At 34.4% G+C, this 115343-nt stretch carries 90 protein-coding genes, 1 tRNA gene and 3 pseudogenes (2 of these 94 only partly in view); 46 read left to right on the top strand and 48 right to left on the bottom strand.

Annotation, left to right across the window (positions count from 1 at the left end; genetic code table 11):
* The 4 genes from IPM51_09780 to IPM51_09765 all read right to left on the bottom strand — a co-directional run.
* A protein-coding gene (locus tag IPM51_09780; GenBank protein MBK9284593.1) for an OmpA family protein crosses the window boundary here: on the bottom strand, positions 1-437 show its 5' portion. Its footprint begins 430 nt before the window's first position; the window shows 437 of its 867 coding nt (coding positions 1-437); it begins with the start codon at positions 435-437; its stop codon lies beyond the left edge, outside the window.
* Between the two features lie 5 nt (positions 438-442).
* Entirely contained in the window at positions 443-1912 is a 1470-nt protein-coding gene (locus IPM51_09775) for an amino acid permease (GenBank protein ID MBK9284592.1), read from the bottom strand.
* An 81-nt stretch (positions 1913-1993) separates the two neighbouring features.
* Entirely contained in the window at positions 1994-2941 is a 948-nt protein-coding gene (locus IPM51_09770; GenBank protein MBK9284591.1) for a hypothetical protein, read from the bottom strand.
* Positions 2938-4071 carry a COX15/CtaA family protein gene (locus IPM51_09765; protein MBK9284590.1) on the bottom strand — a complete coding sequence of 378 codons (1134 nt, stop codon included), beginning with the start codon at positions 4069-4071 and terminating at the stop codon, positions 2938-2940. Before IPM51_09765 ends, IPM51_09770 begins: the two co-directional genes overlap by 4 nt.
* 83 nt (positions 4072-4154) lie before the next feature.
* Here IPM51_09765 and IPM51_09760 point away from each other — a divergent pair, with 83 nt between their 5' ends.
* From IPM51_09760 to IPM51_09745, 4 genes are all read left to right on the top strand, one after another.
* Positions 4155-5525: a SpoIIE family protein phosphatase gene (locus tag IPM51_09760; protein ID MBK9284589.1), complete on the top strand. Its 1371-nt coding sequence runs from the start codon at positions 4155-4157 to the stop codon at positions 5523-5525.
* A 2-nt stretch (positions 5526-5527) separates the two neighbouring features.
* Complete coding sequence (locus IPM51_09755) at positions 5528-6814, top strand: tetratricopeptide repeat protein (protein MBK9284588.1); 1287 nt, start codon at positions 5528-5530, stop codon at positions 6812-6814.
* A gap of 29 nt (positions 6815-6843) precedes the next feature.
* Positions 6844-8799 carry a tetratricopeptide repeat protein gene (locus tag IPM51_09750; protein ID MBK9284587.1) on the top strand — a complete coding sequence of 652 codons (1956 nt, stop codon included), beginning with the start codon at positions 6844-6846 and terminating at the stop codon, positions 8797-8799.
* A 358-nt stretch (positions 8800-9157) separates the two neighbouring features.
* On the top strand, positions 9158-12520 hold the full coding sequence (locus IPM51_09745) for a PKD domain-containing protein (GenBank protein ID MBK9284586.1): 3363 nt from the start codon (positions 9158-9160) through the stop codon (positions 12518-12520).
* Between the two features lie 278 nt (positions 12521-12798).
* Here the strand turns inward: IPM51_09745 and IPM51_09740 are convergent, their stop codons facing one another.
* Entirely contained in the window at positions 12799-13827 is a 1029-nt protein-coding gene (locus IPM51_09740) for an LD-carboxypeptidase (GenBank protein MBK9284585.1), read from the bottom strand.
* A 204-nt stretch (positions 13828-14031) separates the two neighbouring features.
* On the opposite strand from IPM51_09740, the gene IPM51_09735 reads away from it, so the two are divergent.
* The 4 genes from IPM51_09735 to IPM51_09720 all read left to right on the top strand — a co-directional run bounded on the left by IPM51_09735 (position 14032) and on the right by IPM51_09720 (position 18528).
* The gene (locus IPM51_09735) at positions 14032-15801 is read left to right on the top strand and encodes a T9SS type A sorting domain-containing protein (protein ID MBK9284584.1); all 1770 of its coding nucleotides are present in this window, start codon (positions 14032-14034) and stop codon (positions 15799-15801) included.
* Between the two features lie 39 nt (positions 15802-15840).
* The gene (locus IPM51_09730; GenBank protein ID MBK9284583.1) at positions 15841-16194 is read left to right on the top strand and encodes a hypothetical protein; all 354 of its coding nucleotides are present in this window, start codon (positions 15841-15843) and stop codon (positions 16192-16194) included.
* Between the two features lie 268 nt (positions 16195-16462).
* Positions 16463-18094 carry a M1 family metallopeptidase gene (locus IPM51_09725; GenBank protein ID MBK9284582.1) on the top strand — a complete coding sequence of 544 codons (1632 nt, stop codon included), beginning with the start codon at positions 16463-16465 and terminating at the stop codon, positions 18092-18094.
* Positions 18095-18111: 17 nt separating this feature from the next.
* Entirely contained in the window at positions 18112-18528 is a 417-nt protein-coding gene (locus IPM51_09720) for a hypothetical protein (protein MBK9284581.1), read from the top strand.
* Here IPM51_09720 and IPM51_09715 read toward each other — a convergent pair.
* Positions 18525-19277 (bottom strand): response regulator transcription factor, encoded by a 753-nt coding sequence (locus IPM51_09715; GenBank protein ID MBK9284580.1) that lies wholly within the window; start codon positions 19275-19277, stop codon positions 18525-18527. The genes IPM51_09720 and IPM51_09715 overlap by 4 nt on opposite strands.
* Positions 19278-19287: 10 nt before the next feature.
* The gene (locus IPM51_09710) at positions 19288-21774 is read right to left on the bottom strand and encodes a histidine kinase (protein ID MBK9284579.1); all 2487 of its coding nucleotides are present in this window, start codon (positions 21772-21774) and stop codon (positions 19288-19290) included.
* 565 nt (positions 21775-22339) lie between these two features.
* On the opposite strand from IPM51_09710, the gene idi reads away from it, so the two are divergent.
* Positions 22340-22873 carry an isopentenyl-diphosphate Delta-isomerase gene (gene idi, locus IPM51_09705; protein MBK9284578.1) on the top strand — a complete coding sequence of 178 codons (534 nt, stop codon included), beginning with the start codon at positions 22340-22342 and terminating at the stop codon, positions 22871-22873.
* Here idi and IPM51_09700 read toward each other — a convergent pair.
* Positions 22854-23144, bottom strand: a complete 291-nt coding sequence (locus IPM51_09700; GenBank protein MBK9284577.1) for an antibiotic biosynthesis monooxygenase — start codon at positions 23142-23144, stop codon at positions 22854-22856. The two genes, idi and IPM51_09700, sit on opposite strands and share 20 nt — an antisense overlap.
* On the bottom strand, positions 23137-23973 hold the full coding sequence (locus IPM51_09695) for an SAM-dependent chlorinase/fluorinase (GenBank protein MBK9284576.1): 837 nt from the start codon (positions 23971-23973) through the stop codon (positions 23137-23139). Before IPM51_09695 ends, IPM51_09700 begins: the two co-directional genes overlap by 8 nt.
* A gap of 113 nt (positions 23974-24086) precedes the next feature.
* Here IPM51_09695 and IPM51_09690 point away from each other — a divergent pair, with 113 nt between their 5' ends.
* Positions 24087-25037, top strand: coding sequence for a PhoH family protein (locus tag IPM51_09690; protein MBK9284575.1), 951 nt, complete (start codon positions 24087-24089; stop codon positions 25035-25037).
* On the opposite strand, the gene IPM51_09685 is transcribed toward IPM51_09690, so the two are convergent.
* Together IPM51_09685 and IPM51_09680 are read right to left on the bottom strand one after the other, a co-directional pair.
* A complete protein-coding gene (locus IPM51_09685) occupies positions 25034-25684 on the bottom strand; it encodes an outer membrane lipoprotein carrier protein LolA (GenBank protein MBK9284574.1) in 651 nt (216 codons plus the stop codon). The genes IPM51_09690 and IPM51_09685 overlap by 4 nt on opposite strands.
* Before the next feature lie 63 nt (positions 25685-25747).
* Positions 25748-28492, bottom strand: a complete 2745-nt coding sequence (locus IPM51_09680; protein ID MBK9284573.1) for a DNA translocase FtsK 4TM domain-containing protein — start codon at positions 28490-28492, stop codon at positions 25748-25750.
* A gap of 241 nt (positions 28493-28733) precedes the next feature.
* Here IPM51_09680 and IPM51_09675 point away from each other — a divergent pair, with 241 nt between their 5' ends.
* Both IPM51_09675 and IPM51_09670 read left to right on the top strand, forming a co-directional pair.
* Positions 28734-30605: a CocE/NonD family hydrolase gene (locus IPM51_09675; GenBank protein MBK9284572.1), complete on the top strand. Its 1872-nt coding sequence runs from the start codon at positions 28734-28736 to the stop codon at positions 30603-30605.
* Positions 30606-30770: 165 nt separating this feature from the next.
* The gene (locus tag IPM51_09670) at positions 30771-32300 is read left to right on the top strand and encodes an NAD(P)H-hydrate dehydratase (GenBank protein ID MBK9284571.1); all 1530 of its coding nucleotides are present in this window, start codon (positions 30771-30773) and stop codon (positions 32298-32300) included.
* A 28-nt stretch (positions 32301-32328) separates the two neighbouring features.
* On the opposite strand, the gene IPM51_09665 is transcribed toward IPM51_09670, so the two are convergent.
* From IPM51_09665 to IPM51_09655, 3 genes are all read right to left on the bottom strand, one after another.
* The gene (locus IPM51_09665) at positions 32329-33333 is read right to left on the bottom strand and encodes an SRPBCC family protein (protein ID MBK9284570.1); all 1005 of its coding nucleotides are present in this window, start codon (positions 33331-33333) and stop codon (positions 32329-32331) included.
* Between the two features lie 36 nt (positions 33334-33369).
* Entirely contained in the window at positions 33370-34137 is a 768-nt protein-coding gene (locus IPM51_09660) for a rhomboid family intramembrane serine protease (GenBank protein ID MBK9284569.1), read from the bottom strand.
* Positions 34138-34227: 90 nt separating this feature from the next.
* Positions 34228-35085 (bottom strand): DUF1571 domain-containing protein, encoded by an 858-nt coding sequence (locus IPM51_09655; protein MBK9284568.1) that lies wholly within the window; start codon positions 35083-35085, stop codon positions 34228-34230.
* Between the two features lie 135 nt (positions 35086-35220).
* Between IPM51_09655 and IPM51_09650 the strand changes: the two genes are divergently transcribed.
* Positions 35221-36273 (top strand): SPOR domain-containing protein, encoded by a 1053-nt coding sequence (locus tag IPM51_09650; GenBank protein ID MBK9284567.1) that lies wholly within the window; start codon positions 35221-35223, stop codon positions 36271-36273.
* Here the strand turns inward: IPM51_09650 and IPM51_09645 are convergent.
* The 3 genes from IPM51_09645 to yidC all read right to left on the bottom strand — a co-directional run bounded on the left by IPM51_09645 (position 36270) and on the right by yidC (position 39935).
* Positions 36270-36833 carry a CopD family protein gene (locus IPM51_09645; protein MBK9284566.1) on the bottom strand — a complete coding sequence of 188 codons (564 nt, stop codon included), beginning with the start codon at positions 36831-36833 and terminating at the stop codon, positions 36270-36272. The genes IPM51_09650 and IPM51_09645 overlap by 4 nt on opposite strands.
* Positions 36834-37955, bottom strand: coding sequence for a glutamine-hydrolyzing carbamoyl-phosphate synthase small subunit (carA, locus tag IPM51_09640; protein MBK9284565.1), 1122 nt, complete (start codon positions 37953-37955; stop codon positions 36834-36836). It abuts the gene before it with no gap.
* A gap of 93 nt (positions 37956-38048) precedes the next feature.
* Positions 38049-39935, bottom strand: a complete 1887-nt coding sequence (gene yidC, locus IPM51_09635) for a membrane protein insertase YidC (GenBank protein ID MBK9284564.1) — start codon at positions 39933-39935, stop codon at positions 38049-38051.
* A gap of 190 nt (positions 39936-40125) precedes the next feature.
* On the opposite strand from yidC, the gene dinB reads away from it, so the two are divergent.
* Together dinB and IPM51_09625 are read left to right on the top strand one after the other, a co-directional pair.
* The gene (gene dinB / locus IPM51_09630; GenBank protein MBK9284563.1) at positions 40126-41322 is read left to right on the top strand and encodes a DNA polymerase IV; all 1197 of its coding nucleotides are present in this window, start codon (positions 40126-40128) and stop codon (positions 41320-41322) included.
* Between the two features lie 285 nt (positions 41323-41607).
* The gene (locus IPM51_09625) at positions 41608-44595 is read left to right on the top strand and encodes a DNA polymerase III subunit alpha (GenBank protein MBK9284562.1); all 2988 of its coding nucleotides are present in this window, start codon (positions 41608-41610) and stop codon (positions 44593-44595) included.
* A 1-nt stretch (position 44596) separates the two neighbouring features.
* On the opposite strand, the gene IPM51_09620 is transcribed toward IPM51_09625, so the two are convergent.
* From IPM51_09620 to IPM51_09605, 4 genes are read right to left on the bottom strand one after another with little or no spacing between them, the layout of a single operon-like run.
* A complete protein-coding gene (locus IPM51_09620) occupies positions 44597-44998 on the bottom strand; it encodes a nucleoside triphosphate pyrophosphohydrolase family protein (GenBank protein ID MBK9284561.1) in 402 nt (133 codons plus the stop codon).
* A 13-nt stretch (positions 44999-45011) separates the two neighbouring features.
* Entirely contained in the window at positions 45012-45677 is a 666-nt protein-coding gene (locus IPM51_09615) for an OmpH family outer membrane protein (protein ID MBK9284560.1), read from the bottom strand.
* A gap of 42 nt (positions 45678-45719) precedes the next feature.
* On the bottom strand, positions 45720-46844 hold the full coding sequence (locus IPM51_09610; protein ID MBK9284559.1) for a hypothetical protein: 1125 nt from the start codon (positions 46842-46844) through the stop codon (positions 45720-45722).
* The gene (locus IPM51_09605; GenBank protein MBK9284558.1) at positions 46844-47371 is read right to left on the bottom strand and encodes a C40 family peptidase; all 528 of its coding nucleotides are present in this window, start codon (positions 47369-47371) and stop codon (positions 46844-46846) included. The genes IPM51_09610 and IPM51_09605 overlap by 1 nt, the downstream gene beginning before the upstream one ends.
* 144 nt (positions 47372-47515) lie before the next feature.
* Between IPM51_09605 and IPM51_09600 the strand changes: the two genes are divergently transcribed.
* Entirely contained in the window at positions 47516-49609 is a 2094-nt protein-coding gene (locus IPM51_09600) for a tungsten formylmethanofuran dehydrogenase (protein MBK9284557.1), read from the top strand.
* Positions 49610-49620: 11 nt separating this feature from the next.
* On the opposite strand, the gene IPM51_09595 is transcribed toward IPM51_09600, so the two are convergent.
* From IPM51_09595 to hxpB, 6 genes are read right to left on the bottom strand one after another with little or no spacing between them, the layout of a single operon-like run.
* Positions 49621-50022, bottom strand: a complete 402-nt coding sequence (locus IPM51_09595) for a peptidylprolyl isomerase (protein MBK9284556.1) — start codon at positions 50020-50022, stop codon at positions 49621-49623.
* On the bottom strand, positions 50019-50528 hold the full coding sequence (locus IPM51_09590) for a GNAT family N-acetyltransferase (GenBank protein MBK9284555.1): 510 nt from the start codon (positions 50526-50528) through the stop codon (positions 50019-50021). The genes IPM51_09595 and IPM51_09590 overlap by 4 nt, the downstream gene beginning before the upstream one ends.
* Complete coding sequence (locus IPM51_09585; protein ID MBK9284554.1) at positions 50525-51979, bottom strand: glycosyltransferase family 39 protein; 1455 nt, start codon at positions 51977-51979, stop codon at positions 50525-50527. The genes IPM51_09590 and IPM51_09585 overlap by 4 nt, the downstream gene beginning before the upstream one ends.
* A gap of 59 nt (positions 51980-52038) precedes the next feature.
* Entirely contained in the window at positions 52039-53157 is a 1119-nt protein-coding gene (locus IPM51_09580) for an LptF/LptG family permease (protein ID MBK9284553.1), read from the bottom strand.
* A complete protein-coding gene (tgt, locus tag IPM51_09575) occupies positions 53157-54287 on the bottom strand; it encodes a tRNA guanosine(34) transglycosylase Tgt (GenBank protein MBK9284552.1) in 1131 nt (376 codons plus the stop codon). Before tgt ends, IPM51_09580 begins: the two co-directional genes overlap by 1 nt.
* 17 nt (positions 54288-54304) lie before the next feature.
* A complete protein-coding gene (gene hxpB / locus IPM51_09570; GenBank protein ID MBK9284551.1) occupies positions 54305-54982 on the bottom strand; it encodes a hexitol phosphatase HxpB in 678 nt (225 codons plus the stop codon).
* Positions 54983-55054: 72 nt separating this feature from the next.
* Here hxpB and IPM51_09565 point away from each other — a divergent pair, with 72 nt between their 5' ends.
* From IPM51_09565 to IPM51_09540, 6 genes are all read left to right on the top strand, one after another.
* Positions 55055-56191: a glycosyltransferase gene (locus IPM51_09565; GenBank protein ID MBK9284550.1), complete on the top strand. Its 1137-nt coding sequence runs from the start codon at positions 55055-55057 to the stop codon at positions 56189-56191.
* Positions 56179-56802, top strand: coding sequence for a sigma-70 family RNA polymerase sigma factor (locus IPM51_09560; GenBank protein MBK9284549.1), 624 nt, complete (start codon positions 56179-56181; stop codon positions 56800-56802). Before IPM51_09565 ends, IPM51_09560 begins: the two co-directional genes overlap by 13 nt.
* The gene (gene rsmG / locus IPM51_09555) at positions 56802-57422 is read left to right on the top strand and encodes a 16S rRNA (guanine(527)-N(7))-methyltransferase RsmG (GenBank protein MBK9284548.1); all 621 of its coding nucleotides are present in this window, start codon (positions 56802-56804) and stop codon (positions 57420-57422) included. The genes IPM51_09560 and rsmG overlap by 1 nt, the downstream gene beginning before the upstream one ends.
* The gene (locus tag IPM51_09550) at positions 57419-58351 is read left to right on the top strand and encodes a hypothetical protein (GenBank protein ID MBK9284547.1); all 933 of its coding nucleotides are present in this window, start codon (positions 57419-57421) and stop codon (positions 58349-58351) included. The genes rsmG and IPM51_09550 overlap by 4 nt, the downstream gene beginning before the upstream one ends.
* Positions 58352-58677: 326 nt before the next feature.
* Positions 58678-60717, top strand: a complete 2040-nt coding sequence (locus IPM51_09545; protein ID MBK9284546.1) for a T9SS type A sorting domain-containing protein — start codon at positions 58678-58680, stop codon at positions 60715-60717.
* 68 nt (positions 60718-60785) lie between these two features.
* Positions 60786-61184, top strand: a complete 399-nt coding sequence (locus IPM51_09540; GenBank protein ID MBK9284545.1) for a hypothetical protein — start codon at positions 60786-60788, stop codon at positions 61182-61184.
* Positions 61185-61187: 3 nt separating this feature from the next.
* Here IPM51_09540 and IPM51_09535 read toward each other — a convergent pair whose 3' ends face one another.
* Together IPM51_09535 and IPM51_09530 are read right to left on the bottom strand one after the other, a co-directional pair.
* Complete coding sequence (locus IPM51_09535; protein MBK9284544.1) at positions 61188-61475, bottom strand: PD40 domain-containing protein; 288 nt, start codon at positions 61473-61475, stop codon at positions 61188-61190.
* Positions 61429-64143, bottom strand: a complete 2715-nt coding sequence (locus tag IPM51_09530) for a PD40 domain-containing protein (GenBank protein MBK9284543.1) — start codon at positions 64141-64143, stop codon at positions 61429-61431. The genes IPM51_09535 and IPM51_09530 overlap by 47 nt, the downstream gene beginning before the upstream one ends.
* Before the next feature lie 407 nt (positions 64144-64550).
* Here IPM51_09530 and IPM51_09525 point away from each other — a divergent pair, with 407 nt between their 5' ends.
* Positions 64551-66422 carry a von Willebrand factor type A domain-containing protein gene (locus tag IPM51_09525; protein ID MBK9284542.1) on the top strand — a complete coding sequence of 624 codons (1872 nt, stop codon included), beginning with the start codon at positions 64551-64553 and terminating at the stop codon, positions 66420-66422.
* 30 nt (positions 66423-66452) lie between these two features.
* On the opposite strand, the gene IPM51_09520 is transcribed toward IPM51_09525, so the two are convergent.
* From IPM51_09520 to IPM51_09505, 4 genes are read right to left on the bottom strand one after another with little or no spacing between them, the layout of a single operon-like run.
* A complete protein-coding gene (locus IPM51_09520; GenBank protein ID MBK9284541.1) occupies positions 66453-66692 on the bottom strand; it encodes a hypothetical protein in 240 nt (79 codons plus the stop codon).
* Complete coding sequence (gene lptC, locus IPM51_09515) at positions 66682-67239, bottom strand: LPS export ABC transporter periplasmic protein LptC (GenBank protein MBK9284540.1); 558 nt, start codon at positions 67237-67239, stop codon at positions 66682-66684. Before lptC ends, IPM51_09520 begins: the two co-directional genes overlap by 11 nt.
* 14 nt (positions 67240-67253) lie before the next feature.
* On the bottom strand, positions 67254-68690 hold the full coding sequence (locus IPM51_09510) for a hypothetical protein (protein ID MBK9284539.1): 1437 nt from the start codon (positions 68688-68690) through the stop codon (positions 67254-67256).
* Positions 68680-69396, bottom strand: a complete 717-nt coding sequence (locus IPM51_09505) for a type III pantothenate kinase (GenBank protein ID MBK9284538.1) — start codon at positions 69394-69396, stop codon at positions 68680-68682. Before IPM51_09505 ends, IPM51_09510 begins: the two co-directional genes overlap by 11 nt.
* A gap of 253 nt (positions 69397-69649) precedes the next feature.
* On the opposite strand from IPM51_09505, the gene IPM51_09500 reads away from it, so the two are divergent.
* Positions 69650-69722: transfer RNA gene (locus IPM51_09500), tRNA-Phe, on the top strand.
* A gap of 194 nt (positions 69723-69916) precedes the next feature.
* On the opposite strand, the gene IPM51_09495 is transcribed toward IPM51_09500, so the two are convergent.
* The 3 genes from IPM51_09495 to IPM51_09485 all read right to left on the bottom strand — a co-directional run bounded on the left by IPM51_09495 (position 69917) and on the right by IPM51_09485 (position 73400).
* The gene (locus tag IPM51_09495) at positions 69917-71359 is read right to left on the bottom strand and encodes a tetratricopeptide repeat protein (protein MBK9284537.1); all 1443 of its coding nucleotides are present in this window, start codon (positions 71357-71359) and stop codon (positions 69917-69919) included.
* Positions 71360-71444: 85 nt separating this feature from the next.
* Entirely contained in the window at positions 71445-72671 is a 1227-nt protein-coding gene (locus IPM51_09490; protein MBK9284536.1) for a sodium:proton antiporter, read from the bottom strand.
* Positions 72672-72710: 39 nt separating this feature from the next.
* Entirely contained in the window at positions 72711-73400 is a 690-nt protein-coding gene (locus IPM51_09485; GenBank protein ID MBK9284535.1) for a Crp/Fnr family transcriptional regulator, read from the bottom strand.
* Between the two features lie 185 nt (positions 73401-73585).
* Between IPM51_09485 and IPM51_09480 the strand changes: the two genes are divergently transcribed.
* From IPM51_09480 to IPM51_09470, 3 genes and pseudogenes are all read left to right on the top strand, one after another.
* Positions 73586-74920: a lysine 2,3-aminomutase gene (locus IPM51_09480; protein MBK9284534.1), complete on the top strand. Its 1335-nt coding sequence runs from the start codon at positions 73586-73588 to the stop codon at positions 74918-74920.
* Between the two features lie 58 nt (positions 74921-74978).
* A pseudogene (locus tag IPM51_09475) lies at positions 74979-76272 on the top strand (aminotransferase class I/II-fold pyridoxal phosphate-dependent enzyme).
* 91 nt (positions 76273-76363) lie between these two features.
* Entirely contained in the window at positions 76364-77716 is a 1353-nt protein-coding gene (locus IPM51_09470; GenBank protein MBK9284533.1) for a DUF389 domain-containing protein, read from the top strand.
* Positions 77717-77755: 39 nt separating this feature from the next.
* Here the strand turns inward: IPM51_09470 and IPM51_09465 are convergent, their stop codons facing one another.
* The gene (locus IPM51_09465; protein ID MBK9284532.1) at positions 77756-79027 is read right to left on the bottom strand and encodes an OmpA family protein; all 1272 of its coding nucleotides are present in this window, start codon (positions 79025-79027) and stop codon (positions 77756-77758) included.
* A 48-nt stretch (positions 79028-79075) separates the two neighbouring features.
* On the bottom strand, positions 79076-79735 hold the full coding sequence (locus tag IPM51_09460; protein ID MBK9284531.1) for a metal-dependent transcriptional regulator: 660 nt from the start codon (positions 79733-79735) through the stop codon (positions 79076-79078).
* A gap of 82 nt (positions 79736-79817) precedes the next feature.
* Between IPM51_09460 and IPM51_09455 the strand changes: the two genes are divergently transcribed.
* The 7 genes from IPM51_09455 to IPM51_09425 all read left to right on the top strand — a co-directional run bounded on the left by IPM51_09455 (position 79818) and on the right by IPM51_09425 (position 88354).
* Positions 79818-81041 carry a thiol oxidoreductase gene (locus IPM51_09455; protein ID MBK9284530.1) on the top strand — a complete coding sequence of 408 codons (1224 nt, stop codon included), beginning with the start codon at positions 79818-79820 and terminating at the stop codon, positions 81039-81041.
* 4 nt (positions 81042-81045) lie between these two features.
* Positions 81046-81480 (top strand): Rieske (2Fe-2S) protein, encoded by a 435-nt coding sequence (locus IPM51_09450; protein ID MBK9284529.1) that lies wholly within the window; start codon positions 81046-81048, stop codon positions 81478-81480.
* Between the two features lie 100 nt (positions 81481-81580).
* A complete protein-coding gene (locus IPM51_09445; protein MBK9284528.1) occupies positions 81581-82696 on the top strand; it encodes a hypothetical protein in 1116 nt (371 codons plus the stop codon).
* Positions 82697-82721: 25 nt separating this feature from the next.
* Positions 82722-83963 carry an ABC transporter permease gene (locus tag IPM51_09440; GenBank protein MBK9284527.1) on the top strand — a complete coding sequence of 414 codons (1242 nt, stop codon included), beginning with the start codon at positions 82722-82724 and terminating at the stop codon, positions 83961-83963.
* The gene (locus IPM51_09435; GenBank protein ID MBK9284526.1) at positions 83964-84302 is read left to right on the top strand and encodes a hypothetical protein; all 339 of its coding nucleotides are present in this window, start codon (positions 83964-83966) and stop codon (positions 84300-84302) included.
* Between the two features lie 145 nt (positions 84303-84447).
* A complete protein-coding gene (gene recQ, locus IPM51_09430; GenBank protein ID MBK9284525.1) occupies positions 84448-86658 on the top strand; it encodes a DNA helicase RecQ in 2211 nt (736 codons plus the stop codon).
* A 136-nt stretch (positions 86659-86794) separates the two neighbouring features.
* A complete protein-coding gene (locus tag IPM51_09425) occupies positions 86795-88354 on the top strand; it encodes an O-antigen ligase family protein (protein ID MBK9284524.1) in 1560 nt (519 codons plus the stop codon).
* Here the strand turns inward: IPM51_09425 and IPM51_09420 are convergent.
* Entirely contained in the window at positions 88351-89220 is an 870-nt protein-coding gene (locus IPM51_09420) for a M23 family metallopeptidase (GenBank protein ID MBK9284523.1), read from the bottom strand. The genes IPM51_09425 and IPM51_09420 overlap by 4 nt on opposite strands.
* A 3-nt stretch (positions 89221-89223) precedes the next feature.
* Here IPM51_09420 and IPM51_09415 point away from each other — a divergent pair, with 3 nt between their 5' ends.
* Genes IPM51_09415 through IPM51_09400 form a run of 4 tightly spaced genes read left to right on the top strand, consistent with a single transcriptional unit; the run spans position 89224 to position 95898 of the window.
* Positions 89224-89913 carry a TetR/AcrR family transcriptional regulator gene (locus IPM51_09415; protein MBK9284522.1) on the top strand — a complete coding sequence of 230 codons (690 nt, stop codon included), beginning with the start codon at positions 89224-89226 and terminating at the stop codon, positions 89911-89913.
* Between the two features lie 2 nt (positions 89914-89915).
* Positions 89916-91268, top strand: coding sequence for a TolC family protein (locus tag IPM51_09410; GenBank protein MBK9284521.1), 1353 nt, complete (start codon positions 89916-89918; stop codon positions 91266-91268).
* Positions 91269-91294: 26 nt separating this feature from the next.
* Positions 91295-92407, top strand: a complete 1113-nt coding sequence (locus IPM51_09405; GenBank protein ID MBK9284520.1) for an efflux RND transporter periplasmic adaptor subunit — start codon at positions 91295-91297, stop codon at positions 92405-92407.
* A gap of 29 nt (positions 92408-92436) precedes the next feature.
* On the top strand, positions 92437-95898 hold the full coding sequence (locus tag IPM51_09400) for an efflux RND transporter permease subunit (GenBank protein MBK9284519.1): 3462 nt from the start codon (positions 92437-92439) through the stop codon (positions 95896-95898).
* A 4-nt stretch (positions 95899-95902) separates the two neighbouring features.
* On the opposite strand, the gene IPM51_09395 is transcribed toward IPM51_09400, so the two are convergent.
* From IPM51_09395 to IPM51_09370, 6 genes and pseudogenes are all read right to left on the bottom strand, one after another.
* A complete protein-coding gene (locus IPM51_09395) occupies positions 95903-99451 on the bottom strand; it encodes a caspase family protein (protein MBK9284518.1) in 3549 nt (1182 codons plus the stop codon).
* Positions 99448-101115 (bottom strand): DUF4080 domain-containing protein, encoded by a 1668-nt coding sequence (locus tag IPM51_09390; protein MBK9284517.1) that lies wholly within the window; start codon positions 101113-101115, stop codon positions 99448-99450. Before IPM51_09390 ends, IPM51_09395 begins: the two co-directional genes overlap by 4 nt.
* A 25-nt stretch (positions 101116-101140) precedes the next feature.
* Positions 101141-101704: a hypothetical protein gene (locus IPM51_09385; GenBank protein MBK9284516.1), complete on the bottom strand. Its 564-nt coding sequence runs from the start codon at positions 101702-101704 to the stop codon at positions 101141-101143.
* A gap of 83 nt (positions 101705-101787) precedes the next feature.
* A complete protein-coding gene (locus tag IPM51_09380; protein ID MBK9284515.1) occupies positions 101788-103086 on the bottom strand; it encodes a DUF5103 domain-containing protein in 1299 nt (432 codons plus the stop codon).
* A gap of 76 nt (positions 103087-103162) precedes the next feature.
* Positions 103163-103786, bottom strand: coding sequence for a glycerol-3-phosphate 1-O-acyltransferase PlsY (gene plsY / locus IPM51_09375; GenBank protein ID MBK9284514.1), 624 nt, complete (start codon positions 103784-103786; stop codon positions 103163-103165).
* Positions 103787-103900: 114 nt separating this feature from the next.
* Positions 103901-105176 (bottom strand): annotated as a pseudogene (locus tag IPM51_09370) (Glu/Leu/Phe/Val dehydrogenase).
* A 141-nt stretch (positions 105177-105317) separates the two neighbouring features.
* Between IPM51_09370 and IPM51_09365 the strand changes: the two are divergent.
* From IPM51_09365 to IPM51_09340, 6 genes and pseudogenes are all read left to right on the top strand, one after another.
* Complete coding sequence (locus tag IPM51_09365; GenBank protein ID MBK9284513.1) at positions 105318-105788, top strand: hypothetical protein; 471 nt, start codon at positions 105318-105320, stop codon at positions 105786-105788.
* 9 nt (positions 105789-105797) lie between these two features.
* Entirely contained in the window at positions 105798-106487 is a 690-nt protein-coding gene (locus tag IPM51_09360; protein MBK9284512.1) for a noncanonical pyrimidine nucleotidase, YjjG family, read from the top strand.
* Positions 106488-106599: 112 nt separating this feature from the next.
* Entirely contained in the window at positions 106600-108765 is a 2166-nt protein-coding gene (locus tag IPM51_09355) for a S9 family peptidase (protein ID MBK9284511.1), read from the top strand.
* Positions 108766-109450: pseudogene (locus IPM51_09350) on the top strand (NAD-dependent deacylase).
* 433 nt (positions 109451-109883) lie between these two features.
* Positions 109884-110966 carry a bifunctional 3-deoxy-7-phosphoheptulonate synthase/chorismate mutase type II gene (locus IPM51_09345; protein MBK9284510.1) on the top strand — a complete coding sequence of 361 codons (1083 nt, stop codon included), beginning with the start codon at positions 109884-109886 and terminating at the stop codon, positions 110964-110966.
* Between the two features lie 63 nt (positions 110967-111029).
* On the top strand, positions 111030-111410 hold the full coding sequence (locus IPM51_09340) for a DUF1987 domain-containing protein (protein ID MBK9284509.1): 381 nt from the start codon (positions 111030-111032) through the stop codon (positions 111408-111410).
* A 5-nt stretch (positions 111411-111415) separates the two neighbouring features.
* On the opposite strand, the gene lipA is transcribed toward IPM51_09340, so the two are convergent.
* Complete coding sequence (lipA, locus tag IPM51_09335; GenBank protein ID MBK9284508.1) at positions 111416-112279, bottom strand: lipoyl synthase; 864 nt, start codon at positions 112277-112279, stop codon at positions 111416-111418.
* A 2-nt stretch (positions 112280-112281) separates the two neighbouring features.
* The gene (locus IPM51_09330) at positions 112282-113001 is read right to left on the bottom strand and encodes a hypothetical protein (protein ID MBK9284507.1); all 720 of its coding nucleotides are present in this window, start codon (positions 112999-113001) and stop codon (positions 112282-112284) included.
* Between the two features lie 103 nt (positions 113002-113104).
* Here IPM51_09330 and IPM51_09325 point away from each other — a divergent pair, with 103 nt between their 5' ends.
* The gene (locus IPM51_09325; GenBank protein MBK9284506.1) at positions 113105-113512 is read left to right on the top strand and encodes an OsmC family protein; all 408 of its coding nucleotides are present in this window, start codon (positions 113105-113107) and stop codon (positions 113510-113512) included.
* 32 nt (positions 113513-113544) lie between these two features.
* Positions 113545-114774, top strand: coding sequence for a polysaccharide biosynthesis C-terminal domain-containing protein (locus IPM51_09320; protein ID MBK9284505.1), 1230 nt, complete (start codon positions 113545-113547; stop codon positions 114772-114774).
* Between the two features lie 18 nt (positions 114775-114792).
* Here the strand turns inward: IPM51_09320 and IPM51_09315 are convergent, their stop codons facing one another.
* Positions 114793-115343, bottom strand: the 3' portion of a protein-coding gene (locus IPM51_09315) for a L,D-transpeptidase family protein (GenBank protein ID MBK9284504.1). It continues 1126 nt past the right edge of the window; the window shows 551 of its 1677 coding nt (coding positions 1127-1677); its start codon lies off the right edge, out of view; the stop codon is at positions 114793-114795.

Genomic DNA, 115343 nt, shown 5'->3' with positions numbered 1-115343 from the left:
GGTTCATTAATTTCTTCGTGTTTAATCACAAAGGGTTCCAAAATAACATCAACTCTTCTGTTAAATTGATCTCCGGTTTTTGTTCCGTTATCTTTTGACATACCTTCTCCGAATCCTTTAACTGCGATTGAATTTATTTGAACGGGGGGGATTTTTTGCGTCAAATAACTTTTAATTCCTTCAGCTCTTGCGACAGACAATTGATTATTGTAATCGGAGTTATGCAAAAAATCAGCATAGCCGTGAATACTGAAATTATAAACTCGCCCGAATGAATTTTGAATAAAAGAATCTATTCTGGCTGCATGTTTTGCAGATTCCTTTTCATTGATTTCAAAATAAAATCTGAGTGTATCAATTTTAACTTGTGCATAATTCTGAAAACACAGCGTCATCCCTATCAAAAAAAAGAAAGATCTGACTTGTTTTTTTTTCATTACACTTAATTAGAATTCGGTTTATTTAAATTACTGTGATTTTTACTGTAGATAAAGTAAACTATAATCCCCACTGTTCCCCAAACCAGGAAAAACACCCAGGTTGCTGGACGAACTTGCGTCATTAAGAAAATATTGAATAATACGCCAAGTGTACCTACTAAAAATACTGCAGGTGTTTTGTATGGTCTTTCGATGTCTGGTTTTTTAACGCGTAATATCATTACCGCAACACAAACCATAGCAAATGCCAATAAGGTACCCATACTGCACATTTCACTCACTTTATCAATTGGTGTAAATGCCGCAACAATTGAAATAATGGCTCCTACCAAAATGGTGCTTTTATGAGGCGTTTTAAAATTCACATGAAGATCTCTGAAAAACTTCGGCAACAACCCATCTTTAGCCATACCCAAGAAAATACGGGTTTGTCCGAGCATCATCACCAACATAACGGATGTTAATCCTGCGGTAGCAGCCAATGTAATAATAAACACGGCCCAATTGATACCTATACCTGAAAATGCGGAGGCAACCGGAGCAGCTTTATCTAACTGATCGTATTTTACCATACCGGTAAGCACTAAGGAAACTAAAATATATAATAGGGTACAAATAATTAAAGAAGCGATAATGGCAAACGGAACATCTTTTTTGGGATTAATGGCCTCTCCTGCTTGCGTTGAAACTGCATCAAATCCGATATAAGCAAAAAACACAATGGTAGCAGCAGTTAGTACACCGCCAAAACCAAACTTAAATGCACCGGTAGCTTCTCCATTTTCTCCAAGAACAGGCACTTTATCAGGAATGAAAGGAGTCCAATTTTCCGTATTCACATAAAATGCACCAACAATAATTACAAATAACACTACTGCAATTTTTACAACAACAATAATATTATTGGTATTGGCTGCTTCTTTAATTCCTTTAACCAAAATGGCGGTAACAACCCAGGTAATTAAAAAAGCGGGTAAGTTAAAAGCAAATGATGGCGCTGCTAATCCAAGTTCTGCACATTTTTCGGTGGCGGTAGCCAAATCATTACACAACCAAATCGGAAATTCTAATCCGAAGAGGTGTAATAATTTTACAAAGTAGCCACTCCAAGCAACGGCCACGGTTGTTGCTCCCATCATGTATTCCAAAATCAAATTCCAACCGATAAACCAGGCAAATAATTCTCCAACGGTTCCATACGCATAAGCATAAGCACTTCCTTCTACCGGAAGTACAGAAGCAAATTCAGCGTAACATAAAGAAGCGAATAAACATCCTATTCCGGCAATAACAAAGGCTAAGGCTAAAGCAGGACCCGCATAATCATGCGCTGCAATTCCGGTTAAGGTAAATATACCGCCGCCTATGATTGCTCCAATTCCAAGGGAAGTTAGTCCCCATTTAGTTAGAACTCGTTTTAAATCGCTCTTCTTCATATCTGCTTCAAAAGCAGATACGGGTTTAACTCTCATTACCGACATAAATAATTTGTGCTTGTTTACCCAAAATAACCAATTAAACTTTAAATAAACAAAAAAATAAATAGAAGAGTTTTAAATGTTTCTGATCAGAAACACCAAAGGCGCAATAAAAATGAGTATATAGAAAATTATAAGCGAAATTTTTTGAAATATGCTTAAATCATTTTTAAGATTAACCTGCAGTACAGCATTCACATGTTGCACAAGTACCGGCTCTGCCATATGGTATTGATAGTTTCCGGCCGGAATTCCGGGATATTTTTTCGGAAATGACAAAATCAAACAATCTCGAATTAACCAATAATCCTTGTCCGGTAAATTTGGATAATCAGTTCTATAATTTATTTTTTCATTTACGAGGTAATCCCGAATTTTCTGATGTTTAGTTTCATTATACAATTCCAATCCAACCATAATAGGAACAATAAGCATAATGGGACTATAAAAAAACAAAAAGGAAAGTGCCATAATGGAAATGATTCCGAAAACCAATCTTAGCAAATGATTTTGTTTAAAAAACAAAGTTTCCAAAAAACGACCTCCGTCTAAAGGATAAAAAGGCAGAAAGTTTAATAAATTGATATATAAAAATGTAGTAGAGAGCATTTTTACGGTTTCGTCTTTCCACTCTAAATTCAAATAAAATAATATTGAACCGATAATAACACCCGGAACAGGCCCAGCCAAAATAATAGTGGCCAATTGCATTTGTGACACATTTTGTTTTTTTCCACTCGTAAATGCCCCTAAAAGCGGGAAAATAAAAATTTTGACATTACTGTAATTATACAAACGCATAAATAAAAAATGTCCTAACTCATGTATGATAATAACAATTAAAATGGCAGCAATATAGGTCACATCATTAAATAAAAAATAGAACAAGAGGGCATAAATAAATAAACTTAATAAGGAACGCATAACAGCATTACCTCCCCGTTCTTTCATTATGGGTTTAGGCGGAAAACCTTGAGTAGTGTACTCAAATGTCTCTGTTTCTTGTTCTTTGAATTCACTCATAAAGCAGATTCGGGTTTTTTATACAAATGAAATGCAAAGTAAATACTAATTGCGAAAAGAAAAAAAGCACCGGTTTGATGTAAGGCGCCCAATACCACAGGCACATTGTACAATAAAGTGAATACACCCAACATAAATTGTATGGTAACTCCATAAATGAGCCAAGTGATGGCCTTTTGCTGATAAACATTTAGTTTTAATTTATTTGCCTTATACCAAATAATACAAATACTTAGTACCACCAATAAGGCTAACATACGATGTGTAAACTGAATGCCTGCCGCATTTTCAAACACATTCTCTAAAAAACCATTTTTTGCTGTTACCGTTTCTGCCATCCATTCCTCACCCATTTTTGGCCAGGTATTATAAATATGACCGGGCCGCACTTTAGCAGAATCTCCTTCAACAAATCCTGCGGTAAATGCGCCAAAAACAATTTGTGTGATAAGCGTTATGAAAAAGAACAAGAAAGGAAGTTTTAGTTTTCGGCTTTCGTTTTTTTCGGATATACCATTATTGAAAATTAATTTAAGGGCGAACCAAAATGTAAATGCGAATAAAGTGAATGCACTCATCAAGTGAATCGCTAATCGATAATGACTTACCGCCGGTTTACTTTGCAATCCGCTGTACACCATCCACCATCCAATGACCGCTTGCATGGCTCCCATAAAAAATAATAATCCTAAACCGGGCCACATTTTCTTTGATATTTTTTTCCGAATGATAAAGTACAGTAAACCGAAACTAAAAACATACATCATGGTTCTGCCAATCATACGATGAATGTATTCCCATAAAAAAATAGGTTTAAATTCAGCAAGAGTCATGTCGTAATTTATTTTACTGAATTCAGGACTTTGTTTATAAGCCTCAAATCTTTCCTGCCACATGCTTTCGTTTAAAGGCGGAACAGAACCCATAAAATTCCAATCGGTGATTGATAAACCCGAATGTGTTAAGCGAGTTAAACATCCTACTACTACCATAACATAAATCAAAAAGCACCCTAGTAAAAGCCAATAAATGACGGATTTATGTTCTGATTCTTTTAGCAATTCCATTTCTGCCGTAAAATTAAGGCAAATGTCTTTTAAAACTAAGGAATATCTATAATTTTTAATCATTTTATCAGAATTAAGAAATAAATGTAATGCTTCACAAAATAATTTTATTCCCTTGCCTTATTCTGAAAAAAAATTGATGAGAAATGCTTAAGTTTAAGGTGGTGAAAACTTTACTGCTCAAAATTGCTTCATGGGGAATACCTGAAAACGCAAGCGAACAAACGGCCGAACAAACCCGATTAGTGAATATTATAAGTTTACTGGGCGTACCTTTATGCACAAATTATGCCCTTCTATTTACTGCAACTGCTTTATACCCCCTTTCCATCCTTTTTGTATTAGGTATAGTGGTATTTATACTTCCTCTATTTTTAAACAAGTGGTTTGGTTTAGCAGTTGGTCGCTATTTCATCAGTATTATGGCACCTGTTTTTTTTATGGCGGCATCAATTGCTAGTGGTAAAGATTCGGGTTTTTATTTAGGCTTTTTGGTAATCAGTATACCACCTGTAATTATTTTTCCCAAAGTTAAAACCGGCTTATTATTTGTTTTTACTACCGTTGTTTTTTTAATACTATCCATCATTGGTAATGTAAATGTTCAACCGTTAGCCATTATACCCTTTCCTATGTCAATGGGAATTTATCTATTCAATCTGTTTACCGTTTTAGCTACCTCTTTACTGGTGGTTATTATCTTTAAAACTGAACTCGAAGAAAGTAAAAATCTGATCCAAGAAAGGAATAAAGAAATAATTGACAGTATTAATTATGCTAAAAAAATTCAATATACCTTATTAGCTAATGAAGAATTGCTCAACAATAATTTACCTGAACACTTTGTTTTATTTCAGCCTAAAGATATAGTGAGTGGCGATTTTTATTGGGCCATTCATATTCAACATGAAAGTCGTGATTTATTTTATCTGGCGGTATGCGATAGTACAGGACATGGCGTACCCGGTGCTTTTATGAGTTTACTCAATATCTCTTTTTTAAATGAGGCGATTACTGAAAGAAATATTTTTGAACCGCATCGTGTTTTGGAACATACCCGTAAGCGATTAATTGAAAGCATAAGCAATGAGGGACAACAAGATGGATTTGATGGAATTTTAATTTGTTTTGAAAAAACAATTAATTCAGCAACGCCGGTTAAATTAACCTATGCCGCTGCAAACAATGCACCAATTTTATTATCCCGAGATGTAATAAATGAATTAAGCTGCGATAAAATGCCGGTAGGAAAAGGACCTAAAACATCGCATTTCGGCTTATTTGAATTGAATTATCAAAAAGGCGATGTTTTGTATCTTTACACGGATGGATATGCCGATCAATTTGGCGGTCCGAAAGGAAAAAAATTGAAATATAAAACCTTAAATGAATTATTGAAAAGCAATTGCCGGGAGGATGCTAAATCACAGAAAATAAAATTGCAAAATTACTTCAATAATTGGAAAGGAAAACTGGAACAAGTAGACGATGTTTGTTTAATAGGTATTAAGTTATAAAATTGAAAAAATTTCTTGTAATAATAGCTTTGCTTATTGGATATAAAGGTCAAGCCAAATTAAATTTAGATTCCTTAAAAAATCTTATTCATCAGGCTAAGGATGATAGCAATAAAGTTAATTTATACTATTTATTACATTCACAATACCCTGTGTACGAATCGAACGAAAATGTAGTTAATCTCCTTAAAGGTTTAGTTCTTTCCAAAAAAATAAAATACCATAGAGGTACACTCAAACATTATTTGGTCTTATCAAAAATATTTTTCTATAAATCTTTGTACCATGAATCTTTAAAATACAGTTATGAGTATCTTGATTTTTGTGATAAAAACAATTTTATAAGTGAAAAAAAAGCAGTTTATAACAACATCGGTAATTTATTGACCAAAGAAGGAAATTATGATGAAGCCAAAAAATATTACTATTTAGTTTTACAAGAAAATGCTAATACAAATGATTACTACGAGTTATCAGGGGCCTATACCAATCTTGCCTTATTGTCTATTGAATTGAATCAATTGGACAGCGGAATTATTTATTTAAACAAATCGAGAAGCTTACAGAAAAAAGGCAATCTATTGGCAGCATACGCTAATTCATCTATTGGATTATCAGAAATATTTCTAAAAAAAAATTTACCGGATACAGCTTTAAGTCTGGCCAAAGAAGGGATGGAAATATACAAACTCATCCCTGAAGTACACGGAATCACAAACTCCTTTTTTGCGATTGCATCCGCCTATTTAGCCGCCGAAAAAATAAATTTAGCAGAAAATCATTTCTTAATTGCATATAAAAGAGCTGATTCACTTCAAAATAAAAGAGTGAAGAGAGATTGCGCTTTACGTCTATCTGAAATTTATGTAAATCAAAATAAGTATAAGCAAGCCTATGAATTCAATCAAATAGCACAAAAAATTGAAGGTGAATTAGCCTTCGAAAAAGAAAAAGGGAAAATGCTGCAAGCAGAAGTAAAAAATGAATTAATCAAAACAGAAAATTCATTAAAGGAAAAAGAAGCGGAAGTAATTGAGAAGAACAGAGAGAAAAAATATTTATACACTTTGCTCATAGGTTTGGCTATTCTGCTTTTTTTGGCGTATCGGGCTTATGCACAAAAGAAAAAATCAAATACCCTTATATCAGAACAGAAAAAATTGGTGGAAGATAAACAAAAAGAAATATTGGATTCTATACAATATGCTCAGCGAATTCAAAGTGCGCAAATTCCAAGTGAAAAAATGGTTGCTAAAATTCTATCCAAAATTAAAAAATCTAATTCTTGAGTATCCTAATAAATATTAATACTCTTCTATTGAAGCAAAGGTTTTTCTTTACTACATTATTATTTTTTATCCTACACCATTCATATACTTACGCTCAAACTAGTACATTGCAAACTTCTGCACAAATCACACACTTAAGTTTAGCAGACACAGTTGAAGTAAAAAGGTTAAATAAAAAGGCAGAAGAATTTGTAAGAACCAGCGTATTTGACAGCGCCATTTATTACGGAGAAAAAAGCCGAATAATAGCCAACAAATTAGATTTTGAATTCGGGGAAGCTGAAGCCTTAGGCTCTATTGGTATTGCGAGTTGGTACCAGGGTAATTTCAACAAGGCGATGGAAAGTTTTTTTACTGCGCTAAGTATTTTTGAAAATATTAATCATGAAAAAGGAGTATCTAATTGTTTAAATAATATAGGCATTATTTTTGCCAGCGAAAAAAAATACGATGATGCCGAAATTTATTATAAACGTACCTTAATATTAAAGCGCAAGCTGAATGATGTTAAAGGGATATCTTCTACTTTAATTAATTTAGGCAGTGTTTATGAATACCGTCAGTTATATGATTCGGCTTTGAAATATTATCACGATGCCCTGGTCATCAAAAAAGAAATTTCTCAACCCAAAGGTATTGCCATTGCCTTAAATAATATAGGCAATGCCATGTATTTGAAAGGAATAAATAACGCGAATGAAGCCATTGCTTATTTAAGTCGGAGCTTAAAAATAAGAGATAGTATTTCTGATTTAGCCGGCGTAGCTTCTACCTCTAATCTATTGGGAAATGTATTTTTAGATTTAAACAATTTTACGCAGGCAGAAATTTATTTACTAAAGGCGCAAAATATTCTCGAATCCATCACCAACCTTGAACAAACTTATAAAAATCAGGATTTACTCGCTAAGCTTTATAAAAAAACCGGACGATTTAAAGAAGCATTTACCGCCCTAGAAAAAGCTAAAATCAGTAAAGACAGTTTAATTGTTTTGGATAATCGAAATGATATTTTAAAAATAGAACTCAAACACGATTTTGAAAAAGAAAAACTGGAAATAGAAAAAGAAAATTCCATTCAGGCAGCTATACTAGCATCTAAAAAGCAAAGGCAAAATATTTTAACCTGGAGCGTAAGCATCGTTTTATTGTTGGTGTTAATCATGTCGGTTTTCATTTATAACCGTTATCGTTTAACACACAAACAAAAAATAATTATTGAAAAACATCAAAAAGATACCTTAGATTCCATACATTATGCCAAACGTATTCAAACTACACTTTTAGCTCATACCGATTTTATTGATCAGATTCTTCCTCAAAATTTCATTTTGTACAAACCAAAGGATATTGTAAGCGGTGATTTTTATTGGGCCACAAAAACCGATAAATACTTTTACCTGGCCGTTTGTGATTCAACCGGACATGGCGTACCCGGAGCATTTATGAGTTTACTCAATATCTCCTTTATGGCAGAAGCCATTAATGAGAAAAATATTACAGAACCCGGAGAAGTATTTCAGTTTGTACGACAAAGGTTAATAGATAATATTAGTAAAGAAGGACAAAAAGATGGATTTGACGGAGTTTTATTGCGTTTTGAAATCACAAATACAGCAAATACAAGAACCATAAATTACGCAGCTGCCAATAACAGTCCCGTTTTAATATCCAACGGAAACCTCAGCAAATTTGCAAATAATAAAATGCCGGTAGGAATGGGCATTTCTAACGAACCCTTTACTACTTTTGAAACCACCATTAAAAAAGGAGATGTACTTTATTTATTTACCGATGGCTACAGCGACCAATTTGGAGGTTCAAAAGGAAAAAAGTTCATGAATAAAAACCTAAAAGATACTTTCTTAAATATTCAACGCTCCGAAATGAAGGGGCAACAAGAAGAATTAAACCTCATTTTTGAAGCATGGAAAGGCTCCAATGAACAAATTGATGATGTTTGTGTGATTGGATTGAAATTTTGAATTCCGGCTTCGTTACCCATATTTCATAAAATAAAATTTCCCAAATTTTAACGCATTTGGATAAACGGTTCTAAATTTAAATGACAGGCAAAAATCCAAATTGCTTTTAACTACGCATTGTTCATATCCATCTACTCAAAAAAATCCCTCATCGAAGAAATAGGAGCGTCGTCATTTTATTTTATTGATTTAGATTTTCAAAATCAGTCATTCATCTAATTCTACCTTATAGTTAATAACCTTGATGTAACAATTGCGTACAATAAAGTAGAAACAAGCACATAAAAAATGAAATCAACAAAAAATATAAAACCAAAAAACAATACAATGAAAACACAAACCCTAAAAAATCTTCGCTATGAAAACACATGTATACATAACCGCATTGCTTGGGGTTTTCCTCCGGGCATCGATGGTGGCTCAGGCTCCTGTACTTGAGTCGGCCTCCAATCAAATACCTTTTAATCACGCGTATTGGAATACCTACGCGGATAAGTTGCACTTAAATGCAAATGATAAAAAAGAATTCATGGATGCTCATTCCAGAATTCATGCTCAAACCCTGAGCAACCCAAGTCCAAGCGGACAAAAAGAAATACCCAACAACCAATTGAATTTAATGGCCGGCCCCTGCGTAAACATCGATTTTGAATCGGGGAATATTAATGGCTGGACCGGAACAAGTGGTTATCATCCACTTTTTAATCCTATTGGCTGCTGCCCTACTCCTAACGGTCAGCAATTGGTGATGGCCGGTGGTGTTGACCCCGTTGGTGGTTTCCCTGCCATAGCTCCGGGAGGAAATTTTTCACTACGCTTAGGAAATAATGTAAATGGTGGTGAAGCCGATCGCATTGAACAAACTTTTATGGTAAGTGCGGGTAATGCCAACTTCACTTATAAATACGCAGTTGTTTTCCAAGATCCTGGACACACCGTAGCTCAACAACCTTCATTCCAAATTGAAATGAGAGATAGTTTAGGTAATCAAATACCTTGTACCTTTTATAATGTAGCAGCCGGACAAGGAATACCGGGCTTCTTAAATTCTCAAAATACACCTGGCGCTATATACAAACCTTGGACTAATGTAATGGTTGACCTTAGCAATTATATCGGACAAAATGTAACCATACGCTTTACCACTTACGATTGTGCTTTAGGCGGACATTATGGTTATGCTTATATAGATGGCACATGCCAGGCTTTTATCACCGGCTCATCCGATTCGGTTTGTGTTGGAGCCACTAAAAACTTTTGTGCACCCACCGGTTTAGGTTCTTACACTTGGAACGGTCCCGGCATTACTAACGTAACGGGTCAGTGCGTAAATGTTAACGCTGCCGGTATTTATACTTGCAATACAACCTTGGTTACCGGTTGCACAGGCCCACAATTTACTTATACATTATATAATTATCCAAATCCCGTTCCAAGTTTTACCAATAGTTCATTAAACGCCTGCGCATTACAACACACTTTTGCAAGTACCAGCACCATTAGTTCAGGCAGCATCACCAATTTAAACTGGAATTTCGGAAATGGAAATACCAGTCAATTAGGAAATCCAATTTTCACTTTCCCTTCGGCAGGTAATCATACCGTTCAACTTACGGCAACATCCAATCACAGTTGCTCGACCAGTGTTATTCAAACCATTCAAATCCTAACAAATCCGGTGGCTAACTTTTCGGTAAACAATGTTTGTCAAAACGCCCCGGTTAATTTCACTAACAATTCATACGTGCAAAACGGAAGCATCACTGCTTACAACTGGCAATTTGGTAATGGATTAACTTCTCAATTAAATAATCCCGTTCAAATTTACAATGCCAGCGGAAACTTTTCTATAAGTCTTACTGTTGTGAGTAGTAACGGTTGTTCTGCAACCGCTCTGGGCAACGTAACCATTCATCCTTTACCCAATGTTAACTTCAGCGCACCAAATTCCTGTTTTGGTAACAACACACAATACACCAATAATAGCAGCATAAGTTCAGGCAATATCAGCAGTTATGTTTGGGATTTTGAGAATGACGGGTTAAGTAACAGTTTTCAGGTAAATCCCACCTTCGGTTTTCCGAATCCGGGCTCTTACACTACAGTTTTAACTGCAGTAAGTAATTTTAATTGCGTAAATAGTTACAGTACACAAGTAAATGTATATGCGGTGCCTACTTCTTCCTTTAGCAGTTCTGAAGTTTGTTTCGGTAATAAAACCAAATTTACAAACTTAAGCACCATGCAACCCGGCGGCCAAATTATATCTTATGCCTGGAATTTAGGCAACGGCACATTTTTGGGTGAATCAAATCCGCAACATCAGTTTAATGCACCCGGTACATATACTGTCGTACTATATGTACTCGCTAATAATGGATGCAACAGCAGTTATACTTCAGCAGTAACTGTAAACGCAGTCCCTAAGGCTGTATTTTATGCCACACATGCTTGCGAAAATCAAGCCACTCAATTTTCTAACAGTTGTACCATATCAAACGGAACAATAGTAAAATACCGTTGGGATTTTGAAACAGATGGAATATGGGATGACACCACCACTGTAAATCCCTCTCACTTTTATCCGAATGCCGGAGCGCACAATGCCAAACTTCAAGCCATTAGTGATAAACAATGTCAGGGAGAATTGGTGAGTTTTGTAAAAGTAAATGCAAATCCGGTTGCTGATTTTTTAAATACACCGGCTTGTTTGGGTGATAACTCTACTTTCACAAACACATCTTATTCAACAGACGGAGCAATTTCCAGTTACGGTTGGGATTTTAATGGCGATAATCAAATTGATAATATATCTAAAGAACCAACTCTTACTTATTCAAACAATGGGGTTTATCTTTTAAAACTTGAAGTGCAAACGGTGTATGGTTGTATTGGCACCAAATCAAAATCCATGTATGTTAATGCCATGCCTCAGGCTGTATTTTCAGTGCCCAACCGCAGTGGTTGCCCGGATTTTTGTGTGACCTTTACCAATACTTCATACATCTCTAATGGAAAAATTGTGAATCTATTTTGGAATTATGGCGATGGTACCCCTACCGAAGCCGGAACCTGGAATCCAAGTCACTGTTACAAAACCGGAAATTATGACGTAAGCCTTATGTTGGTAAGTGATAGCGGTTGTATTGCCAAACTCAGCAAACCCTCATACATTGTGGTACATCCCCAACCCGTAGCCGGATTTGTGGTAGAGCCGGAAGAAATTGATGAAGACGCCCCTATGATGGACGTTAGAACACAGGCCACAGGAGCCGATGCTTATCAATACCTCATTAACGATAAAAACGCCGTGTATTATGCGCCAAACTTCCATCATGATTTCAAAACCGTAGGACCAAACCAACCCGTGATTGTACAAATTGTAAAAAATCAATTCGGTTGTGTGGATACTATGATTAAAGGACTAAAATTTAAACCCGCCTTTGCCATCTACGTACCTAATTCCTTTACACCAAACGGAGATGGAGTTAACGATGGATGGTTTGCCAAAGGAATCGGCGTAAGTAAATTCAATATACAAGTTTACGATCGTTGGGGACATGTGGTATTTGAAACCAACGATATGGATAATGCTTGGGACGGAAGAACAAAAAACAGCGACGGTCCAATCAAACAAGATGTATATGTATGGCGCGCAGTAGTAACCGATGTGTTTAATAAAGATCATGAATTAACCGGCACTGTAGCCTTAATACCATAATATGGGTAAGATTTAGCTTTTCATTTGGGTTTGTAAATTTTATTCATGCAAAGACCCCCGGGAGTGACGGGGGTTTTTAGTTGTCACTTCGATTAGCCGAATAAGGAAATGGTTTTAAGCATATCGAGAAATGTTAACTAAATCAGGTCTCGATACTTGCCTACCGTGAGGCGGGTGGTCTCTCAAAATATGGGACTACTCGACCATATAAAAGAATTTATTACGTGGCTTCTCCGCCACGGCGGAAAGCTCAACCTTCGAATTTCTAAAACACTCGATTAGCTAACGGCATTTTCAAGCAATTCCATTTTTCCATGATCCGCATTTATACGAATTTTTGCTCCGATGGGGATTGTGAGTTTATTTTCTATATGTCCAATTGGTGCTCCATAAAAAGCAGGAATCTTTAAGGGTTTAATATGTTGTTCCAGCACTTGCTCAAAAGTGAAGGCCTTCTCAGGTTCTTCGGCCAAACATTTTGAACATTTTCCAAAAACAAAACCGGCTATATTCTCCAATACTCCGGCCAATTTGAGTTGCGTCAACATCCGGTCAATAGAATACGGCTCTTCTTTAGCTTCTTCCACAAATAGAATTTTATTTTTCCAATCAGGTAAATAAGTAGATCCTATTAATGAAGTTAATACCGTTAAATTCCCACCCCAAATTTCCCCCTCCACTATTCCTGAGTTAAGCGTTTTAATTTTTTCTTCAAACTCCGGTGCATCCGGATAGGTTAATTTCTTACCATCCAAAATAATATCTTTAAAAACTGCTCTGGTAAAATTATTCCAGCCTGAATTTCCAACGGGACCATGAAAAGTAATTAATCCGGTTCGTTGGGTAATAGCTAATAATAATGCCGTAATATCACTAAAGCCAATCAGAACTTTTGGATTATTACGGATTAAAGAATAATCGAGTTTATCTAATATACGCGCACAACCCCATCCGCCTTTCATACAAAAAATTCCTTTTATATTTTTGTCCGCAAAAAGTTCATTCAATTCATTCGCCCGTAATTCATCTGTTCCGGCAAAATAACCGTACCTCTCTGTGAGCGTTTTTCCTAACCTCACCTTAAATCCTAAATTTTTTATTATTTCTACAAACGTATCTATACCTTCCGCATTCCAAACTGCCCCGGCCGGCGAAGCAATCGCAATAGTATCTCCGGTTTTTAATGACGGAGCTTTTATTTTTTGTTCTTGTGATGTGTAATTTATTGCGAAAATATTTTTTGGGACTAATAAGCTGCCTAAAGTCAACATTCCACTTACGGATAAGAATTCTCTTCTGTTTTGCATAGTAACTAATTTAGCTAAGAATACTTAAATCAACAATACTTTTTGAACCAAGTTTTAATAAAGTTAAAAAAACTCATTTCAATAAATTTAAATTGAGCAAAATTGAATATTGATCTTTTGCAAGCAGATCTGTTCTTATTAATCTTAAATTTTTATTTAGGCAGATTTTTTTATTTACTAAGTTTCTGTGCTTATCTTTATTGCATGAAATTACTGCAGCTTCTTTTTATCCTATGTATTTGGTCTTGCGAATTACTAGCACAAGCCTACTCCATTCGAACTTTCAATTGGAAGGACGCCGGTTATAAAAGTAATGCTCCGATTCCAACACTGAGTTTAAATATTATGAATTATGGCGGTAATAACACCAATAGTACTGCAAACAATGTGGCTTTTACTGCTGCGCTTACCGCACTGAATGGCAGTACAGGTGTTATTTATTTCCCGAAAGGAATTTACAATTTTACCGCAGCATTAAGCATCAATCGGGATAGCATTACCCTTGCCGGAGCAGGTTATGACAGTACTCAACTACGATTTAACATGAACGGTGCAATTAATAATTGCATAAATATTAACGGCACACAGGTGAATACAGATACCAGCAGTTTTTCCTCTCCCGGTTTAATCGATTCCAATTGGGTGCAGGTATTAAACAGCTCTCCATTTCAAATCGGCGATTGGGTGCATCTCACAACAACCGATAATGCAATCATGTTTAGTTCTTGGGCCTATGGATCATTAGGACAAATCATGCAAATCAAAAATATAGCAGGAAATACAATTTCCTTCCATTCGCCTTTTCGTTATTCCTACGGTTTAGCCTTGAAACCTAAAATTCGAAAAATCATTCCGCGAAAAGAAATAATCATCAACTGCTTAAAAATAGTACGTGAAGAAAGTACAGCTTCTCAAACTTCACTCATCAGTTTCGATAAAGCCGTGAACTGCAAAGTGCATGGCGTAGAAGGAGATTCTACCAACTTCGCTCATATTGAATTAAACAAATGCTGTCATGTGGAAATTAGCAATTGTTGGTTTCATCATGCACATGCATACGGAGGTAACGGGCAGGGTTACGGCATTACCTTTCAGTACAGCACCAGTGAATGCAAAGCGGAGAACAATATTTTTAATCATTTACGTCATAGCATTCTTTTTCAAGCCGGGGCCAATGGCAATGTATGTGGATATAATTATTCCTTTGATCCGTATTGGACGCAAGGAATTTTTCCAACCAACAGCGCCGGAGATATAGTGATGCACGGAAATTTTCCCTTTGCCAATTTATGCGAGGGCAATATCAATCAACATACTGTTTTAGATAATTCGCATGCCAATAGTGGTCCTTATAATACTTTTTTCAGAAACCGTTCAGAGCTTTACGGTTTGTTTATGAATAATTCACCTGCAACAGACAGCGCTCAATTTTTAGGCTTAGAAGTAACAGGTACCGGCGGTTTTTTAGGACAGTATGTTTTAGCGGGCAATGGTCATGTACAACATGCCAATATGGTGCAAGGCGTTTTAACACCAACCAATCCTGCACCTTTAACCGAAAATAGTTTGTATTTAATGGGAAATGAGCGTCCACTTTGTTTCACGCCCGGCTTGCATAATTGGCCGGTGATTGGTCAACCCAACCCATACAACAGCGGGAGCAATGCCGCGCGGGATCGTTATTCTTTAGGAAGAATGGCTTCATGCGCTTGTACAAATTTAATTACCCGGCTTGAGGATGAGTTCAAAAAACAAGCTGAATTTCACTTATACCCTAATCCGGCTAAAGATATTTTACATATAAAGTGTGATCATAAAATAGAAACATTTCGTGTTTACAATGCAGAAGGCAAACTCTTGTTAAATTCTACATATTTAAGCGAAATTAATCTAAGCGCATGGCCAAAAGGACTATATTTGTTACACGCTGCAGGAAAAAACTTCAGCCACACTCAAAAATTTTGGATTAATTAAATGTTGAAGAGCCTTAGTATAATTGGAATATTTACTTTAATGCTTTTTCTGATATCCTGTAAAAATGATACAGTAGGCGATTTGCGTGTAATTAATCAGAGCAACGAAATGATTTGGGTGAAATTTAGTGATAATGGTACCGATACGGTGATTGGACAGATAGAATCTCAAAGTAGTTTTGTAATTAAAATTTTTGATGTAAAGGGCAATCCCCGTCGATTTAATTGTTGCCCTTGCGAAACTAAAGTGTTTTATATTTACAAGGCAAGCGGGAAAATTCAGCGCGATATCAGCAGCGCAGCGAATTGGACAACTCCGGGTCGAGAAAAAATGTCATTAACCGGATCAGATCAGATTCATTGTGAATTTGTGGTGAAGCAGGAAGATTTATAATCTTTTTGGGATTTCTTCCTAATTCAGGAAAATAATAAAGCCGCTTACAAACAATCTCCATAATTTGCAAGCGGCTAATTTTTTGTTATAAACAAAAACCCTATAAAGAACGTATCTTAAAGTTACAAAAGCCAAACCCCAAATAAAAGGCTAAACAAATAAGTGGTTAGCTTTTCTTTATAAGTGGCCGGGTATATACACCATTTGGGAATTTTTATTCTAAAAGAGTTTGGAAATATCCCTTTTCTCAATACATTCGTGATTAAGCATGGTTAGAGTAATTCTTCTATTCATTTTAAGTACACAAATTGTATTGTCGCAACCGTTTACCAAATCGGACAGTTTGCGTGGCACTTTAAATGGGTATAGAAGTTGGTGGGATGTTTTACATTATAAATTAAATATTATTCCGGCCGTTGATTCAAACTATTTAAGTGGCACTAATCAAATTAAATTTAAAGTTATAAAACCCGGAAGCAGATTGCAAGTAGATATGCAAGAGCCTATGCAAATAGACTCTGTGCTTTTTCACGACAAAAAATGTAATTGGGTTAAAACAGAATTTGCTTACCTCATTAATCTCGAAAAAGCTATGGTTCCAAATAGCCTTGATTCTATTCAAATATTTTTTTCCGGACAACCACGCGAGGCTAAATTTGCACCTTGGGATGGAGGTATTAGTCGAAATAAAGATGAAAAAGGAAGACATTGGATTGGAGTTTCCTGTCAGGGCTTAGGCGCCAGTGTTTGGTGGCCCAATAAAGACCATTTAAGTGATGAACCTGATTTAGGTGTTTATATAACTGTTACCATTCCGGATAGTTTAAGTGCTATCTGTAATGGCAAGTTTTTGTATATAGCGAGTAATCCGGATAAAAGTAAAACCTGGCATTATCGAGTAGAAAATCCTATAAACAATTATGATATTACCCTGAATATTGGACATTACATTACAATAACCGATACATTTTTAGGACGTAAAGGAGTGTTGGCTTTAGAATATGTTGTTTTGGATTACAATGAAGAGAAAGCCGAACAATACATAAAACAGGAAGTGAAAAGAATGTTACATTGTTTTGAATTCTGGTTTGGTGCATATCCTTTTTATGAAGATGGTTACCGAATTGTTGAAACTTCCTATTTAGGAATGGAACATCAAAGCGCTATTGCCTATGGAAATGGTTTTGCCAACGGTTATATTGGGAGAGATCGTTCTTCAACCGGAATAGGCTTATTATGGGATTTTATTATTGTACATGAAAGCGGTCACGAATGGTTTGGAAATAATATTAGTGCGGCCGATATTGCCGATAACTGGATACACGAAGGATTTACCACTTATTCTGAAGTTCTATTTATTGAACATTACTGGAACAAAGACAGTGCTAACAAATATTTAAAAGGAATTCGCAGTCACATACGAAACTCACAAAATATGATTGGTCCGTATGGAGTAAATACAGAAGGAGGCGATAATTATGAAAAAGGAGCCAACCTCATTCACATGATCAGACAAATTATTAATAACGATTCCACATTCCGAAAAATACTAGTTGGGCTAAATAGAGAATTTGGTAAAAAAACTGTGAACAGTGAAGAGATTGAACAATTTATTATTAAAGAAAGTAAAATTAATTTAAAACCAATATTTAATCAATACCTAAGAAGCACAAAGATTCCCAAACTCAATTTAAGACAAGAGCAAGATAAATTATTGTTTAAATGGGAAAATTGTAATTCCAATTTTAATATGCCTATCCGTGTATTTGTTGACAAAAAAGAATATTGGTTAAAACCCGAAACGAAAATTAAAGAATTGAGATTAGATAAAAAAGCAGAGAAAATTGAAACCGACGCCAATTTTTATGTTGAAACAATTTTAAGTAAACTAGAGAATTAATAATTACATTTAATTTTATGACAAAAACAATAATCTTCCTTTTTGCATTCGTTTCTTTACTAACGAATGCACAAATTAAACCTGGCCAAAAAGCATCTGCAGCCGATAAGAAAAAATTTGGAGGTTATACGGTAACTTCAGTAGATAAAGCTGTTCATTTAGCAAAGGACATTTCTAAAATAAACATTACGTTTATTGGAGCAAATAATAAACCGGTGAAAAAGGGAGTAAAAATAATTTTCGATAATGATTCTATTATTCCGGAATTGAGCGAAGGTGGAATTTTTTCAAGCGAGTTAGAGCCGGGTAAACACGAATTTTCATTTTCTGTCCCTTATTGGTATAAAATCACTACTGTGCCTATTAATTTTAAAGAGCAGCATATTGTTTACATGAAAGTGAAATTTGAAGCGCAGGAGCTCAGTGCCCGTTAAATATTTTTATTTAGCTTCTCAATAAAAGAATCCTTTTTCCTTCTACTGATTTCGATTTGCGAGCCATCGCTCATTACTGCATATCCACCATCCGTTTTGAGATACCTGAGAACATGTTGCATATTTATTAAATGATGATGATGTACACGAATAAAATCACGCTCAGGCAATAACTCTTCATAATGTTTTAACCCGGCGCTTACCATCAATTTACGTTTATCGGTGAGGTAAAATATGGTGTAACTGGTATCCGCCTCACAACGTATAATGTCTTTTAAACTAACGATTTCAAAAGCATTGCCGGTAGGCAAAGTTATTTTTTGAAAGTCGTCGTCTTTACGTTTCAGCTGTTCAATTAATAAATGTAAGTTTTCCATGCCCTGAGGTGCCGCATTTCTACGTTGTTTTGCTCTTTCAACAGCTTCTTTAAGTTCATCCACATCAATTGGCTTTAGTAAATAATCGCAAGCGCTATACTTTATGGCACGAATTGCGTGCGCATCGCTTGCTGTAGCAAAAATTAATTCAAATTTATTTCCGCTAACTTCTTCTAATAAATCAAACCCGCTTCCGTCGGGCATAGAAATATCCAAGAACACCAAGGCAGGATTAAATTCTTTGATCATTTTAACTCCCTGTTTTACATCAGCGGCTAAGCCAACAATTTCAACATCAGGACACATCTTTTTAACGAGGCCGGCCAGCATTTCGCGGCTCTTTTGTTCGTCCTCTACAATAACTGCTTTCATAATTTTTATTTTATCCCATTATGGGTATGAATATTTTAACTTCTGTTCCGCACGCTAATCCTGCCTCATTTTTTAAATCAGTTATTTCAACACTTAGCGGTGAGTTACTGGCATCATTCATTATTCTCAAACGATCTTCCGTTATTTTCATTCCTAATGATTTATGTTTACTCACCGGCATAGTTCTTTTTATTTCTGATGCTTTTTCTCTACCAATTCCATCATCACTTATGATGCAAATTAAATAATTATCGGCAGATTTAAAACTAATACTTAATTTACCTTTACCCGGCTTTGGATTCAACCCATGCAAAATAGCATTTTCCACATAGGGTTGTATTAATAATGGAGGCATAATATCGTAATCGATATCTACTTTATTATCAACAATAATTTCATATTCAAATTTCCCTTCAAAGCGCATCTGTTCCAACTCCAGGTATAAAATAAGTGCTTCTAAATCTTCGCCAACTGTAACGTATGGTTTATTTGAATTATTTAAAATAGTACGAACAAGCCTTGCGAACTTGCTTAAGTATTTAATTGCCTCATCACTTTTTGAATTAAATATGTAATGTTGGATAGAATTCAACGAATTAAAAATAAAATGCGGATTCATTTGCGCTCTTAAAGCCTTTAACTCAATTTTACTCAATTCAACTCTACGTTCTGTTTCCTGTTTTTGCTTTCTTTGTATGCTTTTTACGCGTATAGTGAATGCTGTATATGCCAATAAAAGTATAGTTGAAATTAAAAGCGCATTAAACCACCAGGTTGCATAAAAGGGTCGTAAGATGGTGAATGAAAAGGTGGTTGGATTTTCATCCCAAACACCTTCATTATTACAACTTTTTACCATAAAGGTATAATTACCGGGCGCCAGATTAGCGTATTTGCTGTAATTTTCATTGTTGGGTTCGCTCCATTCTTTTTCTAATCCCACAAGTTGTTTCCTGTACTTTACATTTTCAGGGTTTGTAAAACAAATTCCTTTATAATAAAATGCAATGGTATTGAATTTACTCTCTAACTCACTTCCGTCCTTCAACAGTGTATCCTCACTGAAAATTTTTATAGATTGAATAAGCGTACTATTTTTAACCTTATTCGGTTTAAGTTTAGAGGGTTCGTGTTTTACCAAACCACTAACTGTACCAAACCACAAAGTTCCGTTTTCATCTTCCCATATTCCATTAGAATTACACTCAACACCTGTAAATCCATCCTGTTTACTGTAAGATTCAATTTGAATAACTTGATCCGTAAAATACTTTTCTAAATTTAATTTATTAATCCCCTGGTTAGTGCCAATCCATAGGTTTTTACGGTCTCTTGTCAACTCAATAGAATATACTAATTCAGAATTTAATCCATCCGACTCATTAATATAATTTCCTTCTCCGGTTTTAGTATTTAAAATATATAACCCGTTTAGCGTTGCTACCAGCAAATAATTTTTATAATCTCGAATAGCATAAAAATTTTCCTCCTTTAAATTTAATCGACGATTCATACTCACAATTGAATCTCCTTCCACTTTAAATAATCCTGCAGGCGAACTTCCAATCCAAATGGTATTTTCGGAATCTTTCCATAAACAATAAGCCTGGTGTGAAACGGATGACGGTAAGGCTTTATAAGTTAACTGCGGTGTATTATTCACCCATTTCATCAGGGCTACTCCATTTCCGCCGGCAATCCAAACTGAGCCATCCTTATCTTCAATCAACATTTCACACAAACCTGCAAATTCTTTAGGAATAGGGATCTCATAAAATCGATCATTTTTATATTCAACAATTCCGTCTTTTGTTCCGAAAAGTATTTTTTTATTGCTGTGTTGCAAGCCGGCTTTGGCTACATTCGTATTCAATCCTTCTTTTAACCCATAACGTTTAAAATAACCACCACTGTATTTATAAATTCCACTATTATCAGTACAAAGCCACAAATTACCAGTGTGATCTCTGAATATCTGAAAAATAAAAGCATTACCCGGACCATTCACCTTATCAAAAGATGAAAAAGCATCGTCTCTGTATTTGAACAACCCGCTATGCGTGCCCATCCAAACATTATCTTCCCTGTCAAGCAACAAACATTTTATAACATTTGAATTATTATCCGGTCCCACTGTATAATATTTGAATTCCTTTGGACTAAAGCGCATTAAACCGGAGTTGCTTCCAATCCATAAATATTGATTGCCTTGATTCACCACCGTTAATATTCCTTCATCTATTAAACCCTGTTCAATACCGTAATTAATTACTTTTTCATTCTCCGGATTATAAACCATTAAACCGGCGTCACTGCCAAAAATATATTTTTGCTGATAAACACTTACGCAATTTATTTTATTTGACTTTAACCCATTATTTACATTTAAGGTTTTAATTGCATCTCCGGTTTTTATCATCACTCCATTGTCTGTCGCCACTAATAAATGTTCGCCAGCATAACAAAAACCATTTACTTTAATACCTTTAAAGGACATGAGTTCAGATATCTTCCCATGATCATAATTAAAAATACCTTTTGTTGTGCCAATTAAAGTTTGACGGTTAGCATTTAATAATATGGAAGTAATACCTGCACCGTTAAAATATTGAGAAGAAAGATACTGCTTTACCTTTCTGCCCGAGATTACGTTTAATCCTTTGCCGGAACCGGATAAAATTTCACCACTATTACTTTCGCCTATACATAATGTGTTATGTTCAATTAATCCGTTTTTAGGGCTGAAATTATGATATTCAAAACCATCAAATCGAGTTAAACCTCCATATCCCCCGGCCCATATATATCCCTTAGAATCCTGAAAAATACAGGCAAATTGAGTGCTTAATAAACCGTTTTCGGGTGAGTAATTTTTAAAATAATACTGCTGTGCAGTTAACCTGAATTGAACAGAGAGAATAAAAAAAAGCAGAATATGTATTACTTTACGAATAACTAAATACTAAAATAACCTTTATATTCTGAAATGTAAAATTCAATGCATAAGTGGCTGAAATGTTTTTTTAATTGGTTTTTAAAAATTGTACTTTCACGTTCAGATTATGGCGAATGAATTTGTAATATTAGTTGACGAAAATGACCAGATTATCGGCGAAATGGAAAAAATGGAAGCGCACCAAAGTGGTTCTTTACACCGTGCCTTTTCAGTTTTTATATTTAATTCTAAAGGTTATATGCTTTTGCAACAACGTGCTTTAAATAAATATCATAGTCCGGGTTTATGGACTAACGCTTGCTGCTCACATCCCCGGCCCGGAGAAGAAACTTTAGACGCAGCAAACCGTAGACTTATGGAAGAGATGGGCATGAAGGTTGCATTAGAATTAAAAAATCATTTTATTTATAAATCAAGCGAAGAGGCCTCGGGTTTTGAAAACGGATTGATTGAACATGAATTTGATTATGTGTTTACCGGAACCAGTGATAAAGATCCGATTATTAATAAAGAAGAAGTAGCGGCTTATCAATGGAAAAGCATTGAAGAAATAGAAAAAGATTTAATGGCACATCCTCATCAATATACCTTTTGGTTTAAAATTGCTTTTGAAAAATTTTTTAAGTTAAAATCTCTCTAACCGACCAGGCTTGGGCTTTATCGGCAAATAGAATTTTTACCGAAGACCAAACTTTATTAAATAATTCAGATTTGCGATAATTCTCTACACATTCTTCATCATCCCACAAACTATAGGTGAAAAACACACAGGGGTTATCCTGATCCTGTAGTAACTCCACGTGCTTACAACCGTCAAAATTTTTTATAAATAACCAGTTTTCTTTAAAAATTGACTTAAACTCTTCCACTTTATCTTCCCGGAAAGTAAGTTTTACAATACGTTTAATCATTGAATTCAATTAATAAATTAAAATCGAATTTGGTTCCGATATCCCTAGGGCACAACATTTTTTGTGCACTACCCCCGTTAACTGCTACTTCTAAATGCCCAAAGCTGTTGAATAACACCAAGGGTTGACCTAACTTTACTTCATCATAAGTTCTTTGTATTTTACTAATGCGTGCGCCTGGTAAAGTAATCGTGAAACTTCTTTTACCTATTATATTTGCAAACTGCTCTTTGGTTATGTTGGTAATGATATTACCAAAATCATCAATGTAAATTCCTTTTCCGCGTAACACATTTTTATCTACAAAACTTTCAAATTGTATGGCCTTATAATAATCATCGGTTATAGTTCCAATATCTTTCAGCGCAGCTTCAGTATCTTCCTCCTTAGTACTTAATAAAACCTTAGCCACATCCATAAAAACATCTTTCAGAAAAAAATGATGCTTTGAATTGTCTTCAAAATAAATTTGATATACCGGTGAATTAAAAAGAGGATCAACCAAGGTGAACAATCCGTTATCAGGGCTCACAATATATTGATTTTTATATTTAGTAAGCAGGTAACGGGTATTGTCAATATGATTGGTTTTATTAGGCTGAGCACTTTCTACAATAAATTTAACTGCAACTAAATGGATGGTATTATCGGGAAAATATTGAATAGAGTTTTTTAGGATAAATGCAGCGTCGGAAATATTATTATCGCGAATATCACAACTCAAGTCGATAATTTGTAAATTGGAATTGCCCGCCAATAAACCGGCTTTTACAATTGCGAGATACGGATCGCGATAACCCAAATCTGTTGTTAATGTAACAATTCCCATTTGTTCAAAAGTAAATATTTTTTAAGCCCTTAAATTTTTTAAACTTGACTATAGATTAACAGGTTTATAAACAAAAAGAGGTTAATCTCAAGAACTTACAGAAACGAAAAAGCATGACCGAAAAAATTATTACACTCGAAAGCATAGACCCCATTGAAATATACGGAGTAAACGATATCAAATTAAACATCATAAAAAAGCACTTTTCAAAACTCAAATTAATTGCCAGGGGTTATTCCCTTAAGGTGCTTGGCGAAGAAAATGAAATTCAAAATTTTGAAAAGAAACTGAATTTATTAACCGAACATTACCATAAAACCGGCATATTAACCGAATCGGTCATAGAACGACTGTTGGGACCCACCGGTGATAATATACTAGAAGGTAAAGATGAAATAGTTAACAACGATGTTATTTTATTTGGGAATAACGGATTGGTGATTAAAGCTAAAACACCTAACCAACGTAAAATGACGGCCAGTATTGTAAAAAACGATATGTTGTTTGCCATAGGACCAGCAGGCACAGGTAAAACCTATACCGCCGTGGCACTTGCGGTTAAAGGTTTAAAAAATAAGGAAGTAAAGAGAATAATTTTAACTAGGCCTGCTGTAGAAGCCGGAGAAAACTTGGGCTTTTTGCCCGGAGATCTAAAAGAAAAATTAGATCCTTATATGCAACCCTTGTATGATGCACTAAGTGATATGATTCCGGCCGATAAATTAAATCAGTATCTCGAAAACAGAACCATACAAATTGCACCACTTGCCTTTATGCGAGGCCGTACATTAGATAATGCCTTTGTTATTTTAGATGAAGCTCAAAATACAACCGAAAGTCAAATGAAAATGTTTTTAACTCGAATGGGCGCCAATGCTAAATTTATTATTACCGGCGACTCCACTCAGGTAGATTTGCCAAGCAAACAACCCAGTGGATTAATCAATGCCATGAAACTGCTTAAAAATATTGAGGGTATAGAATTTATTTACCTGGATAAATCAGATGTAATCAGACACAAATTGGTAAGTGCAATTGTTGACCGTTACGGGAGTGAAAATTAATCACGTTCATCATTGATCTGATCGGCTTTAAATCCTTTGGTGTCAAAAGTAAATTGTGTATCCGGAATTTCAATATTCGATTTCAGACTTTTAATTTCATAAGTTTGCTCTCCCCCATCCTTCATCATCATTTTCATTTGCACAATTTGCTTTTTATTCTTGTCGATAAACAACTTCACGGTATGAAATTTCTTTTTCTCGGGTTTTATGGCAGGAAATAAATCAATGGCATGACAAGTAACTGCGCCAATTTTCAGCTCCCTATCATACTTATACTTATACCCTGTTTCATATAAAGTAAATATTTTACTGATGTTTTGCTCTTCATTATCCGGATCATAATCTTTTATAGTAACTTCCTTAGCATCCTTATTGTAATTCCAAATCGTTTTTCCATCACAAACAATTAAATTGCCCGGAATCTCAAGACGGAATTTCTGCCCCTTTGTTTGAATTTTCCAAGCTTGCGGTTTATCAATGGGTTTTTTTTCCTTATTCAACATTTTAAAAACCAAATCTGCTGTAATTGATTTATACGTTTTAGTTGACTTGCTTAAATCATCTAGAATAGCTTTAGCTTTTGGGTCTTGGTCTTGTGCATGAAGAGTAGCAAAAGAAAAAACCAATATTAAGAGTAAATTTTTCATAACCTTATCCGTACAAATTTAATACCAAAATACGAGTGAATTGCGAATTTGTGGACAATAATCTTACTGATTTCTTAATTTTTGTAAAATTTCCTCTAAAGATCCCATATCTTTTATCAAAACTTCTCTTGCTTTGCTTCCTTCAAAAGGTCCGATTATTCCCGCAGCTTCTAATTGATCGACAATTCTACCGGCTCTGTTATACCCTAATTTTAATTTACGCTGCAAAAACGATGCGCTACCCTGTTGAAATTGTACCACCAATTTAGCAGCATCATCAAACATTTTATCTCTTTCCGATAAATCAACCATATCTTTTCCATCACTTCCATCTTCACCCACATATTCAGGTAATAAAAATGCACTTGGATAAGCGCGTTGACTTCCTATAAATTCACAAATTTTTTCCACTTCAGGCGTATCTACAAATGCACATTGAATACGAATTAAATCATTTCCGGTGCTTAATAACATATCTCCTCTACCAATTAATTGTTCAGCGCCTCCAATATCCAATATAGTTCTGCTATCAATTTTACTGGTTACTCTAAATGCAATACGAGCAGGAAAGTTGGCTTTTATGGTACCGGTAATAATATTAACGGAAGGACGTTGCGTGGCAATAATTAAATGTATTCCAATGGCACGGGCTAATTGTGCTAAACGAGCAATAGGCGTTTCAACTTCTTTGCCTGCCGTCATAATCAAATCAGCAAATTCATCTACTACTAAAACAATATAAGGTAAAAACTTATGCCCGTCATTTGGATTTAATTTGCGAGCAACAAACTTGGCATTGTATTCCTTTAAATTACGACAACCTGCATCCTGTAACAAGGCATATCGATTATCCATTTCAATACAAAGTGAGTTGAGTGTATGAATCACTTTGGTATTATCGGTTATAATGGCATCTTCGCTATTCGGTAACTTGGCCAAAAAGTGTCTTTCAATTTTATTGAAAAGTGTGAGCTCTACTTTTTTAGGGTCTACCAAAACAAATTTTACCTGCGAAGGATGTTTTTTATAAAGTAGCGAAACCAATACGGCATTTAATCCCACCGACTTTCCTTGTCCGGTTGCTCCGGCCATTAATAAGTGAGGCATTTTAGAAAGATCGGCTATGAAAATTTCATTACTGATTGTTTTTCCCAATGCAATGGGCAACTCAAAACTTGAATTATTGAATTTTTCTGACGCCAGAATATTTTTCATAGGAACCATTTCCGGTGTTTGGTTCGGAACTTCAATACCAATTGTTCCTCTGCCCGGAATTGGCGCAATAATACGAATGCCTAATGCAGCCAAACTTAATGCAATATCGTCTTCCAGATTTTTAATTTTACTGATTCTTACGCCAGCTGCGGGAACAATTTCATACAAAGTTACCGTTGGACCAACGGTAGCCGTTATTTTATCAATTTCAATTCCGTAATTTTTTAAGGTACCAACAATACGGTCCTTATTCATAATTAATTCTTCCTGATTAACCTTGCTTTGGTGATTACCATAATCATTCAGTAAGTCAAACCCCGGAAATTTATATTCACCCAAGTCTAATGTTGGATCATACTCTCCAAATTGCTCCACCAGTTTTGCTGCCTTATTCTCATCATCGGTAACTTCACGTTCCTCTACAATTTTTCCGATTTCAAATTCAGGCTCACCATCTGCCTTTTTAGTAACCGGAACTTCATTATTTAATTCGACCTTATTTTCGATTACCGGTTGATCAATATCTTTCTGCTCAGCAACTACTTCTTCAACATTTATTTTCTCGGTTTCAAATATTTTTTCCGGTTCCGGAATTACAGCTTCTTCATTTTCTTTTTTAATAACTTCAAAATTCAATAATTCGGCTTTTTCCTCTTCACTCATTTCCTCCTCCGCTTTAACAGGCTGATCATTTGTTGCGTGATTAACTAACTCCTCCTGAATTTCAACATCATCTTCAATAACCGGCTTTACTGGCAGATTAAACGAAATATTAAATGCCAATACTAAAAAAATAAGCATTGAAAAGCATAGCAAAGCAATTAAACCTATACCACCTACATAATTTACAATTTGAGCATTTATAAAATACCCAAAACCACCACCCATGAAAAACATTTTATCTGAAAAAATATAAGCCAGTGTTAAAGAAGTCCACACCATACTGAAAATCCATTTAGCATGAAAGGCCGAAACAGAAAATAATTTTTTCTGTAACATTTTTTGTAACCCAAATAAAAATAAAACAGGTACAAAAATGAAAGAAGCCGCACCAAAACCTTTATACATAAACAAGTGAGAAACAACAGCTCCGGTTTTACCTAACCAGTTATATACTTTAGTATCTGCATCAAAAAGAACAGCATTTGCGCTCATCACTTTATCCTGATCCAAATCCCAGGTGAAAAAATACGACACCAAAGAAATGGCTAAAAATGCAGCTGATAAAACAAAAGTTAAGCCAATAATTTTTTGAGTGCGTTCATCACTCCATACCGCAGTAATTTTTTCGATTCTTTCCTTGAAATTAAATTTTTCTTTCTTTTGCTTTTTAGCCTTGGGTTTCACTTGCTTTTCCTTTTCCTCTTCTTCTACTTCCACCGGTTCAGGTTTTGCTTTTGGTGTATTCTTGCGGGATTTTTTTTCCACAACTATCTCCTCATTGATATCTTCAATATCATGATCAACAGAAACATTTTTTCGTGGTTTTTCCTCTTTCACTCTTTCTACCTTTTCAAAGGGATTGCGAGATTCTTCGCTTATATCCAAATCCACATCTTTGGATCTGTATTTATTCTTTTTTTCTGTGCTCATTAACCTTTAAAATTAAAGGAAGTGTTGCTCAGAAAACATACCCATAAGGTATTGTTTTAAACGAAGCTTTGTTAATGAAAATGCAGGATTTATGCTTTAGTTACACTAAAGTCACGACTTTTTAGACAAATCCGCATGATTGTGGGTAAATCGTGTTAAAAATCTAAATTACCCTCTAAAAATGACTTGCATTGCCCAATGGAATACTTATTTTTGAAATCCTTTTATAAACTAAAAAACAATGAGAAATTTATTGATTTTATTTTTACTACCCTTCTGTTTTTTGGCGCAAAATGCCGATAGTACATGGTTTGTAAGTAATTATTCCAAAAATGTGGTCATGATTGAAATGCGTGATGGAATTAAACTTTATACGGCTATTTATGAACCTAAGGATAAAAATGAAAAGCATCCTATTTTAATGATGCGAACTCCTTACTCCTGTTCTCCTTATGAAAAAAATATTTGTACGCCGCGTTTATACAGTAAAAGCTGGCTTAAATACGCTAAAAAAGGATACATTATGGTATTGCAGGATGTACGAGGAAGATATATGAGTGAGGGTGAATTTGCAGACGTAAGACCTTTTAATGAACACAAAAAAGGAAAAGAAACGGATGAGGCTAGTGATAGTTATGATGCAATTGACTGGATGGTGAAAAATATTCCGAATAATAACGGTAAAGTTGGCGTTTTTGGCGTTTCATATCCCGGATTTTATAGTACCATGGCCGCTTTAAGTAATCATCCGGCACTTAAAGCAGTTAGTCCGCAAGCACCGGTAACCGAATGGTTTTTAGGCGACGATTTTCATCACAATGGAGCGTTTGCATTAATGGATGGATTTAGTTTTTATTACAGTTTCGGAGTGCCACGTCCGAAACCTATTGAACATTATGGAAGAAAATTTGATTTTAAAGAAAAAGACAATTACAATTTTTATTTAAAAACCGGGGCCTTAAAAAATTTCAGCAAATTAATGGGCGACTCTATTATATTCTGGAATGAAATGTTTGAACACCCGGATTACGATAATTGGTGGAAAGAAAGAAATGCCCGAAAAGGATGTAAAATTATTGGTGCTTCCATATTAACAGTTGGCGGAACCTTTGATGCCGAAGATTGTTACGGCGCCTGGAATTTGTACAAAGCAATTGAAAAGCAATGTTCAACTACCGAAAATAGATTGGTGATGGGACCTTGGTCGCATGGAGCATGGCACTCCGGTAACGGAACAGCATTAGGCAATATTCGTTTTGGTGCAAAAACAGCAGTGTACTATCAGGATAACATTGAAGTGCCGTTTTTTGAATATTATTTAAGAGGACTGGGTACCGGAAATAAATTAGCTGAAGCCAATATTTTTTTCTCCGGAGAAAACGAGTGGAAAACATTTGAACAATGGCCTCCTAAAAATATTGAATACAAAACAGTTTATTTTAATTCAGGAGAAAAATTATCGTTTAAGAAACCAACCGAACCAAGTGCTTTTACTTCATACAGAAGTGATCCTAAAAAACCGGTGCCGTATACAGAAGACGTACATTTACGAAGAACAAGAGAATATATGAGCGACGATCAAAGATTTGCCGCACGCAGAACAGATGTTTTGGTTTTTGAAACAGAAATATTAGAAGAAGATTTAACACTGGCCGGACCACTAACAGCAGATTTGAAAGTAAGTATATCCAATACCGATGCGGATTTTGTTGTTAAATTAATAGATGTTTACCCGAATGATTTTGCATACGAAAATAATTATTGCTGTGCAGAAGAAAATCAAAACGCTGAAATGGCCGGATATCAAATGTTGGTGCGAGGAGAAATCATGCGCGGCAGATATCGCAATAGTTTTGAAAAACCCGAAGCCTTTACACCCGGCAAAGTAGAAACCGTAAAATTTGAATTGCCCGATGTAGCCCACACCTTTAAAAAAGGACATAAATTAATGATACAGATTCAAAGTTCCTGGTTTCCCTTATTTGACCGAAATCCTCAACAATTCGTTAATATTTATAAATGTGAGGATAAAGATTTTATTCCATGTGATATTAAAATTTTTCACCAGGAAGAAACAGCGTCTGGAATCATCTTGCCGGTATTAAAAAAGTAAAGCATGTCTAAAATCATTTTCGATTAATATTTAAACCACTAATTTTAATTATGCAAGAAATAGGAATCGGAATTTTAGTGATATCTGCCTTAATATGGTTAATTGTAAAATTTACCGGAGTAAAGAAAAAAAACGCTTGCGATAAAAATTGTAACTGCCATTAATATGGATATTCTTTTATCGGATAAAATTAAATTAGCTGATGCTTTTACCATACAAAACGAACCTATTTCATCCATTGATTTAATGGAAAGGGCTGCCTTGTCATGTGCGAAAAGATTAAGTGAATTAATAACCAATCAACAATCCATTTTTATAGCCTGCGGCGAAGGTAATAATGGTGGAGATGGATTTGCCATTGCCAGATTATTATTGAGCAAAAAATATAATGTAAAAGTACTTGCCCTACGAGTTAAAAATAAATACTCATCGGATGCTGAGGTAAATTTTAAAAAACTAAAGGGTAATTATCCGGATGTGATAATACCGATTTCATGTGCAGATGATCTTGAAAAGTTAAAACTAACAGCAAATCGTATTTTAATAGACGCAATTTTAGGTACCGGAATAAAAGGACATGTGGAAGAAAACCTAAGCGAAATTATCGGATGGTTTAACCATAACTTTAAACATATAATTAGTATAGATGTACCAAGTGGTTTAAAAACCGACACTTCCTCTTTCGATGAAAAAAATATTATACACTCTACACTCACCCTTTCTTTAGAACTTCCTAAACTCGCTTTTTTGATGCCCGAGAATCAAAAATTCGTCCCTCATTTTGAAATAATTCCCATTGGGTTACATGCAACAGGAATTGCTGAACAAAAAAGCAATATGCACTTTATACAAACCGAAACTATAATTCATTTATTGAGGTTAAGAAATAAATTTGATCATAAAGGAAAGTTTGGACATGCACTAATTTTAGCCGGGGCCAAAGATAAACCCGGCGCAGCACTAATATGTTCAGAAGCTTGCTTACGTAGTGGTGCAGGATTATTAACTCTTCATTCTTGTAAGTCAGTATTAAAATCATTAACTATTAAGTTGCCTGAGGCCATGCATAGTTTGGATGAACATTCTTCATTTATCACTTCTGTTGAAAAACCAGAAAATTATGAAGCCATTGCTTTTGGGCCGGGAATTGGAACACAGGAAGAAACGCAAACTGTTTTAAAAAAAATCTTGCAATTTTATACCGGTAAATTAATTATTGATGCAGATGGTTTAAATATTTTGAGTGAAAACAAAACCTGGTTTAATTTTTTAATCCCAAACACCATTTTAACTCCACATGTAAAAGAATTTGAACGACTAGTAGGAAAATGTATTGATGATTTTGAGCGCGTAGCAAAACAAATTGAATTAGCGGTAAAATATAACATCATTGTAATTCTTAAAGGTGCTCATACTTCCATAGCGATGCCGGATGGACATGTTTATTTTAATTCAACGGGAAATCCGGGACTAGCCAAAGGCGGAAGCGGAGATGCTTTAACCGGAATTATTTTAGGACTTTTAAGCAGAGGATACAATGCGCCGCAAGCATCTCTAATAGGAGTTTATATACACGGAATGGCAGCCGACTTGTGTTCTGAAAATATGAGTGAGGAATCTATTTTGATATCCGATGTAATAAACGAATTACCTAAGGCATTCAAAATCCTGGAGAAATTAAAAACTCCCGAATAAGAGTCCGGGAGTTTTATGGCGTATCAATTTATTTTAATGTGTAATAAATGTTGGTTAGCCATTTACTCGTGTCTGCTTCCTTCATAGGATCTGTTACATATTCTTCAAAAACCGGACCATTAGTTAATCCCTGGGATTTCAAATAAGCATCCATAGCCATGTGCGCATCGCCAATTTTTTCATAATTCCCGAAAAATTCAATATGCAGAACTTTACAAGCCGGAAAAGTGTGAATTTCAAAACCTTTCAAATTAGTACCTTTTGAAACTTTTACCGCAGCCGCTAAATTAGTTTCACCCTTTTCTTCATCATACCAATTGTATATAGCGGATGGAGCCGATTCGGGTTGCACCTTTTGTGATTCCAAAGCCTGAAAAATTGCAGGTAAATTATTGCCGAAATAATTTTTTAAATCATTAAACTTTACAGTCTCAAATTTTGTGCCGGCATAATAAACCTCAGGCCATTCTATTTCTTTAATCGCAAATTCCGCTTGTCCACTTGAAGCCGGAGTTTCTTCAACTACCTTTTTTAAAGAAGCTAATCCTTTTTCATAATCGGGGCCAATCATTTTATCCATATTCATAAACATCATCATTGGTCTGAAGAAGAATGGTGCTTTCATTTGCATGCCCCAAGTAACTTCGGTTTTGCCTTCATTTTCTTTCAAAATATAATAAGCCTTTGAATCACCCATTCCTTCAAATGCTAATCTTTGCACTACACTATCACTTGTTACACATACAAGCTCCAAAGTGCCGGTACCCACTTCTTCCACTTTAGAATTCCATGAAAATAAATGGCCTGCTTCACCGGCTGTACCTATATATTTCACTTCGGCGGCAGGATCTTTTTCTGTCCATGGGCTCCATTTATCATGAAATAATTTTAAATTCGTTAAGTAGGGTTTCACTGCATCCGCACTTGAACTTATAGAAATATTTCTTTCAACTTTTACTTCAGTAGGCCCAACCAGGGCTAATACTAAATATATTACAAAGAGTACAGCAATGGCAATTCCAACTTTTTTCATATTAGTTTATTTTAAATTTATATTAAAACTAAGTAATTAGTTATCATCACCAAAATTTTTAGGCAAGGAATCCTCAAATTTTTTATAGATATAATTTATTTTAATATCGTTATGGTTATTATCAACCACATTTTTATCATTAATTTCTTTCCAATCACGCTCTTCTTCAGTCTCCAAAACATCTGCCTCCGTTTCTGTTTCATTTTCCCATTCGTAAACAAAACGTTGCGGTCCCTCTTTTCTAAAATTAAAAGCCACCAATAGCCCGGCAATGGCTCCGAACAAATGCCCTTCCCAACTAATTTCCTGTTTTAAGGGGAAAATACCCCACATTATGCTTCCGTAAAGAAATACAACCAAAGCGCTCACCACCATAAGGCGTAAATGTTTTCTGAAAATTCCGCTAAAAAATAAAAAAGTGGCTAAGCCGTAAATTAATGTACTTGCACCTACATGATAAATTGGATAATCCGGATTATTTCTTCCGCCAATCCACAGCCAAATTCCTGAAATTAACCAAATCCAAACAAACACTTGACGGGCAATTTTAGAATAAAAGAAAAAGAGCATAAGACCTAAAATAAAAATCGGAAACGAATTAGAGAGAATGTGATCTAAGTCTCCATGAATAAAAACAGAAGTAAAAATTCCGGGCAGGCCCTGCGTTTCGCGGGGTAAAACACCCCATTTTACAAAATTGAAACGATACGAAGTTTGGATGAAAAACACGATCCAAATTAGCAACAAAAAGAGAAAAGGGTATTTGCTTATTTGAATAAATTTTTTGCCTAAATAATTTTTCATCTATTTAATTAAATGGTAGATTAAAATTGCAAAAATTAAATCATGAAAGAAGTTAAAAGTTGATAATTAGGGAATTGAACAACAAAAACTCTAAAATTTATACTCGTGATAATCTTTGGTAAATTCCGTGTCATTAAAAGTAGGATTTACCTGAAGGAAATGATAATTGTATTCCTCGTACAAACCTTTATCATCAATAACTTTTACACTGATGGGAAGAAAGTACAACTTATCAATATAAATAGTAACTAGTTTACCGTATGAATTGGGAATATTAATTACCTGGCCCTTTTTTAAAATGTCAAAATAATCGTTAAACTTTGGATTCTTTTCTAAAATCATGTATTCGCTGATGAAAAATTTACGTGCAATACTTGTGATACTTTCATTTTCACCTACTGTGTAAGTAGTATAACCAAACTCTTTATTATTGATTTGAATTTTATAACAATTTCTGTTGTTAATTCTTTCTTCTTCACCTAATGAAAATACATTATCAAATTTATCACCTATATCCTTAATTGTGTGATCAATTATAGTTGCGAAATAATCATAACCCATTTCATTTAAAGTATGGTGTTGATCTTGACGCATTAATGAACCCATAGGGTCCAAATTAAGATTAATGTAAGGAAATGAATTAGGTTTTACTAAAGCTTTGCCCCTATTGGTACCCTTTACCCACAACACTTCTATACCTTTGATATACAGATATATTTTTCGTGGATTTTTTTGAAACTTAACAGAGCTCTCATAAAAATTATAGCCCTTTTTACCTCTTTCCGTAATACGCAGGTGATACTTTAAACTTTTCACCTCATCAATTGATTTTAAGGCTTTTTCAAGAACTGATTTGCAATCTAAATCTTGCTTTATTTGAGCAATAGACATATTTATGCCCAACAACATCAACGCTCCATAAAGGCATAAACGGAATTTAAATTGCATAGAAGCGCAAAAATACCATTCTTGATTTAAATTGACGAAAAATTTAATTGATTTTAATAGTATTTGAAAAAAATTGTGGATAAAGGCTTTCAGAATGGCTATATTTGAGTAGTAAAGCTATATTTGCAACCCATTTTGAACATTCAAAGACAAATAATTACCGGCATTGAAGAATTATTGCACAAGCATGATTTTTTGGTTATTCCCGGATTCGGAGGCTTTGTATTAAAGAAATCAGATGCTCATTTTAGCGCTAATTCAAGTTTATTATATCCCCCTTCTTTGGCTATTGGTTTTAACGTTCAATTAAAACAAGATGATGGTTTGCTTTTACTTTGGTTGAAGGAAAAGCTAAATTGTACGGCCCAGGACGCCAGAATTCACTTAAATGAGTTTGCTGCTTATTGTTCGTCTATTCTCAAAACAAAAGGGAGATTAAACATCGATAATATTGGCTTTTTTTACACGGATTTCGAAGGAAATATTCAATTTGAAGCCGACACAAATACCAATTTCCTTAAATCGCAATTTGGTTTATCAGCTTTAAGTGTAAAAGAACTTAGTCCAATTGAACAGAACATCATAATTGAAACAGAGGATAGAATTATTGCCACGCAAAAAACGGCAACAAATCCGGTTAAAAAATACCGACAAATAGCCTGGGCAGCAGTTATTCTTGCACTCTTATTTTCAGGCTTATTGGTTTTTGTTTCAAACACTAAAATTAGCGGAAAACTAAAAGCTGCAATTGGAGGTGACAATCAAAAAAGTACGTACGATTTAATACAATATCCGGAATTAATATTAAATGAGATGCACGTTGAAAAAACTAATTATACCTCCGATGTAAATGGTATTGCATATATTGAATTGGAAGAGCATAAAGTAATTGCAGTTAAAACCTTTGAAGTAACCGAATTAGTTCACCCGAAAACTACAGAAGAATCTACAATCAATAAAAGAGGAGATTTTGAAGTTGTTTTAGGTTGTTTTGGTGTAAAAAGCAACGCTCAAAAGCTTATCAAGCAGCTAAAATCAAAAGGAATTAAAGCATTCATGTCAGGTAAAAATGAAAGAAATTTATATGTAGTAAGCGCCGGAGGTTACAATACAAAATTGAATGCGCTGGATAAATTAAATTCTATTAAAGATCTGTGTCCAAAAGCCTGGATCCGAAAAACCAATTAATTGGATTTATTAATTTCTGTTTGTTCCTTTTGTTCCAGTTTTTTCTTGTACAATTTTATTACGACAAATAAAATCCCACCAAAAATAATCAATCCCAATACTCCCCATATTAATCCGGAAGTAGATTTTACAACTACCAAAAACACAATAGCCACCAGCAGTATAGTAGCTAATTCATTAAAAAGACGAAGTTTGGTGGATGATAATTTAAAAATGCCTTGTTTTTGTTGGCTTAATATACGTTGACATTGCAAATGATAAACTACTAATAAGGTAACAGCAATTAATTTTAGCCACATCCAAGGTAAGGTGAGCAAAGCGGGATTTAAAAAGATCATCCACCATCCAAAGATTAAACTTCCAATCATACCCGGCCATCCAATGATGTACCACAATCTTTTTTGCATGATTAAGAATTGCTGTGTCAAAACCGTTTTTTCAATTTCATTTTTTAATTGCGCCTCGGCATTGTAAATAAAAAGTCTTACAATATAAAACAAGGCGGCAAACCAGGTAACTATAAAAATGATATGAATTGCTTTTACGTAAACGTAATCCATTTAGCTTTTTCGTTTATCGGATTGCATGAGTTCAACAAATTCATCAAATAAATAACGGGAGTCGTACGGCCCCGGATTAGCCTCAGGGTGATGCTGCACAGAAAAAACTTTTTTATTTTTTATTCGAATTCCTTCAATGGTACCATCATTTAAATTCAAATGCGTAATCTCAATATTTGAATTATTTTTTATATCCTCCGAGCTAATCGTAAATCCATGATTTTGTGAAGTGATTTCGCTTTTTCCACTTATTTTATTAATTACCGGATGATTAATACCCCGATGACCTGCATGCATTTTATAGGTTTTAATACCTTGCGATTCGGCTAATAATTGATGACCCAAACAAATGCCAAATACCGGTTTTCCAGTTTCTATAATCGTTTTTACAAGAGTTGATTCTTGCTGCATAGCTCCCGGATCGCCGGGTCCGTTACTCAACATAAAACCATCCGGATTAAATTTTAATATTTCACTTAACTCAGTTTTCATCGGAAATACTTTCAAAAAACAATCTCGCTCAGCCAATGATCTCAATATATTGGTTTTCACACCAAAGTCAATTACTGCTACTTTGTGCTTGGCATTTTCATTCCCAAAATGAAATGCTTCTTTACAAGTTACTTTGGATGACAGCTCTAACCCTTGCATGGAAGGAACTTGGGCTAATTGCTTTTTTAACTTCTCGATATCTTGAGTTTCAGTAGAAATTAAACAATTCATGGCACCCTTATCTCTAATATATCTTACCACCGCGCGTGTATCCACATCACTAATGGCTACAATATTATTTTCTTCAAAATAATTTTGTAAACTTTTTTGTGCGCGTGGCCGGGAGTAACCCTGGTTGAATTTTTTACATACTAATCCGGATATTTTAATTCCATCACTTTCTACTTCACTTTCTTCTACTCCATAATTACCAATATGAGCATTAGTTGTAACTACAATTTGTCCGAAATATGAAGGATCAGTAAAGATTTCCTGATATCCAGTCATACCGGTATTAAAACAAATTTCACCTGTAGTGGTACCGGTTTTACCGGCTGACTTTCCTTTGAAGATTTTTCCGTCTTGTAAAAGCAGAATAGCTTCGGGACGTGAAGAGTACTTTAATTGCATTTTTTCAGATTATAGATTATCTGAGATGTAAAATTGCAATTTTTAATTGAGAGAATAATGAGTTGTTAATTGTATTTTAAAACTTACAAAAAATTACCTTTTCTTAATCTGTTGCTGTCTTTGCTTAGCCATATCTTCGAGTCTTTTTTGGAAGGAAGAACTTTTGGCCGGTTTTTTCATATTGGCCTCAATTTTCTGTCTGATTTTATTATCGCTGATAATTTTCTTCATGATCCAGTTTTGTAAAAAGGTAAACATGTTTGCCAAAAAATAGTACCAGCTTAAACCAGCTGCGTAACGATTCATTACCGCTAGGAAAATAACAGGCATAAAATACATCATAAACTTCATTCCAGGCATTTGCGTGTTTTGCTGAGGCATTAAACTACTATTTGCATAAGTATAAATGATGGTACTCACAAACATCAACGCTGCAAATAAACTAATATGATCTCCATAAGCCCAACTGATAAAGGGCACTTCTCCAAATGTCCAAATGGAATCATATGTACTTAAATCGTCAGCCCATAAAAATCCTTTTTGTCTTAATTCTATGGCAGAAGGCATGAAATTAAACAAGGCAATCAAAATTGGAAATTGTAACAACATAGGCACACAACCCGACAACGGATTCACGCCTGCCTTTCGGTAGAGCGCCATTTGCTCTTGTTGCTTTTTCATTGGATCAGCATCCTTTCCAAATTTGGCAGCCAATGCATCTGTTTCCGGTTTCAGCACCCGCATTCGGGCCCCACTCATGTATGTTTTATAGGCTATCGGAAGTAAAACAATTTTTACAATTATGGTTAATATAAGTATTACAATACCCATATTCATGCCATTTAATCCGTTAAATAGTGGAATCACCAACCACTTATTGATATAACTGAAAATGCTCCATCCGGTTGGAATAATTTTTTCAAATTCATTACCGTAAATTTCTAAAGTATTGTAATGACTTGGACCAAAATAAAATTTAAATGCGAATTTTTCATCCGCATTGTGGTTATATGGAATTCCCAATTCGGCCGAAGCAGCCTTTACGGTTGTTGTTGAATTAGGTCGCGCCGATAACTTCACGTAACTGCCGGCTTTGCTGAAATTATTTTCGGCAATGATAGTAGAGTTAAAAAACTGTTGTTTAAAACAAATCCATTTAATATCCGCTTCGCTGATTTCTTTTTGTTCTTCAGTTTCCGTCATCGGATTTAAATTATCCGGACTATTTAAATCTTGTTTATAGTAAATGGTAGCTGCTTGTTTTTCTTTGATGATATATTTTTCCTGTGTTGGATAATTCATCGCCCAGGCCAATTGAAACTGATCTTCGGTTTGCGATAAAATGCCTTGCATGTTCACAAATCGAATATGCGATTCAACAATATATTCTCCCGGTTTTAATTTGTACGAGTACTCAATATAACTTCCCGGTTTTTCTGTTTCCAATTTCAACTGTATACTGTTGGCGGTAACTTTTTCCGGTTTAAAATAAAAACTGTCTGTTGTAAAAATTCTCGTTCTGTCGTATGCATTTAATCGCAATGCAAATACTGTTGAATCTTTTTCAAATAAAACCAAAGGAGTGGTATCATCCGGACGATGAAATTTTTTCAATTCAACTCGCTCTACTACTCCACCCTTATTCGCCACAATCACTTTCATCACATCATTTTCTAAAGTAAAACTTGCTGCTGTGCCTTTGCTTGCTGCGGTAAAATCTTTGTAATACGCATGATCTTGTGCAGCTTTGGCTGAATCAGAAATTTCGGTTATTTGCGCTTGTTTTATGGTATCTTGCGCTTGTTGAATAGCCACTGTTTTGGCCAATTCTGCCGTTTGCGCTTCTTGCTTTACAGCTTCAATAGAATCTTTAATTTGCTTGTTTCGAACCATTTGTTCTTTAGTAGGTCCGCTGAGCCAAAGCCAAAGCCCAAGTATTGCAGCAATTAATCCAAGGCCTATAAGTGATTTTTTATCCAACAGTTCAATTTTTTAACGGGGCAAATGTAGGATTATTTAGCTGGTAAAAAAAGTGAAATGAGGTTAATTTTTCTCCTTTGTATTTCACGTCGTGTTAATCCCCTAAAAGTATTAACAATATATACTATAAATCATAGCAATCAACGGCTACAGATAGTGGTAACTTTAGTGTGCTAAATAATTACGTAAAATGAGTCGCTCAGTTATGCATATGGATCTGGATTCTTTTTTTGTTTCGGTAGAACGATTAAATAATTCGAAATTGATTGGCAAACCTGTGTTGGTGGGCGGTGCGGGCGATCGTGGCGTTGTAGCATCCTGCAGTTATGAAGCCCGTGAATTCGGAATACACTCGGCCATGCCCATGAAAATGGCCCGCCAACTTTGTCCGGAGGCCATTGTTGTTCGAGGCGACTCCGAACAATACAGTAAATTTTCAAATGAGGTAACCGAAATTGTAAAAGAGAGTGTTCCGCTGTATGAAAAAACGTCCATTGATGAATTTTACATTGACCTCACCGGTATGGATAAATTTTTTGGTTGTTATAAACTGGCGGGAGAATTACGGCAACGCATTATTAAAGAAACGCATTTACCCATTTCCTTTGCCTTATCCACCAACAAAACCGTGGCCAAAGTAGGAACCGGCGAGGCAAAACCAAACGGACAAAAAGAAATTCCGTATGGAACCGAAAAAAGTTTTTTAGCACCCTTGTGCATCAACAAAATCCCAATGGTGGGTGATAAAACCTATCAGTTATTGCGTGGCATGGGATTACAATGGATACGCACCGTACAGGAAATGCCGGTTGAACTCATGGAACAAGTTCTCGGACAAAACGGCGTAATGATATGGAAAAAAGCAAATGCCATTGACAATTCAAATGTTGAACCTTATTCAGAAAGAAAATCCATTTCCACCGAACGTACTTTTGATAAAGATACCATTGATGTAAAACAACTCAAATCAATATTATTAAGTATGACAGAGAAATTAGCCTACCAGCTAAGGGAAGAAGAAAAACTTACAGCCTGTGTTACCGTAAAAATAAGATACTCGGATTTTAATACCTACACCATGCAGGCACGCATACCCTATACCTCACTCGATCACACCCTTATTGAAAAAGTAAAAGAGTTGTTTGACAAATTGTATCAAAAAAGAATGCTGATCCGTTTAATAGGAGTACGTTTTAGTCACTTAATACAAGGTAGCTATCAGTACAATTTGTTTGAAGACTGCAGTGAGCAATTATTATTGTACCAGGCTATGGATAAAATGAGAAAACGGTTTGGAGATAACGGAATTATAAAACGGGCCGCCGGAATGGAAGTCAAACATCACGATTTTAATCCCTTTTCAGGAAAAGAAAAGAAAATACAGTAACAATTGAATAAAAAGCTATAAACTATAAAAACTATGTGGTTTAAAAAATAAACACATAGTAACATAGCATGGATAAGTTAACAAGAAAATATCTGGATCAAATAACCTACGAGGTAGTTGGGGCAACCGGAATGGAAGTTAAACATCATGATTTTAATCCCTTTTCAGGAAAAGAAAAGAAAATACAGTAACAATTGAATAAAAAGCTATAAACTATAAAAACTATGTGGTTTAAAAAATAAACGCATAGTAAATACAAATACCAAAAAAGAAAGAGGAGGATGCGTGCTGTTAAATTGCCATACTTATTATAGTTTTTGCTACGGAACTTTATCCATTGAAGAATTAAGCACCTTAGTAAAAAAAGCAGGACATCAAAGTTTTGCCTTAACCGATATCAATAACACTTCGGCCTGTTTGAAAACCTTGCGTTTACATGCTAAAAACGAAATGCCCGAAGGATTAAAACCGGTGATTGGAGTAGATTTCAGAAACGGAGTTCAACAACAATATATTGTTCTTGCTATAAATAACCAAGGCTTTCAGGAAATTAATTTGCACCTGAGTAAACATCTGCACGAAAATTTAAAGTTTAATGATATCGCTCCATCTTTTACAAATGCATTTGTGATTTACCCATATCACAAGTACAAAGGACAAGCGCTTCAAGCAAATGAATATATTGGCGTATCTCCTAAAGAATTAAGCCGACTTTCCTTTTCTCCCGTTAAATTACAAACACATAAACTGGTAGCCTTGCATAGCGTGAGTTTCGGAGGAAAAGCGCACCACAATGCACATCGTTTATTAAGAGCAATAGACAATAACACTTTATTGAGTAAACTTTCTATTCAAGAACAAGGCCATGCCGATGAATGCATGATTCATAAAGAAGATTTAATACGAGCCTTTCGGGATTACCCACACATTATAAATAACACCGAGTATATTTTAAACAATTGCGAAGTGAAGTTTGATTTCGGGAAACTCTCTTATAAAAATAAAAAATATTTTTCCGGAAGTCGTAGTAGCGATATGGATTTACTCCGAAGTGAGTGTGAAAACGGTTTAAAATACCGGTATAATACAATACCAACAGAAGTAAAAAGCAGAATTACCAAAGAATTGGATGTAATTGACAAAATGAATTTTGCTTCTTATTTTTTGATCAACTGGGACATCACATCATACGCTCGGAGAAATAACTTTTTTTATGTTGGCAGAGGGAGCGGCGCCAATAGCCTTGTGGCTTACCTGTTACGGATTACGGATGTAGATCCCGTGAAACTGGATTTGTATTTTGAACGATTCATTAATGAATTCAGAACTAACGCTCCTGACTTTGACATCGATTTTTCCTGGACAGACAGAGATGATATTACCAAATATATATTTGACACCTATAAACACGAGCATACCGCTTTACTCGGCGCCTACTCCACTTTTCAGCACGATGCGGTTACCCGTGAATTAGGAAAGGTATTTGGTTTACCCCCTGCTGAAATTGATAAACTGCAATCTCTCAAAAATTTCGAACAAGCAGACCATATCGGTAAGCTCGTTTTAAAATACAGTAAACTCATTCACGGTTTTCCAAGTCACATGAGTATACACTCCAGCGGAATCATCATTTCAGAAGAACCGGTTTGCGCTTACACCGGAACCTTTATGCCTCCTAAAGGTTATCCGACCACGCAATTTAGCATGTTAGAAGCGGAAGATATTGGCTTATATAAATTTGATATACTGAGTCAGCGGGGATTAGGAAAAATAAAAGACACCCTTGGCATTATCCAATCCAATGCAGCAGCACACCCCGATAAAAAAATAAATATTGACATACATCGCGTAGAGCCCTTTATGCAGGATGAAAAAGTAAAAAAACTTTTACGCGAAGGAAAAACAATAGGTTGTTTTTACGTTGAATCACCTGCCATGCGTATGTTGCTTGCCAAATTAAAAGCCGATGACTATTTGCGTTTAGTGGCGGCCAGTTCCATCATCAGGCCGGGCGTTGCCAAAAGCGGTATGATGCGCGAATACATTGTACGTTTCCGGAACGAAAACTTACGAACGCAGGCCCGTAAAAAGTTACCCGAGCTATACGATATACTTGCCGAAACCTACGGCGTAATGGTATATCAGGAAGATGTGATTAAAGTGGCGCATTTATTTGCAGGCTTATCGCTAGCTGAAGCCGATTATTTACGAAGAGGCATGTCGTGGAAATATAAACAACGTAATGAATTTTACAGAGTAAAAGATAATTTTTTTGCCAATTGTGCCGAAAAAAAATATCCACCACTACTGATTGAAGAAATATGGAAACAAATTGAAAGCTTCGCCAATTTTGCGTTTTCCAAAGGACATTCGGCTAGTTACGCTGTTGAAAGTTATCAGGCACTTTATCTCAAAGCTTATTTCCCGCTGGAATATATGGTTGCCACGCTAAATAACGGAGGCGGCTTTTATCGCAAAGAATTATATATACACGAAGCCCGAATGCATGGGGCTGAAATAAAAATGCCTTGTATCAATAACAGTACTGCCTTGTGCACCATACATGGCAAAACCATTTTTTTAGGTTTAGGAATGATTAGTGAACTCGAACAGCAAAGTATAGTGGATATATTAGATGAAAAAGAGAGAAATGGCCCTTACCTCAACCTCCTTGACTTTACAAAACGCGTTTATTTGCCCATTGAACAAATGCGTTTATTAATACGGGCAGGTTCCTTTGATTTTACCGGTAAAAACAAAAAAGAACTGCTCTGGGAAATACACGCACTCATTAATCCTCAATACAAAAAAGTAAAAATGAAAGAGTTGTTTGATATTGCGCCCAAAAAATGGAAACTACCTAAATTAAACGGAAATATTTTTGACGCTGCCTTCGAAGAAATTGAATTACTTGGATTTTCTTTATGTTCACCGTTTGATTTACTTCGCGATGGTATTCCCACCCGATTAACTTCCGCAGAATTACCCAGCTATATCGGTAAAACAATAAACATTACAGGTTATTTAATCACCATTAAACATGCCATTACTTCCAAAGGAGATCGCATGCATTTTGGAACATTTATTGATATTGAAGGGAGATGGATTGACACCGTACACTTTCCCCCCTCCGCCAAACAGTTTCCCTTTACCGGACCGGGCTGCTATTTATTAAAAGGGAAAGTAAGTTCAGAGTACGATTTCATCAGCCTAGAAGTAGATGAAATGAAAAGACTGGCCGTAATCGACCGAGAGAAATTAATTGAAAGTTAAATTAACTTTGTTTTTCACGGCCAACACCCAATACTTTCCGAATATCAGGTTTAAAATATTTGCTGGATTTTAATATTTTTCCGTCTTCTCTAAAAATAGGCTCACCATTTTCATCCAACTTACTCATATTACTGCGATGAATTTCATCATATACCTCTTCAATCTTATGTTGCAAACCATGTTTAAGAATAGTTCCAAATAAAATATATAATTGATCCCCCAAAGCATCAGCTATTTCAATAATATCACCGCTCTTACACGCCTCCAGATATTCTTCATTCTCTTCCTTAATCAAATTATAACGCAACTGAAAGTCACGCTCTTCAACCAAAGTAATCTGATTTGCATTACCAATTTTAAACGTCTCGTGAAATTCCTCTACCGACTTTATTTTCTCATACAACTTGCTCATAATATTATTTTTTCTTTTTTGCAGCTTCCTTTTTGGCCAAATACTCTTCATTCACTTTCGCCATAATTTCTTGGGTTACATCTAAATTGGCATTACCTAAAAGCATAGTAGGCACCGCATCACTATAGGATAAAATATAATCATACCTTCCGTTATTCCATTTTACTAAAAAATCTTTTAACGATTGCTGAAAAGCCATATTTTTTTCATTAATAGACATGGTGAAATTATCAATTTGAATTTGTTTGTTTTGCGCCTCCTTTTCGATGGCCATAATTTCTTTTTGCTTAGCCAGCATTTCACTTTCAGGTGCAATTCCGGCTTTAGCAGAAGCTTGATAGGCCTCCATCTTGCGTTGATATTCCATACTCAAACGCTCAATACTCGCTTCCATATTGCCTTTACTCCGTTTTGCCTCTGCCACCAAATCTTTTATCTCTTCGCTTTGCTCATTTATTACATCAATATTTACAAATGCAATTTTTCCGGTAGGTGTTGTGGCTTCAGATAAATTATTTTTAACCGGCGCTTTCTCAGTTTCACTTGCTTTTGCTTCAATAGGCGTCTCCGAATTACTTTCATCCGCTTTACCTATATTACTTACTTTATAAAACAAAAATGCGACTGCAATAAGCAACACGGCATTTAATCCAATAATAGCTTTATTCATTTCATTTAATAATTAAGCTACAAATATAAAATCTTATTGAATTTATTGCAGAGAACTAAGCACATCTTCTGAATCTTTAACAACAGAACGGGCCAAGGCAGGGGAATTGTTAAATTTTCTAATATTGATTTTACCACTAACCGGATCGGATAAAAGTTCGTGCCTGCACCACTTACCCAATTTAACTTCAAATGCACCATTTTTATATTCACAAAAGTACTTTACATAATCAGGTAACAAAAGAAATTCCGATTCTGATACGCTCACTTTTTTTTCATTGGATAATCCGGCTCTCACTAAAAAATCAGGTTGTCTTTGCCATTGCGAATTAAGTTTAAGAAAAGGATGAATACAAAACGCAAAAACAACCAGGTAAAACAAAGGTTTTTGAAGCAATATAGAATAGGAGAAATATCGAGCTTCGGTTTTTCCTGAAAACAAAAATAATACCAGCATAATAAAAACCAAATTCATAAACCACATGGCATAATTCTGATTTTGATCTGAGGGTATCAATAAAATTAAAAGTAAAACATGAAATAAAATGGAAAGGGGTATTATAATAAACCGAATCGGTTTAATTAACAATCCCACTCCGCAAATGAGTTGAATAAATGGCAAAACAAGACTGGCTTTCATCAGAAACTGAAATTGCCTACTGCTTAACTTGTTTTCCCAACCCACCAAAGAATCCATAATTTCATTATTTAAATAAATCGGGTTTAATTGGTAAATTCCATTATATATGTAAACAGCGGCCGGGATAATCTGTAAACAAATAAAAATGTAAGTAAAGTGAGAGGCGTTATCAACTCGTCCATTATAAAAGACCAAAAGCAATATCATGGAATTATAAATATAAAACCAGGGTTGTAATCGGTTAAAATCAAGTGCAACAAGCAGAATATTTATAAGGATAGCGCATAAAATAAATATGCGCCTTTTTTCATGAAATAAAGAAACGACAAGAAAAAGAACACTCAAAATTGCCAATAAACCACTATATGGGGATAGAATTGACAAAGAAGGGATTAAAAGATCATCCGGATAAAATTGTGCGGAACCCCAAAGCGGCCAGCTAATTATAATAGAAATAATCAGCGCTGCGCTTAACAGCATGGTTAAAAATCGTAATCTTCGCGGAATTGTAAGGTTAAACAAATTCATTAAGAAGACTCTTTTTTATATCTGCCGGCTGAATAAAAATACTTTTTATAATACGCTTCATCTAAATCTGAAACTATTACTCCGCGTTTTGTACTTGCATGTACAAACTTATTATCTTTTAAATAAACGCCTACGTGTGAAATACTGCGGCCGTTAATGATAAAAAAAACCAAATCGCCCTCTTCTAATTTATGCTTGCTTATTTTTTCACAAGATTTATGTATCTCACCGGCAGTTCGGCCTAATTTATTTCCATAAACTTCCGCATATAAATTATCAGTAAAACAACTGCAATCTACACCACTTTTTTTACAACCCCCATACTTATATGGAACGCCATACCACTCGTCAATAAAACTATATAATTTACTGTGTTTAACATCTCTCGAACTTAAATTCAGACTTTCTTTCCAAGAAACACTTGGCGTTGATACTGTTTTTTTTGAAAGATCTTTTTTACTCTTACATGAGCTGAACACCAACGCTATAGCAAAGGAAAATATTGCAATATGCTTGAACAATTTCATTGCTATAAAATTACCAACAGAAATCAGCCTTATGGGATAAAGAAAAATCATTTGTATACAGTTCATTGTTAACAACATATTGGCATTTTTCCTCTTTTAAAAACCGTGAGAAATGGTTATATTTATTGCCATATTGTTCTATAAATGGCGGATATTGATACAAAACCAACCGATGTGAAAACAAAAATTCCTTTGGAAACTCTTAAAAATGCATTTGAATTGATGTGTACAGCCAAAAGTATGGCTGAACTTTTTGAAGCGAATAAAGAAGTAACTGCCAAGTACGTACATGCCACTAGTCGGGGACACGAAGCTGTACAATTGGCTCTTGGTCTGCAATTATTACCCCAAGACTTTGTGAGTCCGTATTATCGCGACGATAGTATTTTATTAGGCATGGGATTAAGACCCTTTGATTTAATGTTGCAATTACTTGCGAAAAGAAACGATCCTTTTTCCGGTGGTAGAACTTATTACGCTCATCCCAGTTTGAAAAGAGATGATATGGCCAAAATTCCACATCAATCCAGTGCCACCGGAATGCAGGCGATTCCGGCCACAGGAGTTGCCATGGGCTTGCAATATTTAGAACTTGCCGGTTTGGCCAAAGATTATAATGGGGTAAATCCGGTTGCCGTTTGTTCGTTAGGCGATGCCAGTTGTACTGAAGGTGAAGTTTCTGAAGCCTTACACATGGCAGTTCTTAAAAAATTACCGATTTTATTTTTTATTCAAGATAATGAATGGGATATCAGTGCGCATGCCAGTGAAATTCGATTTCAGGACATGTCGGATTTTGCAAAAGGTTTTAAAGGGTTAGAAAATCGAAGCATTGATGGAACTGACTTTATAGTAAGTTATAAAACCGTATTTGAATGTTTAGAATATATTCGAAAAGAAAGAAAACCTGTTTTACTCCATGCTAAAGTGCCCTTGCTCAATCACCATACCAGCGGAGTACGAAAAGAATGGTACCGACATGATTTAGAAGAAGCGGCTAAGCGTGACCCTTTACCTAGATTAAGAAATCAATTAATAATTGGCGGAGTAGACGCTTCCGAAATAAAAAGTATTGAATTGAAAGCGGAAGCTCGTGTAAAAAAAGATTATGAAGAAGCATTACAAGAAGAAGATCCTAGACCGGAAGATTTATTTTTACATGATTTTGCAGAAACCCCGGTAATTGAAGAAAAAGGAATACGATCACCGGAAGGCAAACAGCCAACCGTTATGGTTGACAGTGCATTGTTTGCCATACGGGAATTAATGACAAAACACAAAGAATGTTTATTATATGGCCAGGATGTGGGAGCCCGATTAGGGGGAGTTTTTAGGGAAGCAGCAACACTGGCGCAACAATTCGGAGATTACCGTGTTTTTAATACGCCAATCCAAGAAGCATTTATTGTTGGATCTACAGTTGGTATGAGTGCAGTTGGTTTAAAACCAATTGTAGAAGTTCAGTTTGCAGATTACATTTGGCCGGGTTTAAATCAGTTGTTTACCGAAGTAAGCCGTAGTTGTTATTTAAGTAACGGAAAATGGCCTGTAAGTATGATTTTAAGAGTACCCATTGGTGCATATGGAAGCGGTGGTCCGTATCATTCCAGTTCGGTAGAAAGTGTATTGGTTAATATTAAGGGGATTAAAATTGCTTATCCAAGCACGGGAGCCGATTTAAAAGGATTAATGAAAGCCGCTTATTATGACCCAAATCCGGTTGTAATGCTTGAACACAAAGGATTATACTGGAGTAAAATAAAAGGTACTGAAGATGCTAAAACTATTGAGCCGGACGAAGATTACATAATCCCTTTCGGTAAGGCAAGAACCGTTATTTCTGCAGATGAAGAAAATATCAAGACCGGAAAGTCCTTGGCTATAATTACTTATGGAATGGGCGTTTATTGGGCAAAAACTGCTGCAAAGGAATTTAACGGACAAATAGAAATAATTGATTTAAGAACCTTAGCACCTTTAGATACAGAAGCCATTTTTGCGGCCACTAAAAAACACAATAAAGTAATAGTTTTAACAGAAGAGCCCGTTCACAATGGTTTTGCGCAAAGTATAGCAGCTCGCATTCAGGAAAATTGTTTTGAATCTTTGGACGCACCTGTTAAAGTTATTGGTGCCGAAAATATGCCTGCCATTCCTTTAAACTCCACACTTGAAAAAACCATGCTTCCGAATGCCGAAAAAGTGGCGACAATAATTTCAGAATTGTTAAGATATTGAAATGTCTTAATTTATTTGTTTTTGATTAATACGTGTCGTACGTCCCTTTTTTCGCCTCTAATTTCCTGAACTTGTAAAAAGTGAAAACCGTATTGCGTTTCAAACACTTCAGAAATTTCTCCTACTTTTAATTTAAAGGCGTTCTCTTCAAATTCCTGAACCATCATTCCTTTCGTTACATTTTGGTAAAGACCTCCATTTACCGATGAACCGGGATCTTCACTGTATTGTTGAGCAATAGTTGTAAATAACTCCCCTTCTAAAACTCTTAACCGTAAAGCCTCACAAATTTCCTTTGGGGATTTATTGCTGTAATTAGAATTACCTTCTTTTACTTGAATTAAATTTTCCTTTTTTTCCTCTTGAGCGAAAGAAACGCTTGATAACAGGAGGAAGAATGCTATATTTTTCATGTTTTATAATTAGATTTTAATAATCCCCAGTACTTTTCATTTAAAAATTTCCCTCGTTTGAAGATGTGTTCTTTTAATTCACCTTCTAACTTAAAACCAAGTGTAATTAAAATTTTTTCGGAAGCAATATTGCCCTGCATAGTTCTGGCCATTATTTTATGAATTTCGTGGTTTTTAAAGGCAATCGTTACAGCCAGCTTTGCAGCTTCATATGCATAACCATTACCCCAAAATTCTTCTCCAATCCAATAACCCAGTTCTACATTCCTATTCAAATTTAATTCTTGCGGATGAATGCCTACACCGCCAATGAGTAATCCATCCAAAATAATTGCATAAAGCTGCGCGCCATTTGAGGTCAATGCTATTTCCAAAAACTTTTCAGCATTTGATTCAGTATACGGATATGGAATTCTGTCGCTGGTAAATTGCGAAACATTAGGGTTGTTTAAAAGTTCAACAATTCTAAGCAAATCTGTTTTTTCAAATTTCCGAAGAGTTATCATTTTAATTTATAAATAAATGCTGTTTGATTATCATTCAAAGGATTTAAGTAGTATAACGTTTTATCTATAAAACTTGGCTCAATGGTGGTTTCAAATTTTAAATCGGGAAATCTTTTTTTAACTTCTTTCACCCTTTTTTCAATATTTTCTCCTTGCATAAAAACTATATAATTTGGTTGTTTATCGGCAGGAATAGTATTGTAAGCCTGTAAAGCGGAATCTGCATTAAAATTTTTATTGATTCCAAGCACAGAAAACCATTTGCCAAAATAAAACAATGGTGGCATTAAAAAATCATTTTCTTTATTACTGTCTTCAACCATAAAAGCAACAGCATCTTTTTGATGATATAAATACAACATAGATTCTACTCGATGCCTTTTGCTATATGAAAGAGTTAAAACGGCTAATAAAATAATGTTCACTACGATTACAAAACCTTTCGAGAATTTAAATAAACCCTTATTTACTTTATTCTTGTATTTTTCATACAGCTGAAACATACCAACAGTACCTGCAATTTGAAGTAAGGGTAAAATTGTCATTATAAATCGTTCTTGCTTATTTGGAAAATAGGTATGAAAGGTAACGTAAAAAAACACAGGCCAAAACAGCAGAGACATTGATTTCCAGGTTTTAAAATACCCCGCTACCAATAGAATACTTAATGGTGGTATTAATAATCCGAAAATTAAATCAAAATACATATGCCAATTATCCGTACCATAAGCACCTGCATTATCTAAATTATATTGCACATAACTTAAAAATTCAGCGAATGGTTTTTTCCATATATAAAAATCAACAGCACCCTGAGTTAACAATAACACACTTAAAAACGAAAGAAGAATTAAAATGATATCCTTAATTTTATACTTTTGAATCAACATGGCAAGTCCGATTCCTCCGGCCACAAAAACTGTTTGAAAACGAACGGAAAATGCAATGCCCAACCAAAAACCAGCCAGCACAACATTTTTTGTGTTTATTTTTGTGCTATGCAAATAGTATATTGCTAATAAGATCGGAGGTACACAAACAAACTCCACTAAATTTCTTACACTCATAAATGGCATAAACCAATATAAAGCCGCAAAAAGTCCGACATACCAAGCTACTTTCTTACTTGCATATTGTAAAGCAATCCGATAAGAATAAGTGATGACTAATAACGACCAGAATGCATGCAACAAACGAATAATAAACATTTTAAACTGGGGATTTTCCAATCCAATTAAATTGAAGAATTTAAAAAGGTAGAAATGAATACCTACATAAAATAAAGGATGACCTTGAGCTACTCGAGTTGGGTCGTTTGAATCCGGTAACCAATAATTGTAATCAAATCCATCTGCGAAACTTGACGAGGATTCGATTATTAAAAAATGATCGTCGTGCCACCCAAATCCCTTACTGAAAATAGCCGCCAACAATCTTACAACAGACCCCATAATGAGTAATTGCTGTAGAGGAGAAAAATTATTTTTAAACCTATTTATAACTTCCTTCATTATTTTTGCGCAGTTCGGTAAAAATAGATAGCAACAAAACTAAAAATAATATTGGGAGTCCAAACGGCCAACCACGGAATTGCAAACCCGGTTGTAGCGATAGTTGTAAAAATATACATAAACATAATATAAAGACAACTTAAAACTAACCCTAAAGCAATCTGCAAGCCAACTCCACCCCTCACTTTTTTACTCGAAACGCAAACGCCGATAACCGTTAAAATAAAAGTTGCAAATGGAAAGGAAGTTCGCTTGAATTGTTCTACTTCAAAAAATTCAATCCTGTTGGATCCTTTCATACGTTCGCGTATAATATATTGTTTAAGTTCCGGCGTAGTCATCGCTTCAATTTTACTTTCATATCTCATCATATCCTCCGGTTTAAACTCTAATCTCATTTTTTTTGTTTCGCTTCTGGTTTCTATTTGTTTAAAAATGGGTTTTTGATTTTTCAACGTATCTAGTCTATCTTGTTCAATAATCTTTCGCTCATAAACATTATTCAAAGTCCAGTCCTTAGCAATTGAATCCCACTTCATATTAGCTGCACTCAAAAAATAAATTTGTTTATTATTGAGCACATCCTCAATACTCACTTTATATGCCATATTCAACCGCAAATCAAAACTCTCAAAATAAAGCAATCGATTAGAACCAATTTTTTTATGGATATTGTGTTCCTCTACATTATAACCATCGTTTATGTATTTATCTTCAAACCCAACTTTAACCTTAAATACTTTAGGTAATAAAAAATGATTTAAGGTTAAAGAAATTAAACCAATAATTGCCGCTCCAATAAAATAAGGTCTTAAAATTCGTTTAAAACTGGTACCGCTGGATAATATGGCTACAAATTCGGTTTGATGGGCCATTTTTGAAGTGAAAAAGATAACCGCAATAAAAGTGAACATTGGAGAAAATAAATTACCGTAATAAGGAATGAACATCAGGTAATAATCAAAAATAATTTCTTTCAGCGGAATATCGGATGTTGTGAAAATTTGAATTTTTTCTTTAATATCAAATACAATGAAGATTAATAAAATCAGCGTAATCGAAAAGAAAAATGTACGCAGAAATTTCCCTAAAATATATTTATCCAATAATGTAAGCATTATAAACGCTCGTTCAGTTTAGTAACTATTTCATTTTTCCACTTTAAAAAATCACCGGCTATAATTTTCTGTCTAGCCTCTTTTACAAGCCATAAATAAAATCCTAAATTGTGAATGCTGGCAATTTGAGCGGCAAGAATTTCATTACTTACTATCAGATGTCGCAAATACGCTTTACTATATTGATGATCAACAAATGTTGTACCCTGTTCATCTAATTTTGAGAAATCATTCTTCCACTTTTCGTTTCGGATATTTATTATTCCATTTGAAGTAAACAATAAGCCGTGTCGTGCATTTCTGGTAGGCATTACACAATCAAACATATCTATGCCAAGCGCAATGCATTCTAAAATATTTACCGGAGTGCCTACACCCATCAAATACCTTGGTTTTTCTTTTGGTAAAATATTTGTAACAACGGCTGTCATCTCATACATTTCTTCTGCCGGTTCTCCCACACTCAATCCGCCTATTGCGTTTCCAAAACAATTTTGAGCCGAAACAAATTCGGCTGATTGTACTCGTAAATCTTTATACACACTGCCTTGAACAATGGGAAATAAAGTTTGCTGATATCCATATAAACCTTCTGTTTCATCAAATCTTTTTACACAACGAGAAAGCCATCGATGCGTTAATTCCATTGAACGCTGTGCATACTTTTTTTCACAAGGATAAGGTGTACATTCATCAAAAGCCATGATAATGTCGGCCCCAATTACTCTTTGAATGTCCATTGCACTTTCGGGACTAAAAAAATGAGTGCTTCCGTCAATATGACTTTTAAAGGTTGCTCCTTCTTCGCTCAATTTGCGTTGATTAGCTAAGGAAAAAATCTGATAACCTCCACTATCTGTTAATATAGGTTTATCCCAGCCGTTAAATCGATGAATTCCGCCCGCTTGTCTTATAACATCAATTCCCGGCCTTAAAAATAAATGGTAGGTATTTCCTAAAATAATTTGAGCCTTTATATCTTCTTTAAGTTCGCGTTGATGAACCGCCTTAACCGTTGCGGCAGTACCAACGGGCATAAAAATTGGCGTTTCAATATTACCATGATCGGTTTCTATTAATCCCGCTCTAGCTTGGGAGTTAAGGTCGGTATGTTGAAGTGAAAATTTCAATCAAACAAAGATATACATTAAGCCTTGTGCAAGGACTTTATTTCCTTAAATAGTCTTAAAACTTCTTGCATGTTTTCACATTGAAAATCGGCCACGGCAAATTGTTTTAAGAATTTATGGTCGATATCCGGAACGCTAATTACGGCCATTTGTGCGGCTTTTCCTGCTATTACTCCGTTTACCGAATCTTCAATCACTATGCATTCTTGCGGAGTCACCTGTAATAATTTTGCACAAGCCAAAAACACTTCAGGATGTGGTTTACCGTATTCCATTTTCTCCGCTGAAACAATAACATCAAATACACCCTGCAATTTCAACTTATTAATTACCGCATCAATCAAAATTTGATAAGATGAAGTGGCCAAACCTAATTTCAGCTTATTTTTTTTAGCCAATTCAATAACCTGTTCAATGCCGGTGATTGATTGACCTTCCAAATCGATTAGTTTTATCAAATGGTTAATTACGTTTTGTTCTACATCCGAAATACTTACGCTGTTTAAACACCAGCTTTTAAGCCAAAATTCAACCACCTCTCTAAACCTTAATCCGGTGGTTTTCCTACAATCATCTTCGGTAAAATCCCGGCCTATATCATTAAATCCTCTAATCATGGCCCTGCGCCATAAGGGCTCGCTGTCGATCAGTACCCCGTCCATATCCAATATCAGCGCTTTGTAGTTTTGCAGCATTGTTAATTATTTTGTTTAATAGTTACAAAGATAGGCATATTTGCCTCCTGCATACCGAGTACTTTTGCATGGATGATTTTCCCTCAATTTAATGAATTAGGGCTGCCGGAAATATTATGTCTGTTTGCCGCTGCAGGCATTCTTTTGTTAATAATCGGGTATTGCGTAAATATTTTACCCTTGGTGTTTTATAAAAAGAAAAACGCAGAAAATCATTTACCTCCTGTTTCCATTATCATTTGTGCAAAAAATGAAGATGATAATCTCACCGAATTTTTACCAAAAATATGTTCGCAAAATTACCCCGAATATGAGGTAATTGTGGTGAATGATTGCAGTTTTGATAATACCGAAAATGTAATTGTGGAATTTTCGAGAATTTTTGACAATCTTAAAAAGGTCACTATTAAAGAAGATGATTATTATAAGCACGGTAAAAAATTTGCTCTTCTTGTAGGAATTAAAGGGGCTAAATACGAAAACTTACTCCTAACCGATGCCGATTGTTATCCGGCCAGCGAAAATTGGCTCAAAGAAATGGCAAGTTGCTTTACCGAAAAGAAAGAAATTGTTTTAGGGTACGGGGCCTACGAAAAACATACCGGATTATTAAATAAGCTTATTCGATTTGATGCTTTTATGATTGCCGTTCAATATTTATCTGCAGCCATAAAACATAAACCGTATATGGGCGTTGGTCGCAATTTAGCTTACACCAAAGATTTATTTTTTCGATCAAAGGGTTTCTCCAATCATTATCATATTCAATCCGGAGATGATGATTTATTTATAAATAATGTAGCCAGTGGTCTTAACACTCAGGTATGTGTTGATAAAGAGGCCATCACCTATTCAAAACCGAAAAAAAATTACAGAGATTGGACTATACAAAAAGCAAGACATTTAAGTACTGCTCCACTCTACAAATCAAGTTCAAAATCGCGGATAGCTTTCTCCTATTTCACACAATATTATTTTTATTTATCGTTGCTTGGCCTTTGTTTGTCGATTAACACTATTTTAATAGCTCCTATTTTATTAACTTTAAAAGTAATCATCCATTGGATTATGTTAAACAAAGCCACAAAAAAATTAAATGAATCGGACCTTTTGTGGGGAAGTGTTTTCTTTGAACCCGTACTTTTAATATTATATCCAGCTTTTCATCTTCGTAAACTATTCTATAAACCGGGCAAATGGACGAACTAGAAAATAACGAACATAAACTCACCACCAAAGCCGTTTATGACTATAAGTTGGTTCGTCTTGCATTGGATAATGGAGACCAAAAAGCTTTTGCAGAATTAATGCACAGATATAAGGAAAGTGTTTACTTCACAATGCTTAAAATGTGTAATAATAAAGATGATGCCGATGATTTAACTATTGAGGCATTCGGACGCGCATTCAAAAAATTAGAACAATACAGTCCTAATTACGCATTTAGTACCTGGCTGTTTAAAATTGCCAGTAACAATGCCATTGACTTTTTACGCAAAAAGAAGCAAATGAATGCTGTTTCGATTGATAATAAAACGGAAAATTCTGAAAGCAAAGAACATTCAGCTAACATCAGAACCGAAACATTAGATCCGGAAGAACATTTTATCAAAAAACAAAAAATAGAATTAATTCGGGTTTTAGTAGATGGATTAAAACCGAAGTATAAAGAAATGATTGAGTTATTTTATTTTCATGAATTAAGCCATGAAGAAATCTCTCAGCGATTGAACTTGCCCATCGGTACTATTAAAGCTCAATTATTCAGGGCCAGAGATTTATTATACAGTGCCTTAAAAAATAGTAAGGAAAAGTATTGATTTCATTAGTCCTGAAATATTTTCCTGAATTAAGTCCGACTCAAATTACACAATTTGAAAAATTACAAGCTTTATATGAAGATTGGAATAGCAAAATAAATGTTATTTCCAGAAAAGATATGGAGCATTTTGAAGAGCGACATCTATTACATTCGCTCGGTATTGCAAAAATTATACAATTTAAGTCCGGCACTAAAATATTAGACGTTGGTACAGGAGGAGGATTTCCCGGCATTCCATTAGCGATACTATTCCCGGATAGCACTTTTCTGTTGGTTGACAGTATCGGTAAAAAAATTAAAGTAGTACAAGAGGTGGCCACAGCCCTAAAACTAAAAAATGTGATAGCCCGGCAACAACGGGCGGAAGAAGTGAAAGAAAAATTTCACTTTGTTGTAAGCCGCGCCGTTACAGAGTTTCCTGTATTTCACAAATGGGTAAAGCACAAATTTTTAGCGGAAAACAATCATGAAATTAAAAATGGCATTCTATATCTCAAAGGTGGCGATTTAAAAGATGAATTTGGACCTATGTTGCAACATGCCGTATTGCATGATTTAAAAGATTATTTTTCAGAAGAATTTTTTGAATCGAAAAAAGTAGTTTATTTTAAGGCATGATTCGCTTCAACCGAATATTTTTTTTATTGGCTTTACTAAGCTCTTGCTCAACAAAAATTAATCAGTATACTAGAAAAAAAGAAAAAAAAGGACGCTGGATCACTTATACTGATGCAAGCAAAAGTAAAAAATTATCTGAAGGAAAATACAGAAACGGAAATCCTATTGGCACTTGGTATTATTACAATATGAATGGTGAATTAGAAAGAAAAGAAAGAAAAAGAGGTAAAAAATTAATAACCACCAACTATTATCCCGGAACTAAAAATATTTACAGTGCCGGTAGAGCCAAAATCAAAAACACGCCTGAAAAAATACACTATTATTACTATGGAAAATGGAAATACTTAAACAGCACAGGTGAACCTATTAAATTTATTTATTATGAAAAAGGCCATCCGGTTAAAACAGAATATATATCCAAAAACAATAAACTAAACGACACGCTAATTACTCATTTAATGAAAATAGATGAACATTTTAAATCTAAAAATGCCAATTTTATTGACAGTGTAAATCACTGTTGGTCAAACCCGAAATTAGCCGAAAAATATATTCAGAAAATTTATTTGAATGACTCCGTTAGCTCGCTGCGAATAGAAAAAATATTTGCTGAATTTGGGTATACCGACAAAGAATTATGTGGAGATAATGCCAGTTTAGTTCCATTTTACATTATCAGTTACTCTCCCATAGAAATAAGGGAAAAATACCTCGAGCTTTTTAAAGCTGCAGCTAGTTTGGGTAAAATGGATAAAAAAACGTTATGTTATTACATTGATAAAATTAAAATCACAAGAGGAGAGAAACAGGTGTACTCTACCCAATTTTATTTGTCGAACCGGAAAAATGTTTATTATCCGGTAATTGAACCTGAAAAACTGAACCAAAGAAGAACTGAAATGGGTTTAGAACCTCTTGTACAATAGAATTCCCTTGTAAATAAAATTTATAATGCAAGCTTGCTATTTGTTGGTTGATTTATTATCTTTATTAGTTTAACTCAACAAATTCATGAAAAAATATTTTTAGTTTAGTATTCCTCGTTAATTCTCTTTTTGTAAACGCAAAAGACGGATTCAGAGTTCTTCAGTCAGATGATCATTCAGTTACGATTGAATATACTTCGGATGAAATAATTAAAAATTCTGTTACCATTAATAATAAACACTATTATCAATTAAAGTCGGGCCATACAGTACCGGTGCTGAATGAAGGGTTTCCACAGTTGCTCCGATCATCTATATCCTTAGCATTGCCTGAAAATTGTATTCCTAAAATTGAAATACTATCCACAGATGAACAAAACCTTTCCGATTTCCTAATTGCTCCAAGTAAAGGCAGTTTAAAAAGAAACATTGACCCAACGCAAATACCTTACGTTTTCGGAAAGATTTATACTGAAAATAAATTCTACCCAAACACGCCCATTGAATTTAATAAAGCGTATAACCTAAGAGGTCAAAATGGAATTTCATTGAGTGTATTTCCGGTTAAAGTAAATTCATATACCGGAGAAGCGGTTATTTATTCTAAACTGGTTTTTAAAATCAGCTATCTTAACGCTAAAGGAAAAAAAATCGCACTTCATACCAAATCGGCAAATTCCATTGATGAAAAAGAAATATTCAGTAGCCGCTTTATCAATTGGAATACCAATAGTGCCGAGAAAATGGCCTATACGCAATTAAGTGAGTATGGCGAAATGTTAATCATAGCACATCCAACTTTTTCAAATGAAATGCAACCCTTTGTAGATTGGAAAAATCAAAAAGGCATTAAAACAAATATGGTTACTACAGCTTTAACCGGTACTACAGGCCCGGCTGTAAAAACGTATATCCAAAATTATTATAACGCGAACCCTAATTTATTGTATGTTTTATTAGTTGGCGACCATCAGCAAATAAACGCTTATAATGCAGGTCCGGCCGGATCCGAAACCAAATGGAGCGATACTTATTACGCATTACTAAACGGCAATGATCATTACCCTGAATTAATGATGGGACGATTTTCGGCCAGCACAAATAGTGATGTTGCTACTATGGTTGAGCGAACATTAGAATATGAAAAAAACCCTACAGGAGGCGAATGGTTAACTCAGGCTTTGGGCATTGGCTCAAATGAAGGTTATGGCATTGGCGATGAGAATGAGGCCGACTGGGTACATTTGCGAAAAATTGGAAATAAACTGGTAACCGACGGATATTCCTTTTTCCATGAATTTTATGATAGCACACACGCCGGAAACGATGCACCCGGAAATCCAAGCGCAAGTGCTGTTTCCTCTACTGTAAATTCAGGGGTCTCATTATTTATGTATTGCGGTCACGGTTCGCAAAACGGTTGTGCAACCAGTAATTACAATATTTCAAACGTCAATACTTCAACCAATAACGGTAAGTATCCTTTCTCATTACAAGTTGCCTGCAATAATGGTACATTTCATAATGGCACTTGTTTTTGCGAAGCATTTATGAGAGCCAGAAATCAAAACGGACCAACGGGAGCTATCAACACATGTGGTTCAACCATATTAATGGCCTGGGCAGAACCCATGGATACCCAAGATGAAATTGGCGACATCCTTTCCAATCAATATAACTTAAATAAAAAATATACTACCGGAGGTTTATTTTATAACGGACAAATGCATATGTTGGATATGTATCCCACCGCACAGGGAGAAGAAGTAATGGAGACTTGGCTCATGTTTGGCGACCCATCTTGCATGATTCGCAATCGATCATTTTCAAACATTGCAGCCACGCACGATAATTGTATTACACCGGGTTCAAACTCAGTAAATGTTTTTACCAACTTAGGCGAAGGTAAATATATCAGCATTTCACAAAACAACATATTATTAGGAGGTGCGCAAGCTACAGGAGGAAATCAGGCTATCACTTTAACACAAACATTTACTCCATCCAACAATTTACAAGTAACCATAACAGAATTTAATAAAGTTCCATTTATATCCGTGTTGCCTGTTTGTCAGTTATCCGGCATTTCAAAAAGCAAAAATATTGAATCGGAAATCTATGCTGAAACATTATTTTCAAATGAAATAACCATTCACATTAAGAAAAATATTGCAGAGCCGGTAAATGTAGAAATATACGATTTGCAAGGAAAAATAATAATAGAAAAATCATTGCCTAATAATTCAACTGAAATTAAATATAAATTAAACGCAAATCAATTACAAACGGGTGTTTATTTATTAAAGCTCAAAAAAATAAATGGTGAATTATTTTATTCCCAAAAGTTAATTAAAAGCGAATACTAAAGGCTTTCAGCATCCGGAATAACCACATTCGTGTGTTGGTTATTCTTATTGTTTAAAAATTTATTATTATGAAATATTTAATTTTATTAATTGGAATCTGCATTTGCAGTGTTTTAAAATCTCAAGCCTTAATGGGCGCCGATTTGGCGATTATAGCTGAGATAAAAAGTGACGGAACAGTATTAGATGAGTCAGGGAAAAAAATAGGCGCGATCAAATCAGACGGTATGGTTACCAATGCTTCCTCAATTATTATAGGTTATATCAAATCAGGTAACAGTATCGAAAACGAAAAAAAGGAATTTATCGGGTCAATTAATGATAAAGGAGAAGTAATAAATAAAGAAAAAAAACCGATTGGAATAATTAAAAACGGACTTGTTACAACAGAAAAAAATGAAACAATTGGTTATTATGAAAATGTTGATTCCGTTTGGGTAGCAGTGTATTTTTTCTTCCTTTTTTAATTTCTATTCCAGATAAAACAAATCATCATAGGGCGAATTCACCGGAGATCCCATATTAACAGGTTTTCCCCAAACTTGTAAATTATCATCCCAAACGCTTTTATAAATATCATAGCCACCCATTCCACCTAATCCTTTAGAAGAAAAGTATAGCGTTTGTCCATCGGTTGATAAGGAAGGAAACTCTTCGTCCGCATCTGTTGCTATTGCTGCAATTTTTTCAGGCTCGGGACTCCATCTACCATTAGATAATTTTTTTTCGCATGTAAATATCTTTACTGTTTGTTTCATCTTCACCATAACTACAATAAAGTAAAACATTTTTATCAGGCGAAATATAGAACATGGATTTAAACTTTTTCTTTTTATCTATACTTGATGATAAATCATCTGTTAAAACTAAAACCCTGGAACCAGATTCAATATGCAATAATGAACGATGAAAGTCATGCACATCCACATGTTTACGTTCAAACACCTCCAGTACTTGCGGATTATTGACCAACACTATACTGTTTCGGCAATACTCAATTTCCTGCAATAAAACATTTTTCAATTCTTCAGCAATTGAATTATTATTTAAATAATGCTGATAACATCCAATGGCTGTTTTAAATCGGTAACTATAATAATTGGCCCTAGCCAGAAACAACATATAATCTTCCGGAATATTTTTTTCCCTCTGCAATCCCGATAAAATCGGAATACAATATGTTTTATCCTGATGGGAATTATATAAACTCACACCGTAGTAATAATTACTCAAGGGATCTAAATCTACTCTGGATTCTACTTTTTCAAAAAGAAGAGCGGCTTCTTTAAAATTGGCTTGATCAAAAAATGTTTTCGCTTTACTTAAATCTTCCTGATCTAATTTCATTTGTTCGGGAGTTCGCTTTGTACCGGCTTTCTTTTCCACTTTTTCGGTATTAACTACAGGTACTCCAACAGACTTCTCAAAAACTGCCCGCTCAGCTTCAAATTCAGTAAAATAATTTTTTACTTTAAAATCATCTTTATTGTCTTTTCGAACTAATCGAATAATTTGCTTCAATTCAAACTCAGCTTTTTTATCCGGAATATTAAATTCAGTTCTAAATTCAGGCAATCCTTCATACTCTAACATAAGTTCATACTTTCTGCCGGAAACCAAAATCATTAAATAAAAACCGGTTTCATGATTAGTTTTATAAATTCCGGCCAGTTCTCCGGTGTTGATATCGAAAACAGAAATAAATGCATCTCGAAACCCTAATGAATCGTTGGTTACAAATTGCCCTTTTACTACTGAATACGTATTTTCTTTATTCGGTAGTTTTAAATGCATGTATTCAAATTCACCATTTTTACGGTTGGTACACATGCCTGCAAATTGTTCGGTTGAATCGGGCACATACATAATATCATCGTAAGTAGAATTGATAGGATATCCCAAATTAATGGGACTTGACCATTCGGATAAAGTATCCGGGCGCGTACATTTAAAAATATCATATCCACCCATACTATTATGTCCTTTTGAAGAGAAATAAAGCGTTAATCCGTTCCGACTTAAATAAGGGTAATTTTCATCCTCTACAGTATTTATTATTGGACCCAGTGTTTTTGCACCCGATAAATTTCCATTAGGAAGTGGCGTATTCACGAATAAATCCAAGCCGTTTTTTTCCAGTGGGCCATAACTCACATGTATATATTCGCGCTTATGAAAATTTGTTATCAGTTGTTTAGCCAATTTTTTCTTATCAATCTGAGATTTGAAAAAATCGGTTTTATACTGTACTGAACTTACGTTTTCAGGATTGTATGCACTCAAATATTCCTTTTCTTTAATATCGCTTCGTTTTAAAACTTCAATACTTACTTTTTCGTCAATAAGTGTTGCTCCACTTTGACAATTTTTGATTAACAAATTAATGTTGTTCGTTTTCATTTCAATAGGCGATGCTTTTTTCTTGTAATTTTCAAACGCTTGAATTGCTGTAGTAAATAGATAAGATTGATGGCTCGCTAATCCCAAATACAAAAAAACATTATAAGGAACATCTTTGCAATCTGCTGCCAATTGTAAACAGCTTACCGCTTTTGTTTTACTAGTACCTAATTTATAATTACAAATACCGTAATAATAATTCACAAAAGGATCGGCCGGATCATTTCTCAATAAAAGAGAATAGATTTGTAATGCCTCATTATATTTGCCTAACTTAAAAAAACGAAATGCATCTTCGGGCTTTTTTCTTTCAATATCAATTTGCTTTTTAACCAGCTCATCAACCGTAGAATGAATTTCTTCGGCCGGCAATTTCTCTTTATTATTCAGTGTTGAAAATTGGTACATGTTTGAAAAGTGGCGATTGGTATCTACCATGGCTTTCATGTAAAATACTTTCTCATTTTCATCGGTAAAATAACTATGCACAGAAATACTCGCTTTGTTTTTAGCATTTACTTTTACATTTAGTTCTTGATAACAAACCTCATAATCTATTTTTAAAGGAACTTCAACATCTTCACTCAAAGTCGGATAGTTGTTCATATCCACTTTAAATATATATTTTACACTTGGCGCCAAAACCAATAAGTAATTTCCGGTATATTCATTTGTATTAAAAGTGCCCACTAAATGTTCATTTGAGGCATTATAAATCATAATACGGGCTTTTTTGATATTTGGATTACCTTCAACTCTAAATTTACCGCGAACAATTATTACCGGCGGTTCTTTATCCGTAGGTGTCACCTTAAAAATATCAAATTTATTATCGTCGCATAGTCGATTAGATACAAAAAACACATGCTCGCGTTTTCTTAAGGCAAAATTATCTTCTTTAACTTCTTTCTTTGGTTTCTTTTTCATTAAAGTATCTAAGGGCTTATTTCTACCTACAGTATCTTTAAACTGAGCATGTCCGGTATAAAAAAACAACAAAAAGAATATTAGAAGAATAAATCTCATTTTTAAAAGGAGTTCAAAATTAAAAAAATGTTGATGCGAATGACCCCCACTTAACATCTTGTGTAAAAATGTTGAAGAATAAAAAGAAAAAAGCCATCTTTTACAGATGGCTTTTGAGGGTTGAACCCTATTTCCCGTATCCCAGTATTTACTGAAGTAAATACTGTCGGTTAATGGTGTATGCTTAATCTCAAAAAACATCACCATACGTATAGGATGACAAATTCTATACCAAGTTAAATTCATCTTTGTTTAAAAATGTTAATAATCAGACCCTTACGCCTTATTCATAGCTTCAAACAGCACCGTTAAAATCATTCTGAATCAGAATATTGAGAAATAATTCCGTTTTATTTATGGAATGTGGTAAAGCTACTCATCTAAACAATAAATTAAAACCTTTAGTTATGAAAACTCAATTAATAAGCCTCTTTATGTTTTTGACCCTAATATTAAATAGTCAAAACAGCAGTAAATCTAAAATTGCAAATATCTGCGGACATGTAAAAACAAGTGATTCAGGCAAGGGACTACACAAAGCCAAAGTTCAATTATTTCGAAATGATAGTTTAATTGAAACTGTTTATACCAATAATAATGGTGACTATTGCTTTAAAACTCCACCTTTCGGTAAATATGTAATAAAATCAAGTCACAAGGCCTATGAAAATAAAACTGAAAAAATAAGTATTACATCAAGTTCTACCACTTTAAATGATATTGCTTTAGAAAATGTAGCTGTACATGATTTAGTGGATAAGAAAACAGAACGTGAAAAAATAGGAGGCAGATATCATGGAATGAAATGTGCTGAAAGTTATGCCTACTCCCCTATGCCTTCCGGATATGATGCCGGTAATTTTAATACCGAAGAATATAAACACATACAAGACAATGAGTTTAAAGAAGTAAATAAAAATCCTCTTTCAACCATGAGTATTGATGTTGACAGGGCTTCCTATAGTAATGTTAGGCGATTAATTACCAACGGTTCGTTACCACCCGCTGATGCTGTTCGGATTGAGGAAATGATAAATTATTTTTCTTACAGCTATAAAAAACCAAAAGGTAAGGTTCCATTTTCTATTCAAACTGAATATACTGAGTGTGCATGGAATAAAGAACACCGCATTGTGCATATTGGCATTCAGGGAAAAGAAATAAGTACCACAAGCATGCCGGCCAATAATTTAGTTTTTTTACTGGATGTATCCGGTTCTATGATGACGGCAAATAAATTACCCTTAGTAAAATCTGGAATTCGTTTGTTAGTTGAGCAAATGCGACCACAAGATAGAATTTCAATTGTTGTTTACGCCGGTGCAGCCGGATTAGTGCTGCCTTCTACTTCAGGCAGTGAAAAGGATAAAATTATGGCAGCAATTGAAGAATTGCAGGCCGGTGGATCAACAGCAGGGGGCGCAGGTATAAAATTAGCTTACAACGTGGCTAAAGAAAATTTTATTAAAGGCGGAAACAACAGAGTGATACTTGCAACTGATGGAGATTTTAATATTGGCGCAAGAAGTGATGGAGAAATGGTACGGTTAATAGAAGAAAAGAGAGAATCGGGAGTTTATTTAACCGTACTTGGATTCGGGACCGGAAATTACAAAGATGCTAAAATGGAACAATTAGCAGATAAAGGTAATGGTAATTATGCCTATATAGATAATATCATGGAAGCTAAAAAAGTATTGGTAAATGAAATGGGTGGTACTTTGGTAACCATTGCCAAAGACGTAAAAATTCAAATTGAATTTAACCCGGCTAAAGTAAAAGCATATCGATTGGTAGGATATGAAAACAGAGTTTTAGCCAATGAAGATTTTAATGATGATAAGAAAGATGCCGGTGAATTAGGAGCAGGGCACACCGTAACCGCTTTGTATGAAATTATTCCGGCTGGATCAACTGAAGAAACAGCTTCAATTGACCCGCTTAAATATCAAGTCATACAAACTAAAACAAATATTAGCAGCAATGAAATACTTACCGTTAAATTCCGATATAAAGAACCAAATGAAGAACATTCTAAACTGATTACTGAAGTTGTAGATGATCAATTAAAAAAATTCTCTTCCGCCAGCGAAAATTGCAAATTTGCTTCAGCAGTTTCAGCCTTTGGAATGTTATTACGTGATTCTAAATTTAAAGGTCAGGCAGATTACAAAAGTGTATTGGCACTGGCCAAATCTGCAAAAGGAAAAGATGAAGAAGGTTATCGCGCAGAATTCATCAGATTAGTAGAAATGGCCGAAATGATGGCTAAAAAGTAAATAGAATGCGAAATTTTAATAAACCGCAGATTAATTCTTCGGTTTATTATTTTGATTTTTCTGATTCAAATAAGCTTCCTGTTTTTTACGCTGACTTTTTCGAGCTAGATAAAGAACCGATGATAAAATAAAAAATGCGAAAAAGAATAAGGCACTATCATTATCTCCTACAATTAAAAAGTAAACTGTAATTAAAACGCCTAATGCCGCCCCAACAAGCCACATGCGTTCAATAATAATGAATAAATTATTTTTAATATCAGAGCTCATTGTTTTTAATTTTTAAAATTCCGGTAATTTCTTTTAAACTATACTTTGTAAAATCCTGATTGCTTTCTAATCCTTTGCCTGTTATAATTTCTTTTTCTGTAGTAATTTTAACATGAGCATCCGTATAGATTAATTTTTTGGGTTCATCCCAAATCAATTTTTCAGTCTCTAACTTATTGCCATCTCTATTAATCACCTCCACGCCATACTTGGCTTCCATGCGTTTACTATGATCAAATCGTACTCCATATCTGGCTTTTAATGTGCTTGAAATCTTTTCTTCATCATCATAAAATGTAACAAATAAACCATTCGTTAATACAGTAAAGGGTTCGCTTACTTCTTTATCAAAAACTAACATGCGATTGGCTTTAACAACCACTTTCAACAAGGCACTATCGGTATATAACATAGTAACGCTGTCTCCGATTTGAGAGGGTCTTTTTTGAATAGTAGGGAGATTCATTACCTGCTTCATATCATTGGTGCATGACATAATCAGAAGTGAACAAAACAAAGTGCTAAAAATTATGAATGTATACCTCATTATTTTTTATCAGATCAATCGTATCTGAATTTCTGAAACCATCGGTCAGAAAAATTAAATCCAAAAGTTACGCGCCAAAAATTTTCTTTAGTCCCGGATCCCGAGCTTGGTCCCGTTTGGCCATATGATCCGCTTATATTCACCATAGAGTTTAATCGGCCAATACCAACCGGTAAGCCTACACCCGCATTAATAGCATACGAATTAATTAAACCACCATTTGCTAATTGTATAAATCCGCTTTGATAATTGAGACCAAACCTATAATTTATCCTCTTCCAAAAAGCACCATTGCCCGCCGCATATTTTTCGGGCACATAGTTTAAACCAACCGCTGCCCGTAAATTATCTTTATACGTATCAGTTGAGTTAAGATATTTAAATGCACTCCATTGTGTGATTGCAGCATCTGCAACTATATTTATTCTTTCTCCTTTTTTAAACCCTAAACCTACACCAATTTCTGCCGGCAAAGTTATTTTACCCGATTGATTTACTTGATATAAAATAGTATCTCTAAAAATTTCATCGCCAAAACCATTCAATATGTAATTAAATCCTGCACTATTATAACTTGCATTTATAGTATTATTGAGCGCATAAAAGGCGCCGGCCGTTATTTTTACTTTTTCCTTTAACGCTCTTCTATTTACTTTTTTACCGGCACTATCAATGGTGAATGCCATTTGCATTCCTGCATTACCAGTAAAATCACCCATGTTTACTGTTTGATCATAATAAGTATTATTATATAATAAAGTATTAGGAAACACCACGCGAGAGGTTTGTTGCAAAGATCCAAACAAATAATTTACGTTTACACCAAAACTCAAATCGCTCAATAATTTGTTTATACCTTGCCTAAACCGATAAGCGCCATGTGATAATTTTTTCATGGAATCAGCTATATATAAATTTTTTGTTCTGAATTTTATCAAACGTTCACTAAACGGCATCACGCCATATCCTAAATAAGCTTTATTTAATCCACCATTTCCTTGATACAAATATTTGACATCACCAATTCCGCTTATTTCAGTTTTGGATTCTAAATCATAACCTAAATTACTGTAAGGCGCAATACCTAAACAAGAACCACCTTTATTTCCCACCGGAAAAGCCAACGACGCATATGAAAAATTGGTACTCCATTTTTTTAAAGAAGAAGATTGACTACTGAAATCAGAATAAAAAAAAGTTCCACCCACTTCCAAAGTAGTTAAGCGAACCAGCGAATAAGCAGCAGGATTTCCTGCATTGATAAAAAGGGGTATAACCGAATCCGGCTTTAAGGCAATATGTGCTCCTCCCATTCCTGCATTGTGCGCAAAAGTAGAGGGATTAATTTCTCCTAAACCATACCTTGAATATGGACTAAATGTATTATTCTGACTAAACAGAATTTTTGTAATCAGAATTAGAAAAAATATACCACGATATTTACCGATCATGAAACTGTATGGAGTTTAGTCCGTTTAAAATTAAATTTGGTTCGGTAAAGAAACGATTTTTCAGTTGTTTGCCCAAATATGCTGCATCGCCGCCGGTTAATCCAACAATCAAATCAGGATACTTTATTTTATACTGAGTAATTACTGCTTCTACCTCTAAAGCCGTGGCTGTAAGCACACCGGATAAAATTGAATCCCGGGTATTTGTACCTGTTAATTTATCATAATTAAAATCTGCTGCTATAAGCGGCAATGCGGAAGTGTACTCGTGCAATGCCTTTAATCGCATTTGAAAACCAGGTGAAATAGCACCTCCAACAAACTCGTTTTGTTGATTTACAAAGTTATATTTAATGCATGTTCCCGCATCAATAGTGAGCACATTGGTATTGGGATATAAAAGATAAGAGCCTACCGATGCCAAAATACGATCGGTTCCTAAGGAATCCGGACTTTCATATTTATTAATTAAAGGTGTTGCGGATCTTGGTGTAAAAACCCGGAAAGGGATATGACTTAATTTGCTTTGAATAATCTCATGGAGGGTAGTAACTGAAGCTGCTACAATAGAAGTTACCTTATCTAAAAGCTTTTTTTTATCCAGAAATAAATCAATATGTGAGAAATTACCAAGTTCAACCATCGCATTCCCGTTAAATAGGGCATATTTTATGCAGGTATTGCCAATATCTAATACTAATTTCACGAGAAGTCTAAGATAATTGAATAATATCGCAGTTTGAGGCCTTTAGCTTTTTTTTATAATTATTTTGCAGAAAGGATAAAATATGTAATTTTGCACCCTCTGAATTAGAGAGAACTGTTAACCAAGTTCATGCCGATTCGCCACGGCGAACTATCGGGAGGTAGAGCAAGGTCACAGAAAAATAAATGAGCTGGTACCTTAGCTCATCCGCCGCGGCGGAGGTAGAGCAAGGTCACAGAAAAATAAATGAGCTGGTACCTTAGCTCAGTTGGTAGAGCAAAGGACTGAAAATCCTTGTGTCGCTGGTTCGATTCCAGCAGGTACCACGAATAAATGCAAAAGTCCGCGATAAGCGGATTTTTTGTTTTAGATAGAATCGTTGAAAGCTTGCTTTCATAAACGGAAACCTAAAACAAAAACCCCCGCATTAAGACGGGTTTTTTTGTTTCAATAATTAGTACATATTTAACCCACAACAATTGGTTTTATCAATAAAAAATGGGAATAAAAGTTGAGATAACTATTTTCTTAGTTTCTCTAGTTTATTGAAAACTATCTTTTCGCTCGGAATTTGCGCCATTTGAATCCTTCGGGCATAATGAATAGAATCTAAAATTTCTTGTTGTTTTTCTTCTACCAATTGCTTCTGTATTTCCACAATTTCTTTTTGATGTTCAATTACTCTTTTTTGATTTTGAGTTACCCTGAACCTATTAAACATGAAACCGGCGAATATCAGCACCAAAGTCATCCCACCGAACAGCGCGTACTGTTGATTTTTCTTAGCTTTTATTTCTGAATTTTGTTTTGCCAGTTCTGCATTTTTTACTTCAGATTCTTTCGCATGTGCTACTGAATCTGCTGCTGCCTGTTTCTCGTATTCGTACTTTAATTGGTTTCTTAAAGAAACTCTTCTATTATTTTCATTGTCCAACGAATCTCGCATCTTAATTTCCAATTCATACATTTCCAATTCTTCCTTGTATTGTTTTTTCTTATGAAAGATCTTTCTTAATGTGCGTGCCGAATTACGGATCTGTATGGTGAGGCCCAATTCACTTGCAAGGTCAAGACCTTGCTTTGCGTAATCATAGGCCAGATCCAATTTATTCTGTTCTTCGTATATCATTCCAATGTTATCCAATAAGGCAGCAGTGCCTGACTTTTCATTAAACTTCTCTCTAATTTCAAGACCCCGTTTGTAGAAATACATTGCACTATCATTTAAACCTCTGTAGCTGTAAACAGTACCCAGGTTGTTCAAGGACACCGCAATCCCATCAACATCATTTATTTCTTCACTAAGTTTTAAACTTTTATAATTATAAGTCAATGATTTATTGTATTCCCCCATTTCCTTGTAAATGCTTGCTAAGTTCAACATCACACTAACAATATTTCCTTTTTCATTTGATCCCTCAATAATTTCCAGACATCTTAGCATGTATTTTAAAGCATTCTCAAGATCCTGTTGTTGAAGGTAAACAGCACCAATGTTGTTTAATGAAGCAGCAACACTATATCTATTGCCAATTTTTTCCTTGATCTTTAAACTCCGATGGTAATAATCCAAACACTTCGGAATGTCTCCCCTGCAATAATACAAATAGCCAACATTATTCAACGATTCTGAGATTTCATTTGGGTCTCCAATTCTTTCACTAAGCTTCAAATTCAGAACCCAATACTGCATGGCCTTTTGAAAGTTAGAAACCTGATAGTACAAAAGACCTATTTTATCGGTCAATTTAGATTGCAATGAAATATTCTGAAGGTTCTCCGCTTTTGCCAGTAAACTGTCCCAAAATGAAATCCTTTGATTTGAACTTAATTTCGCCAATTGAATTTGTAAGTCGATCAACACCGTATCCGACTTAGTCTTACTGATCAAATTCCGTACAGAATCGATTCTTGCATTTACTTGATCGGAATTATCCTGTGATTTTACAACAAATGAACTCAAAAGTAGAAGCAAGCAGAGTATGCATTTCAAAGATCTAAATTTTAACAGGTTGTAAAACTGGGGTGTGTCCACGTTGCAAACTAATTTAATATCTCGCCAAAAGCTTTTTAATACTTAAACCTTGCACTACAATTGAAAACAAAACGATGCAATAGGTACAAACCAAAAACAAACTTCCACCATCCACTTTATTTAACATGGATAAAGCTAAGGCGATTGAAATTCCCCCACGTAAACCACCCCAGGTAAGTATTCCCAAGTTGAGTGATTTTTTATTTTCGCGATGATTGAAAATAAAAAATGCAGGAAGTAAAGAAATATATCTTGATACTAAAGCAACTACAATTAACACGGCGCCAATAGCCAAATATTTTAACTCAAACGAAACGAAAAATATTTCAAAACCAATTAATACAAATAAAATAGTATTACAAATTTCATCAATCAATTCCCAAAATTTATCCACGTATTCTGCCGTTATATCCGACATGGCATGTTTTTTACCCTTATTGCCAATTAATATACCGGCAACTACCATTGCCAAAGGTCCGGAAGCATGAATTAAGTTTGCAATTGACCAACCACCGGTTACCACAGCCAATGTAATTAATATCTCTGTTTGATAATGATCAATGGCTTTCATTAAACGGTAGCCAATATATCCAATGGTAAAGCCAATAAAAATTCCACCTATAACTTCAATGGAAAAAACTTTAAGTACGTTTCCTACAGTGAAACTTTCCTCACCGCCCGTGTATAAGGAATAAATAACCGTAAACACCACCACGCCAACTCCATCATTAAAAAGAGACTCTCCAATTATTTCTGTTTTTAATTTTTGAGGGACATTGTATTTTGATAAAATTCCGATTACTGCAATTGGATCAGTGGGAGAAATAAGTGCGCCAAACAAAAGACAAACAATAAAGCTGATATCATATCCAAATAATTGAACAACGTAATATGTAACTGTTCCGATTAATAAAGTTGAAATTAAAACACCAATAGTGGCATAAGAAATTATTGAACCTCTTGCCCCTCGCAACTGTACAAAATTTACATGAAGCGAGCCTGCAAAAAGTAAAAAACATAGCACAAAATCTAATACAAATGAACTAAAATCAAAATCCTGAAGAAAATGGTTCATAGGAGACATAAAGTCATCTTGGATTGCACCGGCTATTTTAAATAAAACACCTATTAAAACACTTATAAGCATAACACCTATGGTTGTAGGCAATTTTAAATATTTGTGATTTATAAATCCGAAAACTGCTGAAATGGAAACTATTATAGCGAATAAATCAAGCATGGTTCACAAAGCTAATACATTTAAAGGATTCTGTTTAAATTAAATATGTTTTATCATTTCTTCCAATTTAACTCTATTCAAAATAATTATTTTGGAACCTTTAGTTGAAATCAACTTCTCATCTTTAAATACACGTAAAGTTCTAACCAAATTTTCTTTGGCTGTTCCCACGTACGCTGCAAAATCATCCCGGTTAAAATTGATAACCGTTTTCTTTTGCTTCAAATCGGTTTGAAAAACCTTTTCCAAAATCAACAAGGTTAAAGCCATTCGTTCTTTGACACTACATTGAGAGAAAATGGTCATGCGATTCACCCAAACCGAAAATTCTTCGGCTAATAAGAGAACTAAATTTTGAGCCAAAATATTGGATTGATCTAATAACAACAAGAAGTGTTCTTTGGGAATGTATGCAACTTCTGCCTTTTCAAGTGCCATAGCACCTACGGGATGTTGCTCACCGGCTAAAATAGGACGATAACCAAACACATCATTCTTTTTATAAATATAAACTATACTCTGTTTGGCTTCTTGGTTAGTTTGAAAAATCTTCACTTTTCCTTTCAGTACAAAGTAAATTCCTTTTGGATTACTCTTTTCTTTGAAAATAATTTCCCCCTTTGCATAATCCTTTATTAGCTGCTTTTCCTTCAGTGCCTTCAATTCTTTATCAGTTAATGCATTGAATAGTTGCGAAGATTTAAGGTGATATTTATCGATTTGAAACATATTGCACTTGCTGAATTTACAAAATTATTCGGAATTGATAATTGTCAATTTTTTTTTGTTTGAAATTGAATACCTTAGGCCTAATTAAGTTTTTATTTTGGTTTATATGAACCTGTTAACTTTAACAACGTTAACAGGTTTTTTTCTAAAATAAATTCAATTGTTAACCAAATCTACTTTTTACTATGAAAATTCAATCTTATGCGCTAAATAATTATAAAAAAATTGTCCAAATTTCAAAATTAACAGCAGAACAAATTGAGGCTATTGAAGTTGTTGGTCATGTACTTCCCTTTAAAACCAATAATTATGTAGTTGATGAATTGATCAATTGGGATGATCTTGATAACGACCCCATGTTTAAACTTACTTTTCCGCAAAAAGGAATGCTGAATGAAAAACATTATGCTAAAATGAAAAAAGTTTTAGATAGCGGAGCTAGTAAAGATGTGATAAAAGCTACAGCGAATGAAATCCGAATTGAATTAAATCCACACCCGGCCGGGCAATTAGAACATAATGTACCTACCATTAATGGAGAAAAATTAAACGGTATGCAACATAAGTACCGTGAAACAGTACTCTTTTTTCCAAGTCAGGGACAAACTTGTCATGCTTATTGTACCTTCTGTTTTCGATGGCCGCAATTTGTTGGAATGGATGAACTCAAATTTGCCATGAAGGAGGGAGATTTATTAAAAGAATACCTTTTACAAAATCCAGAAGTTACCGATATTTTATTTACCGGTGGTGACCCTATGATTATGAAAACAAAAATTTTTGCCACATACATTCAGCCCCTGTTGGATGCCGATATACCTAATTTACAAACTATCAGAATCGGCACTAAAGCGCTTGGTTATTGGCCTTACAAATTTACAAGCGATGACGATGCGCAGGATATGCTTAACTTATTTGAATCGGTAATCAAGAAAGGCATTAATTTAAGTATTATGGCGCATTTTTCTCATCCCGTTGAATTAGAAACTCCGGCAGTAATTGAAGCCGTTAAGAAATTAAGAAGTGTAGGTGTACAAATCAGAACGCAATCACCGATTTTAAAACACATTAATGATTCACCAGAAATATGGGCTGATATGTGGCGAAAACAAGTTAATTTAAACATGATTCCCTATTACATGTTTATACCCAGAGACACCGGTGCGCAGGAATATTTCGCCATCACGCTAGAAAAAGCGTGGGAAATATTCAGAAACGCTTATCAAAAAGTGAGTGGTGTTTGCCGCACTGTTAGAGGGCCAAGCATGTCGTGCACGCCGGGCAAAGTTCAAATTCTGGGAGTAACTGAAATTAAAGGGGAAAAAGTGATTGCACTTAGAATGCTTCAGGGACGAAATCCGGATTGGGTTGCTAAACCGTTCTTTGCCAAATACAATCCGGATGCCATTTGGCTAGATGACCTGAAACCCGCATTTGGAGAGGAGAAGTTTTTCTTTGAAGATGAGCTTGAAAAAAAATATCATGAACATGTTAATGATCATGAAGAAAGATTTGAATAAACATTTTCATTTCACAACTAAGAATATTAATTTCCAAAAATAAATTACTGCTATGCTCATGAAGGAAAATGAAAAGCCGCAATTTGAAAAAGCAATTCATCCCAGTATTGCCGGACTTAAAATATCCGACACGCTTGCTATAAATGAATTGAGTAAAAAATTAATAGCTGAAGGAAAAAAAATTTACAGATTTGGCTTAGGCCAATCTCCATTTCCTGTACCCGATGTGGTTGTAAATGCATTGCGTTTATATGCGCCTCAAAAAGATTATTTACCGGTAAAAGGTTTACCTGCTTTGCAAAATGCCGTGGCTGAATTTCATCTTAAAAGACATGGTGAACTTTCAACCGCAAAACGTTATGATTGGTCCGGGTTCAAAAGAACTGCTGTTTCTAATTCAATTGGTTTTTAATGGCGAAATCATAATTCCGAGTCCAAGTTGGGTTTCCTATTTACCCCAAGCCAGAATTTTAGAGAAAAAAATTAGAATAATTCCATCAGAGTTTAATGATTTATGGAATATAAAACCGGAAGTACTAAGGAATATTTGTCTCGAAAACGACAAACCGAAATTATTGATTTTAAATTATCCCGGTAATCCGGATGGAATGACGTATAGTGAAGAAAATTTGATTGAATTGGCAAAAGTAGCACGGCAATACAATTTGCTCATTCTATCAGATGAAATTTACGGACAAATACATCACAAGGGAAATCATATTTCTATAGCAAGATTTTATCCGGAAGGAACTATAGTTAGTTCCGGACTTTCCAAATGGTGCGGAGCAGGAGGTTGGAGACTAGGCACATTTTCTTTCCCGGAAAATTTAATTTGGTTAATGGATGCAATGGCCATTGTGGCCAGTGAAACTTACACATCAGTAAGCGCACCTATTCAATATGCCGCAATTCAAGCCTTTAGAGGAGATAACTCTATTGAAGATTATTTATGGCATGTAAGAAGAATATTGGCGCAATTAGGAAGGCAATGCACCCAAATTTTAAGAAGTGTTGGTATTAAAGTACACTTTCCAATCGGTGGATTTTATTTATTCCCCGACTTTGGCAGTGTAAAAGCAGATTTAACCCGAAAAAATATTAGCAATGCTGAAGACCTTTGTAAACGATTACTGGAAGAAGAAGGAGTTGCACTATTGCCTGGTACAGCTTTTAATCGGCCAAAAAATGAATTAACTGCCCGAATGGCTTATGTTGATTTTGATGGTGCCCGAGCCCTTTCGGGTAGCAAAAATATACCGCTACATGAAGAATTACCTGAAAATTTTTCAGAAAAATACTGCGAAAACGTAATAGCCGGTACTCAAAAAATTGCAAATTGGATTAAAAGCTAATTAAGTATTCAACAAAAATAATACTCAAAAAAGCATATAATCCCTTCGATTCATTATTGAATTAAAACCTATATTTGATTAATCAATATTTATGAATAATCGCATTTTTCAATCTATCAAATATATTATTAGGTATCGATTTAATTTAGATGAAGATAAAGCGTCTGAAGATGATGTAATTGAAAACATCAAAAAAAGTACAGAATTTAAAGGGATTAATTTATGGACTTTGATTTTTGCCATATTAATTGCTTCCATTGGTTTAAATGTAAATTCTACAGCTGTAATTATAGGCGCCATGTTAATATCACCTTTAATGGGACCAATTATGGGCATGGGATTAGGCGCTGGAATTTTTGATATTAATTTAATTCGAAAAGCTGCAAAGAATTTGATAATCGCAACCTTAATTGGATTAGTTACATCTTACTTATACTTTTTAATTTCTCCACTAAATATCGCGCAATCTGAATTAGTAGCACGGACAACTCCAACTATTTATGATGTTCTTATTGCCTTTTTTGGAGGATTAGCCGGTATTGTGGCCAGCTCTAGAAAAAAATATAATAATGTAATTCCCGGTGTAGCTATTGCAACTGCGCTCATGCCTCCACTTTGTACGGCCGGTTACGGAATTGCCACCGGTCAATTCTCTTTTTTCCTTGGTGCATTTTATTTATACCTTATTAATAGCGTTTTTATAAGTATAGCAACTTTTTTAATGGTGCGGTTTTTGAAATTTCATCCGGTAACTTATGTAAATCCACAAACTTCAGATAAAATTAAAAAATGGATTGGCACTATAGCGGCATTGATGATTCTTCCAAGTCTGTTTTTAGCTTACACCTTTGTTAATAATGAAATATTTATTCAAAATGCCAATCAACTAATAAATGAAGAAATAGCTCCCTTGAATTACACCATTCTCAATAAAAAAATTAATCCGGATAAAAAAGAAATTGTAGTTACCTTAATAGGAGATAACATTTCTGACTCCTTATCTAATCAAATAAATCTAACAAAAAACAAGTACGGCTTAAGTGCAGCCGTTTTAATTTTAAAAAACAGTATTACATCAGATAATAATAAACCTGACCTGAATGAATTAAAAGAAGGAATTATTGAAGATATGTTTTTAAAACAAGAAGAATTACTCAGAATGAAAAATGATGAAATATCAGAATTAAAAAAACAAATAGAAGCACAAGTTGACTTTAATACCCAAAAAGAAAACACCATTCAAGAATTTTATGCTTTGTACGGTAAACCTTACGAATTAATTATTGAAAAGTCAACTAATCACTTACAAGATTCGGCTTACTCTACACTTCTGGTCTATATTAAAAAATCCAAATCCTATTTAAATCAAAAAGATTTAGATAAATTAAAGGATTGGTTAATCATCAAATTTGATGTATACAACGTGAAAATTATACAGGAGTAAAACTTTTCCTGCCCCTATTTTTTAAAAATTTAAGGCTGCTTACTTAATAAAATGAAACTCTGTTCTCCTGTTATAGGCATGTTCCTTTGCGGAACAAATTACACCGTTTACACATCTGTTCCTGATTTCTTTCTCTCCTTTTCCTGTTGCCGTTAAACGTTCAGCTTTAATTCCTTTGCTTTTAATATAATCAATTACAGTCTCCGAACGTTTCTTAGACAATTGTAAATTTGCTGCATCATCTCCCTGTGCGTCGGTGTGTGAAATAACTTCAAGCTTTAGCTGATTATTTGTAATTAATACTTCAATTACTTTATCAATAATTTTTGTGGAAGACTCATCCAAATTAAATTGACCGGAAGCATATTCTATACTCTCCGTAACTATCAAATTTTTAGTATTCGACTTCGATAATTTAGTAATGGTCAAACTTAAATCATCATCCTCTATTAAGTTAGTTAGTTTTGAAATATCCGCTTTTAATAAAGGAAATTCAAAACCATTTTTAGTCCGTTTAAATTTTGAAAGTTCTAATCCGGTTTGTGTAGCTAAAATAATATTATCAACTGCAGTGGACGTTGGCCGAGCTGTTAATGTGTACGCAATATTTTCAGGTAAATCCAGTTCAAATTCTCCATCTTTGTTAGTATAAGCTTCGTCTACCTTCGTTTTATCATGCTTAATTATCGAAATATATGCCTTATCCAATGCTGTTTTACTCCCATCTTTCATCGTGAGCAACTTACCTCGAATAACTTTAATTTTTGAAATGGACTCTTTATTTAAACCCCCAATATATCCGGTATATAAAATTCTTCCTTTCGGACTCACCAAAACAATTTTTGAAGCATGGATAACACTATTTGATTTTATTTTCTTTTCGTCCATAATCATAAACGACCAACCATGAGTAACTTTTGAATTTTCATAACTTTCCTTTCGTTTCTGATCAATTTCTTTTTGAACATCTGAAATTTCCGTAAAACTATTCACGTGCGCATGACACTCGGTATGCAAACCTTTAAATCCGGGGGCTTTGGCTAACTCAAGCTCGAGTTCACTGATTATCTTTTCCAATCCCGCAATACTATCTGCATTATCGGAATAACCAAGCGTATCCTTAAATCGATAAAATAAAACATGATATAAGGCCGGTACTTGTGTTACCTGAGGTGTATTCCACGAATCGGTATACTGAATAGTTTCTTTTGCCACATCTCCTAGCTTTAATCTTTCGCTTTTCAGATTAGTTTGCCCAAAGCTTAAACAGGCAAGGAGAACGAATAATTGACAATAAATAATTATTTTCATTTTTTTTAACTCAATCAAATATACAATTTAGAAGTGAATAAAATTCAACTATCCCTTTTCTGAAACAATAATGCTATCAGCTGCAGAGGCGGAAATTACAATTTCCTTTTTCTTATTCATAATTAACATAGATCCGTCATAATCTTCCAAAAAACTTACATCAAATTCAGCTCCAATTATTAAACCATGCTTTTTTAAATAATTTAAAAATAAGGTAGAATGATCCGACACGGCTCTCACAATGTATTTCTTTCCGGCTTTAGCTTGTGATAAGGGAATAAATTTAGTACGCTTAACTTTTCCTTTCTCATCCGGTATAGGGTCTCCGTGCGGATCAAATCCGGGATTACCTAATATATTAGCCAATTTTTGAATTAATTTATCATTACTTACATGTTCCAATTCTTCCGCAATTTCATGCACCTCCTCCCAACCAAATCCCAATACATTATGCAAATAAGTTTCCCAAATCCTATGCCTCCTTACAATACCCACTGCTAATTTAGCCCCGGAAGCAGTTAAACGAGTGCCATAAGACTTTTCATATATCACATATTTTAATTCATGTAATTTTTTTAGTGATTCAGTTACCGAAGCCGGATTTATTCCCAGTTTAGCCGCTAACTGCTGATTACTTACCACTTGCGAACTGCCACCCGTTAAATTGTAAATAGTTTTGAGATAATTTTCTATAGTTTCTGATCTCATAAAATAATTTTTAGGTATACCAAAATTAATAATTATTATTCATAAAAAACAAACAAACTTTGAAAGTCTAAATAGCATAGCTATGAATAAAATATTTTTTGGAATTTTTACCTTAGTCCTTTTGGGGCTTGTTCATCACAGTTGCAAAAAATTGCTTCCTCCAGCCCCTCCCGGAAACGAAACTTTAGACGGACCCGTTGAAGGTTTAAACCCGGAACAAAAGTTACAATTTCTGGCCGGTGATGTGGCTTTTAACGAAGATATTTTCTCGCCATCCACTGGACTCGGACCGTACTTTGTATCCAACTCCTGCGGTTCCTGTCATGCAGGTGATGGAAAAGGACATCCATTCACTACCTTAACCCGTTTTGGTCAAAGCACAACTGCAGGAAATACTTTCCTGAAATTTGGCGGTCCGCAATTACAAAACAGAGCTATCCCGGGCTATCAACCTGAAGTGATTCCGAGTGGTGCTCCATTTTCTAAATTCACTCCTCCGGCTAATAGTGGTTTGGGATTTCTGGAAGCATTAAGTGATTCACAGATTTTAAGTCGCGTAGATTCTTTAGATGCTAACAATGACGGCATCTCCGGTAAACCAAATCTGATCAAACCTCCGCAGTACTTGCAAATCAAATCACATCACATTTTAATAAACGGTTATTTAATCGGACGATTCGGGAAAAAAGCGGCGGCCATTGATTTATTGCAACAAACTGTTAATGCTTATGTGCAGGATATGGGAATTACTTCTGAGTTTGCGCCAAATGAACCCGCCATAAACGGCATTAGTTCACCTTACGGAGATTTGGTACCGGATCCGGAAGTAAGTACAAACACCGTAAGAAATTTGGTGTTTTATTTGAAAACTTTAAAAACACCCGAACCTCGCAATACATCGAATAGCGAAGTGTTGCAAGGCAAAGAATTATTTAAACAAATTGGTTGCGATAAATGTCATACTGAAACCTGGACTACAGGGACAAATGAAATTGAAGCGCTAAGTAATAAAACTTTTCATCCGTATACTGATTTATTGTTGCATGATATGGGTAGCAAACTAGACGACGGTTATACCGAAGGAATAGCGCTAACGAATGAATGGAAAACTCCTGCTTTATGGGGATTGGGACTTTCAAAAAACTCACAGGGTGGTGAATATTTTTTATTACATGATGGCAGAGCAAAAAGTATAGAGGAGGCTATTTTGAAACATGGCGGTGAAGCGCTTCAAATCACAAATAATTTTAAAGCACTATCACAACAAGAAAAAAATGCTGTGCTAAAATTTCTTGAAAGCCTTTAGTAAAATGACCAGAAATGAATTCATAAAAATTTGCGGCGGAGCTTGCCTGGCATTTACAGGCATTTCCTTACTCAAGTCTTGTAAATCAACTCATGAAATTCAAACAAGCATTTCGGCTAACCGATTAATTGTACAAAAAAAAGAATTTCTCATTCAAAAAAAGGATTCACAATCTATTCGGAAATTTATTGTTGTGCGTTCAGAAGGATTAAGTCACCCCATTGCCTTGTTTAAAAAAAATAATGTATACACAGCCTTATTGATGAGTTGCACACATCAACAAGTTGAATTAACAGTAAACGGAAATCTGTTAAGTTGTTCTGCGCACGGAAGTGAATTCAGTAATACCGGTGAAGTTGTACAGGGTCCGGCGGAACAAGCTTTGAAAAAATTTAAAATAACTGAAGATGAACAAAATATTTTTATACACTTATCTTAAAACAATTTGCTGCCTCTGGCTTTTATTGTTAGGTGAAACCTGTTTTTCGCAAACAGATACCTCTCAAAAAATTGTTCCCTTTGACAGTGCAAGTTTTAAAATGAATTTAGATGCTGTTTATAACCGTCCGTTTTTAAACCTGGGTAAATTACCTGTTGCCATAGGCGGATACGTTGAAGCCAATTCAAACTACTCCGGCACTGATGGAGTAAATGAAGGTTTATCTTTTCAGATTCCGCGCTTAACCCTCTTTATTTCATCCACTATTAAAAAAAGATTAAAATTTTTATCAGAAATTGAATTTGAAGAAGGCGGAAAAGAAATAGCAATAGAATTTGCTTCTATGGATATTGAATTTGATCCTTTATTTAATTTGCGTGGCGGAATAATTATGAATCCCATAGGAGCCTTCAATCAAAACCATGATGGGCCGAAATGGGAATTTATTAATCGCCCCCTATCAGCCACAACCATTATTCCCTCAACCTGGAGCAATGTTGGTTTTGGTGTATTCGGAAAATATGCCATGAAGAATATTGTTTGGGCCTATGAAATGTATGCAACAAATGGTTTTGACCAAAACATTATTGATAATCCGGAAGGACGAACCTGGTTACCTGCAACTAAATCAAACGCTGAACGTTTTACAGAATCCGGTAACGGCGTTCCTTTATTTACCTTAAAAACCGCCATCAAACATCGTAAAATCGGAGAATTGGGAATTTCATGGATGGGAGGGGTTTATAATAAATTTGAAATTGACGGATTGAAAATTGATTCTCAAAGAAGAATTGATTTAATTGCTTTGGATATGAATTGTACGATTCCATATTTAAAAACCAATATTACGGCCGAATGTGTGAGGGCCATTGTTGATGTACCTGATACCTATTCACAGCAATTTGGAAACATTTTACAGGGAGGTTTTGTTGATGTTGTTCAACCTATCATTAAACAATCTATTTTAGGCTGGAAAAAAAGCACCATTAATGTTGTGCTGCGCGCCGAATATGTCGACTACAATAAAGGCACGTTTAAGGAAACAAACGGAAATATAGGTGACCATGTATATGCATTGGTACCGGGAGTAAGCTTTAGGCCTTCTAATTTAACGGTTATTCGATTTAATTACAGAAGAGAATGGCGCACTGATCTTTTGGGGAATCCTCCATCTAATTTTGCCGCTTTTCAATTTGGCTTTTCAACCTATTTCTAAACCATAAATTCCCTATCTTTAAACCATGTTCAGCTTGTTGTTTAAAGAAAGTATTGTGTTTGCTTGGCAATCCTTAACAGCAAATAAATTGCGCTCTTTTTTAAGCCTGCTGGGAATTACTATCGGAATTTTTGCCATTATATTAGTATTTACCATTGTTGACAGCTTGGAGAATAATATTCGCAAAAGTGTAGAATCACTTGGAAATAATGTAGTGTTTGTACAAAAATGGCCCTGGAGTTTTGAACCCGATCAACCTTGGTGGGAATTTATGAAACGACCTACCCCGCGTTATTATGAAATGGAAGAACTTTTTAAAAAATGCAAGAGCACAGAAGCAGTTGCCTATCGTATGGGGAAACGTAAAACGGTAAAGTATAAAAGTAACAGCGTTCAAAACACCATCATTAGCGGAATTTCGCATGACTTTTATAAAATTAAAAATTTTGAATTGGCCGACGGAAGATATTTTACCTTAAACGAAACAGATGCCGGATATCGGGTTGCCATTATTGGTGCAGAAATTGCAGCCGGTTTGTTTCCTTATGAAAATCCCATTGGCAAAGATTTAAAAATTTCGGGATTTAAAGCCAATATTATTGGCGTAATAAAAAAAGAAGGAGAAAGCATATTAGGGCCGAGTTTTGATTATCAGGTAATCATTCCGTTTAATTTTGCCCGTGTATTAATGGATCCGAAATCAGAAAATGCCGACCCGGTGATATATTGTAAAGCTAAACCCGGGGTTACTAACACTCAATTGATTGATGAAGTAACAGGCGTTATGCGTGGTGTACGTAAATTAAAACCGGGAGCAAAACCCAATTTTGCGCTTAATGAAACTTCTCTACTCACCAAAGGATTCAATTCGTTTTTTGATGTATTGGGAACAGCAGGTTGGATTATTGGAGGCTTTTCTATTCTGGTAGGTGGATTTGGAATTGCTAACATCATGTTTGTTTCGGTGCGTGAACGAACTAATTTAATCGGCATTCAAAAAAGTTTAGGAGCAAAAAATATTTTTATTTTATTTCAATTTTTAAGTGAAAGTGTTATTTTAAGTGTTGTAGGTGGAGCATTTGGTTTATTACTCACTTGGATATTGATGACATTGGGAAAAGACTCTATAGAGATTGAAATAACACTCACCGGCGCAAATGTGATACTCGCTTTTACAATTTCTATTCTAATCGGTATAATCAGCGGATTTATTCCGGCTTATAGTGCCAGTCAACTTGATCCTGTTGAAGCTATACGAACAAACTAAATGAAAAGACCAAAAATAATATCTTTAATCTGTGTGATTGGTTACATCATAACCATTTTTTCGTTTCCGCAAGTCTTTTCTCCGGCCGTAAAAAAATTAGGTTTATTTATGCCGGCAATTTATGGTTTGTTGGTTTCGGTTTATTTTATATCATGTGTTGGAATCTGGCATTTAAAACAATGGGGCGTTCAATTATTTCTAATTTCATTTTTTGCCAAAACAATTTTTTTTATTTTAACCAAACAAACCGGAGGTGCTTTTTATCTGGGAATTATGATTTCCGTCATCTCTATTTTCTTTTTAATGAGGAATTTTTCTAAAATGAGTGCTAATTTGTAAAGCACCAAAATTTCTTATCTAATATAAAAGTTAAATCATCTAAATTTTCACGTATTCTATATAATTATTTTGTTAGGCAAGAATATTATTGTATATCTTTATAAGACACACACAAACAAAACACACATTAAAGTACTTAATTATTATGATTGCTGAAATAGAAACAGGTGAATTACTGGAAGGGTTAAAAGGATTTTTTGGATTTGATAAGTTTAAAGGAAATCAGGAAAAGATTATCAAAAACATACTGAGCGGAAAAGATACTTTTGTAATTATGCCTACCGGCGGAGGGAAAAGTCTCTGTTATCAATTACCTGCCATTTTAAGTGAAGGAACTGCAATCATCGTATCTCCGCTTATTGCACTTATGAAAAATCAGGTCGACGCCATTCGTGGTTTCAGCCAGGAAAGTGGCATAGCGCATTTTTTAAACTCCTCCTTAAACAAAAGTGAAATAACACGCGTTAAAGAAGATGTGAAATCGGGTAAAACTAAATTATTATATGTTGCACCGGAAACCCTCACTAAAGAAGACAACATTAGTTTTTTTAAAGAATTTAAAATTTCGTTTTTTGGAATTGACGAGGCGCATTGTATTTCTGAATGGGGTCATGACTTCCGTCCGGAATATCGACGTTTGCGTCCCATCATAGATGCGGTGGGAAGTGTTCCTGTGATAGCATTAACAGCCACAGCAACGCCAAAAGTACAACAAGATATACAAAAAAATTTAGGCATGCTGGATGCCTCGCTTTTTAAATCTTCCTTCAACAGATCTAATTTATTTTATAACGTAAGGCCTAAACAAAACGTTAATAAGGAAATAATTAAATATGTTAAACAGCATCCTAACAAAAGCGGAATAATTTATTGTTTAAGCCGAAAGAAAGTGGAAGAAATTGCTCAAGCCTTGGTGGTAAATGGTATTAAAGCCGCTCCATATCATGCCGGCTTGGATGCTAAAGAAAGAGCAAAAACACAAGATGGTTTTTTAATGGAAGATATCCATGTCATAGTGGCAACCATCGCCTTTGGAATGGGTATTGATAAACCGGATGTACGCTATGTTATTCACCACGATATTCCTAAATCTTTAGAAGGATATTATCAGGAAACCGGAAGAGCCGGAAGAGATGGCGGCGAAGGAAATTGCGTTACTTTCTACAGCTATGACGATATCATGAAGCTCGAAAAGTTCATGAAAGATAAACCGGTGGCTGAACAAGAAATCGGTAAACAAATGCTTGCAGAAACAGCTTCTTTTGCCGAAACAAGCAGCTGCCGAAGAAAGTTTTTATTACACTACTTTGGTGAGGAATTTGAAGAAAAAAAATGTAATGGAATGTGTGATAATTGTCACGCTCCTAAACAAAAATTTGAAGCTAAAGAAGATCTTAAATTAGCAATTGAATGTGTACTTGAAATAAAAGAAAAACACAAAATCAAAGATGTAATTAATGCATTGCTGGGTACGCTTACTTCTGTTGCTAAATCTTATAAACATAACGAATTAGATACTTGGTCAAAAGGTGCGGATCACGATAAAGATGATAAATTTTGGATGGCTGTATTACGACAAGCTATTGTAAACGGATTCTTATCTAAAGACATTGAAAACTACGGCTTAATAAAAGTGACTGATAAGGGCCATGCCTTCTTGAAAAAACCAAGCAGTGTTAAGTTTACAAGAGATCATGATTACTCTAACGCTGAAAGTGATGACGATGATATTGCAGGGGGAGGAAAAGGTGGAAGTGCCGCGGCAGATGAAGTATTGTATGCCATGTTAAAGGATGTGGTTAAAAAAACAGCCAAAGCTAAAGGATTACCTCCATATGTAATATTTCAGGAAACTTCATTGGAAGAAATGGCTATTCAATATCCAATCAGCATTCAGGAACTAACTAAAATCAGCGGTGTTGGAACAGGGAAAGCCAATAAGTTTGGTAAACCAATTATTGACTTAATTAAAAAATACGTTGAAGAAAACGATATTGAAAGACCAAGTGATATGGTTATCAAATCGGTTGTCAACAAATCAGGTTTAAAGGTTTATATCATTCAAAATATTGACAGAAAAATTGACCTAAAAGCCATGGCAAAAAGTAAAAATATAAAATTGCCCGAATTGCTTAGCGAAATTGAAACCATTGTTGCCTCAGGCACCAAGGTGAATATTGATTATTACATTGAAGAAAATATTGATGAAGAAAAACAGGATGAAGTGCTGGAATATTTTAAAGAAAGCAACAATGATAGTATTGAAGAAGCATTAAAGGAATTAGGTGAAAACGATTATACAGAAGATGAAATAAGAATAATGCGCATCAAATTCATATCCGATTACGGTAATTAATATTACAACAAATAAAATCTTAAAAAAGCCCGAAAAATCGGGTTTTTTTATTGACTAGTCCTTATTCAACAATGGCTACTTAATTATTTTTCATTTCAGGCAATTTAACAGCTTACCCAACGTTTATCTTTAAACTTTGTTTTCATCAAATACTCATAGGCTTATTTTTATTTTCGCCGCTTGCGCATTGGCATTTGGTATGATGATTGGAACGGTACCAACTTCCGTTCCTCAATTCATCTTGTTAGGTAATTGGCTATTGGAAGGGCAATTCAAAACCAAATGGGTTAAACTTAAAAACAATAAATTATTTTGGGTATTAAGTACAGTTTTTTTAATCCACGTTGTTGGATTAATTTACACTTCCGATTTGAATGCCGGCTGGGATGATGTACGTACAAAAATGCCACTGATGTTTTTACCTCTCATTTTTTTCAGTAGCGGCCCACTTAAAAAAAATGAGTTTGACCTTATGCTTAAATTATTTTTGGCAGGGTGTATTGTTAATGTTACCTGGTGCGCCATTTACTCATTTATTTTGCATAGAAATATCGACTTAAGAAGCGCCTCTCGTTTTATGAGTCACATTCGCTTAGGACTTTATCTCGTCATGGGCATTGCCACTTCTTTATATTTCTTGTTGGAAACCAATTCTAAAAAAGAAAAAATAATTTATGCCTCCATTCTTTTTTATTTAATTACTACAATCTATATTCTTGGTTTAGCATCCGGCTTTTTTAATTTAGTATTATTACTCTGCATATTTGGTATTTATTACTCCTACAAAAAAGGCTTAAAATATTTTATACTCGCCTCTTCCGGCGTTATTTTCATTCTTCTTTTCGCCTTTTATTATATCAATCATATATATAATAGCCAATTCACCTTAAAGGAAACTAGTTACAACTCTAAAAAGTTAACTAATGATGTAGGTAAATTTTATTACCATTTTGAAGGGATGAATCAAATTGAAAATGGTAATGTGGTGAATACCAATATTATTTTACAAGATCTTCAATACGCATGGAACAGCGTTTGTCCTGATGATACGTTTTCACTTGATCCCGCACATAATACCAATAGATTCTTGGTATTGTTACGCTATATGAGCAGCATGGAAATTACCAAAGATTCTATAGGATTTTCCAAATTAAACACCGATGATATTAAATCCATCAAACTAGGATATACACATTATGACTATAAAAACTGGAGTTATTTTCATAGAAGAATTTATGAACTGGTCAATGAATTTCAAGAATATAAAACGCATCAGGAAATTAACGGAAACTCACTAACCATGCGGTTATACTTTTGGGGGAATGCCTTAAAAGTAATTTCACAAAATCCTTTTTTTGGAGTAGGCACCGGTGATGTACAAGAAGCAATGAATTTGGCTTATCAAGAATCGAAAACACCATTAAAAAGGGAGTGGTTTAAACGCCCACACAATCAATTTTTAACGGCAACAGTAGCTTTAGGGGTAGTTGGATTACTTTTATTTTTATTTTCAGTTTTTTTACCCTTCTTTAGTATTCGAAAACACAAACACAGTCTTTATTTACCGTTTTTTATTTTAAGTGTACTATCATTTTTAATGGAAGACACTTTGGAGACTCAGGCTGGCGTTACCTTTTTTGCATTTTTCAATAGCCTTTTTGTGTCGTATTCGTATTTCTTGAAAACAAAAAATTAAAACGCTATACAATCCTGCGGGTCAATTGGAATGCCGTTATACCATAACTCTAAATGTAAATGTGGCCCCTTACTCAGCTCACCCGTATTTCCTACAATGGAAATCACATCTCCTGCTTTAATCCTATCTCCTGTTTTCTTCAATAAATTATTATTATGCTTATATATGCTGGTTAAATTATTGCTGTGCTGAACATGAATTACATAGCCATCTTCGGCAGAAAAGCCCGTAAAAACAACGGTCCCATCCAAAACATTCTTTACTGTTTCGTCTTCCTTGGTCACTAAATCTAATCCAAAATGTTCTTCCTTTACGTTGAAAGCCGAAACAATAATTCCTTTTACCGGTGTAAAAAATACAAGTTCACTAATTCCCTTTAATTTGGGATTTGAAAAACTGGCAATTGAGGATTTATTTTGTTCGTAATCTTCCCTAAATAGTTTGTCTGATTTTCCCGGCTCCACGTTAACGTTTTTAAATCTTCCGCTGGTATCTTTCAAAGGTTTAGGAGATTTTCTTTCCAAACTATCATGTAATACATTTAAAATATTCATCATATAGGCCTCTTTATCTTGCAATGATTGTTCTATAGAATCTGTTTTAAAGGTCAATTCTAATATCTTTTTTCGTTCCGCAATATTACCATATCCTGGTATATACTCTTTTAAAGAGGTAAAGGCTACCAAACTAATAACCAACGTGGTCATTAAGATCGTAATAGCCGTAATTCCAATAATAATACCCAAAGGAGTTAATCGGATTGAAAGCTTTTCGCCGTAAGTTGTATCATTCAATATAACCAACCGGTACCGACTTTTTAGGCCGGATACAAACTTCTTCCATCTACTTGGCTTAACCTCTGACATACAATGTGTAAAGATGCGAAAAAAAATAATTCGCACGGAAACTTGCAAGACTTAAATAGTTTCCATAGTTTTGTTTCCGAAATGGAAGCAAAAGATAAAATTTTAATAGGGGCTGAGCAGTTGTTTTTCAAATATGGTATTAAAAGTGTTACCATGGATGAAATTGCAAAAAACATTGGTATGAGTAAAAAAACGATTTATCAGTTTTTTAAAGATAAGGACGACTTGGTACACCATCTTTTCAAAAATAAAATAGCATTAAATAAAAGTATTACCGAAAAAATTCATCAGGAAGCTGAAAATGTAGTTTCAGAAATTTTTGCTTTAATGAGAATGATGAGGGAAATGTTGGCGAATATGAATCCCATAATATTTCATGATTTACATAAATATTATCCTATAACCTTTAAAATTTTTGAAGATTTTAAAAACGAATGTATGTTAAATCATATTGAAAAAAGTTTATTAAAAGGTCAGGAACAGAATTTAGTTAGAATGGACATTAATATTAAAATTTTGTCGCGTATGCGACTTGAAAATTTAAATTCCGGTTTTTTTGGTAGAATTTTTCCTCCTGATAAATACACTATGCTGGAAGTACAATTAGAAATGACAGAACATTTTTTGTATGGTGTATGTACATTAAAAGGTCATAAATTAATAAATAAATTTAAAAATGTAATTGAAGATTAAACATGAATCAATTAATTAAAAAAACACTGATAATACAGGCCTTGTTACTGTTTTCATCCGTAAAAATTTCAGCTCAAGAATCAGGCGGTTCTTTTAACTTACAACAATCCATTGATTTTGCATTAAAAAACAATGCTGCCTATTTGAATTCCGATCTTGATTTGAAATCTGCGCATCACAAACGCAAAGAAATTACCGGATTGGCGTTTCCGCAAATTTCAGCTAGCGCTGATTTAAAAAATTACTTGGATTTACCAACCTCTCTTCTACCCGGTGAATTTTTTGGTGCCCCTCCCGGTACATTTATTCCTGTTCGGTTTGGAACCAAATACAATTCAACCGCCGGAATTAACGCTTCACAAATTCTATTAAGTTCAGATTTATTTATGGGTATTAGGGCTTCAAAAGAGTTTATCAATTTATCCAATATTAATATAAATAGAACTAAAGCAGAAATTATTTCTCAAGTTTCAAAAGCTTATTACACGGCATTAATAAATCAACAAAGAATAAAATTAATTGATGCGAACATAGTAAAACTCAAAAAAATATTTGACGACACCAAAGCCTTGAATCAGCAAGGTTATGTAGAATTAATTGACGTTGAAAGGTTAGAAGTAAATTACAATAATTTAAACACCGAAAGAGATAAGGTGGCTAAATTGGTTGAATTATCAATTCACCTTTTAAAATTTCAGATGGGTTACAAAATAAGTGACCCTATTTTACTTTCCGATAGCTTGAATATAGATGGTGCTGAAGAAAACATATTAAGTGCAACTAAAATAGACGTTAGTAAAAGACCGGAATATCAACTCTTGCAGACTCAGCAAAAAATGTTAGAACTAGATGTGAAACGAAATAAATTGGGATACTTACCAAGTATAGCAGCTTATGGCGCATATCAATATAATGCCCAGCGCCAAGAATTCGATCTTTTTGACACCAATTTACCTTGGTTTAAAATAGCTTTAATTGGTGGTACTATTAATCTCAATATTTTTGACGGACTACAACGTCATCATAAAATTCAGCAAGCTAAAATAGCTGCCTTAAAAAATGAAAACAATATTAAAAACCTCGAACTAGCTACGGAGTTGGAAGCCACCGCAGCCGCCATTGCCTACTCCAACGCTTTCGCTTCTCTTCAAACACAAAAGAAAAATATGATTTTAGCTGAACATATTTATGACTCGGCTCAGAAAAAATTTACGAACGGCGTAGGTAGCAATCTTGAAATTTTAAATGCAGAAACAAGTATGAAAGAGGCACAAACAAATTATTTAAACGCCGCATATGACCTTTTAATTTCAAAAACAGATTACCTGAAAGCAACCGGAAACTTAATTAAATAAAATATATTATAATCAACATAATTCTTATGAATACAATTCAAAAATTACTTTTAATTCTCGCTACAACATCAATATTAATTTCTTGTGGGGGTGAAAAAACCGAAAACCTGACAGATTTAAAAAGCAAACAAGCCGAATTAAAAACTCAACTCGCTGAAATAAATGCTAAAATATTAACATTACAAGGAGATTCGGGTAAAAAATCAACGCTTGTTCAAACTTCTGTTATTCAACCTCAAATTTTTAAAACTTATATTAATGTACAAGGCAGAATTGATGCAGAAGAAAGCGTATCGTTATCATCTGAAATTCCGGGAATTATTACAAAAATTTTAGTAACTCCAGGTGAAACAGTAAACAAAGGTCAAGTTTTAGCCGAAACAGATTCAAGAGCCTTACAACAAAGTTTATCAGATTTACAAATTAATGCCGACCTGGTTAATCAGTTATATGAAAAACAAAAATCTTTATGGGAACAAAAAATTGGCACAGAAGTACAATATTTACAAGCTAAAACCCAAAAAGAAAGTATTGAAAAGAAACTCTCCACTCTGCAGGAACAACTAAGAATGTCTAAAATCATTTCCCCTATTGATGGTACGGTGGATGCTGTAGATGTTAAATTAGGAATGTTAACGGCACCCGGCATGCCTGCCATACGAGTAGTGAATTTTAATAATTTAAAAATTAAGGCCGATATGGCTGAAAGTTATGCCGCTAAAGTTCATAAAGGGGATGAAGTTCTGGTTCGTTTTCCGGATACCAATGATACTTTAATTGCCAATATCAATTATGCTTCTAGGGCTATCAATCCCATGAGTCGGACTTTTGGAGTGGAAATAAAATTAAATAACAATAAAGAATATCATCCAAATCAGATTTGCGTACTAAACATTAACGATTACACTTCAACTAAACCTGTAGTTTGTTTACCAGTTAATTATATTCAAAAAGATTTAAGCGGTAAAAGTTTTTTATTGATCTCGGAAAAGGATGTAGCATCCAAAAGATATATTAAAACCGGAAAAGAGTATAATGGTAAAATAGAAGTGATTGAAGGAATAGACGAAAATACCAAGGTAATAACCGGCGGTTTTGAAAGTGTAAATGAAGGTGATTTACTTCGAACTAAAGAATAAATAAAATTCCAGAATCAAATACTGACACCATGAAATTTAAAGAATTTAAACCAAGTAGCTGGTCAATCGACAATAAAACAGCTATCTATATTGTGACTATACTCATTACACTGATGGGTATAAGCGCATATAAAAATTTGCCGAAAGAAAGTTTTCCGGATATTGTTGTCCCCAAGTTTTTTATCAGTACAGTTTATGCCGGTAACTCTCCAACTAATATTGAAAATACCGTAACCAAGCCTTTAGAAAAAAAGCTTAAATCAATTCCCGGAGTCCGCAAATTAACCAGCAACTCTATGCAGGATGTTTCTTTAATTACTGTTGAGTTTAATACCAGTATAAGCGTTGATAAGGCCAGACAGCAAATAAAAGATAAAGTTGATGAAGCAAAATCAGATCTGCCTACTTCGCTTTCTCGCGCCCCATTTGTAAAAGAATTGGCTTTTTCTGAAATGCCAATCATGTACGTGAACGTGGCGGGAGATATGGAGTTAAGTAAGCTAAAACAATATGCCGATGAACTCAAAAACAGGATAGAAGGTTTAAAAGAAATAACAGAAGTTAAAATGGTGGGTGCACCTGATCGGGAAATTCAGATTAACCTCGATATGTACAAAATGCAGGCCATGCAATTAGGTATGGGCGATTTGGAAAGAGCCATTGGTAGCGAAAATATCAGCATTAGCGGCGGGCAAATTCCAATGGACGGTTCTAAAAGAACTATCAGTATTAAAAACGAATTCAAATCAATTCAAGAAATTCAAAAGTTAGTGATCACTTCACAATCCGGAGCCAAATTATACATCAAAGATATTGCTCAAGTGAAAGACACAGCCCGAGAAACTGAAAGCTATGCACGTTTATCCGGCAAAAATGTAATCACCTTAAACATTATTAAACGAGCCGGGGAAAATTTAATTTCTGCCTCAGATAAAATCAGAGATATTATTAAAGAAATGAAAGTGTCGGAATTTCCACAAAATATTGAAATTAATATTACGGCCGATCAATCAGAAAAAACAAAGTTAACGCTACATGATTTAATTAACACCATTATAATCGGCTTTATTCTTGTTACTTTAATTCTTATGTTTTTTATGGGCGTTACCAATGCTTTATTTGTGGCCTTATCTGTTCCCTTATCCATGTTTATTGCATTTTTATTCATGCCAAGCATAGGATTCACCATGAATATGATTGTGTTATTCGCCTTTTTATTAGCACTCGGAATTGTTGTGGATGACGCCATAGTTGTAATTGAAAACACACATCGTTTGTTCGCCAATGGAAAACGGGATATTAAAACTGCTTCTAAGATGGCTGCCGGTGAAGTTTTTTTACCGGTATTGAGCGGAACAATTACAACATTGGCCCCATTTATTCCGCTTGCCTTTTGGCCGGGTATGATTGGGAAATTTATGTATTTTCTACCCATCACTTTAATTATTACTTTGCTAGCCTCTTTGTTCGTAGCCTACATTATTAATCCGGTATTTGCGGTTGACTTTATGAAAACACATGAAGAAGAAGCAAAAGAATACGGACGCATAACCAAAAAAGGTTGGCTTCGAATTGTGGTTTATGTACTCATAGCCTTAGTTTCCTATTCAAGTGGCAGCATTGCAATCGGAAATTTAATGTTTGTGTTTGCTTTCTTTATGATTTTTCATCGTCTCTTTTTATACAAAGTCATTGAAAAGTTTCAAACTAAAACCTGGCCGGCAATTGTTAGAAAGTATACTTCGTTATTAACCTGGAGTTTAAAAAAACCATATCGCTTATTGGTTATGACCTTGGGCTTATTTATTTTCTCTATTGTGCTAATGAGTATCACTAAACCCAATGTGGTATTTTTTCCGCAAGGCGACCCTAATAACGTATTTGTATATGTGAAGTTACCCGAAGGCACTGATCCTGCCAAAACGAATGCCGTAATGAAAGTTGTTGAAGAAAAAGTTAATGCGATAATCGGAAAAGATAATCCTTTGGTTTCTTCCATGATTACGAATGTTACCATTGGAGTTACCGACCCACAGGACGAAGATCAAAATTCGTACGCAAACAGAGGTAAAATTGCCATTAACTTTGTAGAATTTGCTGAAAGAAATGGAATGAGTACCATGAAGTATTTGCAGGAATTACAAAACTGCAAATGGAATATTCCGGGGGCAGAAATAACCGCCAATAAAGAACAGGCCGGTCCGCCAGTTGGAAAACCCATTAATATTGAAATTAGTGGTGATAAATTTGAAGAGTTAGTTAAAAATGGCGCGCAATTGAAAAGATTTTTGGAGAAAGCAGAAATTCCGGGTGTTGCTGAATTAAAGACCGACTTTGTGAACAATAAGCCCGAAATTGTTTTTGATGTTGACCGGGAACGTGCAAACCGTGAGGGAATTTCATCTGCTCAGTTGGCTATGGAAATCAGAAAAGCAGTTTTTGGTATTGATAATCCCAGCAAGTTCAGAGACGCAAATGATGAGTATCCAATTCAAATACGTTACAATTATGATCAGCGAACAAACATAGAAGATATCCGAAACATTAAAATAATTTTCAGAGATATGAATATGGGCGGAATACTACGTTCGGTACCTCTTTCGGCTTTTTGCAATATCAGATATGAAAATACTTATGGAGGTATAAAAAGAAAACAAAACAAGAGAGTTATTACTCTTTCTTCTGATGTGCTGGAAGGATATAATGCTAATAATGTAGTTGCCGAAGTACAAAATGCTAGTAAAGGTTATAAAGCGGAAGGTGCGGTTGAAATTAAATTTACGGGCGAACAAGAAGAACAAGCTGAAACCGGCGCCTTTTTAGGTAGTGCCTTACAAACTTCCATTGGAATTATTTTATTGGTTTTGGTTATTCAATTTAATTCCATTGGTAAACCCATTATTATTCTTTCCGAAATTATTTTAAGTGTAATTGGTGTACTATTGGGAACTGCAATTTTTAATATGGATATGAGTATTATTATGACCGGAATTGGAATTGTAGCACTTGCGGGAATAGTCGTCCGGAATGGAATACTCCTTGTTGAATTTGCCGAAGAAGCCCGAGCGAAAGGGGAAAGATTATGGGAAGCAACCATTGAAGCCGGACGTACAAGAATGACACCGGTTATACTTACCGCAACTGCAGCAATTTTAGGATTAATTCCATTAGCCGTTGGTTTAAATATAGATTTTGAATCCTTATTGTCCTCCGGAAAACCAAACATTTATTTTGGAGGTGACAATGTGGTATTTTGGGGACCTTTAAGTTGGACTATGATTTTTGGATTAGGATTTGCAACATTGCTTACCTTACTTTTAGTGCCGGCCATGTATTTAATAGCAGAAAGATTAAAAAGAAAAGCAATTGTTATACTTGAAATATTGGAATTACCGAAAATTACCATGTACATTCCATTTTTTGTGCTCGCGTGCGGTTTAATTTTAAGAATTCGTAAAATAAAACCTGACTATGGAGATTTAGACCGGTAGTTTATCACCACAACTCATAATCTAAAACTGAATTTTCTACCCTGAATGTTGGAGTTTGTTCGCCTTTACTCAAACGATTCACTTCTTCTGAAACATATTTTTGTAATTCATTCAAAGTTACTTTTCCGTTTTTGTCTAAATCGGCTTTATACTCCTTCATTCCTCTTAACATACAATAAGTAAATAATCCATTTTTCCACTTTTCGTCTTCCCATGCCGCTTCGGTACCGCCGGCCGATGAAATTACCGTTACTCCGGAATGTTGCCTTAAATCAGTAAAAATTGCTTTAGACATTTCGAGGGCGGAAGATTGACTGAAAAGAACTGTTCCTGCTAATCGAGAGCTGTCTTTTTTACTATTCTTATCTTTTTCATTTTTTATAACATCAACATCTACTTCTCCACTGAAACAAGCATCTATAAACATGAGTTTACGCAAAGGCTTTACTTCTGCAAATATCTTTTCAAATTCTTTATAAGAAACAGAATTGATTTTTGGGTCTGAAAAATCGGTGTAATAGGTAGGGAAATAGTAATTTAAATCGGTATCCAGATATCCGTGTCCGGCATAAAAAATCATGATTAGATCATTTATCCCGGCCCTACCTAAATAATTCTTAAGCAATTTAACCGAATCAGTATTGAAATTCTCATTCAGAATTTTTTTACTGTAAATGCTATCGAATGATTTCGATTGTGTCATCGTATTGGCAACATCCGAAGCATCTTTAGAAGCATAAGCCAAATTAAAGTCAGCGTTCTTAAATTTCTCACTCGCAATAACAACCAGGTATAAGTTGGGTTTTACTAATTCGGTATTATTATAAAAACGTGTTATTTTTTCACTTTCTAAACCATTCACATCACTTAAAATAAATTCAAATCTATTCATGCCCGAAGAAGCCGTAAAATTAAATTCTTTTTCTATTCGCGCACTCTCTACGTTATTTAACGCTTCACTCCAAATTTTGGTGCCATTATTATAGACCGAAATACTCTTAAAATTATTTATTCCTTTATTAGCGCTCACCTGAAACTGAATTTTTTGTTTATCCCCTTTCATTACAACCTTATCAAATTTAGGTAAATCGCTAAAACGTATGGTAGAATTCGGCTTTAGTCCTAAAATTTTCATACGCTTTAAATAAGCAGTTTCATAGGCATGAATAAGACTGCTATCTCTACAAAGAAAACTTCGCAATACTTGATGCGGCTGATTCAAATAAGCGTCAAACTGATCAAAACTGAAAATTTCAGAACTTAATTTAAACCGAATACTTTTAATAAATTCCTTTGAGCCCATATAATGCAAATCTGGAGTAATCATGAAAAAATTATCCCCTCCCCCATTGGCTAATTGTCCAACTAACTTTTTATTTTTCAAGTCAACAAAAGTAGCTAGTGCGTTTAAAGGACTAGTAATGACCAATAGTTCACTATTTTCGAGGAAAAAGCAATTCGGATATGAAATATTCATATCGCTTAAATCTATGATTTCTTCTCCCGATTGGTCAAACACTTTAAAATACTTTCCATACATATCATTCAATGAAAAATATTTACCACTCGCACTTAAATTGTGAAACGGCATATGATCTTTTGTAACTGAAATAACTTTCTCTGATTTTTTCTCACCCGAAACAACATCAAACTCCGCGAAAATATGTACTTTAAGCGAATCGTTATATTTTCCCATTTCATACTTTACATACCAGGCGCTTAATGTAGAACTTGTTTCATTCACATAAAAGTCATGTAAAATCATAGTTTCTACGTAGTCATTTTTTACTTTCCCTTCATTTAAATCTATACGTATAATTGCTTGTGTAGGAATTTCTACTTCCGTTCCCGAAAAAACTTTTTTCTTCTTGATTTGTGCTAAAGTAAATAAACTATTATCTCTTTCAGATAATATTACCCGTGAACTTATTGCCCAAACGTCATGTTCGTAAATCACCTTCTCCGTTTTTCGTTCAACTATTTTAAACTTTCCGGCCTCCGGAATAAAAACATGTTTCGCATTAAAATCAACCACTTTATACAAAGGTGAAGCGGCCAGTGAAAACATGCCCTTATAAACTTCCTCTTGCATGGTTTTTAAATCTACAATATGTAATGATTTCAAATCGGTGTAGTAAAACTCATTATTCTTGAAGCCCGAACTAAATGCAAAAATTCCCCTTTTAATAATTTTGGTATATCTTTTTTTGTAAATATTGAAAATTGCAAGATTTCTTGAATTTACTGAACTCGCTGAATTCACAACAATTTCAGAATCATTTAAGAAAAATGCATTGTGAACATATGAAGAATCTGACTCGGATATATCTTTCAATTCACAATACTTTGAATAGTTACTTAAATCCCATAAAGCACTTACAGCGCCCGAACCGGTAAATAACCACTTACCTCCAGGACTGATATTTACATAATTCATAGAAGTGCCCATGTAATTTCGCTCTGAAATTAGTTTCATCTCATTTGGATCATAAATTCTAATTGACTTAGCGCTTCCTGCGTTAAACAACATTCTGTCTTGTGAAGGCGAAACTTGAATATTTAAACCTACTTGCTTAAAATGTTGTTTCAGTTTTTTTGTTTTTAAATCAATAAATTTTAAACCTTCCAGCGTAGCGTAAACTGCTACCTCACCATTTTGTATAACATCAGCGTCGTAAATAAACTCATTGGGTCCGAAATTAATATTATCGAATACGGTAACCGGTACTCTTTTATTCATTTCATCTGTATAAATATTCTGATCCTCTTTCTCGTATTTATATTTTGGCATCATTATTTCATGTACAATTTTTCCGGTGTTTAAATTGCAAGTTAAAACGGCATCTGTATTAAAACAAAACAATATGGATTTTTTAAGCTTTAATTTAAAGGCCACATTGGCGTGTTTTGCAAATTCTTTTATGTCACTTAAATTGGCCAGCGCTTGTTTACATAAAGTATGTACTGTTCCGCTACTTTTAGCCAATACTACTTCTTTGGTAGAATTAAGGTATTTTGCGTGAGTGATTGTTTCTTGTGTCGTAAACGTATGATTAGCCTTTACTTTTTTTTCGATGAAATCAAACAAAATAGTAAATCCACCCACAGCTACGTAAATATCATGCTTATCAACAAAAAATGCTGCGTTGATAGGAATAAGACCATAATAGATAGCATTTGGAAGACCTTTAATTAAATCAACTGTGTTTACTTTCTGAATTAGTTTCAATTTTAATTGCTTAAACTGAAAAATATACAAGTCGGTATTTGCTGTAACTAAAACAAATTCGCCATCGGAACTAACCGACAAGTTTTTTGCCCCAAATCCAATATCGGCATCGTCAACTATCTCTGCCGTTTCGGTATTGTAAACTGCTAGTGCGTTACCCAGAATAAAAAAATATTTCCCGTCAGGCGAAAACTCACTTACATCAGACATAGAATACGGAATTTCTTTCGGTATTAAAATCTTTACATCTTTCAACTGCGCATAAGTTGTTATCGCCCCACAAAAAGTAGAAATCAACAATAATCTATAAAAAACATGCATCATGTAAGCACTTCACGATTGATTTCCTGATTAAATAATTCAGGCTTCTCAACACCATTGTATCGAATAGTTGAAATAAACTTTCCGGGCACTATTTTATTCTCACTAAGCTGGCGTATGTCCAAATCAAGGGCATAACATAAGTATCTTGACTTTACGTTGGTTTGAGGTAGTAATGCAATCTGAGATTTTTTTAATGAATCACTTATCTCATTGTGAAAAGTTTGTCCGGGACGGGATTTAAAATGCAAGGCTCTGTCGATTGCTAACAGCTGAATTAAAATTGGGTCGGATGGATAATTTAGTTTAATAAAATCCAAAGCTATTTCGTATACATCATTCATGGTGTAGGCGTGAAATAATTTTTTTTGGCTAAAATAAATTCCAAGACCCATTAAAAAATCAAAAGAGTTATTTGTTAAACCTACATAGCGCAATAAATTCAAAGTTCTTTTTCTGTTCCAATAGATTTCAAGCGCATTTTCTAAACACACAATTTTATGTAACTCCTCTTTGCTTAAATATTTACTTTCTATAAGTGTATAAGGCGGATTTGGATCGAAAACAAAACCATGTTGTTCTTTATCCCTCATTGGAGTTCCTTTTAAGAATTTAAGAAATCCTAACTGCAATTCACCGGCAAAATGTTTAAATACCTCCTCAAAGCTAAATTTGATTTCAGACATGGTGTCATAAGGCAATCCTACGATTAAATCCAGGTGCATTTCAACTTTATGTTGTAACTGTTTAATGATAGAACTGGTTTTTTCGAAATTTTGTTTTCGTTTAACTTCCAAATTAGCTTTTTGATTAACTGTTTGAATTCCTATTTCAAAACGAAACACACATTCCGGAACATAATCATTGATGTATTTAATAATATCAGGATGTAAGATATCTGCAGTAATTTCAAATTGAAATATATTTTCCGGTCTTCGGTATTTCAGAATAAAATCAAAAATATCAAGTGTAAAATCTTTTTTAATATTAAATGTACGATCTAAAAATTTGATTGTTCTGCCATGTTTCATCAAATAAAGTAAAGTGCTTTTGATGTGTTGATCGGGTAAATACCTCACTTTATTATCCAAACTCGCCAGACAAAATTCACATTTGTAAGGACAGCCTCTGGAAGTTTCAATATATAATACGCGATCAGCTAAGGATTCAACCTCATCAAATTGATAAGACATAATATCTTTATAATTTTTTAGTTCAAATTGAGTAGTATTGGGTAAATAATTAAGAATTCCATTTTTTTTAAAAGCTAATCCCGGAATTCCCTGAAGATTGGGGAAAGATTTTAAAAATTCAGCGAATGGAATTTCTCCTTCACCACTGATGATATAATCTACATTTTCATTCTTGATTAGATCCTCCACATCATAGCTTACTTCCGGACCTCCTAATAAGGTTTTTATATTAGGATTTTTGAGTTTAATAGATTTACACACCTCCAGTGTTTGTGTGATATTCCAAATATAACAACTGAAAGCAACAATATCGAAGGAACTGCAAGTCTGAGCAATTTCATCCGGCGATTCTTTAATAGTGAATTCTTTCCACGCTAATCCCGAGTGCTTTTCATGATTCAGTGCGTAAAGTAAACGAATAGCAGGATTGACATGAATATATTTTGCATTTAGCGTGCATAATAAAATGCGCATAAGTAAAAATACAAAATTATTTGGTTTATTTTATATAAGGCCTGATGACATGATCTCCAAAAAGCGAATTCGGTTTATAGGAATACACCAAAAACGAGAACAAGCCATAAAAAAACACTTCCTTCACAACAATGAGTGACTTGGTGTTTTTGTTATAATAATAATCTTCTTTTTCAGAGTGGATATGCTCATCCTTTGTTTTTGCTCTTTTTCTTCTTTTCTCGCTATTTAAATGAGCATAACCCATGGATTTCATCTTCTTTTTGATTTGCTTATATTCTTCTCTTTCGGAAAACTGATAAACCACGTAATTCTCTATAGTGTCTTTTGTAAATTCAAAATGCAATACATATGATTTAATGCTTTCGCCTTTAATCATAACTTCCCAACTTCTTTTCACCAGATTACTATCGGGTACGATCTCTAAACTCCTGCGTTTCCAATTTTCTTTCAATAAAGTAGTTTCGATAAAATCTGTAGATGAATGGGTGAATGCCAAAACTTGTTCAATGGAAATTGTTTGAGCAAATAAATTTACCTGAGTGAAGAAACTCATCATTAAAAATAATAATCCAAGTGATGTACGCATATATTTCAAAGGTATATAATGTAATGCCGATTAATTATTAAATAATACTAATTATTCCCTATGAATTGTTAATAGCGAATGAACTATTTTCGGAGCGAGTTGATTTTTTTATATCCAATCAATTGATCGAAATAGGTACCTAAAACTCTGTGATAAACCAATACCGTGTAATCGTTTTCGGTATCCCAAAAACTTCCCTCCATTACCGATTCATCACCTCCGGTTTTAGTATCATTAGAAAGCACAATAATATAGTTGTAAAAACCTTGTTTGAGATATAATTGTTTTTCGTATCCCATACGGGCATAATTATATTTTAACATACTATTGGAATTCATGCGCCAATCGGTTAATTTTCCTAATAGGTAGAAGTTACCCGCCGATTCAGGAGTTAAATAAGGCATAAAAAAATCAACGTAGATGTAATCGGCTTCGATATCCTGATTTCCGCTTGTTTCTCTGTTTTTAATTACAAATCCACCATTAAAATCATTGTAAAACAAATAAGGTTTAGTTGCTCTGGATTCTTCATTCACTAATTTTGCATGGTTCATCATTTTTTCATCGCGATAAACGTCTTTTACTCTTTCTGTTAAAAACCGGGTGCTTCTGATATCAAAATACCTGAATTCATTCCCGCCCAAAAAGGTACTGGCATCATCTAATGAATAGGTAAGTTGGCCTCCGCCTAAAAATGTTGGTTTAATATTAGTAACCGCATTATCCCATCGGTTATTTTGCATAATCACTACTTGAAGGTTTCTGTTCGGATCTACAATATTATATTGACCATAATTAATTGTAAAATCAAGGTGTTGTTTACTGAATTGATCATCATCGCCAATAGATTGCCGGAAGGTGTGGCCTACATTAACTTTATTATCGTACACCATAAATCGGCGTGTAATTGCAATTTCATTTTTATCGCCATTCAAATAAACCAAAGCTATATAGTTTCCGCTTTTGGTAAACTTTACATTTAACTGTGGGAATTTTAAAGAATAGTGCGTGAATTTTTGAATGGTGTTTATAGAAAAACTAAAATTTATAAAATTAAGGTCGGTAAATCCATCAATATATTCCGTTGTCATTAAATCACTGGGTGTCCAGTTTGCATTGCAGTGAATAAACGTAACCGAGTATTGTTTTTGATCAGCATCTAAATCATCAAAACTTATTTCCAGCTTTTCACCGCTAGCCAAATTAATGATGGGCGCTGCATGGTCCCAACTTTCTTCATGCAACTGAACAGTTTTAATATTTGCTTTATAGGTATAATCATCATACCTGAGTACATTATCGTTCACATAATCTACATCAGCTTGAGCAAAAATCTTTCCAATGATTAAAGTTCCAATAAAAATATTACGCAATTTTTTCATATCCACACAACCACAAACTTTATACCTAAAACGAAATAAAAATCAGAAAAATTGTAAAAAAAAGAAAAGAATAAAATTATTTTTTTGAAGTGCCAAACAATTGGATTTTATTTTCCTTTTTACTTAATAATCTTACAATATTTTTGCGATGCGTTACCAAAAGCATTAAAGCTACAATAATTGAAAAAGTAGTTAGAATGGGATTGGTATTATTAAGCACTATATTTAATATGATAGGGAAAGAAATTCCGGCCAACATGGATGAAAGTGAAACAATTCTTGAACTGAATAAAACCACTAAAAATATTAAAAGTGATATGGAAGTAGCCACTGGAAGTATACAAATTACTATTCCTAAAATAGTAGCAACCCCTTTTCCTCCCCTAAACCCGGCAAACACCGGAAAAATATGACCTAAAATGGCGGCTACTCCAAGTCCAAGTTGAAGATTAATAAATTCATCGCTACCTATTTCCAAACCGGCAAAACGAGAAAGAATAACCGCTAAGGCACCCTTAAAAATGTCAATTAATAAAACGGGAATTCCGGCTTTTCGGCCTAAAACCCTGAAAGTATTTGTAGCTCCGGCGTTTCCGCTTCCAAATTCGCGAACATCGATTCCGTAAAATCGTTTACCTATCCAAACGGCTGTGGGAATGGAGCCAATAAGATAGGCTAAAGCAATAAACAAGATAATCATGTGTGTTTTGCAAATTTAATTCTATAGCAAAACTATTGTTTTTTTTAAAAAAACAGGGATTTAAGTAGTTAATTTATTAAAACGCAAATGCCTGTATATAAGATAATTAACAAATTAATAAGAACCTTTAAGTATTACACCCTGCTCAATTTTTTGAAGTGCAGTGATATAAGCAGCTAAACGCATACTAGTTTTAAATCGGGTTGCATTATTCCAAACCTGTTCAAAAGCACTTTCCATCTTTTGATCATGCTTACTATTCACTTCCGTTTCGGTCCAATAATAACCTGCTTTATTTTGTACCCATTCAAAGTAACTAACGGTTACCCCTCCACTATTTGCCAAAATATCCGGAACACAAATAATTTTTCTCTCATTTAAAATGGGATCAGCAATAGGAGTTGTAGGCCCGTTTGCACCTTCAACAATTAAGCGAGCCTGAATTTTTGGAGCATTTTCTTCCGTTATCACGTTTTGTAATGCAGCAGGAACTAAAACATCACACTTACTAACTAATAATTGATCAGCCGAAATCTCAGTACCTCCTTTAAAACCTTTCAAAACCCGATTGTTAGATACAGCGTATTCCAATGCTTTCTTAATATCTATGCCTTTCTCATTATAAAAGGAAGCAGTATGGTCGCCAATACCCACAATTTTTATTCCTTTTTCAGAAAGTAATCGTGCAGCATGTGATCCAACATTGCCAAACCCTTGAACTACTGCGCAAACTTCATTCACTTTTAAACCCATCTTTTTTAGGGCAAGCCAATGTATTTACCATTACTCCACGTCCTGTTGCTGCATCGCGTCCTAACGAACCACCTATAGCAACGGGTTTTCCGGTAATTACTCCCGGACTATCTTCTCCTACAATTTTATTATATTCATCAAGCATCCATGCCATTTCTCGTCCGCTTGTTCCCATATCCGGGGCCGGTATATCTCTATTTACACCAAATACATCTTTCATCGCCTTCGCATAGGCTCTACTCAATCTTTCTAATTCGCCAACACTCATATTTCTAGGGTCACATTTAATTCCCCCTTTGGCACCTCCATATGGTAAATTAGCAACAGCACATTTAAAACTCATCCATGCGGCTAAGGCCTTCACTTCATCTGAATTAACATCCATTGCATAACGAATTCCGCCTTTACTCGGACCTAAATGTGTACTATGAATAGTTCGATAACCTTCAAAAACCTGAATTTTACCATTATCCATTACAATAGGTAAACTTACTTTTATTTCTCTTTTAGGATTTCTGAGTACTTGAGTTACTTCATCGCTCAAATTCATCAATTTAGCGGCCACATCTAATCGGGCCAAAACCGCCTCAAACATGCTCGTATGAACTGCTGGGGGCTGAACTGTGTTGGTTGACATATTTAAAATACGTTAGTTAGCTGGGGGCCAAAGTTAGGTAAATAAATTGATTTAGCAATTTACAACCAGATATATAGATATAACGTTTTTTAGCGTCGACGGAGGCGAAATTTCAGGAATTGAATGTTAATTTTACAGTAAATGTCCGATTTGTTGAAAATTGGAACCGTGCTGTTCCTTTGCTCCCTATTTTTTAGTAAAGTAGGCGTTCCTGCTGCAGTTATCTTGTTTAAATTTAATTTCATTCAAGTTTTTATCACAACCAGTATTGGAGGTATTGCCGGCGCCATATTTTACACCCACTTAAGTGCTGGAATAATAAAATGGTGGGAAAAATATAAGATTGAAAAAAATCTGTTTCAAAACAAAAGAATATTCACAAAGTCAAACAGAAGAATTATCAGAATAAAGAACAAATTTGGTCTTATGGGTATTGCAGCCATGGCTCCCTTGTTTTTATCAATACCCTTAGGGGCTTTTCTGGCCGAGCGTTTTTATAAGAAAAAATCTAAAGTAATTCTGGCCATAAGTTTATGGGTGATGATTTGGTCGGTGGTATTTTATCTTATATACTATTACTTTTATGATTTCTTTAAAGGTTGGCTTTTATAAAACCGTTTGATGTTTAAAAACAAAAAACATATCTTTTTTGACCTAGATGATACCCTTTGGGATTTTGAAAAAAATTCGGCTGAAGTACTTGCTGAGTTGTTTATAGAATTTGATCTGCAAAATAAACTAAAAACAGATTTCCGTACTTTTTTAAATGAATACAAAAAAGTAAATCAATTGCTGTGGACCGATTATGGTCAAAAAAAAATAACGAAAACCGAATTAAGAAATACCCGATTTCATTTAACATTTCAGAAACTCAATTACAATAATTATGCAGAGAATTTAAAGCTAACTGAATTGTATCTTAATCGTTGTCCGCTAAAAACAAACTTAAAAGCCGATTGCATAACAATTTTGGAATACTTAAAGCCAAAATACAATTTGCACATCATCACCAATGGGTTTAAAGAAATACAGCGCAAAAAAATTAATCAAAGCAAACTTCACTCCTACTTCGAACAAATCATCATCAGTGAGGAACATCAATTGCATAAACCCGACCCGGCTATTTTTCGTTTAGCAGAAAAATTAACTAGATCAACCAATCAAGAATGTATAGTTATTGGCGACAATATTGAAAGTGATATAAAAGGGGCAAACTCAGCAAACTGGAACAGTATTTACTTTGGAGAAAAAACCAATTCTATGGCCGACAAAAACATCAGCAGGTTAATAGAACTCAAAGAATTTTTTTAATAACTTTTAATAAACTAATCTTAAATTTCAAAACTTAACTGATTTCACAAGAAGCTATGCTTTGTGTAATGGATATTTTAATTTAAATTCACCGCTATAAAATAATTGTGATATGAAATGGATTGCCTTTGTACTTTGTTTTACACTTGGCTTAAATGCACAAAACAAAATTACTTTAGAAGATGTTTGGTTGAAAGGAACATTTAGACCTTCCTACGCATTTGGTTTTAATGTAATGAACGATGGAATTCATTATACGGATATTGAAGAAAAAGATGCAAAAAAAACATTATGCAAATACGATTTAAAATCAGGAAAAAAAAAGGGAGTTCTTGTTAACGCAGATGATCTCAAATTAAAAGACAGACAACTTGATATTTACAATTACATGTTTAGTCCAAATGAAGACATGTTATTGTTATGGGAAGATGGGGAACAAATTTACCGACGATCGGCCAAAGCGAATTATTTTATTTATGTGATCGCTACAAAAAAAATTATTGAGCTTTCTACAAACGGCAAACAAATGTTTCCGCTTTTTGCTCCGGACGGTACTAAAATAGCCTTTGTGCGCGATAACAATATTTACATTAAAGATTTAATTAAAAATGTAGAAAATCCCGTTACTTATGACGGGGTAAATAATAAAATTAAAAATGGCTGGGCTGATTGGGTGTACGAAGAGGAATTTAGCAAAGCAGATTATATGGATTGGAGCAGCGATAGCAAATATTTAGCTTATGTGAAATTTAATGAAAGTAGAGTTAAAGATTTTACCATGGAAGAATATAACGGTGGCCTTTATCCCGGAAAATACACGTTTAAATACCCTAAAGCCGGAGAAGACAACTCGATAGTAAGTGTGCATATTTACAGCGAAGATTCAAAACGATCAATTACTGCAGACATTGGAATAAATAAGGATATTTATATTCCCAGAATACAATTCACCAATAATCCTTTGGTGTTATGCATTCAACGACTAAATCGCTTACAAAACAAACTGGAATTATTGTTTGCCGATGCGGTGGGCGGAAAAAGCATGGTAGCCTATACCGATGAAAGTAAAACTTATGTGGATATAACCGACGATTTGACTTTTGTAGGTAATGAAGGATTTATCATTTCAAGCGAAAGAGATAATTACAATCATTTATATTACTATAATCTGGAAGGAAAATTAATTAATCAAATTACCAAAGGTGAGTGGGATGTAATCGAATTCAAAGGCTTTAATGATGAGAAAAACACCTTATATTTTGTAAGCACCGAAAACGGACCCGCAAACCGTGATGTGTACAGCATTAAATTAGACGGAAGTGAAAAAACCAGATTATCCATGAAAGATGGTTTTAATAATTTTGAATTTACGCCAGGTTATAAATATTATATTTCAGATTACAGTAATGCAAACACTCCAAACGTATATGAATTAAAAACAATCGACGGAAAGTTGGTGCAGGTATTGGAAGATAACAAAGCACTTAATGAAAAAATGAAAGAGTATACCCTTTCTCCGCGCACTTTTTTCACATTTACAACCAGTGAAAATGTTAGCCTTAATGGTTGGATGATGAAACCCCATAATTTTGATTCTACAAAAAAATATCCGGTGTATATGTATGCTTATAATGGTCCGGGTTCTAACGAAGTTAATAATGCCTGGGATCCTTCTGAATATTTCTGGCATAACTACCTGAATCAGGAAGGTTATATGGTTGTATGCGTAGATGGCCGGGGAACATTAGGGCGCGGAAGAGAATTTAAACATTGTACTTATCTGCAATTAGGAAAATATGAAACGATGGATCAAATCGAAGCCGCTAAGTATTTGGGCTCACTACCTTATGTTGATGCTTCTCGCATTGGATTTCAAGGTTGGAGTTACGGAGGTTATATGGCCGGATTAATGATTACCAAAGGTGCAGATTATATAAAAGCAGCTATTTCAGTTGCACCGGTTACCAATTGGAAATATTATGATAATATTTATACCGAAAGATTTATGCGCACGCCGGAAGAAAATAAAGCAGGCTATGAAGATAATTCTCCCATTAATTTTGTAGATAAAATAAAAGGGAAGTATTTATTGATACATGGAAGCTCTGATGATAATGTGCATGTACAAAACAGTATGGAAATGGCGGCCCAATTGGTGAAAAAGAATATTCCATTCGATTTTATGATTTATCCAAACAAAAATCATGGCATTGCCGGAGGAAATACTCGCCTGCACATCTATTCCAAAATATTTAAATTCGTAAAAGAAAACCTGTAAATGGCCAACAAAAATATTGTAATATTTACCGGTGCCGGAATAAGCGCTGAAAGCGGACTCAAAACTTTTCGCGACTCAGGAGGATTGTGGGAAGAATTCAAAATTGAAGATGTAGCCACTCCTGGTAACATGGAAAGAATCCGCAAATTGGTTCTTAGATTCCCACAATCATTCAAAACAAGTGATGGAGGCCGAACCGAATGCCGCACACTACTACATAGCCGAATTACAGAGGAAATACAACGTTCATGTAGTTACTCAAAATATCGACGACTTACATGAACGAGCAGGAAGTAAAAATGTTTTACATCTGCATGGCGAAATTATGAAAGCTAGAAGTTCGGTTGATGAGAAATTAATTTACCCATTGCATAATTTTGAATTAAATGAAGGTGTTTTGTGTGATAAAGGCTCACAACTTCGACCTCACATTGTTTGGTTTGGTGAATTAGTGCCCGAAATGGATAACGCATATTTAATTACTGAAAAGGCCGATAATTTTGTGGTTATTGGAACTTCTTTAAATGTTTATCCGGCCGCCGGCCTACTCAATCACATTGCACATGAAACGCCAAAGTTTTTAGTAGATCCGGGTGAGTTTAATCTGGATTACATTAAAAATATCACGCACATCAAACAAACAGCTGTACAAGGCGTTCAACAACTCAAAAGCTTTATTGAGTAAATTTTTAAAAGATTAATCATTTAATAAACTGCACTATTGTTTAAAAACTGCAGCGTTTTTTAAATTTTCATTCTTCGTCCATATCTGAGATATTGACCTCTAAAAAAGTTCGATGATTTAATCTTGAAATGACATTTGTATACTGCCCCTATTAGAACGCCATTTTAATTTTGCTTATGGAAATTAAATGTGATTGAATTTATTAATTAAAACGAACCCAATCACTTATAGGCGGGGCATTTTTTACACCGGTCCCCTTTTTTAAACTTTTTACAGCAATCTTTTTTCTTTTTAGAACAATCAGTCATTAAGGTTAATGGCGAATTATTGATAAAGAATTGTATTTTTTTAGGAGTTTCAATAAGCACATTGTAAATTTAGGCTGCTAATATTGTATAACGAATACCTCAAACAGGGTAGTTTGATTAATAAAATGGACATCAACAAATTAACTAACTGGTTACAAGAAAGTTCAAAACCTTTACTTATATCCGGACCTTGTGGTGCGGAAAGCTATGATCAGTTAAGAACAACTGCACTCGAACTTTCGCAGCTTCCCAATTTGTTTTTGTTCAGAGCCGGAATTTGGAAACCCAGAACCAGACCTGATTCCTTTGAAGGCATGGGCGATCAGGCTTTAGATTGGCTTAATGAAGTAAAAAAAGAATTTAAAATAAAAACTACGGTTGAAGTTGCCAACGCAACACATGTAGAGAAAGCCCTGAAGAAGGAAGTTGATGTATTATGGATAGGTGCGCGCACTACAGTTAACCCGTTCACCGTGCAGGAAATTGCAGACGCCATGAAAGGAAGTAATGTACCTGTGCTAATTAAAAACCCAATTCACGCCGACTTAAATCTTTGGGTTGGTGCCATTGAACGTTTTCTTAAAAATGATATTACAAAAATAGCAGCAGTTCATAGAGGATTTTACAAACACGGGCAGAATAAATACAGAAACGAACCGATGTGGCAAATTCCAATTGCTTTAAAAACACATTTTCCTGATTTGGCCATTTTTTGCGACCCCAGCCATATCAGCGGAAATTCAACTTACTTACAGGAAATAGCACAAAAAGCACTCGATTTAAGAATGAACGGATTGATGATAGAAACGCATCCCAATCCGGCTATGGCATTGAGTGATGCAAAACAGCAAATCACACCCGAAGAATTAAAAGTATTATTGCAAAATTTAGTAATACGTAAACAATTTGCGAAAAATTTAATAAGCGCAGATGAACTTTTACAATTGAGAAATTTAATTGATGAAGTAGATGAAGAAATACTGGAAGCAATTGGCAAAAGAAATGAAATCATCGGCAAAATTGGGAAGTTTAAAAAAGAAAATAATGTTACTATTTTTCAATTAGAAAGATGGCAGGAAATATTAAGAACACGTGCAGCCTTAGCCCGTAAAATAGGAATATCTCCTGCACACATTGAGAAAATTTTTCAGCTGTTACATGAAGAAAGTATGAAGATTCAAAACGAAATTATGAATAAAAAGAATTGATTTTGAAAGCTAATATTTAATGTTTATTTTTACTTATATTAGTTTCAACCTAAAGCACGTTTTATGCAAAATTTGAATATTGAAGAGACAGGAAAAACACCGGGAATTAATTTTAATACGGAAAGTGGTCAATTGATTATTAAAGGCAGATCCATTCCCGAAAATTCTCTGGCTTTTTATCAACCTGTTTTAGATTGCATGGATGAATATTGCAATTCGCCTAAGGAAAAAACATCAATCATCATTCAATTAGATTACTTCTCGACATCATCTTCTAAATGTATATTGGATCTTTTTAAAAAACTTGAGAACCTGCACAAATTGGGCAAAAACACCGAAATTCAATGGTTATTCGAAGAAAACGACGAGAATATTAGGGATGCCGGGGCCGATTATCAATCTATGGTTGAGGTGCCTTTTCAGATTATCCCAATAAGCGGATAGTTCAATTAAAAAATATGTTTTTCTGCGTGATAAGACGATCGTACTAACGGTCCACTCTCTACATACCTAAACCCTTTGTTAAGCGCATACTCTTTGTATCTTTTAAAATCATCCGGATGAACAAACTTAGCAACCGGTAAATGTTTTGTAGTTGGCTGTAAGTATTGACCTAGTGTTAAAACATCAACTTTAACATGGGCTAAATCATCAATCGTTTCAAATATTTCATCTTCCGTTTCACCTAAACCCAACATAACACCGCATTTGGTTTTTACACCCGCCTCGTCTAATCTTTTAAGTACTTCCAAACTCCTGTCGTATTTCGCTTGAATACGAACCTGTGCAGTTAAGCGTCTAACAGTTTCTATATTGTGAGAAACAATATCGGGTTGTACATCAATTATCCTTTGCAAATTTTCCCACTTCCCCATGAAGTCAGGTATTAAGCACTCAAATTTTGTTTCCGGGCTTATTTTCCGAATAGCTTTTATGGTTTCTGCCCAAATAATAGAGCCACCGTCTTTTAAATCATCTCGATCAACACTGGTGATTACACAATGTTTAACACCCATCAATTTTACTGAATTCGCTACGCGCTCCGGCTCTTCCCAATCCACAGCTTTTGGCATTCCGGTTGCTACTGCACAAAAACCGCAGCTACGGGTACATATATTACCGAGTATCATAAATGTTGCTGTACCCGCACCCCAACACTCACCCATATTTGGGCAATTACCACTCTCACAAATAGTGTGTAGCTTATGCTCACTTACAATCCCTCTTACTTTAGTGTATTCCTCACCGGTTGGTAATTTAACCCTCAACCAATCTGGTTTACTTATTTTAGGTTTATCAGTTGTAACGCTCATGATTAGAACCATTTTTTACCAAAAACAAATCCTACATGTAATGTAACAATAAGATTTTCTTTTGGATTACGAGCCATTATGGGAACTGCTTTTGGAAAATAATCAACTGAAATTCCCGTTTCAATAGCGCGGATTAAATTGGTATAGGATGCATATTCAAAACTTAAATTTAGTTTACCATTCACGCCCGGATAAAAAACAGCTTCTGCAAACCCACTTGAAAACCTTCCCTTTCCAACTACACTATCTTGTGTAAAACTATCGGTATTAAATCTAACTTCAGTAGGCTGTGTTTGTGGATTGTAATTTGGTAATTGGTAGTAATAAGGTTTTGCGAAAGCAAAAACAGGACCGGCGGAGTAAGAAAATCTTACCTCAACAGCTTTATAATCTGCTTTAGAAAAAATAACATTTTGAATACCAATTCCTCCGCGGAACAAGTAAACAGAATTTAATTTTCCGTAAACATATCTTTTTCTGTTTTCTGCGGTACCAACAACTTTCACTTCTTTAGGATGCTTTAATCCCTGAAAATCGATTTCATAATACGAGCGGGTTTTACCCGTTATGTGCTTTCCTCTACGATATAAAAATCCATACCCTCTTGAACTGGCATAAACTTTTCCCAATCCGTCATTTCTATAAAGCACGTTTAAAGTAGAACCTTCCTGATTGCCCACAACGGTCATACTTTTTTCTTCCTGTGCGGAAAATTCAAACACACAAAAAAATAAGCACATTAACAGGTATAGAAACTTATTAAACATTCAAACAAATTTAAGAATTTCCGTGCTATTATCCTACATTTGTACTTAAACAACACCAATGGAAACGAGCATAATTACCTATTTGGGAGAATTAAGAACAGAGTCGGTTCATGTAGCCAGTCAAAACAAAATTTTAACAGATGCCCCAGTTGATAATCACGGTAAAGGTGCTGCTTTTTCACCTACCGATTTGATGGCCACCTCACTAGCCAATTGTATGCTTACCGTTATGGGGATTAAAGGCAATCAAGAACAAATGAAAAACATAAATGGTGCTGTTGCTCACGTTACAAAAGTCATGTATTCGGAGCCCAGAAGAGTTGGTGAAATAAAAGTTAAAATTGTGTTTCCTAAAAATAATTTCACGGAGAAGGAAAAAAAAATATACGAAAACACAGCTAAAACATGTCCGGTTGCAAAAAGCTTGCACCCTGAATTAATACAAAGCATTGAATTTGTTTGGTAATAAGTCAACCTAAATTCCGTTAACAAAGCATTATGTTTAGTAACATATTACAAAGTGTATTTACCAAAGGATTTGTAGCAATTATAAACTTTCTGATTTTTATTTTATCGGCCAAATATTTAGGCGCCAGTTCGAGGGGAGAAATTAATATTTTTGTATTAAACATTGCAATTATTCAAATTTTAAATGAGATTTATACAGGATATAGTTTAATTTATTTTATACCGAAGTATAATTTCAAGAAGATATTTTTAACCGGAATTCTTTATACGTTCATGGCTTGCACCCTGGGCAACAGTTTATTTTATAGCATTGGATTGCAATTACCGGGGTACGAATGGATAAGCTATATAATTTCAACATTGGTAATCTTAAACACATTTAATTGCGTACTAATTTTAGGAAAAGAAAAAATTGGCATGTATAATTTTCTTTGTCTTTTCCAGCCTTTATTATTATTGATAGGCTTATGCCTTGCCATCTTCTACTTAAAAAATTTCACCCTGGAAGCTTATCTTTATCCAATGCTACTATCCTTTAGTTTAGCATTTACCATTTCATTTTTTTCTACCTTCAATCTTAGTCGTGAGCATAAAGAAAAAAATGAGTTTGAACTAAAACCAATTTTAATTTATGGATTCATTTGCCAAATGGGCGTACTCTTATATATTTTAAGCAACAAATACAGTTATTACTTGCTCGAAAATAACACCGAAGTTGGACTTTACGGAACCGCTTGTTCTTTGATTGAATCCGTTTTAATCATTGCCAATGGTGTAGCTCCTGTTTTTTTAGCCAGAGTAGCGAATACCGGAAACAGTTCTTATAATGTAAATATGGCGTTAGTTTTAAGCAAGGCAAGTAGTTTGTTGAGTTTTATCATTATTATCATTATGCTTGCTATTCCAAACAAATTATACGTATCTATTTTGGGAACCGGCTATTCCGAAGTGAAATATTATATGTTTTTATATTCCCCGGGTATTTTAATTATGAGTTTCATAAGTATACTAAATAATTATTTTTCGGCCATCGGAAAACTAAAACAGGTTTTGATTTGCAATTTAGCAGGGTTTATTTGTTCAATAATAATTGCCCATGTTTTTATTCCAATTTATGGCATAAAAGGAGCTGCACTCGCTGCTAATATTGCGTATTTGGTTACCGCAATTTCTATTGTTTCTTTCTTTTTTTATTCGAACAAATTGGGAATTAAAAATTTATTTACAATTACTGCGGATATTAATTCGCTTAAAAAGTAAATTCAGCAAAAACTATAATTAATTATTGTAAATCATTTTCATCATTTGTAGATCTTTTTTATAAATGTCTAAAAACATATTTAATTGCTGAATACTATCTACACCAACCGTGAAATATTTTACATAAAGCGGTAAAGGCTTTTTTAAATTAATTTTCACTTGCTGTTCTCTTTCAAAGTATGCATTTAAAGTGTCGTACGGAATCCGCAAGGTGTCGTCTCGAATTAAAAACCGAGCAAGCTCCATATACTTTTCAAGTCGAATACATCCATGACTTTGATACCTGTAAAAGGTTTTAAAATATCTTTTACTGTTGGTATCGTGCATGTAAACATCGTATTTGCTGTGAAAATTAAATTTACATACGCCTAAACTATTTTCATTTCCTATACGTTGCCGAAAACGGATCGGTAAATTTTCTTTGTTGTACTTTTTCCAATTCAATTTTCCCAAATTGGTCACTACTTCGCCTCGATGATTGATAACTTCAAAATTATGCTTGTGCAAATAATTCGTATCGTTTTTTACCATAGGTAATATTTCTTTCCAAGCTATACTAAAAGGAACAT

This window comes from Sphingobacteriaceae bacterium (assembly GCA_016715905.1).
Taxonomy (GTDB): domain Bacteria; phylum Bacteroidota; class Bacteroidia; order B-17B0; family Aurantibacillaceae; genus Aurantibacillus.
This window is presented reverse-complemented; position numbering and strand designations above follow the sequence as displayed.

Excerpts from the sequence above, each read along its gene's own strand:
- IPM51_09775 (MBK9284592.1), bottom strand. The coding sequence starts at position 1,912 with ATGAGAGTTAAACCCGTATCTGCTTTTGAAGCAGATATGAAGAAGAGC.
- IPM51_09770 (MBK9284591.1), bottom strand. The coding sequence starts at position 2,941 with ATGAGTGAATTCAAAGAACAAGAAACAGAGACATTTGAGTACACTACT.
- IPM51_09765 (MBK9284590.1), bottom strand. The coding sequence starts at position 4,071 with ATGATTAAAAATTATAGATATTCCTTAGTTTTAAAAGACATTTGCCTT.
- IPM51_09760 (MBK9284589.1), top strand. The coding sequence starts at position 4,155 with ATGCTTAAGTTTAAGGTGGTGAAAACTTTACTGCTCAAAATTGCTTCA.
- IPM51_09745 (MBK9284586.1), top strand. The coding sequence starts at position 9,158 with ATGAAAACACATGTATACATAACCGCATTGCTTGGGGTTTTCCTCCGG.
- IPM51_09740 (MBK9284585.1), bottom strand. The coding sequence starts at position 13,827 with ATGCAAAACAGAAGAGAATTCTTATCCGTAAGTGGAATGTTGACTTTA.
- IPM51_09735 (MBK9284584.1), top strand. The coding sequence starts at position 14,032 with ATGAAATTACTGCAGCTTCTTTTTATCCTATGTATTTGGTCTTGCGAA.
- IPM51_09730 (MBK9284583.1), top strand. The coding sequence starts at position 15,841 with ATGCTTTTTCTGATATCCTGTAAAAATGATACAGTAGGCGATTTGCGT.
- IPM51_09725 (MBK9284582.1), top strand. The coding sequence starts at position 16,463 with ATGGTTAGAGTAATTCTTCTATTCATTTTAAGTACACAAATTGTATTG.
- IPM51_09720 (MBK9284581.1), top strand. The coding sequence starts at position 18,112 with ATGACAAAAACAATAATCTTCCTTTTTGCATTCGTTTCTTTACTAACG.
- IPM51_09715 (MBK9284580.1), bottom strand. The coding sequence starts at position 19,277 with ATGAAAGCAGTTATTGTAGAGGACGAACAAAAGAGCCGCGAAATGCTG.
- IPM51_09710 (MBK9284579.1), bottom strand. The coding sequence starts at position 21,774 with ATGTCCTTTAAAGGTATTAAAGTAAATGGTTTTTGTTATGCTGGCGAA.
- idi (MBK9284578.1), top strand. The coding sequence starts at position 22,340 with ATGGCGAATGAATTTGTAATATTAGTTGACGAAAATGACCAGATTATC.
- IPM51_09700 (MBK9284577.1), bottom strand. The coding sequence starts at position 23,144 with ATGATTAAACGTATTGTAAAACTTACTTTCCGGGAAGATAAAGTGGAA.
- IPM51_09695 (MBK9284576.1), bottom strand. The coding sequence starts at position 23,973 with ATGGGAATTGTTACATTAACAACAGATTTGGGTTATCGCGATCCGTAT.
- IPM51_09690 (MBK9284575.1), top strand. The coding sequence starts at position 24,087 with ATGACCGAAAAAATTATTACACTCGAAAGCATAGACCCCATTGAAATA.
- IPM51_09685 (MBK9284574.1), bottom strand. The coding sequence starts at position 25,684 with ATGAAAAATTTACTCTTAATATTGGTTTTTTCTTTTGCTACTCTTCAT.
- IPM51_09680 (MBK9284573.1), bottom strand. The coding sequence starts at position 28,492 with ATGAGCACAGAAAAAAAGAATAAATACAGATCCAAAGATGTGGATTTG.
- IPM51_09675 (MBK9284572.1), top strand. The coding sequence starts at position 28,734 with ATGAGAAATTTATTGATTTTATTTTTACTACCCTTCTGTTTTTTGGCG.
- IPM51_09670 (MBK9284571.1), top strand. The coding sequence starts at position 30,771 with ATGGATATTCTTTTATCGGATAAAATTAAATTAGCTGATGCTTTTACC.
- IPM51_09665 (MBK9284570.1), bottom strand. The coding sequence starts at position 33,333 with ATGAAAAAAGTTGGAATTGCCATTGCTGTACTCTTTGTAATATATTTA.
- IPM51_09660 (MBK9284569.1), bottom strand. The coding sequence starts at position 34,137 with ATGAAAAATTATTTAGGCAAAAAATTTATTCAAATAAGCAAATACCCT.
- IPM51_09655 (MBK9284568.1), bottom strand. The coding sequence starts at position 35,085 with ATGCAATTTAAATTCCGTTTATGCCTTTATGGAGCGTTGATGTTGTTG.
- IPM51_09645 (MBK9284566.1), bottom strand. The coding sequence starts at position 36,833 with ATGGATTACGTTTACGTAAAAGCAATTCATATCATTTTTATAGTTACC.
- carA (MBK9284565.1), bottom strand. The coding sequence starts at position 37,955 with ATGCAATTAAAGTACTCTTCACGTCCCGAAGCTATTCTGCTTTTACAA.
- dinB (MBK9284563.1), top strand. The coding sequence starts at position 40,126 with ATGAGTCGCTCAGTTATGCATATGGATCTGGATTCTTTTTTTGTTTCG.
- IPM51_09615 (MBK9284560.1), bottom strand. The coding sequence starts at position 45,677 with ATGAATAAAGCTATTATTGGATTAAATGCCGTGTTGCTTATTGCAGTC.
- IPM51_09610 (MBK9284559.1), bottom strand. The coding sequence starts at position 46,844 with ATGAATTTGTTTAACCTTACAATTCCGCGAAGATTACGATTTTTAACC.
- IPM51_09605 (MBK9284558.1), bottom strand. The coding sequence starts at position 47,371 with ATGAAATTGTTCAAGCATATTGCAATATTTTCCTTTGCTATAGCGTTG.
- IPM51_09600 (MBK9284557.1), top strand. The coding sequence starts at position 47,516 with ATGGCGGATATTGATACAAAACCAACCGATGTGAAAACAAAAATTCCT.
- IPM51_09595 (MBK9284556.1), bottom strand. The coding sequence starts at position 50,022 with ATGAAAAATATAGCATTCTTCCTCCTGTTATCAAGCGTTTCTTTCGCT.
- IPM51_09590 (MBK9284555.1), bottom strand. The coding sequence starts at position 50,528 with ATGATAACTCTTCGGAAATTTGAAAAAACAGATTTGCTTAGAATTGTT.
- IPM51_09585 (MBK9284554.1), bottom strand. The coding sequence starts at position 51,979 with ATGGGGTCTGTTGTAAGATTGTTGGCGGCTATTTTCAGTAAGGGATTT.
- IPM51_09580 (MBK9284553.1), bottom strand. The coding sequence starts at position 53,157 with ATGCTTACATTATTGGATAAATATATTTTAGGGAAATTTCTGCGTACA.
- hxpB (MBK9284551.1), bottom strand. The coding sequence starts at position 54,982 with ATGCTGCAAAACTACAAAGCGCTGATATTGGATATGGACGGGGTACTG.
- IPM51_09565 (MBK9284550.1), top strand. The coding sequence starts at position 55,055 with ATGATTTTCCCTCAATTTAATGAATTAGGGCTGCCGGAAATATTATGT.
- IPM51_09560 (MBK9284549.1), top strand. The coding sequence starts at position 56,179 with ATGGACGAACTAGAAAATAACGAACATAAACTCACCACCAAAGCCGTT.
- IPM51_09550 (MBK9284547.1), top strand. The coding sequence starts at position 57,419 with ATGATTCGCTTCAACCGAATATTTTTTTTATTGGCTTTACTAAGCTCT.
- IPM51_09540 (MBK9284545.1), top strand. The coding sequence starts at position 60,786 with ATGAAATATTTAATTTTATTAATTGGAATCTGCATTTGCAGTGTTTTA.
- IPM51_09535 (MBK9284544.1), bottom strand. The coding sequence starts at position 61,475 with ATGAAACAAACAGTAAAGATATTTACATGCGAAAAAAAATTATCTAAT.
- IPM51_09530 (MBK9284543.1), bottom strand. The coding sequence starts at position 64,143 with ATGAGATTTATTCTTCTAATATTCTTTTTGTTGTTTTTTTATACCGGA.
- IPM51_09525 (MBK9284542.1), top strand. The coding sequence starts at position 64,551 with ATGAAAACTCAATTAATAAGCCTCTTTATGTTTTTGACCCTAATATTA.
- IPM51_09520 (MBK9284541.1), bottom strand. The coding sequence starts at position 66,692 with ATGAGCTCTGATATTAAAAATAATTTATTCATTATTATTGAACGCATG.
- lptC (MBK9284540.1), bottom strand. The coding sequence starts at position 67,239 with ATGAGGTATACATTCATAATTTTTAGCACTTTGTTTTGTTCACTTCTG.
- IPM51_09510 (MBK9284539.1), bottom strand. The coding sequence starts at position 68,690 with ATGATCGGTAAATATCGTGGTATATTTTTTCTAATTCTGATTACAAAA.
- IPM51_09490 (MBK9284536.1), bottom strand. The coding sequence starts at position 72,671 with ATGCTTGATTTATTCGCTATAATAGTTTCCATTTCAGCAGTTTTCGGA.
- IPM51_09485 (MBK9284535.1), bottom strand. The coding sequence starts at position 73,400 with ATGTTTCAAATCGATAAATATCACCTTAAATCTTCGCAACTATTCAAT.
- IPM51_09480 (MBK9284534.1), top strand. The coding sequence starts at position 73,586 with ATGAAAATTCAATCTTATGCGCTAAATAATTATAAAAAAATTGTCCAA.
- IPM51_09470 (MBK9284533.1), top strand. The coding sequence starts at position 76,364 with ATGAATAATCGCATTTTTCAATCTATCAAATATATTATTAGGTATCGA.
- IPM51_09465 (MBK9284532.1), bottom strand. The coding sequence starts at position 79,027 with ATGAAAATAATTATTTATTGTCAATTATTCGTTCTCCTTGCCTGTTTA.
- IPM51_09460 (MBK9284531.1), bottom strand. The coding sequence starts at position 79,735 with ATGAGATCAGAAACTATAGAAAATTATCTCAAAACTATTTACAATTTA.
- IPM51_09455 (MBK9284530.1), top strand. The coding sequence starts at position 79,818 with ATGAATAAAATATTTTTTGGAATTTTTACCTTAGTCCTTTTGGGGCTT.
- IPM51_09450 (MBK9284529.1), top strand. The coding sequence starts at position 81,046 with ATGACCAGAAATGAATTCATAAAAATTTGCGGCGGAGCTTGCCTGGCA.
- IPM51_09445 (MBK9284528.1), top strand. The coding sequence starts at position 81,581 with ATGAATTTAGATGCTGTTTATAACCGTCCGTTTTTAAACCTGGGTAAA.
- IPM51_09440 (MBK9284527.1), top strand. The coding sequence starts at position 82,722 with ATGTTCAGCTTGTTGTTTAAAGAAAGTATTGTGTTTGCTTGGCAATCC.
- IPM51_09435 (MBK9284526.1), top strand. The coding sequence starts at position 83,964 with ATGAAAAGACCAAAAATAATATCTTTAATCTGTGTGATTGGTTACATC.
- recQ (MBK9284525.1), top strand. The coding sequence starts at position 84,448 with ATGATTGCTGAAATAGAAACAGGTGAATTACTGGAAGGGTTAAAAGGA.
- IPM51_09420 (MBK9284523.1), bottom strand. The coding sequence starts at position 89,220 with ATGTCAGAGGTTAAGCCAAGTAGATGGAAGAAGTTTGTATCCGGCCTA.
- IPM51_09415 (MBK9284522.1), top strand. The coding sequence starts at position 89,224 with ATGTGTAAAGATGCGAAAAAAAATAATTCGCACGGAAACTTGCAAGAC.
- IPM51_09410 (MBK9284521.1), top strand. The coding sequence starts at position 89,916 with ATGAATCAATTAATTAAAAAAACACTGATAATACAGGCCTTGTTACTG.
- IPM51_09405 (MBK9284520.1), top strand. The coding sequence starts at position 91,295 with ATGAATACAATTCAAAAATTACTTTTAATTCTCGCTACAACATCAATA.
- IPM51_09400 (MBK9284519.1), top strand. The coding sequence starts at position 92,437 with ATGAAATTTAAAGAATTTAAACCAAGTAGCTGGTCAATCGACAATAAA.
- IPM51_09395 (MBK9284518.1), bottom strand. The coding sequence starts at position 99,451 with ATGATGCATGTTTTTTATAGATTATTGTTGATTTCTACTTTTTGTGGG.
- IPM51_09390 (MBK9284517.1), bottom strand. The coding sequence starts at position 101,115 with ATGCGCATTTTATTATGCACGCTAAATGCAAAATATATTCATGTCAAT.
- IPM51_09385 (MBK9284516.1), bottom strand. The coding sequence starts at position 101,704 with ATGCGTACATCACTTGGATTATTATTTTTAATGATGAGTTTCTTCACT.
- IPM51_09380 (MBK9284515.1), bottom strand. The coding sequence starts at position 103,086 with ATGAAAAAATTGCGTAATATTTTTATTGGAACTTTAATCATTGGAAAG.
- plsY (MBK9284514.1), bottom strand. The coding sequence starts at position 103,786 with ATGATTATCTTGTTTATTGCTTTAGCCTATCTTATTGGCTCCATTCCC.
- IPM51_09365 (MBK9284513.1), top strand. The coding sequence starts at position 105,318 with ATGTCCGATTTGTTGAAAATTGGAACCGTGCTGTTCCTTTGCTCCCTA.
- IPM51_09360 (MBK9284512.1), top strand. The coding sequence starts at position 105,798 with ATGTTTAAAAACAAAAAACATATCTTTTTTGACCTAGATGATACCCTT.
- IPM51_09355 (MBK9284511.1), top strand. The coding sequence starts at position 106,600 with ATGAAATGGATTGCCTTTGTACTTTGTTTTACACTTGGCTTAAATGCA.
- IPM51_09345 (MBK9284510.1), top strand. The coding sequence starts at position 109,884 with ATGGACATCAACAAATTAACTAACTGGTTACAAGAAAGTTCAAAACCT.
- IPM51_09340 (MBK9284509.1), top strand. The coding sequence starts at position 111,030 with ATGCAAAATTTGAATATTGAAGAGACAGGAAAAACACCGGGAATTAAT.
- lipA (MBK9284508.1), bottom strand. The coding sequence starts at position 112,279 with ATGAGCGTTACAACTGATAAACCTAAAATAAGTAAACCAGATTGGTTG.
- IPM51_09325 (MBK9284506.1), top strand. The coding sequence starts at position 113,105 with ATGGAAACGAGCATAATTACCTATTTGGGAGAATTAAGAACAGAGTCG.
- IPM51_09320 (MBK9284505.1), top strand. The coding sequence starts at position 113,545 with ATGTTTAGTAACATATTACAAAGTGTATTTACCAAAGGATTTGTAGCA.